The sequence below is a fragment of the Neobacillus mesonae genome (assembly GCF_023715155.1).
GTDB lineage: Bacteria > Bacillota > Bacilli > Bacillales > Cytobacillaceae > Neobacillus > Neobacillus mesonae_A.
The window spans coordinates 1-111,876 of record NZ_JAMBNQ010000013.1 but is presented as its reverse complement, the minus strand read 5'-3'; the positions used below and the strand labels follow the sequence as shown (position 1 = coordinate 111,876).

Annotated in this window: 100 protein-coding genes; 26 read left to right on the top strand and 74 right to left on the bottom strand. The window is 39.0% G+C overall.

The window, feature by feature from the left end; all coding sequences use genetic code 11:
- Positions 1–579 precede the first annotated feature (579 nt).
- A complete protein-coding gene (locus tag M3183_RS13215; protein WP_251470426.1) occupies positions 580–2,337 on the bottom strand; it encodes a hypothetical protein in 1,758 nt (585 codons plus the stop codon).
- Between the two features lie 234 nt (positions 2,338–2,571).
- Here M3183_RS13215 and M3183_RS13210 point away from each other — a divergent pair, with 234 nt between their 5' ends.
- The 6 genes from M3183_RS13210 (at position 2,572) to M3183_RS13185 (ending at position 7,697) form a co-directional block, all read left to right on the top strand.
- Positions 2,572–3,243, top strand: a complete 672-nt coding sequence (locus M3183_RS13210; RefSeq protein ID WP_251470424.1) for an RraA family protein — start codon at positions 2,572–2,574, stop codon at positions 3,241–3,243.
- A 47-nt stretch (positions 3,244–3,290) separates the two neighbouring features.
- Positions 3,291–4,307, top strand: coding sequence for a TRAP transporter substrate-binding protein (locus M3183_RS13205; protein WP_251470422.1), 1,017 nt, complete (start codon positions 3,291–3,293; stop codon positions 4,305–4,307).
- A gap of 18 nt (positions 4,308–4,325) precedes the next feature.
- Complete coding sequence (locus M3183_RS13200) at positions 4,326–4,823, top strand: TRAP transporter small permease (protein WP_251470420.1); 498 nt, start codon at positions 4,326–4,328, stop codon at positions 4,821–4,823.
- Position 4,824: 1 nt separating this feature from the next.
- Positions 4,825–6,111 (top strand): TRAP transporter large permease, encoded by a 1,287-nt coding sequence (locus tag M3183_RS13195; protein WP_251470418.1) that lies wholly within the window; start codon positions 4,825–4,827, stop codon positions 6,109–6,111.
- 117 nt (positions 6,112–6,228) lie between these two features.
- Complete coding sequence (locus M3183_RS13190) at positions 6,229–7,041, top strand: carbon-nitrogen hydrolase family protein (protein ID WP_251470416.1); 813 nt, start codon at positions 6,229–6,231, stop codon at positions 7,039–7,041.
- A gap of 23 nt (positions 7,042–7,064) precedes the next feature.
- A complete protein-coding gene (locus tag M3183_RS13185) occupies positions 7,065–7,697 on the top strand; it encodes a GntR family transcriptional regulator (protein ID WP_251470414.1) in 633 nt (210 codons plus the stop codon).
- A 182-nt stretch (positions 7,698–7,879) separates the two neighbouring features.
- Here M3183_RS13185 and M3183_RS13180 read toward each other — a convergent pair whose 3' ends face one another.
- Complete coding sequence (locus M3183_RS13180; RefSeq protein WP_251470432.1) at positions 7,880–8,935, bottom strand: C45 family autoproteolytic acyltransferase/hydolase; 1,056 nt, start codon at positions 8,933–8,935, stop codon at positions 7,880–7,882.
- Between the two features lie 235 nt (positions 8,936–9,170).
- On the opposite strand from M3183_RS13180, the gene M3183_RS13175 reads away from it, so the two are divergent.
- Complete coding sequence (locus M3183_RS13175; protein ID WP_251470410.1) at positions 9,171–11,387, top strand: glycerophosphodiester phosphodiesterase family protein; 2,217 nt, start codon at positions 9,171–9,173, stop codon at positions 11,385–11,387.
- Positions 11,388–11,443: 56 nt separating this feature from the next.
- Here the strand turns inward: M3183_RS13175 and M3183_RS13170 are convergent, their stop codons facing one another.
- The 13 genes from M3183_RS13170 to gucD (M3183_RS13110) form a co-directional block, all read right to left on the bottom strand.
- On the bottom strand, positions 11,444–11,977 hold the full coding sequence (locus M3183_RS13170) for a phosphatase PAP2 family protein (protein WP_251470409.1): 534 nt from the start codon (positions 11,975–11,977) through the stop codon (positions 11,444–11,446).
- Between the two features lie 244 nt (positions 11,978–12,221).
- The gene (locus M3183_RS13165; protein WP_251470405.1) at positions 12,222–12,887 is read right to left on the bottom strand and encodes a TetR/AcrR family transcriptional regulator; all 666 of its coding nucleotides are present in this window, start codon (positions 12,885–12,887) and stop codon (positions 12,222–12,224) included.
- Positions 12,888–13,181: 294 nt separating this feature from the next.
- Positions 13,182–13,754 carry a hypothetical protein gene (locus tag M3183_RS13160; RefSeq protein ID WP_251470402.1) on the bottom strand — a complete coding sequence of 191 codons (573 nt, stop codon included), beginning with the start codon at positions 13,752–13,754 and terminating at the stop codon, positions 13,182–13,184.
- Positions 13,755–13,950: 196 nt separating this feature from the next.
- Positions 13,951–15,906 (bottom strand): oxidoreductase, encoded by a 1,956-nt coding sequence (locus M3183_RS13155; protein WP_251470399.1) that lies wholly within the window; start codon positions 15,904–15,906, stop codon positions 13,951–13,953.
- Positions 15,907–15,922: 16 nt separating this feature from the next.
- The gene (locus M3183_RS13150; protein WP_251470396.1) at positions 15,923–16,660 is read right to left on the bottom strand and encodes a (Fe-S)-binding protein; all 738 of its coding nucleotides are present in this window, start codon (positions 16,658–16,660) and stop codon (positions 15,923–15,925) included.
- Between the two features lie 3 nt (positions 16,661–16,663).
- Entirely contained in the window at positions 16,664–17,947 is a 1,284-nt protein-coding gene (locus M3183_RS13145) for a 4Fe-4S dicluster domain-containing protein (RefSeq protein WP_251470393.1), read from the bottom strand.
- Positions 17,948–17,950: 3 nt separating this feature from the next.
- Positions 17,951–18,793 (bottom strand): hypothetical protein, encoded by an 843-nt coding sequence (locus M3183_RS13140; protein ID WP_251470391.1) that lies wholly within the window; start codon positions 18,791–18,793, stop codon positions 17,951–17,953.
- Positions 18,768–19,790, bottom strand: coding sequence for an electron transfer flavoprotein subunit alpha/FixB family protein (locus tag M3183_RS13135; RefSeq protein ID WP_251470389.1), 1,023 nt, complete (start codon positions 19,788–19,790; stop codon positions 18,768–18,770). Before M3183_RS13135 ends, M3183_RS13140 begins: the two co-directional genes overlap by 26 nt.
- Positions 19,791–19,872: 82 nt before the next feature.
- On the bottom strand, positions 19,873–20,604 hold the full coding sequence (locus M3183_RS13130) for a cupin domain-containing protein (protein WP_251470387.1): 732 nt from the start codon (positions 20,602–20,604) through the stop codon (positions 19,873–19,875).
- A gap of 73 nt (positions 20,605–20,677) precedes the next feature.
- A complete protein-coding gene (locus M3183_RS13125) occupies positions 20,678–21,100 on the bottom strand; it encodes a Rieske (2Fe-2S) protein (protein WP_251470385.1) in 423 nt (140 codons plus the stop codon).
- A gap of 21 nt (positions 21,101–21,121) precedes the next feature.
- A complete protein-coding gene (locus M3183_RS13120; RefSeq protein ID WP_251470383.1) occupies positions 21,122–22,249 on the bottom strand; it encodes an amidohydrolase family protein in 1,128 nt (375 codons plus the stop codon).
- An 82-nt stretch (positions 22,250–22,331) separates the two neighbouring features.
- Positions 22,332–23,246 carry a DMT family transporter gene (locus M3183_RS13115; RefSeq protein ID WP_251470381.1) on the bottom strand — a complete coding sequence of 305 codons (915 nt, stop codon included), beginning with the start codon at positions 23,244–23,246 and terminating at the stop codon, positions 22,332–22,334.
- 78 nt (positions 23,247–23,324) lie between these two features.
- Positions 23,325–24,791, bottom strand: coding sequence for an alpha-ketoglutaric semialdehyde dehydrogenase GucD (gucD, locus tag M3183_RS13110; RefSeq protein ID WP_251470379.1), 1,467 nt, complete (start codon positions 24,789–24,791; stop codon positions 23,325–23,327).
- Between the two features lie 458 nt (positions 24,792–25,249).
- Between gucD (M3183_RS13110) and M3183_RS13105 the strand changes: the two genes are divergently transcribed.
- From M3183_RS13105 to M3183_RS13085, 5 genes are all read left to right on the top strand, one after another.
- Positions 25,250–26,806 (top strand): glycine betaine uptake BCCT transporter, encoded by a 1,557-nt coding sequence (locus M3183_RS13105; RefSeq protein WP_251470376.1) that lies wholly within the window; start codon positions 25,250–25,252, stop codon positions 26,804–26,806.
- Between the two features lie 426 nt (positions 26,807–27,232).
- Complete coding sequence (locus M3183_RS13100) at positions 27,233–28,330, top strand: alcohol dehydrogenase family protein (RefSeq protein WP_251470373.1); 1,098 nt, start codon at positions 27,233–27,235, stop codon at positions 28,328–28,330.
- Positions 28,331–28,921: 591 nt separating this feature from the next.
- On the top strand, positions 28,922–29,473 hold the full coding sequence (locus tag M3183_RS13095; protein WP_251470371.1) for a glutathione peroxidase: 552 nt from the start codon (positions 28,922–28,924) through the stop codon (positions 29,471–29,473).
- A gap of 535 nt (positions 29,474–30,008) precedes the next feature.
- Positions 30,009–30,359 (top strand): P-II family nitrogen regulator, encoded by a 351-nt coding sequence (locus M3183_RS13090; protein ID WP_251470369.1) that lies wholly within the window; start codon positions 30,009–30,011, stop codon positions 30,357–30,359.
- A gap of 13 nt (positions 30,360–30,372) precedes the next feature.
- Complete coding sequence (locus tag M3183_RS13085; protein ID WP_251470367.1) at positions 30,373–31,671, top strand: ammonium transporter; 1,299 nt, start codon at positions 30,373–30,375, stop codon at positions 31,669–31,671.
- Positions 31,672–32,014: 343 nt separating this feature from the next.
- Here the strand turns inward: M3183_RS13085 and M3183_RS13080 are convergent, their stop codons facing one another.
- The 10 genes from M3183_RS13080 to M3183_RS13035 form a co-directional block, all read right to left on the bottom strand.
- Positions 32,015–33,175, bottom strand: coding sequence for a CaiB/BaiF CoA transferase family protein (locus tag M3183_RS13080; protein ID WP_251470365.1), 1,161 nt, complete (start codon positions 33,173–33,175; stop codon positions 32,015–32,017).
- 66 nt (positions 33,176–33,241) lie between these two features.
- Entirely contained in the window at positions 33,242–33,718 is a 477-nt protein-coding gene (locus M3183_RS13075; protein ID WP_251470363.1) for a MaoC family dehydratase, read from the bottom strand.
- A gap of 51 nt (positions 33,719–33,769) precedes the next feature.
- On the bottom strand, positions 33,770–34,636 hold the full coding sequence (locus M3183_RS13070) for an HpcH/HpaI aldolase/citrate lyase family protein (RefSeq protein ID WP_251470360.1): 867 nt from the start codon (positions 34,634–34,636) through the stop codon (positions 33,770–33,772).
- A gap of 13 nt (positions 34,637–34,649) precedes the next feature.
- Complete coding sequence (locus tag M3183_RS13065; RefSeq protein ID WP_251470357.1) at positions 34,650–35,396, bottom strand: IclR family transcriptional regulator; 747 nt, start codon at positions 35,394–35,396, stop codon at positions 34,650–34,652.
- 35 nt (positions 35,397–35,431) lie between these two features.
- On the bottom strand, positions 35,432–36,727 hold the full coding sequence (locus M3183_RS13060) for a TRAP transporter large permease (protein WP_251470355.1): 1,296 nt from the start codon (positions 36,725–36,727) through the stop codon (positions 35,432–35,434).
- Positions 36,727–37,245: a TRAP transporter small permease gene (locus M3183_RS13055; protein WP_251470353.1), complete on the bottom strand. Its 519-nt coding sequence runs from the start codon at positions 37,243–37,245 to the stop codon at positions 36,727–36,729. Before M3183_RS13055 ends, M3183_RS13060 begins: the two co-directional genes overlap by 1 nt.
- Before the next feature lie 73 nt (positions 37,246–37,318).
- Entirely contained in the window at positions 37,319–38,371 is a 1,053-nt protein-coding gene (locus M3183_RS13050) for a TRAP transporter substrate-binding protein (RefSeq protein WP_251470351.1), read from the bottom strand.
- A 76-nt stretch (positions 38,372–38,447) separates the two neighbouring features.
- Complete coding sequence (locus M3183_RS13045) at positions 38,448–38,798, bottom strand: cupin domain-containing protein (protein ID WP_251470348.1); 351 nt, start codon at positions 38,796–38,798, stop codon at positions 38,448–38,450.
- Between the two features lie 396 nt (positions 38,799–39,194).
- Positions 39,195–39,812, bottom strand: coding sequence for a cell wall hydrolase (locus M3183_RS13040; protein ID WP_251470346.1), 618 nt, complete (start codon positions 39,810–39,812; stop codon positions 39,195–39,197).
- 360 nt (positions 39,813–40,172) lie between these two features.
- Positions 40,173–40,757: a hypothetical protein gene (locus M3183_RS13035; RefSeq protein WP_251470431.1), complete on the bottom strand. Its 585-nt coding sequence runs from the start codon at positions 40,755–40,757 to the stop codon at positions 40,173–40,175.
- Between the two features lie 692 nt (positions 40,758–41,449).
- On the opposite strand from M3183_RS13035, the gene M3183_RS13030 reads away from it, so the two are divergent.
- Positions 41,450–42,490: a M14 family zinc carboxypeptidase gene (locus tag M3183_RS13030; protein WP_251470344.1), complete on the top strand. Its 1,041-nt coding sequence runs from the start codon at positions 41,450–41,452 to the stop codon at positions 42,488–42,490.
- 299 nt (positions 42,491–42,789) lie between these two features.
- On the opposite strand, the gene M3183_RS13025 is transcribed toward M3183_RS13030, so the two are convergent.
- The 5 genes from M3183_RS13025 to kdgD form a co-directional block, all read right to left on the bottom strand.
- Positions 42,790–44,106, bottom strand: coding sequence for an MFS transporter (locus M3183_RS13025; RefSeq protein WP_251470342.1), 1,317 nt, complete (start codon positions 44,104–44,106; stop codon positions 42,790–42,792).
- Between the two features lie 124 nt (positions 44,107–44,230).
- On the bottom strand, positions 44,231–45,580 hold the full coding sequence (locus tag M3183_RS13020) for an enolase C-terminal domain-like protein (RefSeq protein WP_251470341.1): 1,350 nt from the start codon (positions 45,578–45,580) through the stop codon (positions 44,231–44,233).
- A gap of 117 nt (positions 45,581–45,697) precedes the next feature.
- Positions 45,698–47,233: a galactarate dehydratase gene (garD, locus tag M3183_RS13015; protein WP_251470339.1), complete on the bottom strand. Its 1,536-nt coding sequence runs from the start codon at positions 47,231–47,233 to the stop codon at positions 45,698–45,700.
- A gap of 156 nt (positions 47,234–47,389) precedes the next feature.
- Positions 47,390–48,853 carry an alpha-ketoglutaric semialdehyde dehydrogenase GucD gene (gene gucD, locus M3183_RS13010; RefSeq protein ID WP_251470336.1) on the bottom strand — a complete coding sequence of 488 codons (1,464 nt, stop codon included), beginning with the start codon at positions 48,851–48,853 and terminating at the stop codon, positions 47,390–47,392.
- 16 nt (positions 48,854–48,869) lie between these two features.
- A complete protein-coding gene (kdgD, locus tag M3183_RS13005; protein ID WP_251470332.1) occupies positions 48,870–49,802 on the bottom strand; it encodes a 5-dehydro-4-deoxyglucarate dehydratase in 933 nt (310 codons plus the stop codon).
- Positions 49,803–50,129: 327 nt separating this feature from the next.
- On the opposite strand from kdgD, the gene gudD reads away from it, so the two are divergent.
- Together gudD and M3183_RS12995 are read left to right on the top strand one after the other, a co-directional pair.
- Positions 50,130–51,488 carry a glucarate dehydratase gene (gudD, locus tag M3183_RS13000; protein ID WP_311315371.1) on the top strand — a complete coding sequence of 453 codons (1,359 nt, stop codon included), beginning with the start codon at positions 50,130–50,132 and terminating at the stop codon, positions 51,486–51,488.
- 173 nt (positions 51,489–51,661) lie between these two features.
- A complete protein-coding gene (locus M3183_RS12995; RefSeq protein ID WP_251470330.1) occupies positions 51,662–52,363 on the top strand; it encodes a FadR/GntR family transcriptional regulator in 702 nt (233 codons plus the stop codon).
- An 818-nt stretch (positions 52,364–53,181) separates the two neighbouring features.
- Here M3183_RS12995 and nagZ read toward each other — a convergent pair.
- The 8 genes from nagZ to M3183_RS12955 form a co-directional block, all read right to left on the bottom strand.
- A complete protein-coding gene (gene nagZ / locus M3183_RS12990; RefSeq protein ID WP_251470327.1) occupies positions 53,182–54,486 on the bottom strand; it encodes a beta-N-acetylhexosaminidase in 1,305 nt (434 codons plus the stop codon).
- An 8-nt stretch (positions 54,487–54,494) separates the two neighbouring features.
- Complete coding sequence (locus M3183_RS12985; protein WP_251470318.1) at positions 54,495–55,922, bottom strand: zinc ribbon domain-containing protein; 1,428 nt, start codon at positions 55,920–55,922, stop codon at positions 54,495–54,497.
- Between the two features lie 60 nt (positions 55,923–55,982).
- Entirely contained in the window at positions 55,983–57,605 is a 1,623-nt protein-coding gene (locus M3183_RS12980; protein ID WP_251470315.1) for a zinc ribbon domain-containing protein, read from the bottom strand.
- A 12-nt stretch (positions 57,606–57,617) separates the two neighbouring features.
- Complete coding sequence (locus M3183_RS12975; RefSeq protein ID WP_251470312.1) at positions 57,618–58,109, bottom strand: zinc ribbon domain-containing protein; 492 nt, start codon at positions 58,107–58,109, stop codon at positions 57,618–57,620.
- Positions 58,110–58,289: 180 nt separating this feature from the next.
- Complete coding sequence (locus M3183_RS12970) at positions 58,290–58,604, bottom strand: DUF2628 domain-containing protein (RefSeq protein WP_251470309.1); 315 nt, start codon at positions 58,602–58,604, stop codon at positions 58,290–58,292.
- Positions 58,605–58,864: 260 nt separating this feature from the next.
- Positions 58,865–59,752 (bottom strand): N-acetylmuramoyl-L-alanine amidase family protein, encoded by an 888-nt coding sequence (locus tag M3183_RS12965; protein WP_251470306.1) that lies wholly within the window; start codon positions 59,750–59,752, stop codon positions 58,865–58,867.
- On the bottom strand, positions 59,749–60,813 hold the full coding sequence (locus tag M3183_RS27320) for a YARHG domain-containing protein (protein WP_251470303.1): 1,065 nt from the start codon (positions 60,811–60,813) through the stop codon (positions 59,749–59,751). The genes M3183_RS12965 and M3183_RS27320 overlap by 4 nt, the downstream gene beginning before the upstream one ends.
- 633 nt (positions 60,814–61,446) lie before the next feature.
- Positions 61,447–61,695, bottom strand: a complete 249-nt coding sequence (locus tag M3183_RS12955; protein ID WP_251470301.1) for a hypothetical protein — start codon at positions 61,693–61,695, stop codon at positions 61,447–61,449.
- Positions 61,696–61,917: 222 nt separating this feature from the next.
- Here M3183_RS12955 and M3183_RS12950 point away from each other — a divergent pair, with 222 nt between their 5' ends.
- From M3183_RS12950 to M3183_RS12940, 3 genes are all read left to right on the top strand, one after another.
- Positions 61,918–62,469 (top strand): hypothetical protein, encoded by a 552-nt coding sequence (locus M3183_RS12950; protein WP_251470299.1) that lies wholly within the window; start codon positions 61,918–61,920, stop codon positions 62,467–62,469.
- 357 nt (positions 62,470–62,826) lie between these two features.
- Positions 62,827–62,928 (top strand): YjcZ family sporulation protein, encoded by a 102-nt coding sequence (locus M3183_RS12945; RefSeq protein WP_251470297.1) that lies wholly within the window; start codon positions 62,827–62,829, stop codon positions 62,926–62,928.
- A 36-nt stretch (positions 62,929–62,964) separates the two neighbouring features.
- Positions 62,965–63,120: a YjcZ family sporulation protein gene (locus M3183_RS12940; protein ID WP_251470295.1), complete on the top strand. Its 156-nt coding sequence runs from the start codon at positions 62,965–62,967 to the stop codon at positions 63,118–63,120.
- 906 nt (positions 63,121–64,026) lie between these two features.
- Here M3183_RS12940 and M3183_RS12935 read toward each other — a convergent pair.
- From M3183_RS12935 to M3183_RS12890, 10 genes are all read right to left on the bottom strand, one after another.
- Positions 64,027–65,217, bottom strand: coding sequence for a hypothetical protein (locus M3183_RS12935; protein WP_251470293.1), 1,191 nt, complete (start codon positions 65,215–65,217; stop codon positions 64,027–64,029).
- 978 nt (positions 65,218–66,195) lie between these two features.
- On the bottom strand, positions 66,196–66,681 hold the full coding sequence (locus M3183_RS12930) for a PTS sugar transporter subunit IIA (RefSeq protein WP_251470291.1): 486 nt from the start codon (positions 66,679–66,681) through the stop codon (positions 66,196–66,198).
- 32 nt (positions 66,682–66,713) lie between these two features.
- On the bottom strand, positions 66,714–67,001 hold the full coding sequence (locus M3183_RS12925; RefSeq protein ID WP_251470289.1) for a PTS sugar transporter subunit IIB: 288 nt from the start codon (positions 66,999–67,001) through the stop codon (positions 66,714–66,716).
- An 85-nt stretch (positions 67,002–67,086) separates the two neighbouring features.
- Positions 67,087–67,749, bottom strand: coding sequence for a deoxyribose-phosphate aldolase (deoC, locus tag M3183_RS12920; RefSeq protein WP_251470285.1), 663 nt, complete (start codon positions 67,747–67,749; stop codon positions 67,087–67,089).
- Between the two features lie 67 nt (positions 67,750–67,816).
- Positions 67,817–69,064: a PTS galactitol transporter subunit IIC gene (locus M3183_RS12915; RefSeq protein ID WP_251470283.1), complete on the bottom strand. Its 1,248-nt coding sequence runs from the start codon at positions 69,062–69,064 to the stop codon at positions 67,817–67,819.
- A 33-nt stretch (positions 69,065–69,097) separates the two neighbouring features.
- The gene (locus M3183_RS12910) at positions 69,098–69,991 is read right to left on the bottom strand and encodes an aldo/keto reductase (RefSeq protein WP_251470280.1); all 894 of its coding nucleotides are present in this window, start codon (positions 69,989–69,991) and stop codon (positions 69,098–69,100) included.
- A 35-nt stretch (positions 69,992–70,026) separates the two neighbouring features.
- Positions 70,027–70,314 carry a PTS sugar transporter subunit IIB gene (locus M3183_RS12905; protein ID WP_251470277.1) on the bottom strand — a complete coding sequence of 96 codons (288 nt, stop codon included), beginning with the start codon at positions 70,312–70,314 and terminating at the stop codon, positions 70,027–70,029.
- An 81-nt stretch (positions 70,315–70,395) separates the two neighbouring features.
- The gene (locus M3183_RS12900; RefSeq protein ID WP_251470275.1) at positions 70,396–71,328 is read right to left on the bottom strand and encodes a sugar-binding transcriptional regulator; all 933 of its coding nucleotides are present in this window, start codon (positions 71,326–71,328) and stop codon (positions 70,396–70,398) included.
- Between the two features lie 331 nt (positions 71,329–71,659).
- Complete coding sequence (locus M3183_RS12895; RefSeq protein ID WP_251470273.1) at positions 71,660–72,310, bottom strand: hypothetical protein; 651 nt, start codon at positions 72,308–72,310, stop codon at positions 71,660–71,662.
- A 126-nt stretch (positions 72,311–72,436) separates the two neighbouring features.
- Entirely contained in the window at positions 72,437–72,787 is a 351-nt protein-coding gene (locus M3183_RS12890) for a hypothetical protein (protein WP_251470272.1), read from the bottom strand.
- Between the two features lie 213 nt (positions 72,788–73,000).
- Here M3183_RS12890 and M3183_RS12885 point away from each other — a divergent pair, with 213 nt between their 5' ends.
- The 4 genes from M3183_RS12885 (at position 73,001) to M3183_RS12870 (ending at position 78,814) form a co-directional block, all read left to right on the top strand.
- The gene (locus tag M3183_RS12885) at positions 73,001–74,839 is read left to right on the top strand and encodes a sigma 54-interacting transcriptional regulator (protein WP_251470270.1); all 1,839 of its coding nucleotides are present in this window, start codon (positions 73,001–73,003) and stop codon (positions 74,837–74,839) included.
- A gap of 166 nt (positions 74,840–75,005) precedes the next feature.
- Positions 75,006–76,346 (top strand): GntP family permease, encoded by a 1,341-nt coding sequence (locus M3183_RS12880; RefSeq protein WP_251470268.1) that lies wholly within the window; start codon positions 75,006–75,008, stop codon positions 76,344–76,346.
- 17 nt (positions 76,347–76,363) lie between these two features.
- Positions 76,364–77,272: an NAD(P)-dependent oxidoreductase gene (locus tag M3183_RS12875; protein ID WP_251470266.1), complete on the top strand. Its 909-nt coding sequence runs from the start codon at positions 76,364–76,366 to the stop codon at positions 77,270–77,272.
- 12 nt (positions 77,273–77,284) lie between these two features.
- On the top strand, positions 77,285–78,814 hold the full coding sequence (locus M3183_RS12870; protein ID WP_251470263.1) for a CoA-acylating methylmalonate-semialdehyde dehydrogenase: 1,530 nt from the start codon (positions 77,285–77,287) through the stop codon (positions 78,812–78,814).
- A 377-nt stretch (positions 78,815–79,191) separates the two neighbouring features.
- Here the strand turns inward: M3183_RS12870 and M3183_RS12865 are convergent, their stop codons facing one another.
- The 12 genes from M3183_RS12865 to M3183_RS12810 all read right to left on the bottom strand — a co-directional run bounded on the left by M3183_RS12865 (position 79,192) and on the right by M3183_RS12810 (position 90,200).
- Positions 79,192–79,518, bottom strand: a complete 327-nt coding sequence (locus M3183_RS12865) for an antibiotic biosynthesis monooxygenase family protein (protein WP_251470260.1) — start codon at positions 79,516–79,518, stop codon at positions 79,192–79,194.
- Between the two features lie 99 nt (positions 79,519–79,617).
- Complete coding sequence (locus tag M3183_RS12860) at positions 79,618–80,310, bottom strand: SDR family oxidoreductase (RefSeq protein ID WP_251470257.1); 693 nt, start codon at positions 80,308–80,310, stop codon at positions 79,618–79,620.
- A gap of 331 nt (positions 80,311–80,641) precedes the next feature.
- Positions 80,642–81,799: a M20/M25/M40 family metallo-hydrolase gene (locus M3183_RS27315; RefSeq protein ID WP_251470255.1), complete on the bottom strand. Its 1,158-nt coding sequence runs from the start codon at positions 81,797–81,799 to the stop codon at positions 80,642–80,644.
- A gap of 4 nt (positions 81,800–81,803) precedes the next feature.
- Positions 81,804–82,829: a phosphotriesterase family protein gene (locus tag M3183_RS12850; RefSeq protein WP_251470252.1), complete on the bottom strand. Its 1,026-nt coding sequence runs from the start codon at positions 82,827–82,829 to the stop codon at positions 81,804–81,806.
- A gap of 14 nt (positions 82,830–82,843) precedes the next feature.
- Positions 82,844–83,857 (bottom strand): ABC transporter permease, encoded by a 1,014-nt coding sequence (locus M3183_RS12845; RefSeq protein ID WP_251470251.1) that lies wholly within the window; start codon positions 83,855–83,857, stop codon positions 82,844–82,846.
- Complete coding sequence (locus tag M3183_RS12840; protein ID WP_251470249.1) at positions 83,854–84,612, bottom strand: ATP-binding cassette domain-containing protein; 759 nt, start codon at positions 84,610–84,612, stop codon at positions 83,854–83,856. The genes M3183_RS12845 and M3183_RS12840 overlap by 4 nt, the downstream gene beginning before the upstream one ends.
- Positions 84,613–84,681: 69 nt before the next feature.
- Complete coding sequence (locus tag M3183_RS12835) at positions 84,682–85,665, bottom strand: substrate-binding domain-containing protein (protein WP_251470428.1); 984 nt, start codon at positions 85,663–85,665, stop codon at positions 84,682–84,684.
- 22 nt (positions 85,666–85,687) lie between these two features.
- The gene (locus M3183_RS12830) at positions 85,688–86,617 is read right to left on the bottom strand and encodes a ribokinase (protein ID WP_251470247.1); all 930 of its coding nucleotides are present in this window, start codon (positions 86,615–86,617) and stop codon (positions 85,688–85,690) included.
- On the bottom strand, positions 86,614–87,474 hold the full coding sequence (locus M3183_RS12825) for a BtpA/SgcQ family protein (RefSeq protein WP_251470245.1): 861 nt from the start codon (positions 87,472–87,474) through the stop codon (positions 86,614–86,616). Before M3183_RS12825 ends, M3183_RS12830 begins: the two co-directional genes overlap by 4 nt.
- A 31-nt stretch (positions 87,475–87,505) precedes the next feature.
- Positions 87,506–88,246 (bottom strand): glutamine amidotransferase, encoded by a 741-nt coding sequence (locus M3183_RS12820; protein ID WP_251470243.1) that lies wholly within the window; start codon positions 88,244–88,246, stop codon positions 87,506–87,508.
- Entirely contained in the window at positions 88,243–89,193 is a 951-nt protein-coding gene (gene rbsK / locus M3183_RS12815; protein WP_251470241.1) for a ribokinase, read from the bottom strand. The genes M3183_RS12820 and rbsK overlap by 4 nt, the downstream gene beginning before the upstream one ends.
- Positions 89,190–90,200 (bottom strand): LacI family DNA-binding transcriptional regulator, encoded by a 1,011-nt coding sequence (locus M3183_RS12810; protein ID WP_251470239.1) that lies wholly within the window; start codon positions 90,198–90,200, stop codon positions 89,190–89,192. The genes rbsK and M3183_RS12810 overlap by 4 nt, the downstream gene beginning before the upstream one ends.
- A 1,282-nt stretch (positions 90,201–91,482) precedes the next feature.
- Between M3183_RS12810 and M3183_RS12805 the strand changes: the two genes are divergently transcribed.
- A complete protein-coding gene (locus tag M3183_RS12805) occupies positions 91,483–94,140 on the top strand; it encodes an Ig-like domain-containing protein (protein ID WP_251470236.1) in 2,658 nt (885 codons plus the stop codon).
- Positions 94,141–94,720: 580 nt separating this feature from the next.
- On the opposite strand, the gene M3183_RS12800 is transcribed toward M3183_RS12805, so the two are convergent.
- The 14 genes from M3183_RS12800 to M3183_RS12735 all read right to left on the bottom strand — a co-directional run bounded on the left by M3183_RS12800 (position 94,721) and on the right by M3183_RS12735 (position 108,095).
- Positions 94,721–94,933, bottom strand: a complete 213-nt coding sequence (locus tag M3183_RS12800; RefSeq protein WP_251470233.1) for a hypothetical protein — start codon at positions 94,931–94,933, stop codon at positions 94,721–94,723.
- A gap of 386 nt (positions 94,934–95,319) precedes the next feature.
- Positions 95,320–95,667, bottom strand: coding sequence for a type II toxin-antitoxin system RelE/ParE family toxin (locus M3183_RS12795; protein WP_251470231.1), 348 nt, complete (start codon positions 95,665–95,667; stop codon positions 95,320–95,322).
- Entirely contained in the window at positions 95,651–95,926 is a 276-nt protein-coding gene (locus tag M3183_RS12790) for a hypothetical protein (RefSeq protein ID WP_251470230.1), read from the bottom strand. The genes M3183_RS12795 and M3183_RS12790 overlap by 17 nt, the downstream gene beginning before the upstream one ends.
- 139 nt (positions 95,927–96,065) lie before the next feature.
- The gene (locus tag M3183_RS12785; protein WP_251470228.1) at positions 96,066–96,833 is read right to left on the bottom strand and encodes an SDR family NAD(P)-dependent oxidoreductase; all 768 of its coding nucleotides are present in this window, start codon (positions 96,831–96,833) and stop codon (positions 96,066–96,068) included.
- Positions 96,834–96,843: 10 nt separating this feature from the next.
- A complete protein-coding gene (locus M3183_RS12780) occupies positions 96,844–97,782 on the bottom strand; it encodes a 3-hydroxyacyl-CoA dehydrogenase family protein (protein WP_251470226.1) in 939 nt (312 codons plus the stop codon).
- Between the two features lie 114 nt (positions 97,783–97,896).
- Positions 97,897–99,213, bottom strand: coding sequence for a GntP family permease (locus tag M3183_RS12775; protein WP_251470224.1), 1,317 nt, complete (start codon positions 99,211–99,213; stop codon positions 97,897–97,899).
- Positions 99,214–99,237: 24 nt separating this feature from the next.
- The gene (gene hisD, locus M3183_RS12770; protein WP_251470223.1) at positions 99,238–100,518 is read right to left on the bottom strand and encodes a histidinol dehydrogenase; all 1,281 of its coding nucleotides are present in this window, start codon (positions 100,516–100,518) and stop codon (positions 99,238–99,240) included.
- 209 nt (positions 100,519–100,727) lie between these two features.
- The gene (locus M3183_RS12765) at positions 100,728–101,708 is read right to left on the bottom strand and encodes a LacI family DNA-binding transcriptional regulator (protein WP_251470221.1); all 981 of its coding nucleotides are present in this window, start codon (positions 101,706–101,708) and stop codon (positions 100,728–100,730) included.
- Between the two features lie 384 nt (positions 101,709–102,092).
- Positions 102,093–103,031, bottom strand: coding sequence for a hydroxymethylglutaryl-CoA lyase (locus M3183_RS12760; RefSeq protein WP_251470218.1), 939 nt, complete (start codon positions 103,029–103,031; stop codon positions 102,093–102,095).
- A 17-nt stretch (positions 103,032–103,048) separates the two neighbouring features.
- Positions 103,049–104,257, bottom strand: coding sequence for a CaiB/BaiF CoA transferase family protein (locus tag M3183_RS12755; RefSeq protein ID WP_251470217.1), 1,209 nt, complete (start codon positions 104,255–104,257; stop codon positions 103,049–103,051).
- Positions 104,258–104,412: 155 nt separating this feature from the next.
- Positions 104,413–105,453: an ABC transporter substrate-binding protein gene (locus M3183_RS12750; protein WP_251470214.1), complete on the bottom strand. Its 1,041-nt coding sequence runs from the start codon at positions 105,451–105,453 to the stop codon at positions 104,413–104,415.
- 20 nt (positions 105,454–105,473) lie between these two features.
- Positions 105,474–106,325 (bottom strand): ABC transporter permease, encoded by an 852-nt coding sequence (locus M3183_RS12745; protein WP_251470212.1) that lies wholly within the window; start codon positions 106,323–106,325, stop codon positions 105,474–105,476.
- The gene (locus M3183_RS12740; RefSeq protein ID WP_251470210.1) at positions 106,322–107,098 is read right to left on the bottom strand and encodes an ABC transporter ATP-binding protein; all 777 of its coding nucleotides are present in this window, start codon (positions 107,096–107,098) and stop codon (positions 106,322–106,324) included. Before M3183_RS12740 ends, M3183_RS12745 begins: the two co-directional genes overlap by 4 nt.
- Before the next feature lie 220 nt (positions 107,099–107,318).
- Positions 107,319–108,095 carry an IclR family transcriptional regulator gene (locus M3183_RS12735; protein ID WP_251470208.1) on the bottom strand — a complete coding sequence of 259 codons (777 nt, stop codon included), beginning with the start codon at positions 108,093–108,095 and terminating at the stop codon, positions 107,319–107,321.
- 710 nt (positions 108,096–108,805) lie between these two features.
- Here M3183_RS12735 and M3183_RS12730 point away from each other — a divergent pair.
- Genes M3183_RS12730 through M3183_RS12720 form a run of 3 tightly spaced genes read left to right on the top strand, consistent with a single transcriptional unit; the run spans position 108,806 to position 111,771 of the window.
- Positions 108,806–110,053 (top strand): 3-isopropylmalate dehydratase large subunit, encoded by a 1,248-nt coding sequence (locus M3183_RS12730; RefSeq protein ID WP_251470206.1) that lies wholly within the window; start codon positions 108,806–108,808, stop codon positions 110,051–110,053.
- Positions 110,050–110,547: a 3-isopropylmalate dehydratase small subunit gene (locus M3183_RS12725; protein ID WP_251470204.1), complete on the top strand. Its 498-nt coding sequence runs from the start codon at positions 110,050–110,052 to the stop codon at positions 110,545–110,547. Before M3183_RS12730 ends, M3183_RS12725 begins: the two co-directional genes overlap by 4 nt.
- A 30-nt stretch (positions 110,548–110,577) precedes the next feature.
- A complete protein-coding gene (locus M3183_RS12720) occupies positions 110,578–111,771 on the top strand; it encodes an MFS transporter (protein WP_251470202.1) in 1,194 nt (397 codons plus the stop codon).
- Positions 111,772–111,876: the final 105 nt, after the last annotated feature.

The following is a 111,876-nucleotide window of genomic DNA, read 5'->3' as shown; positions in this document are numbered from 1 at the left end:
CGTTCGTCCTGAGCCAGGATCAAACTCTCCAATAAAGTGAGACTTCTATCGCAGAATGTTTTTCCTGCGATGGTTAGTCGAACCAATCGGGTATTTACAGGCAGTTTATCCGAAAGGATATTACTGCATGTTAATACGGGGAAAAGTTGAGTTGATTAGCTCATAAAATTTACGTTGGCTCGAATTCAACTATATTATAATAGAAGAAACTCGATAGTTTATTGTTTGTTGACGTTTTTGTTTGTTTAGTTTTCAAAGAACAATTTCAATCGCAAAAGCGACATTTAAAATAATACCACACTTCTCAAACAAGGTCAACTCTTTTTTTAAAAAAGAAGTTAATCTCTTTCGAAGAGAACCTTTATATCATACCATCGCCAGTGTTACTTTTCAAGAAAAAGTTTTTAAAGACGAAGAAGATTTAAAAGTTTATTATCGCTCGTGATTTGAGTTCCTCTTAGTGGAACAAATCGTTCAGCGACAGTTAGTAATATTACTCTCATATTTTATATAAGTCAATATCTTTTTCAAAAAAATAATCCGCACCATAAAAATGATGAGGATCATTAACACTTCTAATTAAAATTTAAACTGTTTAATGTAAAAATCTACAACCTTTAATAGCTTATCTAAAAGAACCTCGACATACTTTTGATTAATTTTTTCAGCTTCCACACTGAATTGTTTTGATTCATCAAAGTGATCTCCATGCTGATTGACGGTCTTTCTTATTTCATGCATGTAATCGTCTATTTTTTTATTTCGCGTATAAATGGTGCTGTTCATTAAGTTGAATAGAGTTTCGCCATTTGGATTTAATCCTAATTTACGCATCCCTTTTTTTAAAAGAATCTCCAACACATTCCTCATATGACTTAAAGCAGATTTTGGGCTGACAGAAATAACTTTAACGATTGGCACCAATTCGGAGTATAAAGGCTCTTTTACCTCAGCAGAAGTCACCTTTCCCATTAGCTTTTCAATCCTTTTCTGGTAAAGTAATTCTTCAGATTCTTTCATGCCCTTCATTGAAACAGCAGCTTTCTTCACCTGTTTTTTTCTCAGAACTTCCTCGAAGACATCACCTAAAAGACCCCAGTATTTATTCTCGGCTTCATCCATTAATTTCTGATTTAAAGATTCATAGGGCCTGTCAACGTGACACCTTAAATTTTCCAGGTAAGCAGCCAGTTTACCATAAAGATGAGCTTGGTTTGAAAAATATTCGTATTGTTCCTGCAGGTCTATGGACCGGTACATATCGGCTTCTTCTTCGTAACGATTCTGCCAATAAGCATCCTCCATTGCATCCTGTTCTTCGTCGCTGACTTCCTTTGTCACATGCCTATCCACAAAATCCCTGAAATCGCTCAGAAATTCCGGCTTACTTTCTTTCGTAATTTCCACAAGAACATACGAAATCCTTGGGGCTTCATACCGATCTGGAGGTTCTAAATTCAATTGTTCATGTTGATATTTTTCATACCTAAGATGCAAATCATTAAAGTCAGTTAACTCTTGATACTGATGATTGGATAACTTTACAACAGAACCTGCAAATTGATTTAAAAATAGTCGGAAACTAGAAACAGGAAGGATAATTTCATATTGCAGCAATTCCGGCCCCGCAACTGTACCTGCCCATTGTTTTAGAAAATCATAATCAAAAAGCGTGATCTCCTCTTTGTCTTTTCGTTCAAGTTCCAGCGAAACTGGGATTTTATACATAAGCGGAAGCGTACATCCTTGAAACTCATCCATCCCTTCCGTAATTTCCGCCATATCCTCTTTGATTTCAAAAACAAGGGGACTATTGCCATTGATAAACCCCAAAACAATATCGCCTTCAAATTCTAAATGGAGCAGCTTTTGTAACTGATCATGATAATAATCGCCATCTTCTGTCATAAACCAGTAGTCCAACAGATCAAAAAGGCCTGCGAAATTACCACTTTCTAGTCCAGCCTTCCCCAAATTAAAGATCATATCGCAGGAAGAATCAAAATGCTCAACTGCCTCTATAAATTTAGGAACAGCCATTTCATAATTTCCAATTGAAGCATATGAGACGGCTTCATTGGTTAATTGTATCGCTGTCTGCGCAGGTTTAAAATGAAACAATTCATTTTGCTCAATCAACTTTGGCTTTAACGCATCTCTTTTTTCCCGTTCTTCTTCCTTTGAATGATGGGTTTTATCAAACGATAAACGGCGTCTTTTTCTTGGAGGCTTCTGGATCATTCCCTTCTGCTTCTGATAAAAAGTTTTCGCCTCATCCTCTAACTTTTTCATTTCCTGGACAGTTTTATCAATCGTTTCTCCATAATCTTGAGACAAAGATATTCCTCCTATTCCAGTACCTGTTTAGTTAGGTTTCTATGATTCATTTTATCATACGTTGATAGAACTATTGCGGCTATTTCTTGGGATTTAATCTATTTAAATCTTGCAGCACTCCTATCCTTTCACATTCCAAAAAATAATCTAGAGATTTTAAATACTTGGTTAATATTTTCTTGAATACATCATATATATAAGTTGTATACAAGTGATATTCAAGGAGGAGATAAAATGAGAATACAAGACCGTGTGACAAACGAACAATTAACAGAGGTTGTACTAAAAAGATTTAAAAAGGTAGAACCCGCTACAATTGGCCACCATCTTCATTATGGATTTATGGACCCTAGAGTGAAATCTATGTTACAAGACGTGAAAGTAGTTGGTACTGCCTTTACTGTAAGGACCTCTGTTAATGATTCTACTATGGTTCATAAGGCCGTAAGTCTTGCCGAAGAAGGGGATGTCCTAATTATTGATCGTAACGGTGATACCAAACACGCATGTGTTGGGGAAATGGTCGCCTATGCAGCAAATGTAAAAAAACTTGCAGGCATCATTATTGATGGTCCTTGTACAGACATCCAGGCTATTAGAAAAATAGGGGTCCCTGTGTTCGCTACCGGCCTATCGCCAATCACAACGAAGCTGTATGGACAAAGCGGAGAAATTAATACATCTGTCCAGTGCGGCGGTGTTGTGGTAGAGCCTGGGGACTTAATCATAGCTGATGATAACGGAGTGTTGGTCTTACCTCCTAATCTATCTTACGATGAAATATTAGTAAAAGCGGAAGCCAGCGAACAACGTGAACCTGTTACGAAAAAGCTGTTAGACGAAGGAGCAGCATTGAGCAGTTTAACCAAAGCTGATGAATTATTGAAAGAGAAATTATGTAAATAGCCTTGATCACCGGTCCTATAAAACTTATACGAAGCGGGGAATGAAATATGAAAAAAGCGCTATTAGGGGTTATTGCCTTACTCTTTATTTTCGTGTTAAGTGCCTGTGGCAATGATAACAGTTCTTCTGGCAGTACTAAAGAAACAATTGAATTAAAGCTGGGAACTAAAATGCCTCAAGATACCGCAGAAGGGCAAGCATTTGAACACTTTGCCAAACTCGTTTCAGAAAGAAGCAATGGGGAATTAAAAGTGAAAGTATATCCAGCTGAACAGCTCGGCAAAGGAACAACACAGCTGGATAATATGCAGTTAGGTTCACAGGATATGTATGCTGAAGGGGCGCCGCTATTCGCTGATGTCGATCCTAGAATGGAAGTGGGCAGCATTCCTTATCTGTTTAGGGATTTTGATCATTATCAAAAATACAGCACCGGCGAAATGGGTCAAGAGGTCAATAAAGCGATGATTGAAAAAGGCGTGCGCATCCTTAATACAAAACGGAATTTCGTCCGCGGTCCGTACAGAGTCATGTTATCTAAGAAACCTATTAAGAGTGTTGAAGATTTAAAAGGGCTTAAACTCCGTTCATTTGAATCAGCCTTTTATTCTTCCGCCTATAAGTCTGTAGAAGCAAATCCAACCGTAGTTGCATGGACAGAGACTTACTTAGCATTAAAACAAAATCTAGTTGATGCCGTTACCTCCCCTATTTCCTTGGTATGGCCGATGAAATTTTCAGAAGTTGCACCTTACATGACGGTTATTGATGAATATCCACAGGACGTTGTCATCGCTATAAATGAAGATAAATTCTCCAGCCTATCAAAGGAGCAGCAAAAGATTTTAATCGACGCCGCCAACGAAACCGGTGAGTATGCGAAAGAGCTGACGGATAAGGAAGTAAAAGAACACCTGGAGCTTATGAAAAAGGAACATCACATTGAAATATTTGAAATTAATAAAGAGGAATGGGTTAATGCTTTCGCTGACTTCCATTACCAACTTGAAAAGGAAGGAAAGCTTCCGAAAGGTTATGTCGATCAAATCAAATCTATCAAATAATAGAACAGGGGAGCTGTGATGAAGAAAATCATAGATAGGATTGCAAACCTCTATCTGTTCGTGGCCCTAATCGCCTTCTTAGGTTTGATTGTCCTATTAACCATGGAGGTCACTTCCAGGTATTTCTTCCATTATTCATTTGTATGGTCACAAGAGTTTGCTTCCATTTTAATTTGCTGGATTACCTTTTTAGGCTTTGGAAAAATTGTGGTGATTCGCGAGGACATTTCAATCACCTTTCTTGTACAAAAATGTAATGCAAAGATTAAAAAATTAGCAGGAGCAGTAAATAGTATTTTACTATTTGCTGTCTCGTTTATCATGCTTATTTTTACTACAAAACTAACCATCAGTCATCTTGAAAAAATGACAACTATTATGAAAGCATCATCTGCATGGTTTATCGCACCATTAGCTTTTCTAATGATCCTGATTGTTCTATATTCCATCCACCAATTAATCATGGTACTGACATCACAATTAGATCTTTTCGCTGCGGAAGAGGGGGATCAATAATATGGTTATCGGTTTATCAATGTTTATTATCTTCCTTGTTCTTCTAGGCATCGGTTTTCCCGTTTCATTTTCCATGGCCATCGCAACCATCGTCGCATTATTCATGGGCGGCTACGCAACAGAGGTGATATCTTTAACGATTGTAGAAGGGATTAAAGGATATACCTTACTAGCCATTCCACTTTTCATATTAGCAGGAAATTTAATGAATACATCCGGGATTACGCAGCGTATTTTTGATTTCTGCACAGCACTTCTTGGGCATATAAGAGGCGGCCTTGCACAGGTTAATATTTTTGCAAGTGTCATTTTTGCCGGAATCTCAGGCACAGCAGTTGGTGACCAAGCAGGTTTAGGGGCAGTTGAGTTAAAAGCAATGGTTGATAAAGGATACAGAAAACCCTTTAGCGCCGCATTAACCTTAGCTTCTTCGGTTATAGGCGCCATTATCCCGCCTAGTGTTCCTCTAATTGTTTATGCCTATCTAGCAGAAGTTTCAGTGGAAAAGTTATTTATGGCAGGAATTATTCCCGGCTTAATTATTGCACTGACACTTGCTGTATATGTGCATTTTGGAGTAACAAAAGGAACCATTACAGCTCCTCCCCCTGCACCTTTTGAACTAAAAACATTAGGAAAAACATTTAAAGATGGATTCTTCGCACTGCTTGCACCTGCTGTCATATTAGGGGGAATGCTTGGAGGAGTGGTCACCCCAACCGAAGCAGGACTTATAGCCGTCATCTATTCTTTAATTTGTGCAGCAATCTATAAGGAATTTACATGGGCAAGTTTAAAAGAGGGTTTCATTTCCTCTATTCATTCAACCGCACTTATCATGTTCCTTATAGGCGTGGGATCAGCAATGGGATGGATTATATCTGCCGAGCAATTACCTGTATTATTATCTGACTTTCTATTAGATGTCACAGAAAATAAATTCTTCATGCTTTTAATCATTAATATTCTTCTTCTATTCTTAGGAAGTATTATGGAAGGAATTCCAATCAAATTAATCATGATTCCCATTTTATTACCGATCATTGATAGTTTAGGTATTGATCGAATCCATTTCGGAATCGTAATGTGCTATAACCTATTAATCGGAATGGCTACACCGCCAGTTGGTTTAGGATTATATGTCATGAGCAGAGTTGGAAAAATACCATTCGAAAGCATTGTAAAGAGTATTATTCCATTCTATATTCCATTAATCATCGCACTCGTTTTAATCACGTATTTCCCTCAACTCTCATTATGGCTGCCATCACTTCTTAGTTCTCAGTAGACCTTTCATACTTCAGCCCCTAAATGAATAGAATAGCAGTATATCTTCCAATTTTAGGGAGCTGATTATTCAGCAAAATAGAGATGTTTACCATTACCTAAATCGGGAGGATTTTTTATGAAAGTTGCCGTTATTCAATTAAACTCTAAGTCAGACAAACAGGAAAACCTAAGGAAAGCAAAAGAATATATCATTCAAGCAGTTCAAAGTGGTGCTGAGTTGATATCGCTTCCGGAATATTTTAATTTTATGGGAGAGGATCATGAGAAAAGGTTTGCTGCTGAAAGTATTCCGAATGGAGAGACACCCAGAATGCTTTCAGAACTGGCCCGGGAAAACGAAGTCTTCATCCATGCTGGCAGTATAGTAGAAAAATTTACGGAAGAAAAGTCCTATAATACTAGTTTTATTATCAATCCTAATGGTGAAGTAATTGGAAAATATAACAAAATCCATTTATTTGATATTGAAATAAACGGCATGCCAAGTTATAAAGAATCTAGCACCATTCAAGGGGGCGACTCACCTGTACTTGTTGATTTACCTTTTGGAAAGGCTGGTTTAAGTATTTGTTATGATCTAAGATTTCCTGAATTATTTAGAAACCACGCCGTTAACGGAGCAAAAGTGTTATTTGTCCCAGCTGCTTTCACCCAGTATACCGGTATGCTGCATTGGGAAGTTTTATTACGTGCACGCGCCATTGAAAACCAATGTTATGTAATAGCAGCCGGACAATATGGCAGTACTGCTCCAGGTAAAGCCTGCTATGGGAATAGTATGATCATCGACCCTTGGGGGACCGTTATTGCAAGAGCACCTGAAGATGAAGGATTTATTATGGCTGAAATGAAGATGGAAAGAGTTGAGAATGCCAGAGAAAGTATTCCTTGCCTGGCACATAGAAAATTAAGTTTCGTTAGTAAATAATATGAAAATAGCAGGTGTTTGTGTTGGAGAAAAAGATCTATTTAAAAGATATTGCCTATGAGAAAATTAAAGATATGATTATCCGCGAGGAGTTTGAGGGTCCTTTTTTATCTGAAAATGAACTCGTAAAGATTTTAAATATGAGCAGGACCCCTATCCGCGAGGCCTTACAAAGACTTCAAAGCGGGAACATGGTCGAGATATCCCCTCAAAGAGGAGCCTATATTAAAGAAGTGTCTGCAAAAGAGGCCAACGATTTAACGAATGTTAGGCTGGCAATCGAATTATACACATTTGAAAGAATGTCAGATCAATTTACAGATGAACATTTACAACAATTAGAAGAAAAAGTTAGAGAACAAAAATCCCTCATGAAACAAAAAGATGTATACGGGTTTATTAAGTCAGATTTGGAATATCATAAGATATTTTTAAAGGCCTTCGATAACGATTATTTTATTAAAATTTTAAATGACGTGAATGACCGCTTATTTCAACATGCGATGAGGAGGTTTACTAGAGATTTATCCAAAATGCAAAGATCTATTGACGACCATATTAGTATTAATGACTACCTAAGGGAACAAGACTTTGAAAATGCTAAAAATGTGATGAAGAAACATCTTTTAACAGGCAAAGAGATCTTTAATTTCTAATCCAGCCTTAACATTCAACCCGAAAAAATGGGAAAAGGAATGAAAAACTATTCTACATAGGATTACTTTCTTTCAGGAAGATGCTGAAGAAAGTAATCCTATTCCATTTTCAAAATAAACCAACCAGCCTTCATCACTCCCCAATAAAAAAAGGGGTCCAGCAAGAGCTGGACACCCTATCACTATCTAAACCAATCCGCCTTCTCCATATTCACAAATGGAATATCCGTATCAACCTTGCCCTCAATCTGTTCCACTACGAGGTCCTCCCCATTCAGCCATTTAGAAAAATCGAACTTGTACGGTTTCTGGTCCCCGCCAAGGGCAAACCAGACTTCCATTTCTTTCGGAAAATAGGCGGAGGTGTGAATGGTGCCTGCCCAACTTCCGTATAAATCAGAAAATACACCTTGATCCCTGTCATTTAAAAGATGGTATGCCTCATTTCCGCTCAAACCTTGGTTTCCTTCTATCATTTCGAGCCGTTTCTTCGAGTCATCGAGATTATGGCGATTCTCCTCTGTCAACACTCGAAAATGGTTGGTACAGGCATATCCACGGTGGACTTCCACCCTTCTTGGCGATGTCTCAACAATATACGGCTTCCCGCAGCTTCTATCAAATAGTACATAACTGAAAGAACCGCGGTGGGGAATCTCTTTCAATAAATCAACCGCTTCCTCCGTATTCGCACAAAGTTCAAGCATCAGCCTGCCAATCATATGGCAGATAAAGCCGTCACCCGGGCGTTTCCGGTTCATAAAGGTATACCCCATCGACAAACCTTTTTCATTTAGCCCATCACATCGGCCGGTAATTTTCTGACTCGGGCCAATCACCGCATATCCCCCGTCCGTCGGCTGGTAAACCGTCAAACGCCCGTCATAGGTTTTGGGGTGGTAATCATAATTGCGGATCATGAAGTTCTCCCCTACATAAATGGAGCAGCCTGAAGGACGAATATTGACCCGATACCCGCCGAATTCCAGTAATACCCGTTCCATCGGCCATTCCAAGGCCTCCTGCATTCCTGCGAATTCTTCCCAAATAGGCGGAGCCAGACGCTGAAAAACTTGTTTCGTTTCTTCGACCTCTATTTTAAAAAGCGGTTTGCGTACCTTCCACTGCCGTTCCCTATTTTTCACTAAAATAGAATCTCGTAATAACTCTCCCTGTTTAAACCCAAAATCATAATGGGAGCCGCGGAATTGAATCACATCTGCCACTACTTTTTTCATCATGTCACCCTCCTATCGCTGCTTGTTCTTTTAGGATACTTGAAATCATTCGAAAAAAGAAGTCGCCAGCATACAGGTCTTCTTTCCTATTAACCACTCCATTCTCACAACTGCAATATGTGAAAAAGGAACTGTTTTTTCTCCATTTACAGAGTATTCATACTCTATTAACACCCGCTCAATATTGCTCCTATATGTTTAGAACCGAATACATACTACTAGGAGTGATAGAAAAATGAAAAAGAGTTTACTAGCCGGACTAGCCTGCCTGTCCATTTCCGTTTCAGCGGCTGCTCCCTATGCCGTTTTAGCAAAACCAATTGAAATTTCCGCAACAGATAACGGACAATCCACCTTAAAACCACTTAACTCCGATGCAGCGGTCATCGCCCACCGAGGTGCCTCTGGATACGGTCCGGAGCATACACTTGCCGCCTATAAACAAGCCATCACCATGAAGGCTGATTATGTTGAATTTGATTTACAAATGACCAAAGACGGCCAATTGATCGCCATGCATGATGAAACACTGAATCGAACCACCAATGTCAAGGAAGTTTTTCCAGACCGGACATCATGGCGGGTAAAAGATTTCACGCTTGATGAAATTAAGCGTCTTGATGCAGGGTCATGGTTTAATAAGGCCTATCCGGAGCGAGCGAAACAAGCGTACATTGGCCAAAAAGTACCGACACTTGAGGAAGCCATTCAATTCGTCAAGAAGCACGGAAATGGCAAGGTCGGTCTTTACATGGAAACAAAAGCGCCAAATGTCTATCCGGGAATGGAAGAGAAAGTAATTGACATCTTGAAAAAGACCAATGTCCTGGATGAAAAGAAATTATTCCTCGAATCATTTAGTGAGGATAGCCTTCGAAAGGTGCATGAACTTGCCCCAAATGTAAAACTGATTCAGCTATATAATGCAAAAATGCTGAACGGCAAAGATGTATTCCAGGAAATGAAGCGAATCTCTGACTATGCAGCAGGGGTAGGCCCAAGCAAAGAATTAGTGGTTCCGAAGCTGATGCAAGCTGCCCATGAGAACAAGCTTCTTGTACACCCTTGGACTGTTAATTCTCAGGATGATATGGTTTCGCTGACCTCTCTTGGCGTTGACGGGCAATTCACCAACTACCCGGATCAATATGAGAATCTTTTGGACAAGCCGTTTATTTCACACGGTGCGGCAAGCGGTGATGTGACCGATTCTTCTGCTGTCCTTTGGACCAGAGCCAGCGAAAAAGCCAACGTGCAATTTGAAATTTCTACAGACAGCACATTCAAACATAATACCATTGTGAAAACAAGCAAGGCAGATGCCAAGAACGATTTTACCGTAAAAGTAAAAGTGGACGGGTTAAAGCCGGATACCAAGTATTATTACCGGGCACATGCTGTTTCCAGCAAGTATTCTGCCAATGGTTCATTTAAAACAGCGCCGGAGGAAAACAGCTTAAAACCATTGACGATGGTTTGGGGCGGAGATACAGGCGGTCATGGCGTGATTCCGCCATATAAATCGTTCGAAGCGATGTCCGCGTTAAATCCTGACTTCTTCCTATTCAGCGGAGACACAATTTATGCAGACAGTCCAACACCAGCTGTACCGAATCCTCCTTCACAAAAAGTAGAGGATTTCTGGGCAAAGTATAAAGAAATCCGCACAGATAAAGGATTCCGCAGCCTCTTGCAGAAAACAGGAACTTACGCCATTTGGGATGACCATGAAGTAACCAATGACTTCTCCGGCCCGTCCCAGCCGCTGACTCCAACCGGATTACGCGCGTTTGAAAACTACTGGCCAATTTCAGATGAACGCAGTGACGCGGACAAGCTGTACCACAAGTATTCTTGGGGAAACACAATGGATATGGTGATTTTGAACAACCGCGGCTACCGCTCTCCTAACACCCAGGCAGACGGACCGAATAAAACGATGCTTGGAAATGAACAAGTAGAATGGCTGAAACAGCAGCTTCTTGAGTCTGATGCAAAAGTGAAACTAGTCGCATCATCTGTGCCAATCTCCATTCCAACTGGTAAGGCATTGGCAAGAGACGGCTGGGCAAATGGCAACAATGTAAACCCGAATGATCCAACAGGATTTGAAACTGAGTTCAAGGAAATCTCTGACTTTATTGTGAAGAATAAAATCAAAAACGTCTTCTTCGTCACAACCGACGTCCATTTTGCCGAAGTGATTAAATATGATGCCAATCAAGACGGAAAAACAGATTACAACGAACTTATCAGCGGTCCGATCGGCGCAGTGAAAATTAATCCAGGAACACTCGACCCAACCTTCGGCCCTGAAAAATTATATGCGGAAGGAAACTTCTTCAACTTCGGCGTATTCCGTATTGACCCTGCAACACAAAAAGCAACCGTCGAAATTAAGGATGAAAATGGCAAGGCTCATTTCACCCATACGTTCCAGCTCGAAGATTAAAATGGATAGGAAAAGCGCCATCAGCAATGGATGGCGCCTTTTGTTTCGGTCATGATTCAAACACATAATAAGAGGTAGCTTACACCCCCGGCACAAATCCCTAAGAGTGCCCCAGCCATCACATCTGATGGATAGTGCAGTCCTAAGTAGATTCTGGAGATTCCAACACTTAAACCGATTAGAATAAGGATAATGGAGATGTGCGGGATGAATAAAATATAAGGCGTTAAAATGGCAAAAACAGCCGTTGTATGCCCTGAAGGAAAAGAATGATCTTTTAAAGGATTTTCCGGAAACTTGGTTTTTTCGATTGTTAAATAAGGTCTTTTTCTAGGAAACAGCATCTTAACAAGCTGCACCGGTATATGACTTGACGATAAAGCCATAGCGCTGGCAATGGCCAGCAGCCGGTATTCCTTGGACCATGCTGTGAGATAAAGAAGCACAACGGCAGAAATCGTGAATCTCGCCCCGCCCAGGTGCGTGACCATACGAAAAAAGAAATTCAGCCATACCCGCTCAAAGTGACGGTTAATCCCCTGGAAAACCCGGCACTCATAGCCATAAAGCACATGAAAAATTCTTGTCATCCTCCGACTCCCCTTACCTCAAATAAAATTGCCCGGTCCCTCCCCGAGACAAGATCTATTAGTTCTTCATCTTTAATTTCATTATATAAAGGAATGCAGGAAAAGATTTTAATTTCGTGTTAAAAACTTGTAAAGATTGATGTGAATTAGATAATGCGTCAAAATCACATCAATCTTTACAGCACAAAAAAAAAGACAAGGGCCTCCATAACACGGAAAGTCTTATCCTTTTTTTGCTGTTATACTATTCGATAGGTTTTTTTAAAGCACTCATCGTTATTTTCCGAACATATTTCATGGTTTCTTCTACGGTCTCATCTTGTTTATAATCCCTGCGATTATTTAGAACAGTTGTTAACATTCCCCGCCAAATAAGAATCGTCATATTATTAATATCTTCACTTTCATCTTGATCCAGGTATCCTTCTTCAACTGCTTTCTGTAATACGGCTTTACTTCTTTTCGATATATTGTGTTCGAAAATTAATGGCTTGACCTCTTCAGCCAACCCCGTTAAGTCATTTTGATATACTTCGAAGTAATGCTTCAATAATTCTTCCGGTTTTGCTCCTAAATCTGCATTAAAAATCGCATGATAGATTTGTGGTTCCTTAAATGAATGTTTACAAAAACATTCCCAGCTTAACAGGTATTTTTCAATAGAATTTTTACCGGTCGTCATATAGTAGGAAAGTTCTTTAATATATGGATTGATAAATCTCATAGAAGCAAAGAAAATTAAGTGTGAGAGCTCTTCAAAGTAGTTATAAATAGTTGAACTTGTATAACCTGCAAGTTTCCCTATCTTTCTTATCGTAACATTCTCTATTCCTTCAGTTTCAATAATTTGTGCAGTTGCATCAATGAAATATTCCCACATTCGCGTCATTTGTATCTCTTTACGATTCATAATCTTCCACCCCAACAATTCACTGCCAAAAAACAGGTTGCAAAGCCAGTCCCGGACTCTAAGAAAACGCTGTCTAATACTATATCAGGAAAGAATCCCCTCTATATATTTGGATGGAATAGGCAGCTTTTTTTATCCTTTTTAAATCCATCCAGTTAAAAATAAAGTTATATTTTACTTTACTATATTTTAAGAATTCTGTCAATTTGGGTTATTCTCATTGGCCACAGCAGGTAATGTTGGTGTGGTATTTTTCCTATAGGTCACTTTTATTTACTTTCCTACGATAATAACTTAAAGATTGATAGACAGCTGATTTTTAATAGTTTTTTGCTCATTGGTGCTCCCCAGCCTTTGAATAGCATCAGAAACATCCAATCTCCTATAAGATTCTATAACACGGTTATTTTGCATTAAAGAATGGCGTCTCCATGCCATTTCTCTTTTTTCTATATCAGATAAATCCTCCGTCAGTTCAATAGTAGATTGAACGTATTCTTCTACTTTGGAACAACTTGCAATCATGATATCTCCATGTGCCGCCCTGCCGAAGGGAGAGTAGGCCAGTGCACTGACAATCCGGTGATGAGCACTGCTGAATGTTTCCCGTAAAAAATTGGCCGGCGCTGCTTCACCATCCTCGACAATTAATCGAGTGATGGCACGGTCATTAATCGCTTCCAGAATCCTTTCTGGATCATCCTCCACCACGACTTCCTTATGGAGCGGCCAAATATCCATCCAATAAAGGTTCATATGACGTTTCCCAACATGGAAAATAAAGTAGTCAGGATAGATACGGAGTCTATCGGGTTCATTTCCTAGGTCAGGTCGATAAAAGTCATAAAATCTTGTAATGGCAGCCATGAGAAGTCCACTTGCCCCAACCCCACCACAAGGCCGTCTAACCACAATCCCAAGACGGTCATTTTTATGAAAAGCCGGAAAAACATCCTCAAGAGTACCCTTCCGACCATTAATCGTGATGATAAAATCCTTCGAGTTTAGAACCTTGGTGGTATGCAGACTCTATCCCCCCTTAATGAATAAGTCCCACAAAATCTTAAAGACTGGCAGCTAACTCAAATCCTTCCAGAACGGCTTCTTCCACCGTACGAGGTATGAGGCTGTCACCAATTCGATAGATATGCGGAACATGTTCTTTCAGCTCATGGAAAAGGTCGTTTTCCTGAAGAAGACCATATGCCAGAACAAGGGTATCCACATTCTCTCTTTTCAGCTCTTGTCCGGTATAAATATTAGAGAAAGTCACAGAATTTGGACCGGCCTTCGAAAGTTTATATTGGGAAGTCATCTCAATTTCTTTCAAGAATAATTGGGTTAAAGTAAAAGTGCGCACCTTTTCTTGAATAGAGTGGCCGACTTGATAACAAGATGTAACCAATTCCACATCACAGCCAAGCTCTTTTAAATAGAGAGCAACGCCTACACCTGTCATATCCCCTTTCCAATCCGCCACCACTACTTTTTTTCCAGGCTCTTTTCGTCTAGTCAAAATATCCCAAGCCGTCACGACATGTGGAAGGTCGATTCCTTCTACGTGTGGAATATATGGCTTGCCACCAGTCGCAATGATGACCTCATCCGGGTTCATTTCTAAAATCAATTCCTTTGTGACCGTTGTATTCAGCCTTACGTCTACACGATAATAATCCAATTCCCGTTTTAGATTCGAAACCAATTCTCCAAACTCTTCTCTTCCAGGAACCTTCCGAGCCATTTTCACCTGTCCGCCTAATTCATCGCTCTGTTCAAACAATGTCACCCTATGGCCTCGTTCTGCTGCAATGACGGCAGACTTCATCCCGGCTGGGCCGCCTCCTATGATGGCTATGTTTTTAATCTTCTCTGCCATCGGCATTTCAGCAAACTGAAGTTCCCTACCAGTAACAGGATTCTGCAGGCAGCTGATGGGAATGTCCATTTGCATATGCCCGATACAGGCCTGATCGCAGCCGATACATACCCTAATGCGTTCCAGATCACCGCGTAAAGCTTTATTTGGCATATGGGGATCGCAAATCATCGCACGGGTCATTCCGACCATATCTGTTTGGCCATTTGCCAGCACATTTTCAGCAATAACAGGATCATTAATACGTCCTGCTACAAAAATCGGTACAGATACCTGTTCCCGAATTTTTGCTGCATGGGAGGCAAAATGCGCCGGGGGAACGGGCGCTGGAGGGACAATAAATGCCGAGCTTGCATATGTCGCAGAACTTCCGCCGGTTAAATTAAAATAGTCCAATCCTCCCATTTGCTTATCAATGTATTGTAAGATTTCCTGTATTTCTCCATATTCGGCCCCTTCATCTTCAAGGTCATCCACACTAAGTCTTAGACCGACAACAAATTCAGATCCCACTCTTTCACGAACGTTTTCCACAATTTCCTTTAGAAAACGCAGCCGATTTTCAATGTTCTGTCCGCCATAAATATCATTTCTTAAATTCAACCTTGGAGACCAAAATTGACTAGGTAAATACCCATGTGATGCAACAATTTCTACACCGTCAAGTCCTCCAGTTTTTACCCTTGCAGCCGTATCCGCATAACCCTTTATAATATCCCTGATTTCCTCTATTTCAAGCGCCTTTGGTATAATACGGAAACGATCAGCAGGGACAGCCGAAGGAGCCACCGCAACAGAGGTACCTGATGGAAAAACCTCTCTTCCCGGATGAAAAAGCTGGACAAACATCTTCGTGCCATATGGGTGAACAGCTTCCGCTAATTTCTTATAATAAGGGATGACTTCGTCCTTAAAAGCACAAATCGTATCTGCTGTAAAAAATGCAGTAGGATGAACCGCGTTTGCTTCCACTATGATCAGCCCAGCCCCTCCTTTTGCCCTTTCTTTGTGATAGGCAATCAAACGGTCAGTTGGAATCCCGTCCCTCACATAGGAAGTCATATGACCAGTACTTAGAATCCTGTTTTTAATCCATAGTGCTCCTATTTTCTTTGGTGTAAATAAATGGTTAAATTCAGCCATGTTTATTCCTCCCTTCTTACTGCTTTACCGTTAAGGCATTAACTACTTCCGCAATATCCCTTGAAGCCATATTGGTTCCGCGCGTCTGGTTCAATGATCCAATGGACTCTTCCATCATCAATAAGCAAAAAGGACAGGAAGTCATGGTTGTGCATGCACCTGTATTAAGTGCTTCTTCACCGCGGATGGTATTAATTTTTTCACCACGTTGTTTCGTTTCAAACATTGCACCGCCGCCGGCACCACAGCAGAAAGATTTTTCTTTACTGTTTTCCATTTCGACAATTTCGTATCCAAGCATTTCCAAAATATCCCTTGGTGCATCAAAGATTCCATTTTGCCGCCCTAAATAACAAGGGTCATGGTACGTAACAATTTCCCGTTTCTGCTTCTCGGGAATCTTTAAACGTCCTTCCCGGATGAGATTATAAATAAATGTGGTATAATGTGTTACCTCAAAATCCCCTCCAAATGCGGGGTATTCATTTTTAAACATATTGAAGCAGTGAGGACAAGTTGTCACGATTGATTTAACTTCATGTTCCTTCAAGGTTTTAATATTAGCTTGAGCTAATTCCTGAAATAAATTTTCATCTCCCATACGCCGAGCAATATCGCCGGTGCATTTTTCCTTGTTTCCTAGAATAGCGTAATCCACACTTGCTTTTTCCATAATCTCTGAAAATGCCCGAGCTATAGACTGCAGCCTTTTATCGTACGAAGCAGCGCATCCTACCCAAAATAAAACTTCCATTGTTTAAGCCCCTTCTTTCTTTTGATTGTCTGAAACCTTCTTTGAATCACTTAAGACAGGAATATTCAGTCCTTTACTCCAGTCTTCCCGGTCAGACCATGGCTTGCCAAAAATATTATTCTGCTCTTCTAATCTCACAAGCATGTTTTCTGCTTCCTGCTCGATTACCTGGTTTTGAATCAAACCGCGCCTCATCGATAAAATAAGATCGATATGATTAATGGACACTGGACAGGCCTCAACACACGCGCCACAGGTTGTACATGATTGAAGTTCCTCTGCCGAAATAAACGAAAGTACCTCTTCATCATGATGCATATTATCGCGGATCTTCGTTACAATATTGCGGGGCGCTAACGGCTTACCGCTATTGTTTGCAGGGCATTGGCTGTCACAGCGGCCGCATTCAGTACAAGCATCAGTGCTAAGCAATTGCCAGTTAGTAAAATCGGATATCTTATTTACGCCTTGTATTTTCAACGAATCATATCGCTCTTCTTCTGTCATTTCCTCCAGGTTGTAAGGTGCCTCAACATTTCCCGTCCGTTTCACTGGATGGAAAAGGATGTTGAGGGGAGCTGTTAAAAAGTGAAATAATTTCGTATAAGGAATAATGGCAACAAGAATAAAAGCTAATACAGCGTGGCTTAACCACCAGATAGGATATGATGCCCCGCTAAAGATGGCATGCCCTTGAAATAATACAGAAAGTCCGTATCCAACTGGCGACCAAACGGCATGGCTGATTTCCATTTCTGAAATTCGAATTCCTTCTATTATATATCCGCCCATTCCAATAAGAAGTAAGAGCAGAAGGAACGCCTGGTCCGCCATCCCATCTCTTAATCTAGGACGAATCTTTCTGGCTCGTATTACCATAGCCAGTGCTAATCCAATTAGAAACAAAACGCCAAATACATCTAACACCAGCTCATAAATAAGATAAAAATTCCCTCTTAGTAACGGAATTTTAAAATCATAATCAATAGCTACCAAAACTGTACCGATGAACAAGATCACAAATCCATAACTTGTAAAGCGGTGCATAAATCCAAATAGCTTATCTTTCTTTACCTTCCGTTGGGCTATAGCTGTTTGATAAAAATAAGAAAGATTGGTTTTGACATCATTCCATCTGACTTTTTCCCTTACCCCTCTTCTCCATAAGCGAAACCGGCGGTAAAAGCCGTAGAGAAACACAAGAATGGCAATACCTGCGAAGATGTACATCATCAGCTTATAATTGGAAGAAATCATCCAAAAGGTATCACGTTGAACTGTCTCCATTGCCTAACCCTCCTGCAGCCATTTCTGTAATTTCTGAGAGATAAAATGGATCGTCTTGTCATTAACTTCAGAAGCTACTTTCTTTCCTGACTGTTCTTTTTTATCTTGAGAAAGGCCCATAATCGCAAGCAGCCTCTCCTCCGCTGAGAGACTATCTTTCGGAATATCAAAATAGCGAATATTGGGCCTTGGTTCCGTCATCTTCATCACTTGTACGTTTAACTGTTCATTAGCTTTTTCAAGAATCCGGATTTCCTTTTTAATTTTAGGCGGGCGTCTGTAACGAGGAATATATCGTTTTCTCCCCAGAGTGTTGGTTACTCCAATTAAAATCGGCAGCTTTACCTCATAGGTTTGGACAGTCCCTCTGTCTTCGCTCCGCTTTACTTCCCAAAGCCCTTCCTCTTTTACATCTATGTGATGGATGTTGGTTAAAGCTGGAATAAATAATAGTTCAGCCACCATTGCAGGTGTCATGCCTGAATTTTTATCCTCACTGACAGACCCCGTTAAAATAACATCAAAAGAGTGCCCGCTTAGCTCTTTCGCAATAATTTGAGCTGTTTCACCCGGATTATTTTTGAGTTCGGGCTGTTTGAGTACAATCCATTGATCAATGTTATATTTTAGCAGCCGTTTCTCCTCGATGGTGAATTCAGAATCATGGGCCGTAATAATCGTAATCTTCGCACCGTTTTTTTCCTTATAATCACATGCCCATTGCAATGCCTGGGTATCGGCTGAATTAAAAGTGTTGCTTATATAGGAAAATTCCTGGCTCTGGTAATCCCATTTGATGGACGCAGGATCCATGATTGGCTTAACCAATATGCAAATGTTCAACATATGTTTCACTCTGCCTTTCTGCTTGAAGAGCATCAACTAGTCTAGGTACAACTTGTTGATAATTACCAACAATCCCAATATCACATCGCTGAAAAATAGCAGCCGATGGATCGTTATTAATCGCAATCACATGTTTGACCGCTTTTATTCCCTCCAGATGCTGAGAAGAACCCGAAATCCCAATCGCAATATAGATATCTGCTTCAATGGAAGTGCCGCTTGCTCCAATCCGTTTTTCTCTTGGAATCAGTCCTAATTCGTCCGCAACTTTGCTTCCTCCGATTGGCGCATTGACGATTTCTGCTAATTTTACAATCGAATCAAACTCGTTCTTGTCTTGCACCCCTCTGCCAATACCGATTACTACCTTAGCTTCGGTGAGTTTCAGTTCCTTCCAATCTATTTCAGATTCAGAAATAAATTGGATTGGACTTGGTTCATATTTTTCTATATCAATCTCCTGTACAATACTTGGCGTCCCATATTGCGGTCTGCCGTACAGGATGGATCTTTCAAAAGTTAAGTATTGCTGTTTGGTTGGTGCGAAAGATACAAATTCATTTGCTTTCCCTTGATAAATTTCCCGTTTTACCAGTAATGAAGAAGGTTGATTTTCCATTTCGATAACCTTCAGAGCATTCGTGATCATCGGCATCCCCAAACGGGTGGACGCACGCACGGCGACATCATGATAAAGAGGATGAGACGAAAATAGGAATATTTCTTTTTGATGCTGAATAATGGCACAAATCCTTCGAAACGCTTGAAAATGATAGTCCGATACTTTCCATTGTTCGATTGGTACATGAACATGATAAACCTCATCAAAAGGCAATTGCTCAAGCTCTATAACAGGGATACCTGAATGAACGACAATAGCTGTCATTTTAGACGTATTTGGATAAATAGTTTTAGCTTGTTCCACTAATCCCCATGCTTCTTCCGTAAACATAACCCCGTTTTTCAATGGAAGATAACATATAATATTCGTTTCCATTTCCCCATTTCACCTCGCTTTAAATTGCCGTCAACCCATTCAGCCAAACAGGCTGAATGAGCAGGCGAGCAAATCTTGGAATCTAGTTTTTCAATTGGCGCCAGTTCACAGGATATAGAGTAAAATAAAACTCCACTTCCTCATCTGTTCCATAAGTGATTTCTGCGCCGTCTTTCATAAAATAAATATCTCCCTGCTTGGCTTCAATCTTTTCACCATTATGGGCAATGTACATACTTCCCTTTGATACATAAATCATTTCATCGTACTTGATTTGCCAATCAAAATGACACTCTTTCATGCGGCAGATACCGCCGCCCATATTTGCTGAAATTGAGTTCAGCACAGGTGCTATCTCCTGAATCTCGCCTTCAATTCCCAGCGGGCTGAACTCGATACCCGACCGTTTAATTAATGTGACAAGATCTTTCCCCGTATCTTCATACACAACATCTTTCTTTACAATCTTCCAGTCAACAGGATAGGTAGAAAAGAAGAATTCTGCTTCAGCATCGGTGCCGTAAGTAATTACAGCCCCCTCTTGCATATAGAAAATATCTCCTGCTTCTGCTTCAATTTTCTTTCCATTGTGGCCAATATACATGCTGCCAGACTGAACAAAGATAATTTCATCGTATTTTAATTGCCAGTCGAAGCTGCATTCCTTAATTTTGCAGATGCCGCCGCCCATTGTTTTCGATATCGGATTTACCGCCATGGCAATTTCCTGGACTTCAGCCTCAATACCAAGTTCTTCGAATTGAATGTCCCCTGCTTTCAGTAATGTCACCAAGTCTTTTACCGCATTTGTCATTATAGTTTCTCCTCCTTGAAGTTTTGGATTAAAGAATGATATAGTAATAGTGATGTAAGTTCAGCCTAAAAAATTAATGTGAGCAACGGAAGTTTTTTAGGCTGACACTTTTTGGCTCTCTCTTAACCTTTAAGACAATCGAGCCGTCTATTTCTTGAATTTCATAGTTTCCGACTGACACTTTAGAGCTGAATAGAGATTTTCCTGTTTTCATATCGAATTCCCAGCCATGCAGTGGGCAACTGACAATCTGATTGTCACATCCATAAATGTACTCACCAGGGTCAGATGGGAGCATTGTTCCGCTTACTGTGCCATAAATCATCTCCACTCCTTGGTGTGGACAGCGGTTCCTGAAAGCATAAAGTTCCCCATCGACATTCAATATCGCAATTTCTACCCCGTCTACAACTGCAATTTTGCGCTGACCTGGCTGCAGATTCTCTGCCGCACATACTACTACGCTTACTGAATTGCTTGCCTGCATTGTTTCCATTTTATTTCCCCCTCTCCATTATTAAAGTCTGTATGAATTTTTAGCATTGTCATAAAAAATTTTCTGTTTTAGATCATCCGGGAAGTGTAAGAAGGCACTATCACGCTCGTCACCATCCCAATGCGGATAATCGCTCGCAAACAACAGCATGTCTTCGGCTTTTACCATTTGGATTAACTGAACAATATCTTTCGGATGAAATGATTCTTCGATTGGCTGTGTACCCAAGCGGACATTGCTTCTAATATACTCACTTGGCAATTTCTTCACCCACGGCATTTCGCTTCGGAGCGCCTTCCAGTTTTTATCCAGTCTCCACATTAAGGATGGAAGCCAAGAAAACCCATACTCAATAAAATTGAATTTCAAATTAGGAAACTTCTCAAAAACACCTTCACAAACCAGACTCGCAATTTGCCTTTGGGCAATCAATGACAGTGAAGTATGCCATTCTGCATAAGTGGATGCCGGCCCAACTGCATTAGGTGGTGCATACTCTGCCGTTCCCTCACAATCCGGATGGAGAACGATAGGAAGATTGTACTCCTGAGCTATTTCATACAGCGGCCAGAAATGCCGTTTTCCTAACGGGATATTAATGCACTGCAAATTGATTCCAACAATCCCTGGTTTATGGCCAATCCGTTTAATCTCCTCAATCGCTAAATCCGGTGCAACAGGAGTAACGGACATGGTCATCTTAAAACGAGGGTCACTCAGAACCCACCGATCATAAAGCCAATCGTTAGAGCCTGACGTATAGCCTGCAGCAATCTCTACATTATGGTAACCGGCCATTGTTCCATGTCCGATATTCAAAATTCCATACGTATGTTGATGCTTATCCAGCAAATCCTGAGCGGTAAAAACAGGATCAGATCCAGGAACCCCTCCCTCTGGTGTGATGGCATCTAAACGAAGAACATGGTTCGGATTTGCATACCTCGCTTTTGGAAAAGTAAAAGCGCCAGCATTCATATTGGACAGCATGCTTTTTTCAAACCGGCCAATGTTCATATGCTTTTGGATACCTTCTTCCAAATAAGGTATAAGCTCATTAAAATCAGCTAGGTATGGATGGACATCGCAATCGATTAATCCCTTTTCAACTTTTTGATTTACTTCATTTTCTTTTAAAACCGTTTCCAAAACTCTCACCTCTTTTAAAAATGTTTATTAAAATCAAACTCATATAATGAACATGGTCATAAAATAGTGAAAAAAAAACAGATTAATAGTCTATACTCTTACTTTTAGATTTTACTTTTAACCAAACCTGCGGCTTTTTGGAAATTAGGACGAACATACCCATGAAAATGAGGAGTCCTCCAACCATAAAACTTTGCGAGATCGTTTCTTTTAAAAAGATCCAGCTAAGCAGTCCCCCAATAACAGGAGCAAAAAAGTAAAACATGGAACCAATGCCGGCCTCCATCATTTCCATACCTTTATTCCACAAGAAAAAGGCAGCTGCCGTAGCAATAATAGAAAGATAGAGTATGCCCATTAGAATGGAGGGCTTTTGTATATTCATAAAATCCTTTGGTTCCACATCTATGAGCATGGCAGGAGTGATTAAAATCAAGGCAGCACCGGTGGCAAAGGTTGTAAGGGTAAGAGAGGAATATCTCGCCCCGATGCTTTTAACATTTACACTATATAGCGCCCAAGATGCTGCTCCTGCTAATAAAATCACATTTCCTATTAAGTGCCCCCGGCTGTTTTCTTCATAACCGATGATAAGAAACAAGCCATACATGGACGTTACAACAGCGATTAGTTTTTTCCATGTCAATTTTTCCTTAATGAAAAAGCAGGCAAATACCAAGGTGAAGGCCGGGGAAGCTGATGAAATCAATACACCCATATGTGCCGTTGATAAATAGGTGCCGACAAAAGCGCCGCCATTTGAAACACAATATCCCATCAACCCCAGCCAAGCAATCAAAGGAAAATCCTTCCGATTAATTGGCTCCCTCTTTTGAAACCAGCAGATACATAAGATCACAAAAGCAATTAGATACCGCAGCCATAGAAGGACAAAAGGAGAAATATACTCAAGAGCATACTTGCCAACGACATACATTCCTCCCCACATACCTGCAGCTGTAAGCAAGCATATACTGCCAATGAAAACCCTCGGCATTGACAAATCCCCACAAAGGAAAATGGCGGACACAGCGGGGACTATAGCGCCCGCTCACCATTTTTCAATGTCCTTTCTTTATGGTTTCACAAATACCGTTTTAATAGATGTGAAGAATTCAATCGCTGCTTGACCCTGTTCCCGTGAATGGGAACTAGATTGCTTCATCCCGCCGAATGGCGCCTGAAGCTCTACGCCTGCACTTTCTGCATTAATGCGGACAAGACCCGCATCCATATCTTGAATAAATGAGAGCATGTTCCCGATATTTTTAGTAAAAATAGAAGCACTAAGTCCATATTTCACATCATTCGCTACTTCCAAAGCTTCCTCTAATGTGTCAACCTGGATAAGAGCTAACACCGGACCAAAAATTTCCTCCTGCGCAATCGTCATATCCGGTTTTACGTTTTCAAAAACGGTAGGCTGGACATAGAAACCTTGTTGAAGTTCCCCTTCTTCTATTCTTTTCCCTCCATAGAGAAGTACTGCCCCTTCATCAATCCCTTTTTGGATATAAGATAACACCGTATTTAATTGACTTTCACTGGCGCAAGGCCCCATCCAAGAGTCACTTTCCATCCCATTCGCTACTTTTATTTCCTTCACTTTCGCTAGTAATTTTCCCTTGAATTCCTCGTACACCTCTCGTTGAACGATAACTCTGCTAGTCGCGGTACATTTTTGTCCAGTCGACCTTAATCCTCCGCTTATGGTTGCTTCCACTGCTTGATCCAAGTCAGCATCGGATGCAACAATGACTGGATTTTTGCCGCCCATTTCTAATTGATATTTAGCCCCGCGAGCAAAAGCACCCTGTCCGACCCGCTTTCCTATGGTTTCTGAACCGGTGAATGTAATTCCATTTACATCTGGATGATCAATGAGTCCTTGGCCGATGACACTCCCCGGACCGGTTACCACATTCACGACTCCTGCAGGAAATCCAGCCTCATGAAAACATTCAATGATTTTGACAGCGGTTACAGAAGTTTCAAATGCCGGCTTTAAAACCACCGTATTTCCATAGATCAGAGCAGGTGCCATTTTCCAAATTGGAATGGCAACTGGAAAGTTCCAAGGTGTAATAACCCCTACCACTCCTAATGGAGAACGAGTTGTAAACATCAGGGCTTCACTATCAGATGATGGTATATTATCGCCGATTTTCCTCATCCCTTCGCCTGCATAATAACGGAGAATATTAACCCCGCGCATGGTTTCTCCTTTTGCTTCAGGAAAGGTTTTTCCCATCTCACGCGTCATTGTTTCCGCAATTTCAACTGCTCTCTGCTCTAAAATAGCTGCCGCTTTGAATAGGTAATCCCCTCTTACAGATCCAGCCAGTTTTCTCCATCCGCGGCTGGCCGCTTTTGCAGCAGAAACGGCTTCATTTAGTTCCTTTTCAGAAGAAGTGGGAACATAACCGACAATTTCATTTTTGTTTGCTGGATTCACACTTGCATAAACCTGTTCACTTAATGGAGAGGTCCATTCCCCATTAATATAATTTGAATACTTCTTTGCCGTCGTTTGAATTTCCAATTATTTTGCCCCCTTAAAAATGTATTAGCAAGATTGGAAATCATGATTTTTTTATTATCATGATTTTTATAGTGTTATCTTAGCACAGAACTTTTTACTTAACAATCTAAATTTTTCAAATATTTTTTCACCTGAAAAATGGTGCTTTTATCATGCTGTTTTAAGAGCTTTATCTCTATATTTTGTTATCTAAATTATTTATATTTTCAAAAAAATCAGTTGTATAGATTTTGGATTTATAATATAATCACTGTCATAATAGTGTTTTGACCATGATAATAATAAAATCATGGTCACTATTTCTTACTTTTTACATTGTAAATTCTTTCAGTCATCTATGTTTGACTCTTAGGTAGTACCAAATAACGAGGAAAGGCGGGGATAACGGAGTAAAATACTGGAATTCACTAGAGGTACGCATTGATTTTTAAAATAACCATATTGGAGGAGAGTGTCATTTGATTAATAAAAACAATATTATTGCTGTTGCCTCTATGACTCTAACTTTAGCCTTTATCTTATTAGGGATCTTTTTTACTGATGGGTTGAACAACGTTTTTTCAGCCATCTTAAAAGTGACATCTGAAGATTTCGGCTGGTTCTATCTTATAGCCGCATTCTTATTTCTCGTTCTATGTGTCTATTTAATGTTTTCTAAATATGGAAATATTAAGTTAGGCAAGGATACCGATAAGCCAGAGTATAGTACAAAGTCATGGTTAGCCATGTTGTTTAGTGCAGCCATGGGATGTGGTTTGGTTTTTTGGGGAGTGGCAGAGCCTGTGATGCATTATATAACCCCTCCAATGGGTAAAGGAGGTACAGCAGAAGCAGCTGATACATCCATGAAATTTGTCTTTTTTCATTGGGGATTCAATGCCTGGGCCATTTACGCAGTAGTTGCTTTAGGACTTGCATACTTTCAATTTAGAAAAAACCTCCCTGGACTCATAAGTTCTATTTTTTATCCGGTATTAAAAGACAGAATTTACGGCCCGCTTGGGAAAAGTATTGATATCTATTCTACCTTTATGACGGCAATCGGGGTTTCAACCGTTCTAGGTGTTACGACATTACAGCTGGCAGGAGGTTTAAATACAGTATGGGGCGTTCCCAATACTTTAACCTTCCAGATTATATTACTCTCTATTGTAACCGTTCTCTTTATGGTGTCTGCATACTCTGGATTAAATCGTGGTGTAAAAATATTATCAAACTTAAATATGATTATCGCCTTTTCCCTCATGATTTTAATTTTTATTCTTGGCCCTTCTTCCCAAATCATGAGAATCTTCACTAATGCCACTGGAGAATATTTACGAGATATTATCCCAATGAGCTTAAGATTGCAAACTTTCTCTACGGATACATGGATTGTAGCATGGACCATATTTTATTGGGCATGGTGGAGCACATGGGCACCTTTTGTTGGGACATTTATTGCCCGGATTTCAAAAGGTAGAACAATTAGGGAATTTCTCATTGGTGTACTAATCATTCCTACATTGATTAACTTTATGTGGTTCTCTGTTCTAGGAGGCTCTGCTCTTCATTTCGTTCATGATTTGAAACAGACTGCTCTAGCAGAAGCCATCAATAATGATACGACAATCGCATTATTTTCATTTTTAGGGAATTTCCCTTTCAGTTCAGTGTTAAGCTTTATTGCTATCCTGTTGATTTCTAGTTTCTTTATTACCTCCGCCGATTCAGCAACATATGTTTTAGGAATGTACAGCGGCAACGGAACACTAAACCCGTCGAACAAGTTAAAAATGGTCTGGGGATTATTTATTTCCGGATCGGCTATCGTCCTCTTAATCAGCGGCGGTGTATCAGCCGTCCAAACCGTTTCGATTGCCATTGCTTTTCCGTTTTATATTTTAATGGTCATCATGTGTTACTCTATTTTGAAAGCAGTTACAAAAGAAAAGGCCCATTCTGCACATGAGTTTCGATCCAGTGTTATCAATAATATTGGCCATACTAAACAGGAAATGTCAAAGGCGGAATAAGGTAAAATAAAAATCTTTAAAAGTGTTCTGAGTAAACATATTAATTTGGGTTATGTATCAAGACTCGTTAGGTTATTCCAATTTTCAATTGGAATAACCTTATCTTTTTTCGTCTATCAAGGTAAAAAATCTACTTTCGTTCTCTATAATACATGGAAACATTCACCTTTTATTTTATGTTTTTCTAACAAGTGACTCTGGTAAATTCTTTTCTCATAACATACCACTTACTTCTTGAAGCCTGGAAATGGAGGTTTCGGATGTTCTTCTTCCAAGCTCTATAACTAAAGATTCTCTTACTAAAACCGCTGGACGTCTGTAAACCTTAAAAACCGGTCAAAGATGAACCCTGTATCGTGGTTTATTCAAAAATTACAAATAGAAATAAAGTAAATTCACGTAAAAATTTTTTAAAGGAGAATCATTGTGAACCTAATACCCAAAAAAATGCGGGGCGTATATTTAACAGGTAATGGCGGATTTGAAAAATTAGAGTATCGCACAGATATTGACGTTCCAACACCCAAAGCAGGAGAAGTATTGGTGAAAATTGGTGCAGCAGCTGTAAACAATACGGATGTGAACACACGTATAGGATGGTATTCAAAAAGTGTAAAATTAGAAACCAATACAGGCGGGGCAACAGGATTTAATGAAGACGTTAAAGACGATGGTTCATGGCTTGGGCAAGCTATGGAATTCCCCAGAATTCAAGGCGCTGATGGTTGTGGTACGATTGTCGCCGTTGGAGGCGGTGTTAGTCAAGACAGACTAGGTGAAAGAGTATTAATACGTTCGGTTCAAGAACGTGTATCAAGTAAAAATGGGATAGAATGTATTACTTTTGGTTCAGAATGTGATGGTACTTTTGCCGAATATGCAACCGTACTTTCAGAAGAAGCCTTTGTAATCCGTTCAAATTTATCTGATAATGAGCTGGCAACATTTCCTTGCTCATATGGAACTGCTGAAAACCTTATTTGTAGAGCAGGGGTCGAAAAGGATGATGTAGTTTTAGTAACTGGAGCATCAGGTGGAGTTGGTTCTGCACTTGTACAATTAGTAAAAGTAAGAGGTGCCAAGGTTATTGCTGTTTGTGGTCATGATAAAGCAGAATTAGTTAAAAGCTATGGTGCTGATGAAATTATCTTCAGAGGAGATAGCTATGTTAAAAAGATTGGAAAAATGAAAGTGGATGTAGTTTTAGATGTGGCTGCTGGAGGCAGGTGGCCAGAACTTTTGCAAGTCTTGAAAAAAGGTGGAAAATACGGAGTTGTTGGGGCAATTGGTGGGCCTCTTGTAGAGCTGGATGTCCGTGATCTTTATTTGAAAGATTTGAGTCTATTTGGAAGCACATATCAAACAAAAGAAGCCTTTCTAAATCTTATTAGCTATATCGAAGAAGGGAAAATCAAACCAGTAATAGCAAAGGAATTTCCACTAAAAGATATGGTAGAAGCTCAAAAAGCTTTCTTATCTAAAACACTCGTTGGTAAATTTGTTATTGACGTTACTGCTGAATAGGCTCCAGCCTGTTAATGATTAAAATGAAAGACTATTGACAGGCTCAATCGGATGTTTCTGGATAGTTAATGGCGCATTTCAATTTAATTTTAATTAAAACTTTTTCTGGATATTAAAGAAGTGTTTATGATTGAGACAATTTTGAGATTTAGGTACTTCTAATAAAGTTTTTGATTGGGATACTTAGATATATATAGGGTTTTCCTTTACCAACTATTTACGATGATATTTTCTTTTTACATCCTTAAAGAAAAACGATCATTTAAGTTAATGCAATTAGCATTCTTTTTATATCGATGCTTGATTAGTTCATTGAATATTTATTATAGTCTTAGTTGAAAAGCAGGATTTATCCTTGTTCACCTCTTTAGTGTGTCATTTCCGCATCGGGATATTTGCCCGCTATACTCTCGATTGGAATACGAGTTTGGTCATACTTATGTTAAACGTTCCTTTGTTTTAACTAGCCTCAAATTTGATTACACAACTTATATTGTGTTCACATAAAGCACATTGTAAGAACAACAAAATTATTGGTGGTACTTTTTACATCAAGCAAAATAAAATAGATTCATGAAGGAGGGGAAAGTTTTGTCAGTATACTCATTTCAAGCAAAGCTATCAAATGGAGAAGAAATTAGCCTGGATATCTATAAAGGAAAAGTAATGCTGATTGTGAATACAGCTAGTAAATGTGGATTTACACCTCAATATGAAGGACTCGAAAAATTATATGAAACGTATAAAGAAAATGGATTTACGGTCTTAGGTTTTCCATGTAACCAATTTGGAGGACAAGAGCCAGGAAGTAATGAGGAGATTAGCAGCTTTTGCTCATTGAAGTATAATGTGACATTTCCTATCTTCCAAAAAATCGACGTCAATGGGAAAAATGTACATCCATTATACCAATACCTGCGGGAACAGGCCCCAGAAGATTCAGATTTGGATAAAGAGGGATCACTCTGCCATTTTTTACGGGATAAGATGCCAGACCTATTAGAAGGATCAAAAATCAGATGGAACTTTACAAAGTTTTTAATTGATCAAAATGGTAATGTCATAAAACGATTCTCACCGACCACAAAACCGGAAGATATAGCATGGGATATTGAAAAATTATTAGTAAAAAGTAACATCTGATAAAAAAGGGTAATCCACATCTTTTAGGTAGTTGCTTACCTTTTTTATAATTTTAGGGGATTACCGTCTTGAATAGGATGGACACGAAAAATAATCTTTGATACAAAGCAACTAAGGAAAAACAGGAGGTTAAACTCTGTCTTCTGATAAATAAAACGGATTTATTCGCGCCTTCTGGAAGTATCACCATTCATTTCCAACCGTCGCGTTTGTTTAGCCAGACGAAGAAATGTTCAAGTCGGAATAAAATAAGTCCACCCCCTGTTAGGTTACTCCCAATTTGAAATGGGGGTAACCAATTTTTTATATACTCTTAACTTATTCCACAAATAAATCCACTCACGACTTCCTCTGATGATATTGTTCAAATAGGTATAAATCATTCAACCTTCATTATTTTTCAGAAAAACGCCATGTAATATTTGGAATTAACTGAATTCATTTTCAACACTATTGACATCTGGGTTTTTCATGATATATTTAATAACATATTTATGTGAGATAAACTAACATCATAAAAAGATGGTGAATAAAAATGAAAAAAATCGAAGCGATTATCAGACCAGAAAGGCTGACAGAAACAATCAAGGGATTAAAAAGTATTGGAATCACCGGATATACTGTATCCCAGGTTGTCGGCCGTGGGAAACAGAAAAATACCAGAGGCGTTTACCGCGGTAAGAAATATAACATTACTCTCCATCCAAAGGTAAAAATGGAGATTGTTCTTTCTGATTATAAAGTGGATCCTGCCATTCAGACCATTATTACAGCTGCTCAGACAGGTGAAGATGGGGACGGGAAAGTTTTTGTTTATCCAATTCTTGATGCCTATAACATTAAGACAGGTGAAGTTGATGTTGATATTGACGATTTAGCAAAATAGGAGGTTAAGAGAGATGTCGCTGGAACATATAAACGCTGTTTGGGTTGTAATCGCGGCCGCCATGGTCTTGTTTATGGAAGGCGGATTTAGTTTATTGGAAGCAGGATTGGTTCGGACGAAAAACGCAGTGAATGTCACAATGAAAATTTTCGTCGATTTGACAGTAGGTGCTTTAGCTTTTTGGCTGATTGGTTTTGGAGTGATGTACGGAAAAGATATTTTTGGAATCATTGGTACCAATTTATTCGCCCATCCTCAAAGTATCGCTCTATCTATTCCATTGCCAAGCGCCGCTTTTGTTCTATTCCAAATAGGGTTTACGGTCGCTTGTGTCTCCATTGTTTCAGGGGCAGTAGCGGAGCGGATGAATTTTAATGCCTACATCGTAACAGTCGCACTTGTTTGCATGGTAATTTATCCCCTTTCAGGCCATTGGATTTGGAGCAGTGACGGCTGGCTGGCAAAGCTGGGAATGAAAGATTTTGCAGGCTCTGCTGCCATTCATGCAGTCGGAGGCTTTGCAGCACTAGCGATGGCTAGGATTCTAGGAGCGAGAAAAGGAAGATTTAATTCTGACGGCAGCACCAATGTATTTGCCCCAAGTAATATCCCTCTTGCCTCAGCCGGCACCTTTGTTTTATGGTTTGGCTGGTTTGCTTTTAATACCGGCAGTACATTGGACGCATCCAACAATGCCTTAGCATCAATTGCCCTTAATACCATGCTTTCAGGGGCAAGCGGCGGGGCGGCTGCCCTATTTTTGACCATGAGGAAATTCGGAAAAGCGGACCCAAGCATGACCATCAATGGCGTCTTATCAGGCCTTGTTGCGATTACAGCCGGCTGTGCGTATGTTTCTCAATGGAGCGCCATTATCATTGGCATGGTCAGCGGCATCATCGTGATTTATGCCACCCTTTTAGTCGACAATATCAAAGTAGACGACCCTGTCGGAGCAGTGGCGGTCCACGGCTGCAACGGTGTTTTCGGAACAATAGCGGTTGGTCTATTTGATCAAACCCATGGTTTATTAACTACAGGCGATCTCTCCCTTATTAAAATCCAGCTATTAGGAGCAGCAGTCGTCATGATTTGGGGATTTTCCAGTGGTACCCTTATCGCCAAAATATGTGAAAAGACAGTCGGCCTGAGAGCAGATGAACATGACGAAGAAAACGGCCTGGACATGTCCTACCACGGAATTCCCGCTTACAACGAACTGGAACGATTTACAGATTTACCTGCCAGCCTGTATAACTTCGAAGAAACCACCGGTGTCACCATTTCTGCCCCTTCCAGCAGTATGAAATAAATAGGGAAATAGATTGATAGCTTGGTGAGGAATTTTTTTATTCCTCACTTTTGTTTTTGAAAAAAGAGCGGGGCCCCCTTGGGGACAATTTTAGACATAACTCCACATAATTTTTGGCCCCTTATCTAAACAAACGTTTAAATTAAAATGATATAATCCTATCCATATAGGATTATAACGCTATAAGTCTGCAATTTTTGTCAGTCAAACATATGTTTATTTGAAGTATGGTAATTTCCTTTACTGTACTGATTTCTGATTGATTTACATTAAAATAATTGTCGAAAATGAACGGAGCAAAGAACAGGCGTTAGAGGAAGCGGGTTAGTTTCCCTCATCCTCTCTATTTAGAATAATTCCCTTTCGCCCAAACATCATTCAATATCTCTTCATTATGCTGTCCAAGTGTCGGAGCGTATCTTCGAGTAGTAACAGGTGTTTTCTCAAAGTTGACTGGAAATTTTATGTCTTGGATTTGGCCTTCAGTTGGGTGGCTGACATTTCGGAAAAATCCTATACTATTTAAGTGGGGATCCACAAAAAGGTCTTCCGGTGTATTTACCTTTGTACAAGGAATATCGCCTTTTTGCAGAAGCTCTAACCACTCTTCAGTGACTTTGGTAATCATGATGTCTTCAATTGTTTTATAAACAAAATCGATATGTTTTGTGCGTGCCGTTATATCCGTAAAGCGTTCATCCCGCTGTAAATCGCTTCGTCCTAATAGATTAAAAAATGATTGCCAATGTTTATCATTGTATATCATGACTCCAATATAACCATTTTTTGTTTTGTATGGTTTCCGATATGGAGAAACTACTCGTGAATAATAAGCAGATCCCTCCGTTGGCGAGAAAGTTTTACCATACATATGCTCTATCATGGTATAAGCTACCATTGTCTCAAACATAGGGACTTCAATTTCTTGACCTTCCCCACTTCGCTCTCTATGATATAATGCAGCTAAAATGGAACTAAGCCCGACTAGACCAGTTGTTTTATCTGCCAAAACAGTTGCTAAATATTGGGGCTCCCCAGTAATTTCCCCCTGTGCTGCTGCAATTCCTGATTGAGCCTGGATAATATCATCATACGCCGGTTTATCACCGTACGGCCCTTCCTTACTAAATCCATACATGCTGCAATAAATAATTTTTTTATTTCTCTTTTTTATATCTTCATATAATAGGCCCAGCCTTTCCATGGATTGTGGACGCAAAGTATGAACTAAAATATCCGCTTCCTCCACTAGATCAAGAAGTATTTTACGACCTTCTTCACTTTTTAGATCTAATGCAAGGCTGCGCTTATTTCTATTTAAATGAAGAAAAAGGCTGCCCATTCCTTTATTTTTCGATGGACCCAGATAACGTGTCGTATCTCCGGAGGGATTCTCTATCTTAATAACATCAGCACCCATATCTCCCAACATCAATGTACAATAAGGTCCCATTACAACGGATGTCAAATCAAGCACTCGAATGCCTTCCAATGGCCCATTCATACCAAATCACCCTTTCAATAAATTTATGCAATAAGGGATCAAGACTCTCCCTGAACTAGATGTAACTTAAGTCGTGGAATCCAGCGTTTCAGCTGATTTCTTCTTGATTAGTCCAACACGCTTCGACTTTGCAACCAATTCACCACGCTGGTTATAAGCACGATGTTCAAACCAGACAATTCCCGTATTCGGACGGGAATTAGATTCTCGCTTTCCGACGATTTCAGTTTCTGCACGCAGGGTATCCCCGATTCGAACAGGAGCAGGAAATACAGTTTCCTCAAAGCCAAGGTTGCCTAATGTAGTTCCCTCCGTCATGTCCCCCACACTTACCCCTACAATAAATGATAAGGTGAAGAGACTATTTACAATTCTTCCACCATACATTGTTTCTTTTGAATATTCTTCATCCAAATGAAGAGATTGTGTATTATGCGTCAAGGTTGTAAACAATAAATTATCTGTCTCCGTCACGGTTCTACCAGGACGATGCTGAAAAACATCACCAATCTTGAACTCTTCAAAATATTTTCCCCCAGCCATTGATATCCTCCTTTTACATAAGAATTTATCAGCAATCATGTTCAGAAAGGTTTATTTTATATGAGACAATACTTCCTTCGCTGTCTTTACATGGGCATAATCAATATGTTCTCCCTTATACATAATGGCTGTTTTCCCTTGTTTCTCTGCCCTTTCAAAAACCTCCACCATCTCACGATAATAGGCGATTTCATCATCGGAAAGAGAATAGATTTCATTTACAATTGGCACATTAGATGGATGAAGTACAAGTTCACCATCAAACCCAAGCTGCCGATTAAACTTACTGCTTTTTCGTAATCCTTCAAGATTATGAACGTCTTGCCATAGTCCGCCTATTGGCATAACTCCGGCTGCACGAGCTGCCATGACCACCTTCGAACGCATAAATAATGTTTCTAATCCCTCTGCTGTCCATTGATAACCAAGTGCCCTTGCGACATCCCCATTTTTTGCACTAAGACCCGCAATTCCCATTACCCTCTTACAAGAGGCAATCTCATAAGCCAACTGCATTGATTTTGCTGTTTCCAGGATAGGCAGAAAACGAATGCTGCCTGCAGGTAATCCCTGCCGCTCTTCATTTTCTTTAACTAAAGAAGATAGCCGATCAATGTCATCAGGGCCATCAACCTTAGGAATAACAATCCCTTGAAGGCCGACCTTCACGATTGCTTTAATATCCTCCAGATTAAAACCTTCTGGACCCACATTTATGCGAACAAAGACATGAACCCCCTTTGAAGAAAGTTCACTTATAGCTTCCGAAACGTATTGTCTTGCTAAAGTTTTTAATTCAACCGCCACACTGTCCTCAATGTCTAATATAACGGCATCTGCCTGAGAGGAAGTGATATTTGCGAACCATTGCTTTTTAATGCCCGGTATAAAAAGCAATGTACGATAGATTTTCATCATGTAAAACCCCTTCTTAGCTTTTGACGCAGCCTAATGAAATCGAAATATCCTCTGCCGCTTTTTTTACACGAGTTATATAATCAAATTCTTTTTCATTCACATAATCACCAATCGGAAATACACAAATAATGCTGCCAAGAACTTTGCCACTAGCATCAAATACAGGCGCCCCTACACTTTTAGCTCCTTGTTTCCGTTCATTGGCCGTAATCGCATAACCTTGTGCTTTGATGGTCTTTAACTCTTCTTTCACTCTATTTCTATCAGATTCACAATCGATTTCCTTGCTTAAAACCTCGTTTATTTCAGATTCACTTAAATGGGCAAGAATATTTTTGCCGCTAGCAGCGATATGTATCGGCTGCAATACACCTATTTCCAGTACGTATTGTAAGGCTTGGGGACTTTTTATACTTTCAACAAATACCAGTTTTCGATGATGTGGATAGTAAAGAGCAAAGTAGACGGAATGGCCAATTTCTCTAGAAAGGTCAATTAAATATCGTCTTGCAATTTGTTTTACGTCTACTTTAGTTGAAATAATGGATGCCATTCGAATCATGTCAGGCCCAATTTTATATTTACCTGTCGTCTCCGAATATTCTACGATATACTCATCTTTTAATGTCGAAAGCATCCGATGAACACTGCTCACCGGCATGCCTAGATATCTTGATAGCTCGTTAACTCCCCATTCATTTTGTTTATCCGTAAAAGCACGCAGAAGTGCAAACGTTTTAGAAATTACATTTTGCTTCATCACTTTTCATTCCAATCTACTAAATCAGGATCAAATTATTTTTTTATCATTAAGTCCGGAAGCCAAAGGGTGATAAATGGCATTAGGATTAACAGCACAAGGATAAATAAATCCATAAGAACAAACCACTTTACTCCTTTAAACCCTTCTGCTGTTTTTACACCTGCAGCACCTGTTGCCACAAAAACATTCATTCCTACCGGCGGGGTAACAAGCCCGACTTCTACCGTCTTTGTTACCAGTATGCCAAACCAAATTGGATTAAAACCAAGGGAGACAATAATCGGGAACGTCAGCGGCAAAGTCAATATCAAAATGGCAATTTGATCCATAAAAAATCCAAGAACCAAATAAATAACAATGATAATTGCTAAGATTGCATATTTTGAAACATCCATTCCTTCAATTTGCATGACGAGTTTTTGGGTTACCTGTGTCATTGTTAAGTAATAACTAAAAATATGGGCACCCACGATTATAGTCATAATCATCGTTGTGGATTTAATCGTATCATTTAATGCAAGGCCAAATTGTTTAAAGTTCATTCGGCGCATTAGGAGTACCACTGCTAATGTTATAAATGCACCCAGCGCACCAGCTTCTGTTGCGGTAACAACCCCGCTATAAATACCACCAATTACAGCAATGATAATCAATAGCATCGGCCATACATTTTTTAATGACCGTATACGTTCTTGTAATGAAAGCTGAATTTGAATTTTTGGAGCAATTTCTGGATTAATTTTAACCCATATTGTAATAACAATAATATATCCAAGTGCGGTTAAAATGCCCGGTATAATCCCGGCAATTAGGAGTGATCCAACACCAGTTTCAGTTAATATTCCATAAAGAATTAGTACAATACTTGGAGGAATCATGACGGCAAGCGTACCAGAGATACTGATAACTCCCATTGTAAAGGCCGTATTATACTTATATTTTTTCATTTCAGGCGCTGCCGCCTTTGCCATTGCTGCAGCAGATGCCTGACTTGAGCCAGATACAGCCCCCATCATCGCCCCGGCAAATACAGTAGCAATTCCAAGGCCTCCTGGCAGTTTGCCCATCCAATTATAGGCAGCAGAAAATAGGTCCTTCATAATACCGCTCACAGTCATAAAGGCTGCCATTAAAATAAACATTGGAATGGCACTCATTAAAAAGCTTTTGACACTTTCATAAGGCGCAGTTTGAAGAATCCCCAAAAATGAATCCAAGCCGCTAAACATAATTAATCCAATAGACCCTGAGATTCCTAGTGCGAAGGCAATTGGCATTCCAAATATAAGGAACAAAACTAAACAAATAAGTGGCAGGGCAATCGCCATTACTCATCCACCTCTTCCTTTTTAAGATGCGGCGGTTTACCCATAGCTAAAAGAATAGATGAAAGGATCTGCCGAATCATGATGAGGAAAGAACCGACGGGAATCCAAATATAGGACAGCCATAGTGGAAAATTAAGAAGTCCAGATGCTATTAAATTGTTCTGAAAGGCATTTATTGTCATGTTATAACCTTGATAACCAATAAAAAACATAAAGGCTGCTGCCAGCAGATTATAGACAATATTTAAGACATCTTGCATTCGTTTTGGAAAACGTTCAAATAGAATATCGAGACGAATATGACCATCTACTTTTTGAACATAGCTCATACTTAGAAAAACCAGGATGACCATTAAATACATCTCTGTGATTTCATATGCTCCAGTTATAGATTTGCTAAAGATATAACGGCTTAAAGCATCCAAGGTCGTTAAAAGCATCATGACCGCAACAGCTGCCTGTGAAAACCATAAAAATAAGTTTTCTATCAATGTAAATCCTCTTTCGATAGCGTTCATTTCATTTATCATCCCCTAAACCAGAAAGCAGCCGGTTTTTTATAAAAATATGGCCGCTTCCTGGTTAAATATTTTATTTTAAACTATCCTTTATCTCTTCATATTTTTGGATTGTTTCTTTCGCCTTAAATCCTCGTTTTTCAAGATCCTCTGCCCAGCGGTCCCATACCGGTTTTAGGGCTTCATCCCATTTTGCGGATTCTTCCTTACTAAGTTCATAGATTTTTATATTACTAGAAAACTTCTTAGCCAATTCTTCATTTTTCTCATCAAGGTATTTTGACAAGTGTTCAACTGTTTCATCACCCGCTTGGGCTAATGCATCTTTTACATTATCCGGAAGTGATTGATACACTTTTTCATTGATGGAATATACAACCGTAAAGCTTCCTAAATTAGCACCTTTGGTTGAATATTTAGCGATAGCATCAATCTGGTAAGGGGCAATGCTTGTAAATGGAAATGTAACACCATCAACAGTACCACGCTCCATTGCTGTATAACCCTCTGTGGCTGGCATGAAAACAGGCGATGCACCAAGCTCATCAAATCCAAGCTCCATCGTTCCTGTTACACGCGCCTTCATTCCTTTGAAATCGTCCAGCGTTTTAACAGGCTTCTTTGTTGTGACAAATTGGTATTGAGGAAGTGAAACAGCAAACATAGGTCGTACACCATTTTTTAAGTACTCTTCTTTTGCAAGGTAATCCTTCATTAATTGCCATATAATTTTTGACCCCTCTTCAGCTGAACCGTATGCACCAGGCAATGTAGCCACTTCAGTCAATGGCAGACGATCCGTAGCATAGGAGGTATAACCAATATCGATAGTCTTAGAGAGAGTTAAATCAAGATAACTGTTTGCCTTTCCGATTTGTTCTGCAGGGTAATGCTCGAACTCTACTTTTCCATTAGTTAACTCCTTCACTCGATTCATGAAAAAAACAGCACCTTCTGATGATAGGTAGTTAGAAGTTGGAAAGGAGTCAGCAATTTTTAGTTTAATCACTTTCCCATCATCAGCTTTATCTCCACCATCTTTCGACCCGCTTGCTTCCTTGTTCCCGCAAGCGGAAGCAACCACTAATACTAATACACATATAAATAATGTCCAAAGTTTTTTCATTCATTTTCCCTCCTATCTATTTGTTAAAAAATAATACGTAAAATATGAATTTATATAAGAAAGTTAAAATGTAGTCTTACCCTTTTACCTTTTGTGGTGAATACATCAGTACAAATCGCAGATTGGTATCCCCTGCATTGATGACTTCATGCATTGCCTTTTTAGGAATCCATAAAACATCCCCTTCTGTTAAAATGGACTCTTTTCCCTCAATAATCACTCGAGCTTTTCCTGTTAAGAAATACATTATCTGTTCAATATCATCATGAAAATGTGGATCAGCCAATCCACCAGGTTCCATTTCCCCAATAATCACCTCAATGTTTTCAATACCTTCGTCAGGCCCAACAAGACGGCGGTTAAACGTTCCCTCATGTCCTGGCGGGGAATAAGCTTCTACGTCTTTAACATTTTTCCAATAAACCATTTTCATTTCCCCTTTCAAATTGATTCCCAATAGTGTTTGCGCTTACATTTTGCAAATAAAAAAACAAAGGATCTCGTTTGTTTATTCCACTATTCGGAATACCATTCCATCTTTTATAAAAATTTAACACACAACAAAAATCATTACAAGTTATTTTTTGAATTTTTTAATTATTTTAAATAATATTTTTTTGTTTAGTTACCCTTATTCCCCCTTTGTATCCTCCTGCTTTCTCAAACGATTGGTTCTAAATTCATTATCGAAATCTATACAAATGAAAAGAAAAGGTCTTTAAACTTTCGGGGAATTATATCAAAAAAAAGCGCACAAGTCGGTACCTCTCAATAAGGTTACTTGTGCGCTTTTTTACTTCAAATATTTAGGGTGAGTTTGCTTTTACTTCGCAAATAAATGATTGCCTATTCGAAGTACTGTATTCCTGGTGAAAATCCAATCATCCGTTGCAATAGTTGGATTATAATAATAAACCGATCCGTATGTAGGGTCCCATCCTTTTAAGGCATCAATTACTGCCCGATAGGAATAGGTAGTAGGAGCCAAATAATATTGACCATCATTGACTGCTGTGAAAGCATTGGTCTGGAAAATAACATCATATGTATTTTTAGGAAATCCGGGTGTGGACAATCTGTTCAAAATAACGGCAGCGACTGCCACTTGACCTTGATAATCCTCTCCTCTGGCTTCCCCATGAACCACTCTTGCCATCATTTCTACATTATGTAATTGCTGCTGGGTTAGAGGTCCATAGACCCCGGTTGAGATGACTCCAGTATCTTGTTGAAATTGTCTAACCGCATTTTCTGTAATAGAACCATAATAACCGGTTGGCTGAGTAGGTAAGTAACCCATTTTTAGTAAATTATCTTGTAAATGATAAACAGATTGTCCTTGGTTTCCCTTTTGCAAAATTTCTTGAGCTGAGATTGAATTTGGCAGGAAAGCCAGGAAACAAATTAAAATTAGGAACGAAATTTTTACATTGAACCTCAAAAAATCACATCCTTCAACATATTCTTTTCAACCTTACTTTACCATACAAGGAAAATAGTTTATTGGGGCAAAATTCCCTTTTTTTAACTAGACGCCCACATTTTACAAAAATATTCAAATGTAGTTTTAGTCCCAAAGTCCTCCTTTTTTCATGCCCTTTAGGGCTGACACTAAATTGGCAGCACCCGCATAATTCCTTTCCAAACCCGTAAAGTGGACCCAACCTGTAAATTAGAAGTTTGGCCTTTTTCATATAGAAGCTGCCCCAAACATTTTCTATCAAAAAAGGACAAACCTACAGATGATTCCGTAAGTTTGTCCTTTTGGTAAAATAATGTTTATATTATAATATGAAAGTTTCTATTCCAACCCTTTAAACATTTCTTCAACATCCTTTGCGTTCGCAAAGATGGCCTCCATCAGCTTATCATCGGAAACAACTTTATAGTTTCCTTCCTTATCCTTTTTCAGATTCAAAGTAACTTCCCGTGTGTCCATGGTGGCGTTTTTTGGTGAAAGGTTTTTCAAAAGAGTTGCCTCCATTAGCTTTTGCATGGATTTATCTGTTTTTTCTTGATCCTCACTAAAAGCTTGTGCAAAAGCCATTGGCATTACTTCACTAATGGTTTGAGATATGGCAATTTTCATGTCGACTGAAGTAATTTTCACCTTCACTTTAGCCTTATCCCCATCCTTAGAAACTTCCTTCGGCTCTTCGAATTTATAACTTTTGGCAATGGCGTTAAATGCCTCCTTGCCATCAAATTCGCCTTCAATCTTTTTATTTACATCAGAAAAATTAAATTCACTATCTTTATTGGCCTCAACATAACTAACTGCTTTCTCTACATCAGCTTCTTTCACCGCTGTTAAAAATTCGTTTACGGTGTCTGCCGGCTTCGGTGAACCACAGCCAGCTAATAGAATAATAGCCAAGCCTGCCATAATGAATCCTGTAAGAAACTTCCTTCCAGTATTTCGCAAAACTTTTTCCCCCAAAATATAAATTTGCTTTGCAGGTATATACCAATGTCTATTTATATCCGGCAATACCTTTAAAAAGATAGTACAATTATACCATTATTTTTTCAAAAAAAGGATATTCCGCGTATTTACATGTAAAAACAGCAGAAAAGACTTATGGTAAGTGTGGTAGATAATGTGAAGAAAGGCTGATAACTGGTGAGTAATCGCTTAGATTTTTCCATTTATCAGGTAAGAAAGTAAAAAAGGAGTCCTATCACACCTCCTAAGACATTGGCTTTTCAAAACTTTTCTTAGCATTTCAACAAATGTTTTCTGATCATCCCCTCCTTTCTGAAACGGAAACCAGTGCATCACCCTGCCGCCATATTCAGCTGCAATTTCATTCCATTACCAAATGGACTACAAAGCTATCCATTTTCGACAAAATCCGGGTGGTGCCAGGCACTATGTCCAGATTATTCTGAAAATGGTAAAAACGACCGATTGTATCGCGTCTCTCATTTGCTAGTATGGTAAATAGATACAAACATACATATTATTACCAAAACCCATCTTATCTGAAAAACTTCCATTCATCTGGTCATTAAGTCTATGGATAACCTAGCAAAAGGCGGTTCATAGACTTGAAATTTATAAAAGGGGGAAAAGTGATGAAGAAAAAGTTATTAACCGTTACACTTGCTGGAGCAATGGCGTTTGGGGGGAGCCTGATTGGATCCACCTCGGCAGGCGCTGTTGGAAATGGGCCAAACTATGGAGGGAATGAATCTCTTCAAAATTCCATTCTTACTACACATGCCGAAATGGTTAGTTTTTTAAAAACGCAAGATGCCAAACAGCCAGATATGGAATTAGAAAAAATCGGTGAGTCAGTAAAAGGACGAGACCTATTTCTAGTAAAATATATTAAAAACCCCAAAAATCCTACGATTCTATTTGTCACACAGCAGCATGGGAATGAAGCATTAAATACAGAGGGGGCACTTCAATTTATCAAAGAAATGGGATCTGGCAAAATGAAGGGGATCCTTGACGGCGTGAATATCCTTATTGTCCCAAGGCTAAACCCAGACGGTGCTGCAGGAGATGTTAATTTTTCATTAGATGACTATGTTGGTGATGGGGATTATCATCTTACTCGATACAACGCAAATCACGTGGATTTAAACCGCGACCATGTCGACCGTACACAGCCGGAAACACAGGCATTGCATAATAATGTTTTAGGCAAGTACCCTATCGATTATATGATTGATCTCCATCACCAAGGAGCCCAGAGCGAACGTGATGGTGAACTGGTTTCTGGATCGATTTTATATCCAACAAACGCGAATGTTGCCCCCGACGTATTGCAAAAATCTAAGCAATTGGGTGCTGTCATTTTTGATACCATTGAATCAAAGGGCTGGGGCCATCTTGGCAAATATATTGGAGGCGATGCCCCTACCATCAGCCGTAACGGCCTGGCACTAGAATACGGTATCTCTACTGTTCTATTTGAAGTCCGCGGAATGGCTGACCATTATTATGAACCATATGCCCTAGGTCAAAAAGGCAACGGATACCTCATCAAGCAGGCTGAGATCACAATGGAGGCAACATCTAAAGCGATTTCTGACGGTTCCATTCTGAAAAAAGATGTGTCCTTCTGGGATACATTGGCTGAACAAAATACACGCGAGACAGAATAAAATCATATTTAAAGGATAATCCAACTGAAACGCCAACAGTCAGAGAGGCTTGTTGGTGTTTCCCCTTTATCTATTTTGTACATCTCTATAGGGTTTTCTATCATATTTCAATAATTGAGTTCTAGTGTTTTCATCCTCTTCCTCTATTCATCTGCATATGAAAACATGGCCAATCTTCCCAGATTTAACGATAATAAAAAAGAAGAAGTGCCATAAGCACTCCCCCCAACAATCGCTTCCTTTCCAGCAGTCAAAAGCTGTTAAGGTAGCAGCCAGTATTTTACATGATAGATATCAAATTATCTTTTACCTGCTAATTCAATTCTTTCAGGCTTATTGACGATGAAGATGTAGGACAGGGCTCCTATTAACATGACGGCAGCAACAAAAGTAAGAGCGCCGCTAAAGGAATGGGTTTTGGCAAAGATTAACCCAATGACAATAGGAGTTACAATGCCGGCAATATTCCCAATGGTATTGAAAATGCCGCCTGTTAAACCAACCAATTCTTTTGGTGCCATATCACCGACAAGCGACCAGGTAAGTCCAGCCATGCCTTTTGCGAAGAAGGCAATCGTCATAATAAGAATAATGAGTACGATATTGGAAGTAAAGTTCGCTAAAACGATAATGCATGACAACAGAAATCCTGTAATAATCGGTGTTTTACGAGCCACCGAAAGGGACTTATTCTTTTTCAATAATATATCTGAAATAATTCCGCCTGCAATTCCTCCTAAAAATGCTCCTATGTATGGGACGGATGCGGCAAACCCTGTCTGGATCAATGACAGACCTTTTTCTTCTACCAAATATGTAGGAAACCAGCTAAGGAAAAACCAAACGATGGTATTCATCGCGTACTGGCCAATATAAATTCCAACCAATTGCCGATTTGTCAACAAAAGACGAACATCCCCCCAATTCATTTTTCGTTTTTCCGCTTTATCGGCTAATCCGCCGCCTGAATTGATATACTCAATTTCCGCCTGATTGACACGAGGGTGGTTATAGGGCTCACGAACAAATTTAAACCATAGAAGTGCCACGACAATACCTGCTCCTCCTGAAACCCAGAAAACATGGGTCCAGCCGAAGTCTTTTAAAATCCATGTCATGACAGGCGTAAAAAGTGCTAATCCAAAAAATTGTGCAGAATTATAAATCGATACAGCCCGCCCGCGTTCATGCTGCGGAAACCACATAGTAGTTAATCTGCTGTTGCCCGGAAAGGAAGGGGCCTCCGTTATACCCACTAGGAAACGTAAAATGAATAATCCTAGTAATGTGCTGATAAATCCTTGAAAAAAAGTGCATGTAGACCATAATAATAAGGCAGCTCCGTAGACATTTTTTGCTCCAAACCGGTCGAGCAGCCAGCCGCCCGGGATGTTAAAAATTGTGTAAGCCCAGTTAAAGGCTGAAAAGGCAATCCCCATTTTTACCGCATCGAAGGCAAGGTCTTCTCTCATGACCGGAGCGGCAATTCCAAGAGCAGAACGGTCAATATAATTAATAATCGTTACAACAAATAACATAGATAGAATCAAATAACGGACATTGGTCTTTTTAGGCATTTCAACATGAGAGTGGATCTGTCGAGCAGTATTATTCATTATTTCTACTACCTCCAATACCTGTTTAGTTTCTGCCTTTTCCCCTTAAAGCAATGAATCAGCCATCTGCTTTTAAAGTAGTAAGGAAAGACATTCATGATTGCGGTTCTTTACCATTCCTTCTTTATCTGACCATACAGGGCTTTTTGGCATCATATTTCCAATCTTTAATCAAGTATTGCATAGAAATGGAATCATCACGATCATGATAGGGCAAACGGTGATATAATTCATTTGCTTTCATGACTTTATCCATATTGATGTCTACACCTAATCCCGGCTTATCAGGTAATTTTATCACCCCGTCTCTTATTTGCAGGGAATGATCGCATAATTCCTGGCCGTCCTGCCAGATGTAGTGTGTGTCAATAGGAGCAATATTTCCTGGTGCTGCAGCAGCTACTTGTGCAAAAGCGGCTAATGTAATGTCAAAGTGGTTATTAGAATGCGATCCCCAGGTTAAGCCCCAGTCATTTAATACATAGGCCATACGAATGCTGCCGTTTAAAGTCCAGAAATGCGGGTCCGCCAGCACAATGTCCACTGCTCTAAGGGCTGCTGCATGATGGAATTGACGCCAGTTCGTAGCAATCATATTCGTCGCGACCGGTAAACCTGTTGCATCCTTAAACTCCGCCATAATTTCACGGCTGGAGAATCCTGCTTCAGGGCCGCATGGGTCTTCAATATACGTCAGAATATCACCTTTTCCTTTACAAAGCTTAATGGCTTCTTCCAATGCCCAGGCACCATTTGGATCCAGATTGATTCTAGAGTGCGGGAAAGCTTCATGTAAGGCTTGAATGGCTTCCATTTCTTCTTCTCCACGAAGAACGCCGCCCTTTAATTTGAAATTCTGAAATCCATAACGATCATGTGCCGCTTTTGCTTGAACCGTAATTCCTTCCGGCGTTAACGTTCCCAACCGTCTGACACGATCCCAATCATCTTTCCATTGAGTTTCACGCAAATAAGGAAGATCCATTTTTTCCGTATCTGCAATATAGAATAAATAGCCTAAGAAAGGAACTTCTGTCCGCTGCACCCCTCCCTCGCCAAGCAATGCAGCAATGGGATGGTTCACAAATTTTCCAAACAGGTCCAGCATGGCACATTCAACGGCCGCTTCTGCCTGAACAACAAATTTCAAATTTGCTAAATTTAATCCCTGCAATCCTTCACCCGTGTCTCCTTCGACACTCAAGCCGCCTCTTCGTATGGCTGTTATACAGCCTCTGTAATTAGCGATTTCTTGTCCGACTACAAATGGCCGATAACTCTCCAGCATTCTTGTAATGTCTTTACCGCCATGAATTTCACCAATTCCTGTATTCCCCGTTTCATCTTCCAAAATGACAATATTACGGGTGAAATAAGGGGCATGGCAGCCGCTTAAGGTAAGCAGTGCACTATCATATCCTGCAACTGGAATCACTTTCATATCTGTTATAATAGGGGATCCGTGATTTCTCATTACCTGAACACCTTCCTAGATTTTTTAAAAAATAAGCTGATTACGCTATTAATTAGATAAAGATAGGAGGGATTCCCTATTATATAGGGAAAGCACTCCTATCAAAGATTCAGCCATTTACGTAATAGGCGCCGGGTTGAATAAAGCTAAATCATTTTTCAAGCCCCATTGTTCCGTCCATGTTTTCTTGTGTCCGCTTGCCACATCTAAAATAAAGTGGAAAATTTCCCAGCCTGCTTCTTCAATCGACTTTTCCCCTGTAGCGATGCTGCCGGCATTGATGTCAATCAGATCTTCCCATTTCTCTGCTAAAGCATTACGGGTAGCTACCTTTATGACCGGGGCCATCGCCAGTCCATAAGGGGTTCCTCTTCCGGTTGTAAACACTTGAAGATGAATCCCGGAGGCAAGCTGCAATGTTCCGCAAACAAAATCGCTTGCCGGTGTTGCCGCAAAAATCAACCCTTTTTTATCCGCCCTCTCACCAGGTGAAAGGACTCCAGAAATGGGGCTGCTGCCAGATTTTGCGATTGAACCTAATGATTTTTCTACTACATTCGCTAACCCGCCTTTTTTATTTCCTGGAGAGGGATTCGCACTTCTGTCCACTTCTCCCCGAAGCAGGTACTGATCATACCATTCCATTTCACGAATTAATGCCTTTCCGACTTCCTCATTCACGGCTCTTGGCGTCAATAAGTGAATTGCATCCCGGACTTCTGTCACTTCTGAAAATAAAACGGTTGCCCCTGCCCTTACCAATAAATCAGCCGCATAACCGACAGCTGGATTCGCCGTAACACCTGAGAAGGCATCACTGCCCCCGCATTGGAGGCCAATAACAAGATCAGAAACAGGACAAGTTTCCCGCTTCCTTCTATTTAACTTTATTAATCTCTCTTCAGCCATCTCCATGATCGACTGGACCATGCTCATAAACCCGCTCTGATCCTGCAGAGACAAGATATCTCTCTCTTCCCGGTCCGGCGCAATTCTCATAGGAGAAAGCTTCTCACACCCCAGTCCAATGACCAATGCCTCATCCCCAAAATTCGGGTGCTTTGCTAGATTGGTAATGGTTCGAATCGGAATTTCAGCAAGAGGAGCATTAATGGCCACACCACATCCATAACTATGGTTAATGGCCACAACATCATCTACATTTGGATACTTTGGTAGAATTTCCTCTTTTATTTTTTTCACGGCAAAATCAAGAACACCGGTGACACATTGTACACTTGTGGTAATCCCTAAGATATTCTTGATTCCCGCACTGCCATCCTTGTTTCGGTACCCTTGAAACGTAAAACCCTCAAGCGGCGGCATGGATTCCGGCACCTGACTCGCGATAGACAGCTCTTTTAAATCGGGAGAAGAAGGAAGCTTCACCAACGACTCATCCACCCAGCTGCCTTTCCGGATGAAGGCTGCGGCATAGCCAATCACTTCACCATACCGGATAATCGCATCATTCTCTTTTATATCGGTTAAAGCCACTTTATGTCCCTGCGGCACCCTCTCAATCAGTTCAAGTCCGCATGGAAAAACCGCACCAGGTTCCAGGCCCCACGTATTTACCACAATAGCCACATTGTCTTTTGGATTCACTTTAATATAAAGAGGTGTTTCTTCTACTTTTATTTTCAAATTCATGATCCTCCCCTATAAGAGATTCCTTCAGCAGAGTCTTCCAACGCTTTTTCGAGTCCAAAGGCAGTCAAATAGACTGCCTTTTTCATAGATTCCTATCTTTGCCGCCGATTCATGAAATAGGAAGTAAACCTTTTCTCCCAGACCCTCTTATTGTTCTTACTTCACAAATACAGTTTTAATAGAAGTAAAGAATTCCTTCGCAGCTTCACCTTGTTCACGGGAATGAGAGCTTGAATTTTTCATTCCGCCAAATGGCGCCTGCAGCTCTACACCTGCACTTTCGGCATTTACCCGGATTAATCCTGCTTCCATGTCTTGAACAAATGTAAGCAGATGCTGAATATTTGTCGTAAAAATGGAAGCGCTCAAACCATATTGCACATTGTTCGCAATCTGAAGAGCTTCTGCTACTGACTCCGCTTTTAGCAATGCAATGACAGGTCCAAAAATTTCTTCCTGTACAATGGTCATATCTGATGTACATTGATCAAAAATAGTTGGTTCTACATAGAAGCCGTTTGCAAGATCGCCCTGCTCTAACCGTCTGCCGCCGGTAAGAAGAACAGCCCCTTCTTCCCTCCCTTTCTCTATGTAGGACAGCACGGTTTTCAGCTGATTTTCATTTGCACTTGGTCCCATCCATGTCGCGCTGTCAAGACCATTTCCAACCGTAATTTCCTGTGTCTTTTTCACAAGCATGTTCTTAAACTCTTCATATATACCTTCTTCCACAATCACTCGGCTTGTGGCTGTACACTTTTGCCCTGTTGAAAGGAAGGCTCCGGCAATAACAGCTTCTACAGCAAGGTTAAGATCGGCGTCTGCTGCTACTATGACTGGATTTTTTCCGCCCATTTCAAGCTGATACTTGGCTCCGCGCCCAAGTGCCGCCTGCCCAATTCTCTTTCCAACACTGTTTGAACCAGTGAATGTAATGCCATTGACCTCTTCGTGTTCAGCAATCCCTTGGCCAATAACACTGCCCGGTCCTGTGACCATATTGACAACACCGGCAGGGAAACCTGCTTCCTCAAAACATTCGATGATTTTGGCACAGGTTACAGCTGTTTCCGTTGCTGGTTTAACGACAATCGTATTCCCATATACAAGAGCTGGGGCCATCTTCCAAATCGGAATCGCAATCGGGAAGTTCCATGGTGTAATCACCCCTACAACCCCAAGCGGGACACGGGTGGTAAACATAAGGGCTGAGCTGTCAGAGGATGGAATCACATCGCCGACTTTTCTCATGCCTTCCCCTGCATAATACTTCAAAATAGCAATCCCGCGCGCTGTTTCTCCTTTTGTTTCAGCAAATGTTTTTCCCATTTCTCTTGTGGCACATTCCGCTATTTCATCCATCCGTTTTTCAAGTATACCGGCTGCTTTATATAGATACTCTCCACGCGCTGCACCGGACAGTTTGCGCCATTTCTCTTTTGCTTCTTTCGCCGCTGTTACTGCTTGATTCAAATCGTCTAAAGAGGACTTTTGTATATATCCAACAATTTCTTCTTTATTAGCTGGATTAATACTCTTCTCTACTGCATTGGAAGAAGAAGCGATCCATTCGCCGTTAATATAATTGTTATAGGTTTTCGTTTGTACTTTTGTCGTCATGAATTCCACTCCCTTATTAGTTTGATTGAACTGGTGTATTTTTTGGAAAACGATTCAACGCTTTATTCAAAATAGACTCTAATTCTTTGTAATGTTCTTTCTCTACTGGAAGGATGGGCAATCTTACATTTTGCCCGGCCGGAATTCCCATTATTTCCATACCGGCTTTAATGAGTGAAACGGCATAACCGTTACGCTGGCGGCGAATATGGTTAATTGGCAGAATAACATGCTGGTAAATCTCATTAGCTGTGTCTTGATCACCGCTTAAGATTGCTTGGTAAAACTTTCTTGAGATGTGCGGGATGTAATTCGAAATCGCTGAAGAGTAAGAATCGAATCCCAATGGAATATAGGCTGGCATGGTTACTTCCGCCAGCGGCATACCGTTCAGCCAGCTGAACCGCTTGCCGAATGTTTGGGTAAGGATGACATTTAACTCCATATTGCCTAAACCGTCTTTTACACCCACAACCTGCGGAACTTCTGACAACGTTTCCAAAACAGGAACGGATAATGAGACATGATCACGCTGATAAACAATCGCATTTAAATCTGTGCTTTCAGAAATGGCTTTTAAATAAGCTGCCAGGCCAGCCTGCTCCCCAGGTACTAGATATGGAGGTAAAATCAAATAGCCATCGGCCCCTTTATCTGCTGAAATCCTAGTAAACTCCAGGGAAGTTTGAATATTCCCGCCAACTCCTGTGTATACAGGCACCTTTCCGCCTGCTATAGATACTGCTGTTTCTATCATTGCTTCATATTCTTCTTTGCTTAATGATTGGTATTCTCCTGCTCCACATGCAACAAAGATGGCCTCAAGCCCCTCATCTACTAAAAATTGAATATTGGAAGCGAGCACCTTCTCATCCAGTTTATTGTTTTCAGTAAAAGGTGCAATGGGGAATCCCAAGATCCCTGTTGGAGCCTTACGTTCTGTACTCATTTTTGTTCCTCCTTTTTTAGCTGATTGTTTTATTTGTTTTATTGTAAGACAAAATGATGATTTGAGTCAACATCAAAATTTTTATATTCTGAAAAAATAAATAAAAGAATTGACAAACAATTAAAATTGTCTTACATTTGGGTAAAAATAAAGTATTGACGGCCCTACGTTGAAATGGATTCTGTTTATGTAACCGTTCCCTTTTCGCGGGCACTATCTATTATTCTAGTTACCATTTTAATAGGGTATTAACCATCCTGGTTGTGCGGCCTTTTTAAAATGGTAAGCGTTTCAATTCATGTGAATATAATTAAAGGAGTGAAGTAAGTGGATACACCATTAACTCAAGAAACAATAAAAACAGGTACACCTATTATTTCGGAAATGTATGTCATTCCAGCAGCTGGATGTGACAGCATGCTTCTTAATTTAAGCGGCGCTCATGGACCTTACTTTACGCGTAATATTGTGATTCTTAAAGACAATGCAGGAAATACAGGTGCTGGTGAAGTCCCAGGAGGAGAAAAAATCCGCCGGACACTTGAGGATGCAAAACCATTGGTGGTAGGCCAGCCAATCGGTACATATAACAATATTTTAAACAAAATTCGAAAGCAGTTTGCGGACCGGGATGCTGCTGGCCGCGGTCTGCAAACATTTGACCTCCGTGTCACGATTCATGCTGTAACCGCCTTAGAAGCAGCACTTCTTGATTTAGTCGGCCAATTCCTGGATGTACCGGTTGCCGCTCTTCTCGGTGAAGGACAGCAGCGGGATAAAGTGGAAATGTTAGGCTACTTATTTTATGTTGGCGACCGGCATCAGACAGATCTTCCTTATCAAAGCAGCCCAGATGCAGAAGATGACTGGCTCCGCCTGCGCCATGAAAAGGCGATGACTCCGGAAGCCATTGTCAGGCTGGCAGAAGCCGCCCATGCACGCTATGGATTTAATGATTTCAAATTAAAAGGCGGGGTCTTGCGCGGGGAGGAAGAAATCGAAGCCGTAACGGCGCTTGCCGAACGATTCCCGGAAGCTAGAATTACCCTTGATCCAAATGGCGGCTGGCTGTTAAAGGACGCTATTCGGCTCTGCCGGAATCAGCATCATATATTAGCTTATGCGGAAGACCCGTGCGGTGCGGAAAATGGCTTCTCCGCCCGTGAAATTATGGCCGAATTCAGACGTGAAACAGGGCTTCCTACGGCAACAAATATGATTGCTACCGATTGGCGGCAAATGGGGCATTCCATTCAGCTCCAATCCGTAGACATTCCCCTTGCAGATCCACATTTTTGGACGATGCAAGGCTCTGTCCGCGTAGCCCAAATGTGCCACGATTGGGGATTAACATGGGGATCACATTCCAATAATCACTTTGACATTTCACTAGCAATGTTCACCCATGTGGCAGCAGCAGCTCCAGGGAAAATAACAGCGATCGATACCCACTGGATTTGGCAGGATGGGCAGCAGCTGACTAAAGAACCTTTTAAAATCAAAGGCGGAATGGTGGACGTCCCTTCTAAACCTGGCCTTGGAATTGAAATAGATATGGAACAGATTGAAAAGGCCCATCAGCTTTACCAACAAAAAGGGCTCGGGGCACGGGATGATGCCATTGCCATGCAATATCTGGTACCTGGTTGGAAGTTTGACCCTAAGCGGCCTTGCCTTGTGAGATAATGGGAAGCTTTGGTTTTCTTAAACCAAAGGAAAAGTAAAACCATCGTAGGTATTCAAAGTGCGCTGCTCTTTTGAGTGGCGCATTTCATTTTGCCCCTATGAGGTTAAAATGTGATATTATATAATTAGTCTTACAAAAAGAGGAATGTAACATAGAAAGCGAGGTGCAATCATTGTCATTATCATCAAATAAACTAGGTGTTCAATCCGTACACCGCAACACTCTATCCAAACAAGTCGTAGACCGAATTGTACAACTGCTCGTAAGCGGACAAATGAAATCCGGTGACAAACTGCCTCCTGAAACAGAATTAATGAAGGAACTGGATGTAAGCCGTCCTGTATTGCGTGAGGCCCTTAGTTCACTTGAAACACTTGGTGTCATTTCAAGAAAAACACGTGAAGGAACCTTTTTTAATAATAAAGTAGGTTCTCATCCTTTCTCCGTCATGCTGGCGCTTGCTACCGATAACCTGCCGGCGATTGTCGAAGCACGTATGGCTCTAGAACTGGGCCTTGTTACAATAGCAGCTGAAAAAATAACGGATGAAGAGCTGGAAAAGCTAAGAGAAACCATCGATATTATTGCAAACAGCAAAGATAATAACTACGGTGAAGCAGACAAAGAATTTCATCGTATTATCGCAATGAGCGCCAATAATCCCATTGTCGAGGGAATGATTGATTCATTGCTCATAACCCATAACAAAATGGACAGTCTCATCCAATACCGGGAACAAGAGTTAACGGTTGCCTTTCATCAGGGCATCTATGATGCATTGGCAGCCCATGACCCCCAAGAAGCATTTAATCAAATGTACAAACATCTAAACTATGTACGCAAGAAAATCCTTGGAGATGCCAATTTAAATTAAATAACGTGAAAAAAGGGGTTCGCTATGTTCTTAAGGTTGTCGAACTCCTTTTTTATTTGTTTTGGCTGGATTTTTAATTTGGGTGGGTCTTTCGGAGGCGGGCAATCGGGCTCTCTCTTTTACCTTTGCAGGTGGGTTAAGAGGATCTGCAGGCAAAAGACCAAGCTTGATTTTTACCCTTGCTCTGCTGTTCATCCTCTGACAGGTAAAATCAACCCTCTTTTTTTACCGCTGACTCCTTTTTTCTTCTCCCGCGGGCAGAATTCACGCTTGATTTTTACCGTTACACTGCTGGTTTCCTGCTGGCGGGTAAAATCAACCTTCTTTTTTTACCGCTCGCTCCTTTTTTCTTCTCCCACGGGAAGAATCCACACTTGATTTTTACCGTTACACTGCTGGTTTCCTTTTGGCAGGTAAAATCAACCCTCTTTTTTTACCGCTGGTTCCTTTTTTCTTCTCCCACGGGCAGAATTCACGCTTGATTTTTACCGTTACACTGCTGGTTTCCTCCTGACAGGTAAAATCAACCCTCTTTTTTTACCGCTCGCTCCTCTTTCCTCCTCCCGCGGGAAGAATTCACGCTTAATTTTTACCGTTACACTGCTGGTTTCCCGCTGGCGGGTAAAATCCACCTTCTTTTTACCATTGTCCTCCTTTCAGAATACCCACAGTAAATAGAACTCATCTCTATTTACCACCATGAGTATTACCTAGGGCAGGTAAAAAAATCTTACCAACCCAGCAATCTACTAAGAAAGAAAGCTCGCCACATTTCAGCACCGTCAAAAAAAAGAAGCAGGAACTTAATCCCTGCTTCATCACTTCATCTCTTCAATTGTCCTTTTATGCTCGGCACTTCCAACCACTTGATCTGCATTCGACGGTGAAACCGGCTGATCGTTTACGTTTTCCAGCTTATACGTTAAAATCCGTTTCACCGATTGGTTGATCCGGTCTTCGCTTAGTTTCCCATCTTTGACGGCCTTGAGGATGCCATTGTACAATTCCACCTGGTGGTTGTATTCATGGCAGACCAGCAAAAGATCGGCTCCTGCAGAAATGGCCATATATCCTAACTGATCATAGGAATAATATTTACTGACGGCCCCCATATCCAGGTCGTCTGTGACGACAATTCCTTTATAACCTAATTGATCCCGAAGCAGATTTTGAATAATCGGCTTGGAGATGCTGGCAGGCATTTTTTCATCGAATGCCGGGTATTTGACATGGGTCACCATCACAAAGAATTGATTGTCCTTTTGGGTCTCAATCATTTTTTTAAATGGGACCATATCAACCGTTTCAAGCGTTTGTTTATCTGCTTTTACAATGGATTCGTCCAGGTGCGGATCGACTGTCACCCGGCCGTTTCCAGGAAAGTGCTTAATGGTTGCTGCAACCTTGGCATCATTCAGCCCTTTTATTGCCTGCAGTCCTAGATTAAAAGCCTTATCAGTGTTGCTTCCAAAGGAACGTTCATCCCGATTCGATAAATCCAAGACAGGGGCAAAATCGACCTGTATGCCCATAGCTGCCAGTTCATCTCCGTTCAGCCGGCCAATTTTGTACACATCTTCCGGAACACCGCGCAGTCCTAACTTCTGCTGTGAAGGAATAGGTGACACTTGATCCCGCATCCTTAGCACGGGGCCGCCTTCCTGATCAAGCCCAATCATTAACGGAATCGAAGTATCATTTTCCCCCGCTTCCTGTTTCAGTTTGTTCGTCAGTCCCGCTACCTGTCCTGGTGATTGCATATTGCGGTCAAACAGGATGACGCCGCCTACTTTTTCATCGCGGATCAACGATTTAATATGGTCGTCTTCCTCTAAACCTTGAAACCCAACCATCATCATCTGACCAATCTTATCACGCAAGGACATTTTTTCAATCAGTTCATCTGCTTTTTCTTCAGTCGTTTGTAATTCCTGAGCAGCCGGTTTTTCCTCATCTTTCTTTGGAGGGGGTTTTTCTTCCCCTTTCGAGCTCTCAACTTTTTGCTTATTTGGAGCGGACTCTTGACCGCTTTTTAAAAACTGAAAAGCAGCTCCTCCGGCAATCAGAAGCACGATGGCAATCAGCCAGTATGCTCCTTTCCTGCTCTTTTTTCTTCTATCCATTCTTGTCATCAGTTCGTATAGGAATCTAATTTTTTAATTTCCGGCTTACTTAATACCCATCTGCCATTCTCATTAATAAGATTCCATTTACCTCCCCACACTTGGACTAATGTATCGCCGCTTGACTCCCGGTCATAAGAGGTTAATGAAAAGGAAACCACTGCATTGTGATCGTCTACTTTTTGAACATCTGATATCGTTACATTATTTTGATAGTTCTTTTCTACACCTTTTTTCCAATTAGAATAACTTTGCTTTTGCCGCTTTGCGGAAAACAACTGAAAGGCGTCTTCATAATTGCCGTTTGAGATATCCTGATAATGCTCGTTAACCACTTGGGCGATCGCATTCGTATCACTATCACTAGAATCACTATATCCGGCATCACCATTATCATAATAGGCAGCATCACCGGCATAATCCATTGAGTTAAAATCGGTTTCCGGGATTTCTAAATCAACCTCTTGGCCGTCCTCTGTGACCACTTCCTCATTACTTTTCATCGTACGGGAGCCGGCTTGCACGACAGCTTGCATTTTCATTGAGCCATCAACCGGCACCGGCCCGAAAGCTTCGATATCCTTAATCTTTTTACCCGTATTTTGCCCATTTACATATAAGAGGGCATCACCAACATTTGAATACACCTCAACCCTATCGCCTGTTACATCTAAATCTACGTGCAGATTTTGGCTTCCCTCTTCATAAGGATCCACAGACTCTGTTGCTGTGACTGGAGTATATTTCCCTTTATATTTCCCTTCAATTTTAAAATCACTTAATAGATAGGGACCATATGTTGCTTTGTCTTCTTCCATCTTACCAACAGACTGGCCATTAATCAAAACTTCCACCGGGCTCTGATTGGTCGTTACTTTGATATAATACGGTTTTACGTTTACAGCATAATAATCAAAGAGCAGCCATTTCTTCCCGTCCCTTACAAGACTGACAGGTGCCTTCTTATTATTATAATTCTTGTTAACTGCTAAACTTCCTGCATCTTTTTTCAATTGGGCAATTGTCTCTGAAAAAACATCAGGATGTTTCTTATAATAAGCAAGAAAATCCTTAACCGCCTTATCGTCAATCGTTAGTTCGGTCTGCTTTTGATTTAATACCTTTTTCATTTCTGCTGCATTCTGTTTTTTAACGGCATCAATGAATTGGACTTCTATTTTTTCCGGGGTCATGGTCGAAGCCATATATTTATAAGTGCCAAAAAGTCCAGCAGCGAGGACAACAATCACCCCGGCTATGATTTTAAATCCTTTCGATTGAAAAAAAGAAGGTTTTCCCTGTCTTACTTCTTTTACCCTGCTTGGTTCAGGAGAAGGAGCAGATGTCCCTTCTTTCTCTTTCTGAACGGTTCCACAGTCCGGGCAAAATTTTTGCCCCGGGTTCAATTTATGACCACAATTTTGACAAAATTCCATGCTGTTTACACTTCCTTCATTCTGCTACGTTGAAAACCTGTCTATCAATGAAAACTAGATTTAATTTTTCACCCGGAGTCTATTTATCCAGGTTCCGGCATATGCCAGGACAAAGGAAAAAATAAAACTGCAAATCAATGTACTAAATGGTGAAAATCCAAGCATCATAGAAAAGGAATAGGGATCATCCGTGCTTTCTTTGCTTGTAAAAGAAAATCCAACATCGGCGAATGAGGCAATCACCATCATAATAACAGCATACAAGCCGCTAAAAACAACTAAACTTTTCATTACATTTGGCTGGCTGGCAATCCGGATGCCTGCCCAGATTAATAAAACAATCGGAATCACTAAAGCAAACTTGGCATAAACCCCAATGTCATAAGATGTGATGAACGCTGCGATGTCTTCTAGATCCGATTCCACATCTTCCCCGCTTCCATGGATGCCTGTAAAAACATGATAAGAAATGGTCCCCTTGTCCTGGTCTTCCTGGCCGGTGAAAGTCAGAGAAGAGAAATTCAATAGATTCCACAAATACGTTCCAAACTGAAGAGACAGCCCCGTGATAATCGTATAACTCTTATCCAAAAGACCAGCCAATGGAGTGCCTTCTATTTCAAACCCCAACTGTTCTTTAAACTTTGCAATCAAACTCATGAAATAAACAAAAAACAGGACAAATAAAATCAGAATCCCGCGAATCGGTACGGCAATCGCCTGATGGATCGCTTCTCCGAATGGAACCATTTTTGAAAGATGTCCGGTTATTCTTTTAAAATTGGTAGAAAATAAAATACCAAAACTGCTAAATACAAACCCAATAAGCAGGGTAATCAAAAACGTTTTGAAAAACGAATAATGCGTATTCATTTCAAGGGAAAGGCTCATGCCCATTTGATGTAAATTCGTATGGTACGAAAATCCAGCGAAAAGGGAAATAATCGTGCTAAAAATCGAATAAATAATAGCAATCCCCGCCGCATCCACTAATCGATTCGGCAAATCAAGCCCTCTTGTTTTCCGTCCTGCATAAATCCCTGCAGCCAAAAGACCAATAAAAGGAAATAGCAAATAAATCAACAATCCGTTTTTGGCTAGTAAATCAACGGAAATACTCTCCTGTCCGCCAAATGATATATCTCCAGATGCCTTGACCGTTATGTTTGGATTCTGTAAGTTAGACATCATAAAAATATCTGTGACACCAACTACTTTCCCAATCATTGATTGACCTTCCGCCCCTAAATATTGACCAAAATCACTCTCTTGCATGGCATCTTCCATCAAACCAGTGTAAACACGTTCAGAAGATTTCAACGCAAAAAACGATAAAGCAAACACCACAATAATGGCTAATAGTGCTGGAATGACCACACTTTTTATGTGCTGCAATTGAAAAGATGGAAGCTTCCCAAGCGTTACTTTAGGGGAGGCTTCTTTCACAGGTTCCAGGGTTAATTTAGAAACGATCCCTTTTTCTTGTCCATATGTAATAAGACTTTCCCCACAGTTTTGACAATAGTTTTCCAGGGAAGAAATAGTTTCGCCGCAGCTTGAACAATACGCAGAGCTTTGCGCCTTTTTCCTAAATTTAACTGTATGGCTTTTTAATAAAGCCCCATCATTCATACAATAATTGGCAGATTCTGAGTTCTCTGCTCCACAGGTTTTACAATACATTTCCTTTCCCCCCTACAATGCTAAACGGCTTCCGCAGCAAGGACAGAAGCTCCCATTGGCAGGAATTTGTTCTTCACATGCCGGGCATGAAATAAGCTCTGTTTGATCATTGCTAGAAGCCGGCGTTTCTTGCTTTTGCCCGCAAAATCCACAAAATTTGTCCTCGCGGTCAATTGTCCCGCCACAGTTAGAACATGTCTTTGTTGCTCCTTTTTGATTTAATGAGTCGAGTGCTTTTTGCGCTTGATAGATTTGGCTGTCCAGTTTTGCAATATCCGCTGTAAATTCGCGAAGCTTCGAATCTTGTAATTCACCCGTGCGAATTTTTCGATAAGCCTCTTCTCCAAGCCTAAGAATCAAGCTGCTTCTGGATTCGGAAATATCCTGAATCTCCTTTTTAAACTGACTCATTTCCTGGACTGTCTGCAATTTTTGTTTTCCCTGCTGAAATGAATCTTGAATTTTATTTAAGCCGCCACCCAGCTTTGTTTGTAAATCACTCACAGGTATCTTCCTCCAATACAAGATTAATAATTTTACGATAAGACAGGCATTTATCCCTATCAAAATGGTTCTGTTTTTACGTTTCATCTATTCGATCCAGGACGTAGACGTAAATGACCCATATCCAAAATGAAAGGACTGACGAAACAGAACTTTCTCTGTTTTGACCAGCCCTTTGGATTAGGCAGTTCTAGAAAGAATTTGATTATTTTCTAATAGCATTCTAGACTCTTCATTTGCTGGAAAGTAACCTTTTTCAATCAATTCCTTTATATATATCTTGTTATAGACAAAGGAAAAGACAACACCGCTTATCCAAGCTCCAATTCCAAGTGTAAATGAGCCTAACACCCCTTCAATCACCAGCATGATCACAGCCCACTTCAAATCTCCACGAAATAACGCTGGTAAGAAGCCAAAGAAGAATGTGGTCCAGCTAAAACCAACCTTAACCTCTTTTGTTAAACCTCCAGAGTTTTTTAATACTGCTTTCATTTTTACTCCCCCTTTATATGTATTAAAAAGCATAGGTTTTTTTGACTATATATCTCTAACCGTTACCCTTCACAAGTACTATATTATAACAAAAAATGACAAAATTATAGCTAAATTGTGTATTTTTTTAGTTTGTTTGATATAAATCGGTTACATTTTTTGATATTTTTCGATAAAGCTTTTGATGCTGATTTTCCACACCTTTGGAAACACCCAGCTTTTCAGCATGAAAAAGAGCAGGAGAGTATTCCCCTGCTCAATTACTGTTTATATTCTGCATACTTTATGATTCCGTCCACGATATTGGCCTGAAGTTTTTGAAGGTAGACCGGGTCAGAAAGATTTCGGTCTTCTGCCGGGTTACTCATGAAACCCATTTCGACCAGTGTACAAGGAACTTTGGACCAATTGAAACCAGACAGATCTCCCCTATAGGAGATCCCATTTACCTTTACGGCTGGGTTCTTTTCCGCTTCACTTAGAATAAACTTGGAAGCTTGTAAACTATCTTGGTATATTGCCTTTGTATAGGGACTGTCATTTGACGGGGTCAGTACCGAAAGACCCCTGACATTTCGATTGGTAGATCCATCGGCATGAATCCGGATAAACAAATCAGCATGATGCCGGTTGGCGATTTCTGCCCTTTCGCGGTTGCTTAAATTAACATCATTGGCGGTCCTTGTCAAAACAACTTTTACTCCTTTTTTCTCGAGCAAATCAGCCAATACAAGGGAAGCTTCCAATGTCAGCTGGTACTCCGGTTTCCTAGTGGCAGTTCCCGAAGTTCCACCGCTTACTTTCATTTTCATTTCCCCTGCCCCTGGACCAACCGGCTCTTTACCCAAATTGGCCTTTCTCTGATGCCCCGGGTCTATGACCACTACAAAATTCTTTAAGATATTCTCTAAATGATTTTCTCCGGCATCAGGGACCTTTTGTTGCTGTAAGTCCGTATTAGTGTCCCTTACCGTCTCTTTCTCTATATTTCCCTTTTCGCCAGGCACTATGGCTTCCTCTTTTTTCGGTTCCTTTACTTTGACGGGAGACCTCTCTTTTGATTCGCCATGGCTGATATAGCAGTATCCAGAAATAACTGCCAAGAGAAGGAGTAAGGCTCCTCCCATAAGGAGCGTTTTCGTCTTCACTCTAATTCCTTCTCTCTTTGCTGGATCAATTCAACATTCGCCTTCTCCACCTCACTTAAATCGGTGCCATTGTATGAGGCATCTTGGGAGTACCAAGGTTTTTTTGAAAAATAATCCTGCAAATCCTTAGATTTAAAAATATAGCCGTGACGCGCATAAATTTCATTCCTTGCCAGCCGAAGCTGTTCAAGTGTCAATGGCTCAATATCCCTTTGGGTTAATCTTTGGTTATCACTGTCCGAAATAATGTACTCACCATGCTCTGCTGAAGAGATTTCGAACACACTGGTTTGAATAATCAACGATAAATCATCTTCACTTGTGCCAGATAACACTGGAATGGAATAGCCGCAGGAGCCGGAATAAAACGATAAATCTGAATCAGACAGGGTTTGAGGGTGTTCTGCAACACAGTTATTTCCCACTTTAATCTCCCAATCAGCACCTGTCTCTTTTGATAAATCCTCCGCAATATAGAATACGTCTTTCGCCCAATTCTTTAAAGGCGTCATATTCCCCGAATCATACAAATCAAACATACGGGCTAAATTCTTGGAAGGAATCGCGTTGGCTGCCAATAATAATTGATCGTTCTCCTTGGTAATCTTCCATTCCCCTACTGAAAGATCCCCCTGAATCCTTAAAGCATTCAGCTTTTCTGTATAACGTTTTATGACGGCCTTTTCACTATTGTCTTCGGTTTCTTTAGGGGTCTCTTCCGCCGTTTTTGCTGGTGCCTTTTTACTTTTATCTGAAGAAGAAACAACCGGAGCTGCCTCCCGTTTAGATTCCTTGGCTGGGTTCAAAATAGAATAGGCGGTAAAAACCACCAGTGCCAACACTATAATTGAAAAAATAGCGATAATAGCATTTTTCCTTTTTTTTCTATTGTATTGCTTCCGCACAGTCCTTTCCATCGGCTGAATATCCCTTTGATTATCCCCTGGCTGATGATCTATTGGCACGGAATCCCGCGGAGTCTCAACTTTCGCCCCGCAGCCTGTGCAAAAAGCCGCAGTGCTGTTCAGTTCTTTGCCGCAATTGGTACAAAACTTTGACACGCCTTGGTTACACTCCCTTACAACATGATTTTTAAATATAAGATTCTCTAACTATACTAATATTCGACATACTTTTTATATTTCCTACACATGAGATCCTAAATGGTAGGATTTATCTATACATGAAAGACGGGCTCTTTTGCCTGACGGGGGTTCTTAGGAGACTTGATGGTAAAAAGAAGGCCCTTCTTTTTACCGAAATAAGTGATTTAAAACAGGGGCGCGGTAAATAGAAACCATTTCTTTTTACCATAAGATAGGGCTTGACGGTGTCTGTGGTCAATAGAGGCCTTTCCTTTTTACCATTATAGTAGATGCAACAGTTCCGGGGTCAATAGAACGTTTCTCTTTTTACCACTAAGGCATATATTATGGGTTTCTGGTAAATAGAAACCCTTCCTTTTTCTCATAGGAGCTATTTTTCATGGACTTCCGGTAAATAAAACCCATTACTATTTACCGCCAAGCTGATTCCCATGGCTTACACGGTAAAAAGAACCTGCTTCTTTTTACCACTGTACTTATTCTCGGCTGCTCTCTAGTAAAAAAGATAGAAATCAATCTGAACAGAAATAAAAAACCAAAATGAAGGCTATCCTCCATTTTGGTTGATATCGATAAAGCTATAAAATTCTAATCCAAACCATCCTCATCATATGGATCCTTCTTCGGAATCACATCCCAGCGGTTTCCGTCCTGAACGATCTCACATCCTGGATGCATTTCCTGCAGCTTCTTCAAAATAGCGGGGTCGTTCATTGTCCTTTCGACCTGTTCATCAACAGTAAGAATATCTTCTTTTTGCCATGCAGCACTAACCGTACATTCAATAAACCCGATTGAAGGAACATAAATGAAGTTCTTTTTTTCTCCGATATACATTATGACCACCTCATCTCACCCTTATTAATTAGATAAAAGGAGCTTAAATTCCTTGTGACAAATTCAAGAACTTTTCGACAAAATCCCCCCTTACGATTGGTGATTGTAGGAATGTGAGTTGAATAAGGGCATGGGAGAGTATAGATTAATAAAGAGTTTAGTTAAAAAAATGAAAAATATGGTAAAATATTAATATTAAAAAGTACTAGGGGATTAAAGGGAATGGGAAAGTATTCTAAGTATGCTGATGATGAATTGATGGAAATGGCTGAATACGATTACGGAGCTGAGGAGGAATTATATTCAAGAGGATATGCCCAAGATAGCGGGCGCTGGATAACGGAGACAGAAATGAGTTTCGCATTGGGCAAAATAATATTGGAAATTGCTCTTGTCATTGCTCTTTTGTTAGGTACTCACTTTTTAGTTGCTTATTCAATTGATTTCCAACTTTATGTTTTTATAGGGTTTCCTATCACATTTTTATTAATGATTTTAGGTAAGGGAACATCAAAATTCTTTAACATCCTATTCTGGATAGGATGTTGGGCTTTGGCTACTAGATGTTTTCCACTCGTTTTTGAATTAATCGAAGATGCCGACTACGTTGAATATTTTAATGCAGGACCAGGCTTATGGGAATGGATCAAGTACGGTTTCATTTATGCTGCTTATGCCGCCATCATTCCATATTTAGTGATGAAAATTATCACATTTATTGTTGCTGCTTTTATGGACAAAGAAGAAGAAAATAGCTCCGCAAAAGCTTCATAATTTGCTGTGTCCACATCAACAGGCAGGAATCCGAATTTCGGGTTCTTTTTTTTTGGCAATGCGCAGATACTACAGTCTTCTATTTCTGTAAAAAGAATGGAATCTCCTCTTACTTTTTATTTCTTCAAATATTCATTCTCACTGAGCATGCTGCATGGTTAACTCTTCGCTTCATCATAAAATTTACATTTATTTGTAAGTGTCTGAAATCCACTAATATCATGGGTTTTTCCTTCGTCCACAAAATTAAGAAGGCAGCCGTAAATTTTATCCTCAAATAAACATCAACAAAAGCCCATTCGAATTTTAACCTTTTTACATAAGATACAGTATTCAGATGAAAAGGAGGTATATGTCATGGATGGCTTTGCTGGAGCAGGTGCAGGCTTTGCCTTAATTGTTGTCTTGTTTATCCTTCTCATTATTGTGGGAGCTGCCTTTGTTGGAGGTTATTATTAAAAAATAAAATTTAATTATACGAAAGGTGGAATATGTATGTTTGGATATGGTGGTTTCGGTGGTTACGGTGGTTTCGGAGGCTGCGGCTGTGGTGGTTACGGTTACGGCGGTTTTGGCGGTGGCAACTGGTTTGCCTTAATCGTTGTATTATTCATCCTGTTGATCATTGTAGGAGCAGCTTGCTTTTATTAATTAGAAGCAAAAAAAAAGCCCTTTTTCATGAGGGCTTTTTCCTTTTATCATAAGACTCTTCAATGTATATACAAAATAATATTTCGACAAAGTCCACACATCAAACATTAAAACAAACGTTTAGTTGAAAATTTGATGAAGCCCTCCGTCAGTGGCCTAAACTGCATTTTTATGTGCAAATTTTGTCATTCATACAAACGTTTAGTTGGTTTGCATCTGAACCGTGATATATCAACGTTTCCTCTCCAATTTGGCATAGAATATTGGCGAAAATTGAAGTAATTCCTGTCCCTTTATTTCCCGGAAAATCAAAAATCGACATTTCCCAACAATATTACCCGCAAAAAAATTAAACAAACATTTAATTAAATTTACCGTCAATCCCGCTGCTATAGGTATTGAACCAGATTTCAACCAAGAAATTTGTCACTCAAACAAACGTTTAGTTAACTTATGCTTTATCCCTCTGCAATTCCAGCTTTTTTATCACTTCAGGGAAAAATAATTGTCGAAACTGACGGGTGATGATTTTTTTGAGAAAAGTTTTTCATGAAGAAGAAGGAAAGTCAGGAATAGCCAGGACTGTCATAAGGCGGCCCCCCAAACCTGTTTCCCCTATTGAGGTATTTATCATATTAAACAAGATTTCTTTGACTTATCTGAAGTTGCTAAATTCCGCTTTTCTTACCACAATCAATACACTGATGTGTATAATAATCATATTTATGATATCGGCGAAGAAAACAAAGGATCGCTTTTAACTTTTTCATTGCTGAACACCTCTAGTTGTTTTGACTACTCCTTACAATCATAGAGGATAAACTTTAACAGACTATTACAGCTAACTTAAAAACTATGACAGTGTGATTAAATTTGTATGAACAACAAACATTCGCATAAAAGCAATCATGATTTGCTGCCTTTTTTCTGTAATCTTCTCATGGTTTCTATGTAAAAATTTTTATCCCTATCCAGCATACTTGTGTTTAAACCAAGATAATTTGCAATTGACATAATAGTTAAAACAAAACTTAAACTTATTTGTATCACATGGGCAAGCATCCAATAAAATGATGGGAAACTAGTAAACGAAAAGTTGAACAATGAGACACTAAAGCTGTAGAGTAAATAATTGATAAACCCAAAATGTTCGATTGTCACGATATTTTCGTTTAAAAAGCAATCGATACTGCTTCCCGCATAAAAACTTGAAAGAAAAAAGTAAATAGAAGAAAAAAGTAAGACCATTTCAGCTAATGAATGAACAGCCAAAGAAACTCGTGAAGATTTTAGCAGTAAAGAGTTTTTCCAGTCATGTATATATATGGTTACGGTATGGCTTTTATCTGAATTGAAATGATAGGAAAACACTTTATCATCCACCCTCACAATATCCTTGTAAAAAGCATACAGTATTTCTATTGCACGCGATAAGGTTCGAATCATGATTAGTAAATAAAGAATATAGATGGACCAATGATTTATTCCAGCAAAAAGAAACGCCATGCAAACAAGCAAAGTGGAAGCTGTCAGATTACCCCAATTCGATAACTCTATAAAAAATTTAGTTCGAATCCTAATACTATCCCAAGCTTTTAAGCAAATACCCCTTCCATAATTATCCCGCAGACAATCATTTTCACAGTTTCTGTCCTTACAATTTTTATGATGATACTTGATATCATTTTTAAACCATGACGTATATAAATAATCCGGAGAAAGTAAGATAAAGAACAATTGGGAAGATAGTTTTGTCGTTCCATAATGATAGACATAAGGACGATCTTCTACTATTTTATAAATCCAAAAGTGTAGAAAATAGGCTAATGTATGATTAAAAAAATAGGCAATGATAAAACTTAACAATATGTATGAAAATTCCTTTGGATGTTCATAAGGTGGATAAGATACCGCATCTAATTTAAAATCATAAAAACTATAAAAAAAGAAAACAATTGCAAATGATACGATGACTGCCCCTATCTTGTACTTACTGAATTGGGATAATTTCAACTGAAGATCGACAAATGTATCAATATCTTCCTTTTCAAATTGATTATACTGCGCCTCATGATAGAGTTCTTGATAACTATCCATCTTCCACATTATCTCCTGTCTTTCCGAAATGCCTTCTTTGAAGTTTTATTAACTTTACTATTATAAAGTAAGATGTGATCTTGTTAAAAATATAAGGCTTAAGACAAATATGAAAGAAGCATGATTACGGGAAAAATTCGTCAATATCATAGAGTAAGAAGATCTTATCTTGTGAATAAGGGAGTCGTTTACGAGGAAAAAAAGAAAAAAGGCTGAACATGTATCAAGAATGGCCAATACGATATTGGGAATTCTTCATACATGTTCTAGCTATTAAATTTATTTTGACCTTCTTTTCTTGCCGCAAGTAACACACTTATCGGTATAATAATCAAATTTATGATATCTACGAAGGAAGCAAATGAACGCTTTTAATCTTTTCAATCTGTTTACCCCCTTATGGTTTTTACTTATACAATAATCATTTTAAAATAAAAATATTAACAAACTATGAAAGGAGTTTTAAAAACCTCAACCATATTTGGTTAATACTGGTGATATTTTTATAATAAAAAAAGGATGCATTCAGCTGTTTTGCTGTGCATCCCTTATTATCCTAAAATTAATACCATGCTATTCGGAAAATTACTCTCTTTATTTAAGTTATAATTATCGACAAAAACCCCGCGTTATAAAATTAAATAAATGTTTATTTAAAGCAATGAAAAAGCCCGTTTTCAAAAGATTAAGCCTTATTTTAAGCATCGAAATTTGTCATCCAAACAAACGTTTAATTACAATCCTCTTTCCCTTTGGGAGTATTGGATTTTATATATATTCATACTAAATAATTGTCGGATAAAGGCAGATGCATAAAATTAAAATACAGCCAACAATTGATTTTAGGGGCCCCCTGTTACAGTAGATAAATTGTATTGAGCAGGTTCTCCTTTTTAACAACTTTTACATTCTCCACATATACAATGGCAGAAACTCTCACGATTAAACACTAAAACATTAGGCAGTCTCCTTATCGTTTTATAAGATGGAACTAGAATCCAATTGGTTCAATTTTTTATTTAATACATTTGCAATACTTGTTTTATCTTTTTCGGAAACAATAAACTCCAATAGTTCCCTATCTTGAAGAATCGCCATCAGTTTTTGAAGTAATTCAAGTTGCGAATGAGCTTCATCCATTGCCAGCATAAATACTAACTTAACTTGAACAGTTTCCCCACCTCCACCCATCATAGAAAAATCTACAGGTTTTTTTAATACACCAACACTGATTGTTTTCTTATGAACATGCTCAATATCTGTATGTGGAATCGCAACGTGAACGCCGGCTGTAGGCAATCCTGTTGGAAATATTTTTTCTCTCGCTATAATGGCTTTTAGAAAACTTTCCTTCACATACCCGTTTTTTATTAAGTTTCTTGCCATCATTTCTAACAGATCATCTTTTGTTCTTACATCTAGATTTAGTAAGATATTAGAATCGCACACTACAAAACTTTCCACTAATTCACCCCTCCTTTAAAAATATGATTAAATTAAGCATTTAATTTTTCTATTTCCTCTATTACTTTGTCTTTTCCCATCCATGGATAAAGTAAGCCCATACCATCAATAACAGGCAGGGAAGTTGTCAATTGATTGCCGGCTCCTAAAGTCACGACTAAATCCATATTTTTTTCAAATTTACTTAAATTTTTTCCATTATAAGTATTTATATATGTCGTATTAATGGTAATTCCCTTTGTTTTTAATTCAGATTTTAGATCCTCAGAGATTTTTGTATACTTACTTTCATTAATACCGCCTGCTAGGATAATATTCATGATTCCCCCCTAAGTATTAAGCTGATAACAGATTAGTCCCAATGAATTCTTACCATTGGAACTAACCTAATCTAATTTTTCACTTTTAATTTAAAACATTTAATTCTTTAAGCATTTCTGGTGTTCTACTAATTCCAATTCGATCGGCACCTGCTTCAATCATGGCCAGGGCATCGCTTAATGTTTTTATGCCGCCAGCAGCTTTAACTTTCACTTTATCAGACACCGTTTCTCTCATTAATTTAATATGTTTAACAGTTGCTCCTATTGGGGTGAATCCAGTTGATGTTTTCACATAATGTGCTCCGGCTTCTTCAACTAACTTTGATCCAATCACAATTTCTTCATCTGTAAGATAATCTGTTTCTAATATGACTTTAACAATGGCTGGACTAGCATCTACTATAGCTTTAATATCATTTCTAACTCGATCATAGTCACCGCTTCGAAGTGCGCCGACATTAATCACCATATCCATTTCAACGGCACCGCGGGCATAAGCATCTTTTGTTTCCATAACTTTTGTTAAAGTAGTAGAAATACCATTGGGGAAGCCAATAACAGTACCAATTTTGACATTTGAACCTTCTAATACTTTTTGTGCTAAATCTAAATTAAAAGGATTAATACAAACAGATGCACAATGATTTTCTCTAGCAAATTCTAAACCTTTTAATACTTCATCATAGGTAAGATTGGGTTTTAATAGTGAATGATCAACGTGCTTTAAAAATTTCTCTTTTTCCAACTTATTACACTCCTTAGATGTTTATATTATTTTATATGTGACTAGATTTTATCTATTTTCACATTAATTAACTGAACCAAGAAAATACCTTTACAAATAACCAAGAAATAAAGTTTGCTCTATCCAAGTTTCCAATCTGTGCAGCACCTTCCGGCATTTTAATTCCTGCATTAATAGCCATTTGTGTTTCGGCAGGTGAAAGATTCGTAGCAAATAATAGGACAAGGGCCATAACTATGGTTCCAATAATCAGAGATCGAACAATATTTCCTCTTGATAGGGCGACTATTAAACAAACAATAAAAGGTATAACGGCGAGGTCCGCGAAAGGCAAAATATTATTTCCTGGAAGGATAAAAGCTAATAAAATGGTAATAGGAACTAGAAGTAAGCCAACTGCAATAACAGATGGTTCTCCCAAAGAAATAGCAGCATCCAATCCAATAAAGATTTTTCTTTCACCAAATTTCTTGTTCAAGAATTCTCTTGCTGCTTCCGAAATAGGAATCAATCCTTCCATCAAAATGGCAACCATCTTTGGCATTAAATACATTACTGCAGCCATCGCAACACCAATTTGTAGTATTTTGTTAACAGGCATTGCTGCTAACACTCCTAACCCTAAACCAATAATTAATCCCATAATGAGAGGTTCTCCAAAAATACCGAACCTTTTCCGGATTGTTTCAGGATTAGCGTTCAGTTTATTGATGCCAGGGATTTTATCTAATAACCAGTTTAAAGGCAAAATAATCGGTAGAAATCCAAGTGCCGTTAAATGCGGAAAAGAGATACCTGGAAGGCTAAAATATTTTTCAACGAAAGGCTGTGTATAGTCTGCCAATACAAAGGCTACCGCTGCAATCAACGCAACTGCTATAAGTCCAAGAGTTAAACTATCTGTCAAAGCTGTAACTGCAGCTCCTACGAAGGCAAATTGCCAATAATTCCATATATCAACATCCATCGTTTTTGTTAATTTAAAGCTAAGCATTAGGACATTAACAGCTAATACAAGAGGAATAGATAAGCCAGCCGCTGACCATGCCCAGGTGATAGATGACATGGCCGGCCAGCCAATATCAATAATGTTTAATTCTAATCCGAGGTTTTTTGTCATTTGTTGGGCTGTTGGCCCCAGTTCTGATGTTAATAAATTTATAACTAGATTAATTCCTGTAAAACCAACACCGATTAATATACCAGAACGAAAGGACTTTGATAAACCTGCTCCCATAATTAATCCAAAGAAGAAAATGATGATAGGCAGCATGACGCTGGCACCTAAACTTAAAATCCAATTAAGTATCTCCATATAATTCACTTATCTCCTTTTTGGTATTTTTTATCATGGAACCTTATGGCCAATAGACGCAGTCCAAATCATAAACCATTGCTCTCTCGTTAAGCGGTATTTTAATGCTGAAATAGGTTCACTTACATAATCCAAAATTCCCGAACCAGTTATAGGGATCATTCCTGCCGGATGGGAGTAAAGCCAAGCAAATACGACTTGGGCTATAGAGTCAGCACCTATATCATCTCGTACTACTTCCAAAGCCTTCTTAACTCGTTGTTCCTTCTCTGAATCTCCTGAAAAGATTCTTCCCCCTGCTAACGGGGACCAAATCATAGGATGTATTTTCTTTTCCATACATAAATTGATGGTACCGTTTTCAAAATTTTCAAGTTGCAACGGTGAAACCTCAACCTGATTTGTCACTAATGGAACTTCCAGATAAACCTCCAGCATTCTGTAATCTTGTGGTTTATAATTAGAAACACCAAAATGTCTTACTTTCCCATCTTTTTTTAATTTAACAAAGGCTCTGTTCACCTCTTCCGGATTCATCAAAGGATCCGGTCTATGCAATAATAATAAATCTATATAGTCCGTTCTAAGTTCTCTAAGTGATCTCTCCACTTGCGAAACAATATACTCTTCACTCGTATCATAGTATTTGACTCTAACCATTTCAGAAGCATACACAATATCACATTTGGTTACGATCTCCATTTTCTCCCTTAGGGAGGGCTTTTGTAACATGGCTTCACCAAATAGACTTTCAACAGTGTAATTACCGTAAATATCTGCATGATCAAAAGTTGTGATCCCTAAATCCATACATTTTTCAACAAACCTAAGAAGCTCGTTCCTATCCATTCCCCAATCTAAAAGTCTCCAAAACCCTAATACGACTCTCGAAAACTCCAAATCATCTGCAAGTTTAATAGTTTCCAAGATTTGTCCCTCCTAATTGACAGAGATAATATTCATTAAAGAGATGCTAAAATATCTAAGATTTTCTGATCTGTTTGCTCTTTATTTATACCAGTTAAATAATTTATTGCTATCACAGAAGGCGTTTTTACACTAGACGGAACTTGGGCACTGCTAACAATTAAATCAAATTCTGACGCTCTTTTTTCAACTTCGACGATTTTCACTTGGTCAATACTAACGGGATATCCATTACTTTCACATACTTCTTTTACTCGATTTGCAATCACCGTACTAGTTGCAATCCCACTGCCGCAAGAAATTAACACACGTATTTTTTTCATTTTTTCCATCTCCCTTTTTTAGTTATTACAAAGCTTATAACACATGATGAGTTCTTTTATATAAAATAATTTATTAACGATCTAGGCCTTCAATAAAAAATCAGCTGTATCTATATCGGTTATGAGGACATCTATATAACCATGTTCTAGAGCCAATTTAGTAGCTAAATGTTTATCATTTCCCCCTGTTACACAAATTTTGTATGAAATGCTTTTAAGTTGTTCTTTTGTAATTCCAATGCTTCTTTCGGAAATATTAGTGTTGCATTCATTTCCATCTCGATTAATATATACAATTGAAACTATGTCACATTCTGCATTCTCAGCCTTAAATTCATCAATTTCTTCTTTCGAAAAATAACCTGATCTTATAATAGTAGGATTATCTGACAATGGCGAACCAAGACTCATAATAGCCATATCAGCCTTTGCTGCTTTTTCTAATGATGATGAAACAAAGGAATTGGAAATGATTGCGTGTTTTTCCTCCCTTGTTTTAACCATTGCTGGAGCTAATAATGGTAATACTCCTCCCCCTGTTTTTTTTGCTAGATTAGATGCGATTTGAGTAGAGTGCAAATCTAATGAACTTTTACCATGCCCTCCAATCATTGGGACAAACAAAAGACCTAAATCATCATTCATCTCAAGATATTTAGGAATATTGCTTAGAGTAGTACCCCAACCGACTGAAATGGTCATTCCTTTCTTTATGTGGTACTTTAAAAAATCTGCCGTAGAAGAAGCAAGTATTTCCTTTAATGAATTTTCGCCCTCATTTACACAAACGACAGCGTTTTTGATTCTATATTTCTTCACAAGCTTCTCTTCAACATCCAAGAAAGCACCCTCATAGTTGATTTTGATTGATACTACACCTTCATCTCTAGCTCTTTGCAGTATTCTGGAGATTGACATTCTTGAAATGCCTAATTGGTTGGCAATTTGTTGTTGGGTCATATTCAGCTCATAATACATGTGACTTACTTGAATGATTACCCTTTTATTTTCCACGTAAGTTATTCACCTCTTTTAATTTATACTTATGTTCATTTTCACAAGATATGTTCATTTGATAATAAAATTTCAAGACAAAAGTAACGGTCAGAATATTAACATGTTCCTCGACGGTATAAATTGGAATATAAAATAAAAAGGAGAAGTGCGGCCAACACTTCTCCTTTTAACTGCTGCATTCAGAGTTATCTATGTATAATTCTAAAAGAATTACCTTTTGCTTGCAGCGGCAAGGGTGGTTATCTTCCACCCTCATAATATTCACTTGTAATTATATTCTTAAAAATTCATCCATTCTTGGAAAAACCCCACTACATGTCAGACACTACTATTTTCCAAAAAGACGAGCAAATAATCCTTTATTCTTCGTATTCTGCTTTTTCACCTCCTCACGTGTAGCAGCTTGTTCTTTCATTTCCTGATTTTTATAGACAAAAAGATCCTCCATACTTTGAATAAATAAATTAGCGTAGGCATCGCAAATCTTATTAACTGTAGTAAAAAACTCATCTGGGTCACAGTTTAAAAAAGAGTCCATAAATGATCTGTTATTTGGATGTAAGAAGGAAAAGAGAAAATCAACTTCCATATCGTTTCGTAATTTCGCATATGCATATGCGAATTCAGCATCCTTTATCGACTCATATAATGTATTTTTGGTTAATTTTCTTTTGTATTCCGCTAAAAAAGACTCCATTTCTTCTTTAATAACATTTTGGGAGTCCGCAATAAAAGCCTCTGCATTGGCAGCGTCCCAAAAAAACTTCTTTTGTAAGCAGCTTTCTAGAACTCTTTTTATAGGAAAACTTGTTTCAGTAAGGTAGGCAATATTTTGGCATAAAGAGGTAAAGTATTCTTCCTCAGATGATACTCGTTTTCTTTTTTGCAGTAAGGTTTCTTTTATGCTTATTTGAATTGTATTTTTATCCCATTGATTTGTGATGGAATCAAATATGGTTGATATTTGTTTATCTAGCATTTTAGTTTTCTCCTCTGCTGTATTTATTCACATTTATCCATGGAATGCCAATCTCCTTATCTCTTCATTCCAATTAAAATAATTCCATAATGTTTGATAGGTATCCAAGCTGTAAAAGGTAACTTCCTACCCATTCCTCTCCTTAATCTTCCGAAGCCTTCTCAAAGCCTCCCGATCTTCATCCGTCAGCTTTTTTGTATCCAACTTACGGTTTTTATCCAAACCAGCACTCTTAATTAATTGCTTGTCGGCCTTTCTTTGGTTCTTTTTCATTCTCTTTCTAAATTTGGCTTCAAATTTATTATCTACATCCATAAAAGGACGAAACGGCAATGTGAAGATGAACCATAAAGGCTTGATGATCAGCCATTTTAATAAAAACCATATGGGTTTAAATACAAGATTTTTAAGTATGGCGAAAACAGCTTTCAGCAGTTCTCCCACGTCTACAATAATTCCCCAGTTCCAGTTATCCAAAAATCCCACTCCCTGCTAAACCATCCTTAAAATAGGCATTCTTTCCTAGTATTCGACAAAAATATCCAAAATCCTCTTCAATTTGTTGTATATAAAGCTGATAATTGTAAATTCCTCGGGCTCTATCCGACTTTAATATAGGAATATGACGATTCTTTATCGAAAATAGTACTATACTAATCTGATTATTTTTCATATTTAGGAGTGAAGATAGTGAGCGATGGTTTTGTCGAACGTAAGGAGATTTTTCCGCAGGAGGAACTGGAAGCTGGCCGCTGGATGATAACAGATTTTCATGTTTTACCTTATACCACCACTTTAAAGGAAGCAGCAGAGTTTTTTTTATCAAGCAAACTAAATGAAGTACCCATTGTGGATCATCAGCAGCATTATTTAGGGGAGTTATCAACAGCTATGGTGATGGAGGCCGTCATTAAAGGGATTTCACTAGAGGAAACTATCGAATATTATTATGACATTACGGTTAAACCTCTTAACTTTTATGAAATTCTTTCTGACCTTTCGCCATTAAAAAAGGCAAGTGTTCCCGTAGTTTATCATGAAAATATATTAATAGGAATGTTAACCCAAGACAATATGGTAAAGGGATTCTCTCAAACTATCCAGAAACTTAGATCTTTTGAAAAAACGGTTGAGTGGTTCCAAGTTTGCTTTGAAAATATTTATGAAGGCATTGTTGTTGTAGACGAAAACGGTTATGTGAAGATGATTAACAAAGCGTATTGCAGTTACCTTGGAGTAGAAAAAGATTGGGCTATCGGGCAGCATATTATCAATGTCATTGATGGTACTCGGCTACATATCGTCCTTCAAACCGGAATCCCTGAACACAATCAAGTACAATTCTTGAAAGATCAAGAAGTGGTTGCCCATCGTATACCTATTTGGAAAAACAATCAAATTATCGGAGGAATAGGGATTCTAGTATTTCATGGGGTATCTGAGTTATATACTATTTTTGATAAAATTCAGGCATTAAATAACAAAACAGAACTTCAAAATCTAAACTTTGAACAGCCGCTGAAAGCAAAGGAAGAACCCATCACTTTTAACCACATTATTGGTGAAAGCAAAGGCATGATCCACTCCAAGAGTATAGCCCGACGCGCAGCAAAATCTCCTGCAACTATTTTGATAACTGGAGAAAGCGGTGTAGGAAAGGAAATTTTCACAAAAGCCATTCATTCCATGAGCAGCTATAAAGATGGGCCATTTATCAGTGTGAACTGCTCGTCTATTCCAGAACATCTCTTTGAATCTGAGTTATTTGGGTATGAAGAAGGGGCTTTTACGGGCTCAAGAAAAAAGGGAAAACCGGGTAAATTTCTCCTAGCACATAAAGGGACTATTTTTTTAGATGAGATTGGTGATATGCCTTTGGAGATGCAGGCTAAAATTCTAAGAGTACTGCAAGAACGTGAAGTGGAACCTGTGGGTGCGACCAAACCGATATCAGTTGATTTCCGTCTAATTGCAGCAACCAATCGGCCCCTTCAAGAAATGGTAAAGGAAAATAAATTTAGAGAAGATCTTTATTACCGTTTGAATGTGATTCCTATTTATATTCCACCATTAAGGGATAGAAAAGAAGATATTCCCCTTCTGATTGGTCATTATATAAAAACGATTTGTCAAAAACATCATATTCCCATTAAAGAAATGAGTAGGGAGACCGTTTCAGCTATGATGTATTATGACTGGAAGGGGAATATTAGAGAATTACTTAATGCTTTAGAAAGATTAATTACATTAGTGGACGAAAACATTATTTATTATGATGATTTTAAGCGCTATTTTCTGGATTGGAATCGCTCCAGCTTAAAAGTGGAAACGAAACAATCCTTATCAGCCGCTGATGAAGTGAATCATTCTAGACCTTTAGAAAAAATGAAACAAATAGAATTAAAGAAAGAAAAAGAGTTATACTTTCGTATCATTCGCGAAGAAAATGGAAATAAGACGCTCGCAGCTAAACGTTTGGGAATATCCAGGGCCACATTGTATAACAAATTAAAGGAATTTAAAAATTAGAACGTCTAAAATAATAGACAACTGTATAAACAAATAGACAAATTGTCTAACTGTTTATACAGTTTTTGTTTTAATTTTCGCAACATTTAGATAGAAACAACTGGAATATTAAGTTGGCACAATATTTGCATTAATATATAGCGAGTAAAATAATAGGGGGTGCCCAATGGTTCTAAGCTTTGTTGGCTTTTTTATTGGATTAATTCTATTAATCATTTTTACAATGCGCGGGGTGAATATTATTATCGCTGCATTGGTATGCTCTGTTGTCCTCGCCTTGTCAAGCAGTCTATCTTTAGAGAAAGCGCTTACGGAGAGTTATATGAGTGGATTTGTTGGATACTTTTCTTCCTGGTTTCTTGTTTATATGTTAGGAGCCATTTTTGGAAAGGTAATGGAGGAAACAAAAGCGGCGGATGCAATTGCGGAATGGGTTAAGGTGAAAGTCGGTGCAAAACGTGCGGTTTTTGCCGTTGTTGCGGCCTGCGCCTTAATGACCTATGGCGGAGTCAGTATTGCGATTGTCGGATTTTCCGTTTATCCTATTGCGGTTTCCTTATTTAGAGTGGCAAATTTGCCCCATCGATTTATTCCTGGAGCCATTGTGTTTGGATCCATTTCCTTTACAATGACGTCACCTGGGTCGCCTGAGGTCCAAAATCTCATTCCAATGGAGTTTTTCCACACACAGCCTACAGGGGGCGGACTCATTGGTTACTTAATCGGTATTCTTATTATGGTGGCGGGCGGTTATTGGCTAAAGTTTATGGTTACCAATGCAGTGAAAAATGGTGAGGTCTTTAAATTACCAGGTTCTGCTTCATCAGGCACAGCTTTAGAAGAAACAGCAGCAGCTATGGAAACAGCCAAAGATAAAGAGAATTTACCGAATATCTTGTCAGCTATTTTACCATTAATTATTGTTGTCGCGGCTTTAAATATTGCTGCAAAGTTTATGTCTCCAACAGGAGCTGCACTAATCGGCTTATTTTTAGGAGTTGTTTCAGCACTCGCCTTGATGGGTAAGTATTCCACTAGTAAATATGGGCAGATTTTTAGCAAAGGGACTGAAAACGCTATCATCGCAACAGTTAATATTTGTGCAGTCGTCGGCTTTGGTTCTGTTGCCAAAGAAGCACCGGCATTTAAAGCCATTGTAGATGCTCTTGTAAATATGCCGGGAATGGAATACGCAGGATTAGCTGCTGCTGTAACGATTATTGCAGGCGTTACCGGTTCTGCTTCCGGCGGCCTTGGAATCGCACTGCCTATTCTAGCGCCGCTATACCAAGCCCAAGGTTTAGATCCTGGAGCTATGCACCGCATCTCCTCCATTGCTTCTGGCGGATTAGATTCTCTTCCACATAACGGATATGTGGTGACCACAATCAGAGCAGTATGTAATGAAACACACCAGCGGGCATATAAACCAATCTTTATTCTAAGTGTTGTTTTACCGATGATTGCCTTAATTATCGCAGTCATCTTATATACAATCTTTTATTAAGTAATGGAGGGAAAAGCATGCAGCAGAAGAAAACAATTGCCTTTATTGGATTAGGTAATATGGGACTTCCAATGGCTAGTAATCTAGTAAAGGCAGGATATTCCGTTTATGGTGTAGATACAAATCCAAATACTGAAGAAAAACTTTCCCAAATAGGGGGAAAAATTGATGTCCCAGTAGAGCTGTTAGTTCAGCAGGTTGATTTTGTATTAACCAGCCTTCCTACACCTCAAGTAGTGGAAACTGTTTACCTAGGTGAAAAAGGGATTATAAAAAATGCCCCTTCGTCCCTTACATTAATTGATTTTAGTACCATATCACCTAAATTAAATGAACAAGTTTATGCAGCAGCCAAAGAAAAAGGAATTGATTATCTTGGGGCACCTGTAAGCGGCAGCGTATCCGGCGCTATAGACGGTACCCTTACGATCATGGCTGGCGGAGAAAAACGAGTATATGAACAATCTCTTCCTATATTAGAGGTGCTCGGGGAAAATTTATTCCATTTGGGAGAGTCTCCTGGTACAGGTACGGTGATTAAACTTTTAAACAACCTCATGATTGGTTTTTATACACAGGCTGTGGCTGAGGGAGTTGCTCTTGGGGAACAGCTTGGAGTAAATCCAGATACAATCTATGATGTTTTGAGTGTCAGTTTTGGACAAAGCAGAGTTTATGAAAGAAACTACAAGAGCTTTATTGCGCAAAATAACTATGAAGCAGGATTCTCTACTAATCTTTTATTAAAAGATTTAAAGCTTGCAAAACAAATGGCTCTCGAGAGCGGCAGTCAGCTGCCTATTGGCGACCAGTTAATTGACCTTTACACAAATGCGGCAGATAAGGGTTATGGTCAAATGGATATGTCTTCAGTCTATTTAATCATGAAAGAATTAAATAATCTCAATCCAGTATCACAATCTTAAGGGGGAATTACAATGACAATCGTTAATAATGAAACTACTACAAAAACTTTAACACATTTTATCGGAGGAGAATTGAAAGCCGGCAAAAGCGACCGTTTCGGAAAAGTTTACAATCCATCAACAGGGGAGGTCACAGCTCTTTGCCCGCTGGCCTCTAAGGCAGAAGTAAATGAGGCAGTGGAGATTGCCCAAATAGCATTCCCAGCATGGAAAAATACATCTGTTGCCAAAAGAGTAGAAGTGATCTTTAAGTTTAGAAACCTATTGGTGGAAGAAACAGATCGTTTGGCAGAAATTATTGGTTTAGAAAATGGCAAAACTCTTTCTGATGCAAAAGGAGAAATTCAAAGAGGAATCGAATCGGTAGACTTTGCAATAAATGCGCCGCACCTGCTAAAAGGGGAGTATTCTGTAAACGTCGGTGGAAAAATTAACTCTTATTCTATTAAACAGCCTTTAGGAGTAGTAGCTGCGATTTCTCCATTTAACTTCCCTGTCATGGTGCCGCTTGCTATGACGACGATGGCTGTAGCCTGCGGGAATGCCGTGATTTTAAAGCCATCAGAACGTGTTCCAAATTCAGCCTTATATTTTGCGGAATTATGGAAAAAGGCTGGTTTACCGGACGGCATTTGGACCGTTCTTAATGGGGATAAAGAGGCAGTAGATACCCTCCTCGCCCATCCTAAAGTAGCTGCGATTTCCTTTGTAGGATCTACTCGTGTAGCTGAACATGTCTATCATGAGGGGACTCGTCATAATAAACGAGTGGCTGCGTTTGGCGGCGGGAAAAATCATATGGTCATTATGCCTGATGCGGATTTGGATCAAGCCGTCACATCATTCCTTGGGGCAGCATATGGTTCTGCTTCACAGAGGTGTATGGCGATTTCAGTGGCAATGCCGGTTGGTAAAGGAACAGCGGAAGCCTTTGTGGCAAAGCTGAAATCTCGTGTTGAAGAGTTAAAAGTCGGCGCTTATGACGATGCCGATGCTGACTTTGGAGCTGTCATTTCCCAAGAATCCAAAGAAACTGTCATAAAATATATTAACGAAAGCCTCGGCGAAGGCGCCCAGCTATGTGTGGACGGACGTAATCCTAAAATAAGTGAGACCGAAAAAGGCTTTTATTTAGGACCAACACTTTTAACGGGTGTAACACCTGACATGAAAATATACCAGGATGAAGTTTTCGGCCCGGCTCGAATTGTCGCAGGTGTGAATAGTTTAGACGAAGCTATTCAATTAATAAACGAGCATGAATATGGAAATGGAGTGACCATTTTCACTGATAATGGAGCAGCCGCAAGAAAATTCACGGAGGAAATTGAAGTTGGTATGGTTGGCGTAAATGTTCCTATACCAATTCCGGTAGGCTACCATAATTTTGGAGGATGGAAAGGCTCAAGATTTGGCGAAGGTCAAATGTTTGGTCCAGATACTGTCCGCTTCTTTACGAAAACGAAAACCATTTCTGAGAGATGGAATAACTCTAAAGAAATTGAAAATAAAACTGAATTTTCATTCCCTAGCAATAAATAGTCAAAACAAGGAAGGCTCCAGCCCCCTTCCCTAGCAGCAAAGAGAAACCACCCCGCGGGGTGGTTTTCTTGTGCTCTAGAGTATTTTTCCGAAAGAAATAAGCACTGATTCCACGCAAAATTCCTTTTAGAATTTCTCGAAGACTTCAAGAACATTTCCCAGATTGATCCCCTTCTTTCCTAAGAAAGGAAAAGAAGATCAACAACCGGCCTCTCACAGTATTCAGCTGCAATTCTATTCTATCATTTTCAAGTACACCTAAAACTCTATCCACTTTCGACAGAATCCGGGTGGTGCCTGGTGGTTGACCCCCAAGAAACTAAAAAAGCAGGCACCAATAATTATAACCCGCTTTCTATAGCTATTCTTTTTGTCTATTACATTTCAAAAAAGTTGTCTCTTTCAACTTTACAAACTCTTAAAGCAAATTTGTTGTACCAATCTGATTTTCCTCTTTCTTGTGCAATTTTATGAGCAGAGTTTTCCTTCCACTCCTTAATTGCGTTCAAAGACTCCCAATAAGAAATTGTAATTTCTTTTTCATTCTCGCAGGCACTTTCTAATCCTAAGAACCCTTCCTGTTGGGAAGCAAGTTCTACCATCTTTTCTGCCATTTTTACATACCCTTTGTCCACTTCAGTCCGTTGAGAGGTAAATAATACTGCATAGTAAGGCGGCTGAGGGGTTTTTGCAATTCCACTCATAAATTTCCCTCCTATCAAAGTCCTTTCCTTATGGAAATGATGTAATTGTAAAGCATCAAACTTGTAAAATTAAAGGATAAATTGAAATGTAATAGCTCCTTAGATTTTATTTTTAATAGTTACCTCTGTGACAATTAAATTTTTCCTTTGCCTGCTGTTTTCTATAATAATTTCAGCGACATCATCCGGGTCCATGAAGTCTTTTATTTGATCCTGAGTATACATCTTATCCCAAAAGGCTGATTTCATCCTACCCATATAGGCGCCGAAAATCCTTATTGGGGTATTCTCTAGTTCCAGTGCTAAACTCTCAGTAAATCCCCGTACTCCAAATTTACTGGCACAGTATACACTCTCGTTAATTTTACCCTCCAGCCCTGCAGTTGAAACAATATTAATAATGCTGCCCTTATTTCTCTTCTTCATATCTGTTAATACTTCCTGTGTGCAAAAAATTGCCCCTTTTAAATTAATATCAATCATTTGATTAACAGAATCTTCGTCTAAGTTTTCAGCACAATCAAAAACACCCACACCCGCATTGTTTATTAATACATCAATTGGTCCAACATTTTCTTTAATGGAATGATAGACCCTTTTAACATCACTTTTAGATGTAACATCGAGTTCATAAATCGAATAGCTTTGCTTTAACATTTCAGCCGTTTGATTAAGTTTTGATTTAGTCCTTCCAATCAAGCAGACATGATATCCTAAATCGGAATACTTTTTGGCTAAAGAAGCACCTAACCCACTGCCCGCGCCCGTTATGACAACATTCTCGATTGTCATGTATTCATCCCTTTCTTTTTTAATTGAAAGTATGATTGTATAGTAGTAGTTTATTCCAAATACTAGACCGCAAGAGAAATGTAAAATCGAATAGAATCTAAGAATTTCTGTATTTCCTCCTGTTGTCTATTATTCTATCCGCAGTAATTTCTAAACCAGATTGACTTAATCGGTTTCAATAGATCTGAAACCATCTTTTCATTATCTGTAAGAGTTACGCTGTTTATTTGTTTAAGGAACGCAAAAACTCAATTGCAGCATTATCATTGATTAGCTTAAATATTTCCCTGCAATCATTCACGTATCTCACTTTATAAAAAGAAAAGCCCGGTCATTGCTTTTCCTTTAATTCCACTAAATCTTGACTCAATAATTCCTTTAAAAATTCTAATACTTTTATCATATTGAGGAACATAGCCTGGTGTGGAACATCTCTTTCAGAATGTAAAATTTCCTGATCATTCACAGTGAACATAACAACAGGTATATCCTTTTGGAAAAATGGAGTATGGTCTGAACCCGGCGGCGGCGGACTTTTCATTTTCCATCTAGAGAAATGAGAACTATTCATTAGCTTGTTACATATTAATTGTTCTAACCAATCAGCACCTACCCAGCACTCCAATTCCTCTCCCCGTCCGAATCCATCAAGATTAATCATTAAGTCAATTTCTTCTAACTCTTTATTTGTCAACTTTTCTACATAGGCTTTACTGCCGGAAAGGGCAAACTCCTCGGCTCCAAAGAAAACAAATTCCACTTGAAAGGGAAGCCTTTGTTGCTGAAACCATTGAATAAGACCCAATAACACAGCTACTCCCGAAGTATTATCATAAGCGCCTATTGTGTTATACATTGTGTCATAATGGGCACCGATTATAATCTTAAAGGTCTTTTTATCTATGAAATCAGAATTCCCTGGAATCCTGACACAAATATTTTGTCCTTCCTTTTCCGGTGTGTGAATCACTTCCAACTCAAAATTCACAAGAATTTCCTTTTGATTTTTCAACTGTTCCTGCCAAAGTCTATATGTATCCTCACCAATAAATAGATGAGGCTTCGTATTATTATTCATAATTAAAGTTTGTGAAAGGGCCTTCCCCCCTAGACGAGCACTAATATAGGCTGCGATTTCACCATGATGAGTAAAAACGCCTAAGCGGGGCCAGTTATACATGTCCCAAATCACAGATTCGCCAATTTCAACAAGCTTCCCTTGAATGACTTTACCACTTCCACTTCCAAGAGCAGGATAAGATTCGACCAATTCCTCACCCGAGGATTCGATGTGTAAACCTGTAAAAGAGACCAGCTCCCAGCCTGGATAGGTAAAGGATTGAATTTCACTTTTAATCCCTAGATTGTTAAGTTCATTGACAAGATAATTTACAGCATCTTTTTCTCCGCTGCTCCCCATTGTCCGGGGGCTAAATACAAGAAGGTCTTCCCACCATTTTTTTAATTGCTCCCTTTGATTACTCTCCACGTTTTCAACTCCCTCTTTCAAAAACACTACGTGGATTTTCAATAAGTATTGTATCTATTTCTTGCTGCGAAACACCCATTTTCCTTAAGCGAGGGACAAAGTTTTCTAAAATATGCGCATATCCCCAGCCTCCATAGGTTTTAAGACAAATCTTTAAAAATACATCATGTGACAGAAGAAGTGACTCTCCATATCCTTTTTCCAGTAAATTAAGGACGGCTTTTGCGTTATCCTCATCAGAAGGTGATTGCCCTTCCGGGAACAAGAGATCAATCCCAATCATGTCATATTCCAAAAAGGCTCCTCTATCAGCGAGAGATGTCTGGTATTCCACATCATCCATACTCGGATTCATATGATCAAGAACTGTCTTATGAACGAAACCGCCTTCCTTTTCAACAATATCGAGAACTTGATGTCCATAACGTTCCCAGCCAGGAAGGTGAATCGTTAAAACATGGCCTGTTTTTTTCTGGGCACGTGCTGCCGCGCGCAGAACTCTTACCTCAAGGTCAGTCATATCAGGACTGATGCCGATTTCCCCGATAATACCTGCTTTAATATCTGTACCATCGATGCCTACTTCTAAATCTTTTAAAATATCATTCTCTATTTCTTCAACTGACCATTCTCTAACATGAGCAGGTATACTATTTTGGAGATAATATCCACATCCCATAATAATGTTCAGGTCTGTTCGTCTGGATAATCGATATAATGCATTCGGATCCCTGCCAATACCAACAGGAGTAACATCAACAATAGTCTTGCCACCGTAATAATAAAATTCTTTAGCCTCTTTTACGGCAACTTCCTCATCTATCATTAATCCATTATCTTTATTCCCATAAGGATCCAGCCTTAACTTTCCTAATATATCCATTGAAACCTTTTGATTGGCAAAATATTTTTTTGGCCCATTAGGCTCTTCCCAAAGGTGGGATCTATCAATATATAAATGTTCATGCATAAGCGTGATTCCCAAATCTTTACTATCAATCTTTCCTTGTACTGTTTGTACTGAAACCATGTTCCCGCCTCCAGTTATTTTCTTCTATTTCCAAAGATTCTAATGTTCAAAATAACAGCTAATAATAAGACCATTCCCTGAATAATCTGAATGATATCAGGAGACACTTGCATTAATATTAATCCGTTTTTGATTACCCCAATGATGGATACACCGATTAAAGATCCCATCATCGTACCTTTACCGCCAAATAACGAGGTACCTCCAAGGACTACTGCAGCAATTACATCCATTTCGAACATTAACCCTATATTGGAAGAACCAGACCCTAATCGTGATGAAATAATAAGACCCGCAAGTGCTGCAGCCCCCCCGCTCATCATATAGGTCAAAAGTTTAATCTTTCTGGTATCCACGCCTGAACGCCTTACAGACTCCTCGTTGGCTCCAATACCAATAACATATATACCAAATCTGCTGCTTCTTAAAGCTATTGCTCCTAAAATCACAATAATGATGGCGATTAAAGCCGCAACTGGCACTCCAAATAACGTCCCAATTCCAATATTCACTAATCCGTGCTCTTTAGCGATGGCAATAGAATATCCTCCGGTAAGCAAAAGGGCAAAGCCTCTAATAAAAATCATGGAGGAAAGTGTTACAATAAAAGGCGGGATATCATGGTATGCAGAAATATATCCATTGACTATACCAACCATAACCCCTGCTAAAAGCACAATAACCAGCGTAATAGGACTATTAAAACCAGCCTCTAATAATATTGCTGTAATTGCGCTCGCTAATGCAATAACTGATCCAACTGAAAGATCAATTCCTGCAGTTGTAATAACAAAAGTCATTGCAACTACCACAATTAAATTTGGGGCTAATTGCTGGATTAAATTCATAAAATTAGAAGAGGTAAAAAACGAGTTCGTGGACATACCAAAGTATGCAGATATGATCAAAAATATTAGAAAAATACTTAAAACCTGTTTATGTTCACCAAACCATGAAAATAGTTTTGTATTAAACTGATACTGTCCCATATTTATATTATTATTTTCAACTTTCTCTTTACTTATCATGATACAGGCACCCCCTCAGGATTTCCCATTATGGACTTAATAACTGATTCGAGTGTATATTGATCAATGGTACGATTATCAATGCATTTTCCTTCATGCAATACCATAAGCCGGTCGCAGACTTCAAATAAATCTTGAAGACGGTGGGTAATCAGAATAACACTTACCCCTGCTTTCTTTACCTTATTAATTAACCCTAATACCATATTTACCTCTTTTACCCCAAGAGCAGCAGTTGGTTCGTCCAAAATTAATACTTTTGGCTGAAAGGCCATTGCTCTAGCAATAGCAACAGCTTGCCTTTGTCCCCCTGACATATTTTGAACTACTAATTTGGTTGAAGAAATATTGATACCCAATTTATCTAATTCTTCACGTGTCCTTTCGTGCAGCTTTTTCTTATCAATCAGTCTGCTTCCAGGCTTAACCGGCTCACGTCCAAGAAAGATATTATTGGCAACATTTAAGGTATCACAAAGGGCTAAATCCTGGAAAACTGTTTCGATTTGCAGGTTCTTTGCATCTTTAGGCTTCTTAATAGAAACCTTTTCCCCCTCAAAGTAAAATTCTCCTTGATCAGGAATTAGAACCCCGCTTAATATTTTCATTAACGTAGACTTCCCTGCACCATTATCACCCAATAAGCCTAGGCACTCACCCTTATAAAGGGTTAAATCTATACCCTGTAATGGTTTAACCGCACCGAAGCTCTTTTGAATATTTTTCATCTCAATTCGAATATCGTTACCTGCCAAAACTTTGCACCTCCAATTTTTTAAAAAGGGCGGAAAAGTAAATGATTCTACTTTTCCGCAAAACTTTGTTTATTTAAACATGTCTCTATATTCGTCAACATTGTCCTTGGTTACAATTGAAACTGGTACATTGAGCTGCTTTTCTACTTTTTCACCATCAATTAATTTTTTAGCTGCCTTTACTGCTTCACTGCCAAACTCATAAGGATGCTGCTGCAGCACCGCTTCCACAAACCCATCATCAATTCCTTCTATCACTTGTTTACTCAAGTCCCAACCGAATAATTTGACCCTGTCCTGAGCTTTCTGAGAGCGAATAGCTGAAACAGCTCCGATAAAAGCAGGCTCACCTGTTGCAAAGGCAAATGTTAAATCCGGGGAACCAGTCATTAGATTTTCAGAAGCTGCTAAAGCTTTCTCCTGCACGTTTTCACCATCGACAGTATTTACAATTTTTAGATTTTTATTATCTTTAATTGTATTTTTAAATCCATCTTCACGTTTGATTTGAATTTCTGAGTTTAGGGCTCCAATAGTACCTAATTTAACAGGTTTGTCTCCATATTCTTTTTTCACATAATCGTTGAAATACTTTCCTAGTTCTACACTAGATTCATAGTTATCAACACCAACCTGCACATCTACAGCATCACTTTTAATGACAGAATCTACAGAAATAATGGGAATTCCAGCCTTTTTGGCCTTTTCAACTACGGATTTCATCCCAGTAGAATCAATAGCATTTACAATGATGGCATCTGCACCAGAACTAATAAAATTTTCTACGGAATTAAACTGGTCTACGGTATTATTATTTGCATTATAGACAGTCAATTTAACGCCTGCTTTCTTTGCCGCATCTTGAGCACCTTTAACCATATCAGTAAAGAACAATGCTTCCTGATTAATAACTGTCATAGCAATTGTTACTTCTCCGTCGTCCTTTTTAGAGCTATCTCCCTTACTCGTTCCTGAAGTATCATCGACTTGACCGCAAGCAGCTAATAGAAAAATCAGCATACCTGTTAGAATACCACTCACCCATTTTTTCATTGTCACAAAAACCCTCCTCTTTCTAACTCATTGATTTTTTTATAAAATCTTCTACTTCCTTTTTAGAAGGAAGTGAAGGCAGAGCCCCTTTTTTTGTTACAGATATCGATGCAGCTGTAACTGCCTTTTCTGCTGCCTTTAATAGATCTCTTTCTTCTAACCAATACGTCACAAGAGCCCCGCAAAAACAGTCACCCGCAGCAGTTGTATCGACAGATTGAACACTTGGGGATGGTACATGCTGTATTCTATTGTTCTCTCCGATTATGGCCCCTTTATTTCCCATTGTGATAATGACATGTTCATGACCCTGTTCTAATAATTCTTTTACAATAAATCTTCCATCCTCTAAAGTTGAAACATGTGAACCTGTTAACTGTCCTGCTTCCACCTCATTAATGATGAGAAAGTCTGCCAATCTTCTAATTTCGGGGTCTAGCGGCACAACAGGTGCTAAATTCAAGAAAACAGGAATATTCAGCTCCTTTAAGGAGGTTATGATAAAACTTGCAACTTCTAGGGGCATCTCTAATTGAAGGAGTGCTGCAGATGCATGTTTGGCCGTCTTCAGAGATAACCGTACCTCTTCCTTCGTTAATTCTTTATTTGCATTCTGATTTGTAATGATAAAGTTTTGCCCTGCTTCATCGACTATAATAATGGAAGAACCAGTAGCAGTTATGGGAGAAGAGTAAACATAATCTGTCATAATCCCTTCGTTACTTAAAACCCCTTTCAACACACCTGCATAGGAATCACTACCAACTTTTCCGACCAAAGCCACCTGTTTCCCTAATCTCTGCACAGTTACAGCTTGATTTGCCGCCTTCCCCCCGGGTATTTCTTGAAATTCAAGAGATGAGATAGTCTCCCCTATCTCGGGAAATTGAGGTACATAGGCAACTAAATCCATATTAATTGTTCCGTATAAAATGGCATCAATCTTACTCAATCAAACCTAACCCCCCTTTCCCTAACCGTTTGTACCTCTTTCATAAATTTGAGTACTTCCTGTTTTGATACGGGATTCCACCATTTTCCCTCTTCTTTTATAGAGCTCCCTATAATACAGCCATCTGCAGCTGAAAGGATTTTTTCTGCATTATTAACATTCATTCCACTGCCGACTATAACAGGCAGCTCTGTATGTTCTTTGATCCCTAGTACCTCAGAAATTTCTGTTTCATTTCCGGTCCGTGTTCCGGTAGCAATTAATACATCTGCGTCAAAGAAAATGGCGTCATGTGTTTGATCAGCCAAACTTCGATCAGCAATAATAGAATGACTGCCATGCTTCACATGGACATCGACGAACATCTTTATATTTTCACCTTTAATTTGGGACCGATATCTAGCCGCCTTTGCAGAGGCTCCTTCAACAAACCCTTCGTTAGCAACATACGCATTTACCCATTGATTCACCCGTACAAATGATAAGTCAGCAGCTTTTGCAACAGCTAATGCTTGTATGGCTCCATTTGCTAAACAATTGATTCCTATCGGTAAATTTGTCTGGCTTTTCAGTCTATTTGCAACAGAGGTCATCGCCGCTACTGTTTCAAATCCAATATCTTCAGGTTTAGAAAAAGGAAGATCCCATGCATTTTCAATGATGACCCCATCGATTCCGCCTTCCTCAAGTGCGGTTACATCTCTGACGGCCCAATCATACACCTCGTCTAAATTACCGCCTTTAAAATGAGGGGCGCCTGGCAAAGGTCTAAGATGAATCATTCCAATCACTGCACAATCTTCCTTAAATATTTCTTTAATATAATTAGGTTTTTTAGGAAAAATTTTATCTGACATATGTCCCACCTATTTCTCTTAAAATTGTATACTATCGGTTAGTAGCGATAGATTCTAAAATACGAACCCAAACAGTTTGATAAAGTTCCCAATTCACAAAATCCATGGTTCCCCAATGAGGAGCACAGTCACTTGCAAAACATGCCGTCTTTCCCTCGCCATAACCTCCTACAACAATAAAAGGATCATTTTGAACCTTAACTAAGACTTCGCTATTTTCCTTAGCCTTAAATTTGTTATAGCCAAGGAAAACAGGCCATTTATCTATACCTATAGTTATGTGATGATCCTTAATAGTTTCAGGATTCACTCCTTGAGGAATCTCCACCCGATCATCTGTATCCAGCATTTCAACAGGAAGCACTTCAGCTAAAACTGTATTTTTATAATTAGCTTTTGCCTCAATCCCCATAAAGGACAGATAGCCTCCAATCATTAATAATCCGCCGCCTTCATTCACATATTCACGAATTAACTCTAAGGCATTTGGAACCACCTGCATCTGATAAAAAGTTGAGTTTTGCAGTAAGAAGGTATTGCTTCCAATATCACTTAGGACAACAGCATCATATTTGCTTAATTCTTCTACTGATTTAGGAAAGCGGATTTGCACTTCATGGGAAGGCATATAGTCAACACTGACACCGGCTTCTTTTAAACAATTTAATAAATATGATGCACCTTCCTCATATTTTGTTGAAGTAAAGCTGTCATATCCCTTCGTATGTATCATATGAATGACCCAGGATTCTCCAATAAAAAGTATTTTCATAATTTTATATCCTCCTTGTTTAATAATTTTTCTAGCTTACTATCAAATTCTTTTACCTCATCCAGCGTAGGCATACCTGGCTGCCCGCCGGCTTTACAAACAGATAAGGCTGCAACTTTATTGGCAAATAAAATAGCCTCAGTAAATTCCACCCCTTTTCCCAAAGCATATGCTAATCCACCATTAAAACTATCTCCAGCACCTGTAGTATCTACCACCGGTACATCAAACCCTGGTAATGCTCTCATCTCCTGCTGATATGACTTATATAAAACCCCCTTAGCACCAACAGTGGTAATAACATATTTTACTCCCTTCCTAAGAAGAAGATCCATTTGATCATTAAAATCGATATTCTTTGATTCATTGTTTGTTAGAAGTTGTAATTCCGTTTCGTTAGGTGTTAAAATATCGACATTTTTCAATAAATCATCAGGCAGCTTTTGGGCTGGGGCAGGATTTAAAATGACAGTTTTATTAAACTTCTTCGCTATAGACGCTGCATAGGATACCGTCTCCAACGGAATTTCCATTTGCAATAAAACAATATCTGAATCGCGTATTTTATCTTGATGTAAATCAATATCATCTTTGGTGCAATTGAAATTTGCTCCAGGAACTACTACTATTCGATTTTCAGTTTTAGATACAAATATAAAAGCCAAGCCGCTGGTTTCTCCGCTAGCAGATTTAACTGAGGATGTATCAATTTTGTCCTTATTTAAAGATTCCTTTAGTTTATTGCCATAAACATCATCCCCTACAGCACCAATCATTGAAACGTCTGCTCCAAGCCTCGATGCCGCAACAGCCTGGTTCGCCCCCTTACCTCCTGAAAAATACTCCACATTTTCTCCCAAAATTGTTTCCCCATCATCCGGAAACTTAATGGTCTTTACAACTAAGTCCATATTTAAACTGCCAATAACCGTTATTTTAGGTCTCATAATTTCACTCCGATTTTCTTTGTAGATTCACGGATTACCAATGATGCATCTAATTTGATAATTTTTTCGTTAAAATATAAATCTGAAATAAATTTAATTAAACTTTCTGCCGCTAATTTACCTATTTCATAGGTTGGTTGTGCAACTGTAGTTAATTCTGGATTTGTAACCTCTGTAAGGCTTATTCCATCAAACCCGCAAACTGCAATTTGTTCTGGTACTTTTATTCCTCTGCGGTGCAAAGCCTTTAGAGCTCCAATGGCCATCATATCGTTTCCTGCAAAAATTCCATCCAAATCAGGATGTCTTTCAAGCAATGTTTTCGTTGCTTCAATCCCGCTTTCAATTGTAAAATCCCCTGAAGTCATTAAACTAGGTGAATACAAAGGGGAGTCCCTCATAACATCTTCATAGGCCAACAAACGATCTCGTGCGGTACTAATTTCCTGTGGTCCATATATGTGGCCAATCTTTTTACACCCCATATCCAGTAAATGCTCAACTGCCATTTTTGCACCTTTATAGTTATCGACGAAAATGACGCACTCAGTTTCCATATCAGGAATTCGGTCTAGAGCAACCAATGGAATTTTAGAATGCTTAATTTTTACTGCGTCTCTTGGGTTGAGCTTACCCGCAGCAAAAATAATTCCATCAACATACTTCTGTTTTATTAAATCAATATGAGAATTCTTCTCCCCGCCTGATTCATCATAATTACAAAGAATCAAGGTAAAGCCTTTAGAATTAGCTTGTTCCTCAACGCCTTTTGCTAAAGTTGAGAAAAAGGGATTTGTTATATCTGGAACAAATAAAGCAATTGTTTTGGTTTTCTTTACTGTTAAACTTCTAGCAACCTGATTCGGTTCATACTTTAATAATTTGATAGCTTCTTCAACTTTGTCCTTTGTTTCCGTACTAATATAACCTTTGGAATTTAATACTCTTGAAACACTGGCGACAGAAACTCCGGCTAATTTTGCTACATCTCTAATTGTTGCACTCATTTTTTCACCTACGTTATTAATTTCTTATGGATAATCCCCAAAATACCAAGTGTAGGATACCGGTTACATACCATCCTAAAAAAAATTTTCAATTTAAAAGCCACTAAAAATAAAGTGAAACGTAAAACCTACAATTGTATTCTTACTTATAAACACACTTTATAATCTGAAATCAGTTACATAGGTCATTATAAGTATGTTTTCGACAATTTAACTGAATATTCCTAATTGATATATTAATTAGGTAATATTTTCCCGCATTGTTTTATATTTGTCAACATTATTTTTAAAAAATTCCCAAAATTAAATTTAATCTTCCGTTCATAAAAGGAACTCGCTTTATTTTTTTTGGCAAATATTGGTCTAAAATGTTATCTTAGAAATGTTTCATTGAATAAAGTGATGTAACCGGTACCATGTTATTCTCCTGTATTTATCTAGTACTTAGAGAAAGCACAGGAATAAAGTCTATAATTCTAAGATAAGAACAGGCTATCCTTTCACGACTTTCATGGGATCTGCCTATCCGGCTGAGAACCTCTCAATTATTCGCATCTTCTTCAGACGCCACGATACTGCGTTGCACTAGAATAGTCTTCACAAACTTCATCAGCATTTTAGTGGAAGACTTTGACTCTAGAAAACGAGTCTGCTGTAATTCGATTGCATTGTTTATCGAAACATACTCCGGCCTTTAACTCATTCAGTGCAGATTTACTGCACAAGGTACACTGCCCGCGGCATAAAAAAAGAGAAGTGCAGTTAACACTCCTCATACAACCGCTGCCGTTCGGGTGGTAGTGGTTTTGCGGTTATCATTCTTTTGCTTACAAATTTCTGCTTCTAGGTTTACCAAACAAACGTTCATTTGAATCCTTTATAAAACCTACTTAAATCAATCCTTTTAAGCATCTCACCATAAATATTTTGTCAGTTTTAGCTTTCATTTTTCCATAAAAAAGTACTTTATTCCCCAGAAAATGATTTATTTCGCACGAAATGAACTCTACTGCAAATCTTCCCATGTAAACCAGCAATTTGTTGTTGTTTAGGTTGTCTATTATTTTGACTTCACTCAGAAATTTCCATCCTATTATGTTTTAAAACTTCTTTTAAACAATCAATAGTTTGATTGCTCGCTCTAAATCCCCAGTATTTCCCACAATATCCCCATATACCTAATTTTTTCGATTTCAAGTGTTTTATTATACACAAAAGGTTAATTAATAGGTATAATTTTCAATTGTCAAAACATAGAGAGAGAAATGAAGGGGATCGGGAGATGAAGAAGTATTTGATTGCACTACTAACCTTATTGGTATTAGGAGGTGCTGGATTCTTTATTTATAGTCACATAAATAAAGGAAAAGCTGCTACTAGTTCTGCTCTGGTAACAGATGTTAAAACAGAAAAGAGAACGGTCAATCAAAATGAAATGGTGGATGTGCGAACAGATATACCAGTAGATAAAGTCTGGGAGTATTCGTTCGGAGAAGCCTTAGACGAAAAGAGTTTAACCAAGGAAAATATTTATATTTTGGACGATAAAAAGCAAAAGGTAGATATCAATATTCAATTAACAAATGATGGAACGACCATTCTTATTCATCCGCCTGCTGGTGGATATAAAAAAGGCACCAAATTTGAACTAAATATGAAGAAAGATATTAAGTACACATCAGGGCAAAATGTAAGCCGCCATTACAAAATGGAGTTTGTAACGATTCGGGATGAAGTCGAAAAGGCCGTTCTCAATCCGAAGATAAAAACTCTGAAAAAAGAGCAGGTTGAAATTTTGGGAGATCGTTCTCTGAAAATTGATAAAGATGCGGTTAAGGGTCCATTGGCCAAAAATGATATTATCATCGTACCGACTGCAGAGTACCCAGAAGGTCAAGCGTTGAAGATTAAAAAGGTTGAAAAGAATTTTAACCATTATACTGTATCAGTAGGAGAACCTGAATTTGCCGAACTTTATCAAGAATTAAATGTATATAAAACCTATCCTATTACAAGCGATAATTTTACACTTGCAGAAGGAATTGAAGGTGTTACAGTTGAATCTCTTGCTTCCATTCAACCTGTACAAGTTGTTGCCTCTGAAACCATTTCAAAAGGAAATAAAGCGGAGTTCAAAGAAATGGACCCAGGTATTAAAGTAAGGTTAGATAAAGGTTTAAAGGTAAAGTTTGACAATTTCGTTTTGAATAAAAAATACAAACTTGGTATAGATGGAACAATGCATCTATTTTCGCCAAAAGTGACTCCTGATTTCAAAGCTGGATTGATGAAAATCGATCGATTAGGACTAACGTCAAAAATGAAGGTTGATACAAATGTAAAGTTCAAACGGATGGGCAAAGAATTAAGCAACGGAAAAAAAGAAATCAAAAATTTTTCTAAGAAAGTAAAGCTTGGAACCATTGCGATTCCTGTTACTGCCGCTCCTGGTTTAGTAATCAGAGGAGACCTCATGTTACGAGTTGAGGTTACAGCTGAAGGCGGACCAGAACTGCTCGTTACTATCGAAAAAGAAGAGACAAGTGGTGTTCTTTATGAAAATGGTGAGATTGACCACATTTCAAAAATTAAAAATGACATGGATATTGGTATCCAAGGAAGAGGGAAAGCAGAAGGGAAATTTGGACCTTCTGTAGATTTACTTGCAACAGCATTTGGTGTGGTCGGTGTTGGTGTTGAAGGATATGCCGGTGCCAAGATAACTGGTGAAGGGGCTGTTGGTACGAATACAAAAGGTGGTTCTTTTGCATGCGGTAAGATTGACTACGGAGCATTTGCTCAAGCCTCACTGGTCGTTAACACGCCTAAAACAACACTTGCTGAACTGTTAATTAAGGAGCATTCTATTGGTCTAGGTGTCACATTAAACAACTGTCAATCCATAACCGGATTTGCACCAGTAAAACAAATTGAAATAAATAGCGGAGCATCAAAAGAGGTTAAAATTGAGTCTGTTCAACACGATTTACTTAGCATGACGGATGATAATAAAGCAACAGATATGGAAAAGGTAAAGGTTTCTGTTACTCCAAAGGGAATAGTTCAAGTTAAAAAGACAAAAGATGGTTTACAGGTTAAAGCTGAAGAGCTTCCTTCTGAAGAAAAAGCAGCAATTACTTTAACCCAAAAGGTTAAAGATAAGGAATATCAGCTAAAAATACCTGTGGCAATTAAAAATTTCAAACAGATACAGGAAGAACAAAAGGCAAAAGGATCAACAGATGCTTGGGTTGGTGAGTGGCTGCGAACCTCAGAGTACAGTCCAGGGACACTGAGAATTACAAATTTTAATGAAGGTGTACTGGACGTCTCGATGGAAGTTTACAGTGGTGCTAATACAAGTGGAATTGATGGAAAGGCTGCTGTTAATGGAAATAAAGCTAAGTTGGTAGATACAGAATATGATACAGGTTGTCAGTTGGATATGACCCTGCATGATGACTATATTCACATCGAAGAAACCCCTGGTTGCGGCGAAATTGGAGGGATTGGAACTTCCCTGGCGGGGGATTTTAAAAATCCTTCTGCGGCAGCTAATACTAAAAAAGCTACACTTTCATCCCTTAAAATAGTAAACACTACTGTAGATTCTGATATTAAGAAATTGCTAGGCAGCGATTATGATGCACTAGTGTCAAATATGCAAATTGTTGATACAGAAGCTGGTGCAAAATATGGTCTAGAAGATAGTGTTGCCATCGAGGGTGGAGTAAGAGGTTTATATACTTTAAAGGAAGGAATCATCGTTATTGATCCATTCGGTCATTATTATGTAGGATCTATCATAAATGACGGAGAAAAAGTGAAGCAATATACAAATGACGAAGATTATCAGAATAAGATACATCCTGTCATCGATAAGTGGAGACAACGATTCTCTGATTATCCTGTGGAATATGTATATAAAAAGATAAATTAGAACTCTAAACACGAAAAATGATTTGAGGAGCAATTCTATTGCTTCTCATTTTTTATTAAATGACCTTTTACAAACACAAAAATTACTTTGTGTTTATTCGGTTTCTTTTTATCATGATCATGTTGTATATATGTACCAGCTGTACATCTTAGAATGATTCCACCCTCTTTAGAGTTACAAGTTTTGCCATTCAAATAAACGTTTCATTAGTTTATGACATTCTGTGGTTAGCCCCCCTACACTGCAGCAAGTCTTCAGGCGGCTGCCACCCCCAGTTCAAGAAAAAACACCCCAATTAAGGCCACGTCAAATGGGATTTCTTCCTGGATATTTTCATCAGCATATAGCAGGTTAAAGGGAATGAATAAATTCATAAGCTTCGCGGGTAACTAATAGAATTGGCGGTTTCCAACGGTTGTTTTAAATATGCTGGTGCGGCATAAAACTTGCCGTTTTACTCATTATGACATGAAGTATAGGCCGAAAAATGTCTGCGTAAAAACACAGGTACCATCCCCCTGTCCCTACAAAGATAGTGTCTCAATAGTCAAGACAGGCTCAGTTGGTACCCGCAATTTCCTTAAAAAACTTTCTTTAATAATTTCATCTTAAACCTTCTTAATTTAGAAATATCGTGGTTTACGGCGTAGATACCAATTAACATAAATGCAATTCCACAGCCATAACCTAAGCCTTCAATAAAATCCGGTAACTGAATGGAGTAAATATGCAAGAAGAACATCACGGCTGTGATCACCAAGCCGGTACGTAAAAATTTATTCGGCCTTTTCATCCAAAACATCTCCTTTACTATTTAATTTACCTATAATTATAACATTATTCAAAAATTTATAATTACTATTATCGCTGTATTTTTCCATTTCATACATTCATTGGATTTCTCAAGCTTTCCAAACCCGAATAGCCTCTTACTTTGAACAGTTGCTTCAATTTTATGGACAATTGAGTTCTTCCCCATATCATACTAAAAACCCATTGCATGATATCAATTTTTTAAAAAGAGTAATAGTTCCACTGGATATGCCTGATTCCGAAATTGTCCCTAAACACACCAAATTGACCTTTTCTATGTATATCACCATGAACGGTGAAATAAGAAAAGACCCCTCCGTTTTTGAAGGGATCTGGTTTTTAGGTGAAATATTTTATTGCAAATAATTATTTTCCAATGCGCTTACGCTTTGTCCTAGAAGGTAAAATGTTAATAACATCAACATAACCATCAATTTCATGAACTGCGTAATAAATGATGTAATTTAACATTACATGTCTGCTTTTCCCATAGGTAATCCTTCTTAAACCTTTAAAGCTGCCACTTTCAACTGGTTTACCCATAAAGGGATTTTCAGAAAGGTGAGTTTCAATGTAATTGATTATTTCGTCTTCCCGCAAATACCACCATTGTAGAGTTTCTTCCTCCTGTTCAGAGAAAAATTTTTCGATATTTTCTAAGCATAAGTCAAATTCTTCTGTGAAAAGGACTGTATATTCATTTTCTTTTTTCATGGCGGTTAGCTTTCAATTCACTGCCAGTGTATCTTTTCATACCTGGATTATCCAAATACCTGGATAATGATTCTTTTAACTCGGGATAGTCTTCAATCTCCTGGGATAGATCTTCAATGACCGAATCATTATGTGAACTTGAATCATTATTTTCAACCTCAATGGAAACTACCTTACCATCTAAAACAAAAACACCTGATTGTTTTCCATTTAAGGCATTAAATAATTCCTTTTTGGTATGCTCACTTAACTTATTCAATTGACATCACCTCAGTTAAATTATATCAAAATTAGGCGAATATTTTCCATTTTATAAAAGGCAATTTTAACCGAATTTCTTTTTAAAAAGGATTTTTCAAAGAATATCAGCATATTCCAATATAGATTACATTGAAACTTTATATAGCAGTCCAACCGCCATCAACTTTTATCGTTTCTCCTGTTACAAAGTCAGCCAAATCAGATGCCAAGTATAGCACTGCGCCTGTAATATCCTTTGCTTTTGGCATTTTTCCTAAAAGAATGCGGCTTTCTACATCCTTTTTAAAAGCTTTATCTGTAAACATGGCTGCGGTAAACTCTGTCTCCACAAAGGTCGGGGCCACTGCATTTACATTAATCCCATATGAGGCCCATTCAACGGCTAATGCTTTTGTGAGCTGGACTACCCCGCCTTTACTGGAACAATAGGCAGCCCTCTTAATATACCCGACAAACGACATTTGTGAGGCAATGTTAATGATTCTCCCCTTCGTGCCGCTCTCGATCATATGCTTACCAACCGCCTGACTAATAAAGAAAACAGATTTTAAATTGGTATCTAGGATACGATCCCAGTCCTCTTCCGTTACTTCAAGTGCTGGTTTTGGGATATTGACGCCTGCGTTGTTCACGAGTACATCAATCTTCCCATACTGCTGAACAACTTCGCCAATAATCGACTGTACCCTATTGATATCATTCACATCAGCAGCAAATGCTTTATGATTTCCATCGAATTCCTGAAGAAGGGCCAGTGTCTGTTCGAGTGCATCCTGACTGCGGCCAATGATCACGACATTTGCATTAAGCTCTGCAAAAGACTGTGCAATGGACTGTCCAATTCCTTTACTGCCGCCAGTAACTATCACTGTCTTGTTTTGTAGGTCTGAAAAATGCTGTTTCACGTCTCCACCCCTATTGATTCTTTTTTTGGTCCATCTTTAAAAAGTAAATTAACGTTTGTTCCCGCTCTGTGTTGATTTTTCTCGAGGCAGCTTCATCCCACTGGTAAAAGCCCTCACCACTTTTATCACCAAGCTTGCCTTCTGCCACTAAACCTGACAACACCCTGCCGGATTTATCTGCTTTACTTAAGTCCTTAAACAAGTAATTGGAAATCGCTGAAAAGACATCCAGGCCGCCCATATCAGCCGTCATCAACGGCCCGGTAATCGGCAGCCTTCTGCCAATACTGTAGGTAACAGCAGCATCAATATCCTCTTTTGCTGCCACCCCTTCATCTAACAATGCCTGGGCTTCCCGGAATAACGCATATTGCAGGCGATTGCCGATAAATCCTGGAATTTCCTTCTGGAGAAAAATCGGCTGTTTCTTCATCTCTTTCATAAAGGCCATCGCACGCTCAATGGTTTCTTGATTCGTTTGCTCGCCTTTGACAACTTCAACAAGCGGGATTAAATGAGCGGGATTCCAAAAATGGGTGACAATAAACCGTTCCGGATGGGCCGCTGACTCTGCTAATGAGGTCGGTGTAAACCCCGATGTATTACTTGCAATCACCACATTTTCCCCGACCAGCTGCTCAAGTGTTCTGTATAATTGATGCTTCATGTCAAGTATTTCCGGGACAGCCTCAATGATAAAAGTGGCCCCCGTTACGACCTCAGACAAAGAGGTAACGAATAATATCCGCGAGCGGATTTCCGCTGCCTCACCCTCATTAACTAATTCATTTTCTATGAATACATTTAACTTATTTCGCAAGCCTTTATCAGCTTTCTCTACATCCTCTTGATTTACACCAGACACCTTGACACACAAGCCGGCCCATGCTGCTGCAAGTGCAATTGAATGCCCCATTGTTCCACATCCAATTATAGATAAATTTTCCATTTTCGTCACTCCTTATCACCATGTAAAAAAATGCCCAACAAACAATACGATGTTGGGCTTGAAATCTAGGAATTTATCTAATTATATTTGCTTAAGCATTTTAAAAATAGAATGCTATAGTCCTAACGAGAATAAAATGACGGCTAATACGGTACCAACCGCCGGTACAACAACCGTTAAGGCACCAAACATTGGATAGGCATCCTTATGTGTTTCACCTGCAATCGAACGGATGGTTGTGACCACATACCCGCCTGATGGCAGTGAATCAATTGAACCAGATGCAATGGCTACAGTCCTGTGCAGTGCATCAGGATTGACACCTAAATCTAAATAATGCGGCGCAAGTAATGGTAACGCGATCGCCTGGCCGCCGGATGAAGATCCCGTTAGACCAGCAATGACAGCAACGGCCAATGCGCCGCCAATTAACGGGCTGCCTGGAATATCGGTCATAAAGGCTACCGCCTCATGAAAAGCAGGAGTTGCTTTCACTACACCGCCGAAACCGACTACGGCTGAAGTATTTGCAATAGCAATAATGGCACCAATTGTACCATCTGTAATCGCCTTCCCCACATTTGAAAAATATTTGCGATTAATTAAGTAGGTGGCGATACTGCCGCTGGTCAGCGCGATAATTAATGCTGACTGCTTCAATGATTCATGGAAAATAAATGAGATGATTAATACAATCACAAGCGGAATCAGGCTCAGCAGTGGATTCGGTAATTCATGCCGAGTTTCCCAGTGATCTGATTCTCTTTCAATAAATTTTTCCCCTTTATTCACAGCTTTTCTAATGGCTCTTGTTAACCACCAATAACCAAATATCATCATAAACACGGCCACAATTAAGCTGACCTGCCAGCCTGCATAGGCATTTGTCCCTAAATACTCAATCGGAATCCAGTTTTGGATTTCAGGGGAACCTGCAGAAGTCATCGTAAAGGTCGTGGAGCCGAATCCAAGTGCTGCAGGGATGAAGCGTCTTGGTAGATTTGCCTCTTTAAATAAGGAAACTGCCATTGGATAAACAGAGAAAGCTACCACAAACAGGCTGACACCGCCATATGTTAACACAGCACAAGCGAGAACAACCGCCAAAGCGGCACGTTTCATTCCAATTTTTTCAACAATCCATTTGGAAATACTATCAGCGGCCCCGCTATCCTCCATTACCTTTCCAAAAATTGCACCCGTTAAGAACATTAAATACCAAGAAGCTATAAACCCGGAAAACCCGGTCATATAATCTGTCAAAAAGTTCGCTGCCCCTTCTTTAGCAAGCTGCGGAAACAGTGGTATTCCATTTAAAATTGTCACAAACAGAGCAGACAGCGGTGCTGCTATCAGTAAGTTCATACCTCTCATTGTCAGGTAGATTAGCAAAGCTAATCCACCGAACAATCCAATAAAACCTAAGACCATATACTCCCTCCTCTTTGTATTACATTATTTTTTATTTCCGTATCTGCGGACACGCAGTAAAGCCTGCTCCGCATGACCAGCAAAGTTTTCTAACTGGCATAAGCGGGCTGCATATTCTCCAATATAAGCACTTGCTTCAGGAGTTACTTTTTGATACGTAACTGTTTTAATAAATTTGCCAACCCATAAACCTCCCGTATAACGAGCGGCCCCTTTTGTCGGTAATGTGTGGTTGGTACCGATGACTTTGTCACCATAGGCGACATTTGTTTCAGGTCCTAAGAATAAGCATCCATAATTCGTCATGTTTTCTAAGAAGTAATCAGGATTTTCTGTTAAAATTTCAACGTGTTCAAAAGCAAGACGATCTGCTTCGACAACGGCCTCTTCCAGGCTGTCTACTACTAAAACCTGTCCATAGTCTGCCCAAGAAACACGTGCAATTTCCGCCGTTGGCAGTGTTTTAAGCTGACGTTCAATTTCTTCAAGAGTTTCATATGCTAATTTCTCAGAAGTCGTAATCAAAGCACCTGGTGATGTCGGACCATGCTCGCCTTGGCCAAGAATATCGGTTGCAATCATTTCAGCATCCGCTGTTTCATCTGCTACTACCAATGTTTCTGTTGGACCAGCGAATAAATCAATCCCTACACGGCCAAACAATTGACGCTTGGTTTCAGCAACAAAGGCATTTCCTGGTCCTACAATCATGTCAACAGGTTGAATGGTTTCTGTACCAATTGCCATCGCTGCCATCGCTTGAATTCCGCCAAGCAAATAAATTTCATCAGCACCTGCTAAGTGCATAGCCGTAATGGTAGCATACGGAATCTCGCCTTTAATTGGAGGTGTGCAGGCAATCACTCGTTTAACACCTGCTACCTTTGCTGTAAGAACACTCATATGTGCAGAAGCAACCATCGGATAACGTCCGCCAGGAATATAACAGCCGACACTGCTTACTGGAATATTTTTATGGCCAAGGATGACACCGGGAGTATTTTCAACTTCCACATCATGCAGCGAAGCAAGCTGTGCCTCAGCAAATGCACGAATATTTTTTTGTGCAAATTTAATATCGTTAATGACTTGTTCAGGAACTTTCGCCACAATTTCTTTAATTTGTTCTTCCGTTAAACGGAAAGATTCCGGTGACCATTTATCAAATTTCTCCGAGAATTCACGAACAGCTGCATCCCCGCGCTCTTCAATCTCTTTAATAGAGTCAGCGACAATTTTCGCAACTTGTGAATCATTTTGAGAAACTTCCTCTTTTGATTTACCTGCTTTAACGACTTTAACCATTCTAATTTCCTCCCCTTTGATTATGAATACGTATTCAAAATAGTTTAATAGAAATGAATACGTTTCTGTCAGATGATATTACGCCCTGCATACGTATTCATTTTAATGTTTTTATAAAGAATACGTATTCAAACAAAACAGCCTCGAATGAATACGTATTCAAAGTACCATAAATAAAGATTATTCTAAAAATGAAAAAAAGTCAATACTCATGTTGTTTTTCTCTCTATTAACTGGCCGGGAATTTTTACCTTTCCTGTCCTCCCTGTATACTCCTCGATTTCAGACATCATGTATTTGACCGTTTCTTGCACCATATCTGAAATGGGCTGCTCCCAAGTTGTTAGATTATAGGTTGGCCAATTAGCCATGTCAATATTATCAAAGCCGACAACCTTCGTTTCTTCAGGAACTGCAATGGAATGTTCACGAAGTGCATCTAACACACCAAAAGCCATAATATCGTTTGCTGCAAAAAAGGCAGATGGTATGTTCCCCTCACTAATCACCTTCTTTGTGGTTTCATAGCCGCCTTGATAGGAAAAGTCCGAATCATAGCGTTTATAGGGGAGCTGATGCTTTTCAAGCACATCGAAAAAACCCTTTTCACGTTCAATACTTGTGGATGTATTACGTTCTCCAGAGATGTAGACCATGTCAGTACAGCCTTTTGCAATTAAATACTCAGCAATTTTTCTGCCTGCCGCCATATTATTGGTCCCAACAGAATAAAAATCCTGCTTTTCCGTTTTACGGTTAAATAAAACGAGCGGAATTTGATTCTTTTTAAAATCCTCGGTTACATATAAAGAAAGGGCCGCGTCAGTTATAATAACCCCGGCCACGTTATATTTTAATAACATGGAGATGTCTTCCTTTTCAATTTCGTAATTGTTCGTATGAACAAATAGAATACCGTAACCGAGTTTTTTAAACTCCAGGGCAAATTCCTTCAATACCTGGGGGTAAAAGGGGTTCTTAACTCCCTTCATGACAAGGCCGATAATGTTTGTTTTATTTGTAATTAAACTTCGGGCAAATTCATTCGGGGTGTACCCCAGCTCTTCAGCAGCAGCCAACACCTTCTTCCTCGTCTTCTCCGTTACCGATGCCCCGCCAAAGAACACCCGCGAAACGGTCGATTGTGAAACCCCAGCCAGCCTGGCAACATCCTTTGCATTAATTCCCATAGGTCCCTCACCTCTCAATACAACTGCTTTTTTTCTAATATTATACATGACATCCTGACTTATTTTAAGGGGTCAGTCCCCCATCACAAGCGATACAGAACTAAACTTTACGTGTTTATTAGATTATTAGGGAGGATAGGTTTCTCTTTCGAATTTGGGTACTTTTTGATATAAAAAAGAGAAGTGCGGCTAACACTTCTCTCTGCAGCCTCTGCTGTCAGGGGGCTGTTAATGTTAGATTTATTTCTGCGAGCCATCCTTTTGATTCCGACTGCGCAGGGTGGTTTTCTTCTATTCCAGAACGTTTTTTCCGAAAGAAATAACCGCTTGTTTCACGCAAAATCCTTTTAAAAATAAGGTTTCTCGTGGGACATCATCAGAATATTACCCCAGTTTCTCCTGAGCAATCGGCGGTAAATGTAAATCCGAACATTTTCCAGCTTTTAAAATAAAACTATTGGCATAGGAAGGAAACATTTTTTGTAATTTATCTCCTATATTTATGACCTTATCTAAATCTATGCCTGTTTTAATGCCCATTTCTTCGAATCCATGAATGAGATCTTCTGATGCAATGTTGCCGCTGGCATTAGGCGCATATGGGCAGCCGCCTAATCCACCAACTGAACTATCAAAATCCTTAATTCCGGCTTCCAGGCCAGCTATTGCATTGGCAAATGCCATTCCTCTTGTATTATGGAGATGCAGTGATAATCCCAATTCAGGGAAGTTTTCGTGTATTTCTTCTACAATCCTTTTAATTTTAATTGGATTGGCCATACCTGTTGTATCAGCTAATGACAGATTATAAATTCCCAAATCTATATATCTCTTACATATTTCAATAATTCTGTCCATTGAGACGTCTCCTTCAAAAGGGCAGCCAAATATAACTGAAATAGAACCAGATATCCCGACCGATGAGTCATGTGCCCGTTTTACAAGAGTTTCAAAACCCTTCATTGCATCAAACGTTTTACAATTAGCATTACTAATACTGTGTGAATCAGTGGCGGAAAGCATGAGCTTCACTTTATCGACTCCAGCGTCTATTGCTCTCTCTAATCCTCTTAAATTGGGAACAAGGGCACGTAATTTAACATCCTTTTTACGTTTAATCCCCTGCAGTACCTCACTCGCATCCTTGAGCTGAGGAATTGCTTTTGGATGAACAAAAGATGTCACTTCGATTTGCTTAAAACCACAGTCGATTAATTCATTAATGAGTTGGATTTTTTCTTCGGTAGGAATAAATTCTGACAGGCTCTGAAACCCGTCCCTGGGACAAACTTCGGTGATATTTACCTCCGTTGGGTAGTTCAAGATTTATACCTCCTTCATTAAATAACTTTATTGATTTTTAGATTTTCAATTTCTTCCTTATTAAAATTTAAGAGACTTTCCAATATCTCTTCATTATTTTCACCTAAATCAGGGCCGGCATTTCTAACAGCACCAGGTGTTTCTGAGAACTTCGGAACAATTCCCGGCATTTTAATTTTTCCAAGACGAGGATGAGAAACTTCAATAATATTTTCCCTCTGTTTAAAATGCTCATCTTCAAAGATATCTTTTATACTGTAGATTGGACTGACCGGAACACCATATTCATCTAATAAATGAAGCAAATCCGCTCGATTATAGGTTTTTACCCAATCCGCAACGATTCCATTCGTCTCATCAAACCGCTTTAGGCGCTCAGCGTTGGTATAATATCTTTCATCCTCTAACATATCTTCTCTATTCATTGCCTTCGCGAGCCTTTCAAACGTTCGATCTGAACTTGTTACGAGGGAAACCCAGTGTCCATCCTTGGTTTGAAATGTCCCAGCAGGACTAGAGTGCCCGCTTAAACCAGGAGATCGATCTTTTATCGTTCCATTCTGATCATATTCAGCAACAAGAAACTCCATCATCCTAAACATGGACTCATATAAACCGATATCAATATATTGTCCCGTACCATTTTCCTTTGTATCGCGATAATATAAAGCCGTAACTGTTGCAAAAGCAACATATATTCCCGTTACATAATCGGTTAATGAAAAAGATGGGCTAATAGGCGGCCGATCCTTATAACCGTGCAAATAGGTGAATCCGCTGTAGGCCGTCGCCGGCGTACCAAATCCCGCCTTATTTGAATTAGGACCAGTCTGGCCATATCCTGTTACTCTAGTCATGATAAGATTGGGGTTTTCTTTTTTTAAATCCTCATACCCAATCCCCCATTTTTCTAAGGTTCCAACCCTGAAATTCTCAATCACCACATCAGAAACTCTAACTAATTTTCTTAGAATTTCCTTTCCCTCTTCCTTATGCAAATCTAATGTTAAAGATTTCTTATTTCTTCCAATTCCCGGCCATCTTAATGGTTCATCTTCATGGAAAGGTCCCATCCCCCTTAAGGAATCGCCTTTTCCTGGCAACTCTACTTTAATGACCTCTGCACCGAAATCCCCCAAAAGGGTTGCCCCAAATGGTGCTGCAATCATCGTGGATAAATCTAGTATTCTAATGCCGGTTAAAGGACCAAAATTATTTCCCTTCATTATATCTATTCCTTTCAAAAACATTATTCTGCCCTATATTTTTAGTTTCATATTTTTCAAGCTGATATAAGTAAGCACCCACAGGTTTCTGATCCTGTTAGAGTTTCCTAACCTTCAGAGAATCCTGCGAGTGCTTCCATCTTTTCCTTCTCTGGCTACTTTACTTTCTCCGAGAATGAATTATTTGCAACATCACCGAATGGCACGTCAATACCTTCAAAAGTAACGTTCATTTTATATCCTTTTTCAGTAACAGTTGGATCGGTAGCAAAAGCAGGATAGTTGTTTTCATATGCGATATCGAACACCTTTTCATCTATGTCAGTAAAGGATTTCTTCAGTGCTTCCTTTGCTCCTTCTTTGTCAGTTTTAATAAAATCCTCTGCCTTAGCAATCGCACGAGTCACCTTTTCGTACAATTCTGGATTATCTTTCAATTGTTTTTTAGATGCCACTAAACCAGTATAAAGGAACCCGTCTAAATCTTTTATTTCCCCTTTAGATAAATTGATTAACATTAAACCGCCATCCATTGCCCCCATGTCAGATGTAGGTGAAGAAAAGGCAAAGGCATCGATTTGTTTATTTTTAAATGCAGGAATAACGGCTTCACTTTTACCAAGCGGTACAAGTTCAACGTCTTTATCTGGGTTAATTTTTTCCATGCCTAAAAGATAACGAACTAATTTATCACTTGAACTGCCGGGAGAAGTGATCGCAATTTTCAATCCCTTTAACGCTTTAATTTTTTCAGATAAAGGTGAGTTTTCGTCAATTCCTTTTTCTTTTGCCACATCTTTACGGATGACAACATTTGAAGCATATTGATTCATTAGTGTAGCGAAAACCTGAACATCCTGCCCTTTACTGGAAGCATCCATTACATTCCCTAGAGTGGTTCCTCCAATGTCCACACTGCCTCCAATGACTGCAGCCATTACTTTAGATCCGCCGCCTGTCGTTATAACATCTACATCTAATCCTTCTTCTTTAAAGAATCCCTTTTCTTGTGCAATATACAATGGAGTAAATAAGAAACCGTGAGTCGTTTGTGCAATGGTTATTTTTTGATTACTACTTTCTCCTTTAGATGTCTTCGCCTGCCCTTGACCAGTTGTTTCTTTACCGCCGCATGCACTTAAAAGTATCAACATTAAACCGATTAATAAGCTAAAACCAACCTTTGTTTTCCGCATAAATATCCCCCTAAATGTTATTAATTTGAATTAGTCTGTTTCCAGCGAAGAAAGTGCTTCTCCAGCAGCCCGAGTACAAAATTAAGCAGAACCGCCATGACCATCAATATTAAAATCGCTGCAAATGTTCCTGCTGTATCAAACTGCCCGGCTGAATAGCTGATTAAAAATCCTACTCCGCGATTTGAGGCAGTAATTTCCCCAACGACTGCACCAATCAAGGCATATGGTACAGACATTTTTAATCCTACAAACACCCAATTGAGCGCAGATGGGATGGTAACCTTTAGTAAAATTTGACGTTCAGATGCCCCCATTAAGCGAATATTATCTAATAAGTCCTGGTCAACGTTCTTTACACCAGCGTACGTATTAAAAAATACAAGATAAAAGACGATTACTGCTGCAAATACAATTTTCATTTCAATTCCAATACCAAACCATAGAATAAAGAGGGGAGCTAAGGCCACTTTAGGCAGACTATATAAAGCCATAATAAACGGGTCTAAAAGCTTAGCAGCAAAATCCCACCTTCCTAAAAGAAAACCTAATAGTGCCCCTCCAATTGCTCCAATAAAAAATCCAATAAACATTTCTTGAGCTGTAATTCCAATGTGAAAAAGGAGTTCTCCTGAAATGAACCATGTATAAAGAGCATGGAAAATATCACTCGGTTTACTAATCCAGAATTTATCTACCAGATTACCTGATATCAGCTCCCAAACCACCAAGATAACGACTAATAAAGCCAGCCGCATTCCATTAAGTTTCATCTTTTCTTTAATGGGGCTTATCTTCACCTCGTCATCCAGGGCAATAGGTTTGTTACTTACTTTGCTTGACTCCTTCGTATTGGCAACGCCTACATTCATCCAACATTCCCCTCCTCAATAAATTCTTCTTTTAGTGCATCCCAAAGCCTGGTTTGAATCGTTTTAAACTCATCCGTATACCGGACATTAAACGTATCTCGAGGTCTCGGAAGATCAACATCGTATATCGCCTTTATGGTTCCGGGCCTCTTACTAAAGACCGCAACCCGATCACCTAGTGTAATGGCTTCTTCCAGATCGTGTGTAACAAATATGATGGTCTTCTTTGTGTTCTTCCATATTTCTAACAATTTATCTTGAAGAATTAATCTTAACTGAGCATCCAGGGCTCCAAAAGGCTCATCCATTAAAAGGGTTTCTGGATTATAAGCAAGGATTTTTGCAAGACTTACTCTCTTCCGCATCCCCCCTGAAAGTTCTTGAGGATAATGCTTCTCAAAGCCTTTTAATCCAACCATCTCAATAAATTTTGAGCTTTCCCTTTCTCTTTCTTTTGCACCCTTACCCTGTATCTCCAAACCAATTTCAATATTTGCTTTAACCGTCCTCCAGGGCAATAGGTTATCTTTCTGTGTCATATAACCTACTTGAGTGTTAATCTTTTCTACTTGTTTACCGCGATAATAAATTTCCCCGCCATTAGGTTTCATTAAACCAGCACACATATTTAATACCGTTGATTTACCGCATCCACTTGGACCGATTACCGTAATAAATTCACCTTGTTTTATATCTAAGTTTATATTTTGTGCTGCCAAAAATGACTGTCCGTCTCTGCTAAACCTTTTAGATACATTTGTAAATTGAATCAAGTTTCTTTCCACTCCTTTTGACCTATTTCTTTATTTTTTTCTAAAGCATCGCACATAGAGGTAACGCTTTCATTTGTATGCCTATTGAAATTTCCTATATAGGCAAGTCAACCGCCAACTATTCACATGGTGAATATTAGTAAAATATTAAATTTTCAAACTATAATAGTTAAAAAAATAACTGAAATAGTATTTCATGTTTATTATTTCAGTCAGATCGTTAAAGTTGGTTAGCTGAGTTATTCATTTCTCGTGAATAACCGAGGCTCTTCGAAATCCTAAAACTTGATTCTAAAACTTCTTTTACAAAGAATTCAACTTTCTCCTCTGTAAATCTAATTAATGGTCCAGAAACCGTCAAACCTGCAATCACTTTCCCTGTATAATCTTTTATTGGGGCAGATACAGAAGCTGTGCCTTCTAAACGTTCGCTAAAACTTGTGGCATAACCCCTTTCTCTAATATCCAAAAGTTCAATTTTTAAATGATTTAAAGCAGCTTCAGGCATTACTCCTCTTTGTTCTCTTAATACCTTTGTTATGGTATCAGGATCGGAGAATGCTAATAATAGCTTCCCGGAAGCACCTTTATGCAGAGGCAATGACTGTCCAATTTCTGAAACCTTTCTCAACACTTGATTTCCATCAATCTTATCAATGCAGATTCTATTCATACCCTGCGCAATATTTATATTGACTGTTTCCTGAGTTTTGTCCGCAAGCCCCTTCATGATTGGTTTTGCTATATCGAGTAATTCTAGTGAACTTTGCACGACATTCCCAATGGATAGTAACCTAATTCCTAATTTATATTCATGTGTAGACGGTATTTTCTCGACCATCCCCTTTGCCTCTAATGAAGTTAGCAAACGGAATACAGTGGACTTCGTTAAACCTACCTTTTGGCTGATCATAGGAACTGTTAAAATAGGCTCTTCCATCGTAAAACAAGTTAATATATCGATCGCTCTTTCAACGGAACGGACTGTTTCACCCATGCATTCTATCTCCCCTTCTTTTTCAATGGCTCTTTTCTAAAAGATTGTTGCTTTTTGCTCCCTTTTTAAGATTCGTTCAAAAAATAGAGGTAGAAATTCCCGTTATTAAGGAAATTGGATGTTAATGAGCTGAAATAGACGGAGGAATTTCCCTTATTTGATTTTAAACTGCTAAAATCGGGTGCTTTTCATTGAATAACGGAAAAAACTCCGCTTATTTTTTACTATTTAAGCTTAATTTTGCAAATAACGGGAAAACTTCCGCTTAATTCTTACCTCCAAGGGGGCTATCCTGTAATCCAGCTTTTTCGCAGAGTCCGCTTATTCCTAAATAGAATAAACCTCCGCTTTTCTTGGCATAACAACATAGTTTACGAAAACAGCCTTTTCAATTGATAAAAGACCATAACTATTTATAGATTTGAATCACACAGTGGATTGCAAATCTATTTAACTTAAAGACTGTTTCATTCTGCGGTTTTTTAAACCATCCAGTGATTTCATAGTAAATCACCACAAAATCATTGTCAATTAAAAATTTAGGATAATTAAATAAATTCCACTAATTTAAATTATTATAAATTTTCTAATTAATGATTGACACATGACTTTTTCGTCCCGTAGAATGAATTTAAAATCCATTATGCGGATTAGTAATCCAAAAGTTAATAACAGATTTCAAAAATATTAATCCTTTTAGGAGGTTTCACATGGGCCAAACATTGGTTGAAAAGATTATTTCTTCTCACTCAGGCAAAACCATTCAACAAAATGAAATCGCTATCGTAAATGTAGATGCCGTTATGGCATCCGATACTACAGCCCCCTTAACGATTAAAAGCTTTGAAGAAATGGGCGGGACTCAGGTTTGGGATTCATCTAAAGTAGTGTTTGTAATTGATCATGCAGCACCAGCACCAAATGAACGAATTGCGAATTTGCATTCTCTAATGAGAGATTTTGCAAAAAAGCAGGGGATTAAGCTGTATGATGCCGGCAGCGGCATTTGCCATCAGCTTATGGTAGAAAACGGGCATGTCAAACCAGGGCAATTGGTTCTTGGAGCTGACTCACATACTTGTACATATGGGGCATTAGGTGCTTTTGCTACTGGAGTGGGCTCTACAGATTTAGCGGCAGTTCTTTTAACAGGGAAAACATGGATTAAAGTTCCAGAAACCATAAAGATCCAGTTGAATGGCACTTTACAACCTGGAGTATCTGCTAAAGACTTAATTTTATTTTTAGTAGGACAGCTGGGAATAGATGGAGCGACCTATAAAGCGATTGAATTTACAGGAGAAGCCATTACCAATTTAAGTTTAGACAGTCGTTTAACAATCGCTAACATGGTCATTGAAATGGGTGCTAAGGCGGGGTTTGTTGACACAATCGGTTTGGAACTGCCATATGAATTTGAACCTATCAAGGCAGATGAGGATGCAAAATATGAAAGCGTATATGCTTTTGATGTTTCCCAGCTAGAACCGCAAGTTGCCATCCCCCATTCACCGGATAACGTAAAGCCGATATCGGAAGTTGAGGGCAGCATGATTCAACAAGCATTTTTAGGAAGTTGTACAAATGGCAGATTAGAAGATTTACATGAAGCTGCAAACATTCTAAAAGGGAAAAGAGTTCATCCAGAGGTAAGATTTATGATTGCGGCCGCTTCAACTGAAGTCTATTTGCAAGCATTACAAGATGGAACAGCTGAAATCCTAACACGTGCTGGAGCAACCTTCCTCCCATCTGGCTGCGGTCCATGTGTCGGAACACACCTTGGAGTTCCCGGTAATGACGAAGGAATTATTTCCTCCACTAATAGAAACTTCAGAGGAAGAATGGGAAATAGAAATTCAAATGTATACCTTAGTTCTCCCGCTGTTGTAGCAGCTTCAGCTCTATTTGGAAAAATTACAAATCCAAAAAAATTACTAAAGGAGGCCGTTAAATGATTTTAACTGGAACAGCCCATGTTTATGGAGATAATATTGATACCGATCGAATTATTCCGGGAAAATATACAAAAACACTAAATATGCAAGAACTCGCTGATCATGTATTTGAAGATTTAGATCCCGAATTTCGGGCAAAATTAACAGCTGGGGATATTTTAGTAGCAGGAAATAACTTTGGATGTGGTTCTTCTAGAGAACAAGCGCCATTAGCCTTAAAAAAGGCTGGTGTTTCTATCGTGATTGCACGGTCTTTTGCCCGTATTTTTTACCGTAATGCCATTAACATTGGATTACCAATTATTGAGATTAAGGATCATACCATTAATGATAAAGATCAGCTGAAAGTGAATCTAAGTACAGGTGAAGTAGAAAATGTAACAAAATCCTTAAAATATATAGGCTCCGAAATGCCATCAGTCATGATTGACATTATTAATGACGGGGGGCTTGTCCCATATTTAAAGAAAAGAGGAACTTATCAACTTGTATAAGTAGATTCTGCTAAAAGAAGTGGTGAATAAATGAAAATTATATATATAGTATGTATCACAGGTGTATATATGCTGATGATAATGGGAACCCGTCCAACAGTTTCCTTATTTGCACATGATTTAGGGGGAAGCATCAATCAAATTGGGGTTATTACTAGTTTATTTTCTATATTCCCGCTAATCTTTGCTATCATTCTTGGAAAGATTGTTGATCAGTTAAATTCAAAAGTAACACTGCTGGCTGGAGGATATCTGGGTGTTTTGGGAATCATAATGCCCAGTTTTCTTCCAAATTTTTATGGGTTATATTTATCACAGCTCATTGCTGGTTCAGCTCAAACAATCTTTATGCTGTCTGCACAGGATTATGTAGGAAGAATTTCAACCAGTAAAAATCGAAATCAATTCGTCTCGTGGCTCAGCCTGGGGATTGCAGCAGGCACCCTGCTTGGGCCTCTTTTTAGCGGGATCATTGCGGATTATTTTGATTTTCCCAAAACCTTTATGGTTTTAGCCATAGTTGGATTATTGAATTGTATCTTTATCCACTTTATTCCTAATGAATATCCAGTCAAAAAGAAGATACATTCCAATTCATCACCAGCAAACAAAACTACTTTTTTAGATTTGTTAAAAATACCTGGATTACGAGTGGCTTTATTATTCAGCTCATTAATTTTGTTCGCTAAAGACCTATACATCACTTTTTTCCCACTTTTAGGCGTACATTTCGGTTACAGCAACTCTACAATAGGGCTGCTGCTAGCCATAAATGGAATTGCAAGTGTTATTATTCGGTTCTCTCTTTCCCCCTTAATTGCTCGTTTTGGTTCTATTCATGTTTTTATAGGCTCTATGATTGTAACTTGTGTTACTTATTTAGCCTTGCCATTCTTCTCACAGATTGTCATAGCGGGTATTATCGCCTTTATCCTGGGGATTGGATTAGGGATCGGACAGCCATTATCTATATCCCTTACAATTGATAACGCTCTTAAAGGACGTGTTGCAGAGGCTTTAGGAATCCGCCTCACGGTTAATCGGCTAACCCAAGTTACAACACCGATTGTCTTTGGAGCAGTGGCAAATGTAATAGGATTAATTTATATTTTCATCATCAGTTCTACGGTTGTTGCAATAGGAACGGGTATTGCTAGTAAAATCAATGGAGGTTCCAAATCAAAAGTATCAGGGGTCAGACCCACTGGCCTTGCACGTAAGTAATCGATTTGAAAATATTCAATAATTTTACATTTGGGTTTGGTCTTCAAAAGAAAAAAAGGGAAAAAGGTTCTAAATTGACCTGTTCCCTTTTTTTTCCTTTTAATA

Bases quoted from the DNA above. Each gene is read 5' to 3' on its own strand.
- M3183_RS13210 (WP_251470424.1), top strand. From the start codon at position 2,572: ATGAGAATACAAGACCGTGTGACAAACGAACAATTAACAGAGGTTGTA.
- M3183_RS13205 (WP_251470422.1), top strand. From the start codon at position 3,291: ATGAAAAAAGCGCTATTAGGGGTTATTGCCTTACTCTTTATTTTCGTG.
- M3183_RS13200 (WP_251470420.1), top strand. From the start codon at position 4,326: ATGAAGAAAATCATAGATAGGATTGCAAACCTCTATCTGTTCGTGGCC.
- M3183_RS13195 (WP_251470418.1), top strand. From the start codon at position 4,825: ATGGTTATCGGTTTATCAATGTTTATTATCTTCCTTGTTCTTCTAGGC.
- M3183_RS13190 (WP_251470416.1), top strand. From the start codon at position 6,229: ATGAAAGTTGCCGTTATTCAATTAAACTCTAAGTCAGACAAACAGGAA.
- M3183_RS13180 (WP_251470432.1), bottom strand. From the start codon at position 8,935: ATGAAAAAAGTAGTGGCAGATGTGATTCAATTCCGCGGCTCCCATTAT.
- M3183_RS13175 (WP_251470410.1), top strand. From the start codon at position 9,171: ATGAAAAAGAGTTTACTAGCCGGACTAGCCTGCCTGTCCATTTCCGTT.
- M3183_RS13170 (WP_251470409.1), bottom strand. From the start codon at position 11,977: ATGACAAGAATTTTTCATGTGCTTTATGGCTATGAGTGCCGGGTTTTC.
- M3183_RS13165 (WP_251470405.1), bottom strand. From the start codon at position 12,887: ATGAATCGTAAAGAGATACAAATGACGCGAATGTGGGAATATTTCATT.
- M3183_RS13160 (WP_251470402.1), bottom strand. From the start codon at position 13,754: ATGGCTGCCATTACAAGATTTTATGACTTTTATCGACCTGACCTAGGA.
- M3183_RS13155 (WP_251470399.1), bottom strand. From the start codon at position 15,906: ATGGCTGAATTTAACCATTTATTTACACCAAAGAAAATAGGAGCACTA.
- M3183_RS13150 (WP_251470396.1), bottom strand. From the start codon at position 16,660: ATGGAAGTTTTATTTTGGGTAGGATGCGCTGCTTCGTACGATAAAAGG.
- M3183_RS13145 (WP_251470393.1), bottom strand. From the start codon at position 17,947: ATGGAGACAGTTCAACGTGATACCTTTTGGATGATTTCTTCCAATTAT.
- M3183_RS13140 (WP_251470391.1), bottom strand. From the start codon at position 18,793: ATGTTGAACATTTGCATATTGGTTAAGCCAATCATGGATCCTGCGTCC.
- M3183_RS13135 (WP_251470389.1), bottom strand. From the start codon at position 19,790: ATGGAAACGAATATTATATGTTATCTTCCATTGAAAAACGGGGTTATG.
- M3183_RS13130 (WP_251470387.1), bottom strand. From the start codon at position 20,604: ATGACAAATGCGGTAAAAGACTTGGTGACATTACTGAAAGCAGGGGAC.
- M3183_RS13125 (WP_251470385.1), bottom strand. From the start codon at position 21,100: ATGGAAACAATGCAGGCAAGCAATTCAGTAAGCGTAGTAGTATGTGCG.
- M3183_RS13115 (WP_251470381.1), bottom strand. From the start codon at position 23,246: ATGCCGAGGGTTTTCATTGGCAGTATATGCTTGCTTACAGCTGCAGGT.
- M3183_RS13090 (WP_251470369.1), top strand. From the start codon at position 30,009: ATGAAAAAAATCGAAGCGATTATCAGACCAGAAAGGCTGACAGAAACA.
- M3183_RS13085 (WP_251470367.1), top strand. From the start codon at position 30,373: ATGTCGCTGGAACATATAAACGCTGTTTGGGTTGTAATCGCGGCCGCC.
- M3183_RS13080 (WP_251470365.1), bottom strand. From the start codon at position 33,175: ATGAATGGGCCATTGGAAGGCATTCGAGTGCTTGATTTGACATCCGTT.
- M3183_RS13075 (WP_251470363.1), bottom strand. From the start codon at position 33,718: ATGGCTGGGGGAAAATATTTTGAAGAGTTCAAGATTGGTGATGTTTTT.
- M3183_RS13070 (WP_251470360.1), bottom strand. From the start codon at position 34,636: ATGATGAAAATCTATCGTACATTGCTTTTTATACCGGGCATTAAAAAG.
- M3183_RS13065 (WP_251470357.1), bottom strand. From the start codon at position 35,396: ATGAAGCAAAATGTAATTTCTAAAACGTTTGCACTTCTGCGTGCTTTT.
- M3183_RS13060 (WP_251470355.1), bottom strand. From the start codon at position 36,727: ATGGCGATTGCCCTGCCACTTATTTGTTTAGTTTTGTTCCTTATATTT.
- M3183_RS13055 (WP_251470353.1), bottom strand. From the start codon at position 37,245: ATGAACGCTATCGAAAGAGGATTTACATTGATAGAAAACTTATTTTTA.
- M3183_RS13050 (WP_251470351.1), bottom strand. From the start codon at position 38,371: ATGAAAAAACTTTGGACATTATTTATATGTGTATTAGTATTAGTGGTT.
- M3183_RS13045 (WP_251470348.1), bottom strand. From the start codon at position 38,798: ATGGTTTATTGGAAAAATGTTAAAGACGTAGAAGCTTATTCCCCGCCA.
- M3183_RS13035 (WP_251470431.1), bottom strand. From the start codon at position 40,757: ATGGCAGGCTTGGCTATTATTCTATTAGCTGGCTGTGGTTCACCGAAG.
- M3183_RS13030 (WP_251470344.1), top strand. From the start codon at position 41,450: ATGAAGAAAAAGTTATTAACCGTTACACTTGCTGGAGCAATGGCGTTT.
- M3183_RS13025 (WP_251470342.1), bottom strand. From the start codon at position 44,106: ATGAATAATACTGCTCGACAGATCCACTCTCATGTTGAAATGCCTAAA.
- M3183_RS13020 (WP_251470341.1), bottom strand. From the start codon at position 45,580: ATGAGAAATCACGGATCCCCTATTATAACAGATATGAAAGTGATTCCA.
- garD (WP_251470339.1), bottom strand. From the start codon at position 47,233: ATGAATTTGAAAATAAAAGTAGAAGAAACACCTCTTTATATTAAAGTG.
- gucD (WP_251470336.1), bottom strand. From the start codon at position 48,853: ATGACGACAAAAGTACAAACGAAAACCTATAACAATTATATTAACGGC.
- kdgD (WP_251470332.1), bottom strand. From the start codon at position 49,802: ATGAGTACAGAACGTAAGGCTCCAACAGGGATCTTGGGATTCCCCATT.
- nagZ (WP_251470327.1), bottom strand. From the start codon at position 54,486: ATGGATAGAAGAAAAAAGAGCAGGAAAGGAGCATACTGGCTGATTGCC.
- M3183_RS12985 (WP_251470318.1), bottom strand. From the start codon at position 55,922: ATGGAATTTTGTCAAAATTGTGGTCATAAATTGAACCCGGGGCAAAAA.
- M3183_RS12980 (WP_251470315.1), bottom strand. From the start codon at position 57,605: ATGTATTGTAAAACCTGTGGAGCAGAGAACTCAGAATCTGCCAATTAT.
- M3183_RS12970 (WP_251470309.1), bottom strand. From the start codon at position 58,604: ATGAAAGCAGTATTAAAAAACTCTGGAGGTTTAACAAAAGAGGTTAAG.
- M3183_RS12955 (WP_251470301.1), bottom strand. From the start codon at position 61,695: ATGTATATCGGAGAAAAAAAGAACTTCATTTATGTTCCTTCAATCGGG.
- M3183_RS12950 (WP_251470299.1), top strand. From the start codon at position 61,918: ATGGGAAAGTATTCTAAGTATGCTGATGATGAATTGATGGAAATGGCT.
- M3183_RS12945 (WP_251470297.1), top strand. From the start codon at position 62,827: ATGGATGGCTTTGCTGGAGCAGGTGCAGGCTTTGCCTTAATTGTTGTC.
- M3183_RS12940 (WP_251470295.1), top strand. From the start codon at position 62,965: ATGTTTGGATATGGTGGTTTCGGTGGTTACGGTGGTTTCGGAGGCTGC.
- M3183_RS12935 (WP_251470293.1), bottom strand. From the start codon at position 65,217: ATGGATAGTTATCAAGAACTCTATCATGAGGCGCAGTATAATCAATTT.
- M3183_RS12925 (WP_251470289.1), bottom strand. From the start codon at position 67,001: ATGAATATTATCCTAGCAGGCGGTATTAATGAAAGTAAGTATACAAAA.
- M3183_RS12915 (WP_251470283.1), bottom strand. From the start codon at position 69,064: ATGGAGATACTTAATTGGATTTTAAGTTTAGGTGCCAGCGTCATGCTG.
- M3183_RS12905 (WP_251470277.1), bottom strand. From the start codon at position 70,314: ATGAAAAAAATACGTGTGTTAATTTCTTGCGGCAGTGGGATTGCAACT.
- M3183_RS12895 (WP_251470273.1), bottom strand. From the start codon at position 72,310: ATGCTAGATAAACAAATATCAACCATATTTGATTCCATCACAAATCAA.
- M3183_RS12880 (WP_251470268.1), top strand. From the start codon at position 75,006: ATGGTTCTAAGCTTTGTTGGCTTTTTTATTGGATTAATTCTATTAATC.
- M3183_RS12875 (WP_251470266.1), top strand. From the start codon at position 76,364: ATGCAGCAGAAGAAAACAATTGCCTTTATTGGATTAGGTAATATGGGA.
- M3183_RS12870 (WP_251470263.1), top strand. From the start codon at position 77,285: ATGACAATCGTTAATAATGAAACTACTACAAAAACTTTAACACATTTT.
- M3183_RS12865 (WP_251470260.1), bottom strand. From the start codon at position 79,518: ATGAGTGGAATTGCAAAAACCCCTCAGCCGCCTTACTATGCAGTATTA.
- M3183_RS12860 (WP_251470257.1), bottom strand. From the start codon at position 80,310: ATGACAATCGAGAATGTTGTCATAACGGGCGCGGGCAGTGGGTTAGGT.
- M3183_RS12850 (WP_251470252.1), bottom strand. From the start codon at position 82,829: ATGGTTTCAGTACAAACAGTACAAGGAAAGATTGATAGTAAAGATTTG.
- M3183_RS12845 (WP_251470251.1), bottom strand. From the start codon at position 83,857: ATGATAAGTAAAGAGAAAGTTGAAAATAATAATATAAATATGGGACAG.
- M3183_RS12835 (WP_251470428.1), bottom strand. From the start codon at position 85,665: ATGAAAAAATGGGTGAGTGGTATTCTAACAGGTATGCTGATTTTTCTA.
- M3183_RS12825 (WP_251470245.1), bottom strand. From the start codon at position 87,474: ATGTCAGATAAAATTTTTCCTAAAAAACCTAATTATATTAAAGAAATA.
- M3183_RS12820 (WP_251470243.1), bottom strand. From the start codon at position 88,246: ATGAAAATACTTTTTATTGGAGAATCCTGGGTCATTCATATGATACAT.
- rbsK (WP_251470241.1), bottom strand. From the start codon at position 89,193: ATGAGACCTAAAATAACGGTTATTGGCAGTTTAAATATGGACTTAGTT.
- M3183_RS12810 (WP_251470239.1), bottom strand. From the start codon at position 90,200: ATGAGTGCAACAATTAGAGATGTAGCAAAATTAGCCGGAGTTTCTGTC.
- M3183_RS12805 (WP_251470236.1), top strand. From the start codon at position 91,483: ATGAAGAAGTATTTGATTGCACTACTAACCTTATTGGTATTAGGAGGT.
- M3183_RS12800 (WP_251470233.1), bottom strand. From the start codon at position 94,933: ATGAAAAGGCCGAATAAATTTTTACGTACCGGCTTGGTGATCACAGCC.
- M3183_RS12795 (WP_251470231.1), bottom strand. From the start codon at position 95,667: ATGAAAAAAGAAAATGAATATACAGTCCTTTTCACAGAAGAATTTGAC.
- M3183_RS12780 (WP_251470226.1), bottom strand. From the start codon at position 97,782: ATGGAAAATTTATCTATAATTGGATGTGGAACAATGGGGCATTCAATT.
- M3183_RS12775 (WP_251470224.1), bottom strand. From the start codon at position 99,213: ATGGTCTTAGGTTTTATTGGATTGTTCGGTGGATTAGCTTTGCTAATC.
- hisD (WP_251470223.1), bottom strand. From the start codon at position 100,518: ATGGTTAAAGTCGTTAAAGCAGGTAAATCAAAAGAGGAAGTTTCTCAA.
- M3183_RS12765 (WP_251470221.1), bottom strand. From the start codon at position 101,708: ATGGGAATTAATGCAAAGGATGTTGCCAGGCTGGCTGGGGTTTCACAA.
- M3183_RS12755 (WP_251470217.1), bottom strand. From the start codon at position 104,257: ATGAAGGGAAATAATTTTGGTCCTTTAACCGGCATTAGAATACTAGAT.
- M3183_RS12750 (WP_251470214.1), bottom strand. From the start codon at position 105,453: ATGCGGAAAACAAAGGTTGGTTTTAGCTTATTAATCGGTTTAATGTTG.
- M3183_RS12745 (WP_251470212.1), bottom strand. From the start codon at position 106,325: ATGAATGTAGGCGTTGCCAATACGAAGGAGTCAAGCAAAGTAAGTAAC.
- M3183_RS12735 (WP_251470208.1), bottom strand. From the start codon at position 108,095: ATGGGTGAAACAGTCCGTTCCGTTGAAAGAGCGATCGATATATTAACT.
- M3183_RS12730 (WP_251470206.1), top strand. From the start codon at position 108,806: ATGGGCCAAACATTGGTTGAAAAGATTATTTCTTCTCACTCAGGCAAA.
- M3183_RS12725 (WP_251470204.1), top strand. From the start codon at position 110,050: ATGATTTTAACTGGAACAGCCCATGTTTATGGAGATAATATTGATACC.
- M3183_RS12720 (WP_251470202.1), top strand. From the start codon at position 110,578: ATGAAAATTATATATATAGTATGTATCACAGGTGTATATATGCTGATG.